This is a genomic window from Lactobacillus pasteurii DSM 23907 = CRBIP 24.76 (genome assembly GCF_000297025.1).
Taxonomy (GTDB): Bacteria; Bacillota; Bacilli; order Lactobacillales; family Lactobacillaceae; genus Lactobacillus; species Lactobacillus pasteurii.
The window spans coordinates 1-82773 of sequence record NZ_CAKD01000002.1; the positions used below are offsets into that span (position 1 = coordinate 1).

65 protein-coding genes, 6 tRNA genes, 2 rRNA genes, 5 pseudogenes and 1 riboswitch are annotated in these 82773 nt (G+C 39.6%); of the genes and pseudogenes, 19 read left to right on the plus strand and 59 right to left on the minus strand.

Going from position 1 to position 82773, the window contains the following annotated elements; genetic code table 11:
* Window positions 1–186: 186 nt before the first annotated feature.
* From BN53_RS00760 to BN53_RS10005, 3 genes and pseudogenes are all read right to left on the minus strand, one after another.
* Window positions 187–1344, minus strand: a complete 1158-nt coding sequence (locus BN53_RS00760; RefSeq protein ID WP_009558961.1) for an RNA-guided endonuclease InsQ/TnpB family protein — start codon at window positions 1342–1344, stop codon at window positions 187–189.
* Window positions 1345–1960: 616 nt separating this feature from the next.
* On the minus strand, window positions 1961–5608 hold the full coding sequence (locus BN53_RS00765) for a Rib/alpha-like domain-containing protein (RefSeq protein WP_009558962.1): 3648 nt from the start codon (window positions 5606–5608) through the stop codon (window positions 1961–1963).
* Window positions 5609–5723: 115 nt separating this feature from the next.
* Window positions 5724–5907, minus strand: a pseudogene (locus BN53_RS10005) (IS30 family transposase); the annotation flags it as partial.
* On the opposite strand from BN53_RS10005, the pseudogene BN53_RS09790 reads away from it, so the two are divergent.
* Window positions 5906–6001, plus strand: a pseudogene (locus tag BN53_RS09790) (RNA-guided endonuclease TnpB family protein); the annotation flags it as partial. The pseudogenes BN53_RS10005 and BN53_RS09790 overlap by 2 nt on opposite strands.
* Window positions 6002–6135: 134 nt before the next feature.
* The gene (locus BN53_RS00770; protein ID WP_050992842.1) at window positions 6136–7305 is read left to right on the plus strand and encodes a recombinase family protein; all 1170 of its coding nucleotides are present in this window, start codon (window positions 6136–6138) and stop codon (window positions 7303–7305) included.
* Between the two features lie 613 nt (window positions 7306–7918).
* Here BN53_RS00770 and BN53_RS09795 read toward each other — a convergent pair.
* The 3 genes from BN53_RS09795 to rlmD form a co-directional block, all read right to left on the minus strand.
* Window positions 7919–8074, minus strand: a complete 156-nt coding sequence (locus BN53_RS09795; RefSeq protein ID WP_009558965.1) for a hypothetical protein — start codon at window positions 8072–8074, stop codon at window positions 7919–7921.
* 87 nt (window positions 8075–8161) lie between these two features.
* Window positions 8162–8770, minus strand: a complete 609-nt coding sequence (locus tag BN53_RS00775; protein ID WP_009558966.1) for a DUF1349 domain-containing protein — start codon at window positions 8768–8770, stop codon at window positions 8162–8164.
* A 133-nt stretch (window positions 8771–8903) separates the two neighbouring features.
* Window positions 8904–10253: a 23S rRNA (uracil(1939)-C(5))-methyltransferase RlmD gene (rlmD, locus tag BN53_RS00780; RefSeq protein ID WP_009558967.1), complete on the minus strand. Its 1350-nt coding sequence runs from the start codon at window positions 10251–10253 to the stop codon at window positions 8904–8906.
* A 426-nt stretch (window positions 10254–10679) separates the two neighbouring features.
* Here rlmD and nhaC point away from each other — a divergent pair, with 426 nt between their 5' ends.
* Both nhaC and BN53_RS00790 read left to right on the plus strand, forming a co-directional pair.
* Window positions 10680–12062, plus strand: coding sequence for a Na+/H+ antiporter NhaC (nhaC, locus tag BN53_RS00785; protein ID WP_009558968.1), 1383 nt, complete (start codon window positions 10680–10682; stop codon window positions 12060–12062).
* 85 nt (window positions 12063–12147) lie between these two features.
* Window positions 12148–12861: a Bax inhibitor-1/YccA family protein gene (locus BN53_RS00790; RefSeq protein WP_009558969.1), complete on the plus strand. Its 714-nt coding sequence runs from the start codon at window positions 12148–12150 to the stop codon at window positions 12859–12861.
* A 59-nt stretch (window positions 12862–12920) separates the two neighbouring features.
* Here the strand turns inward: BN53_RS00790 and BN53_RS00795 are convergent, their stop codons facing one another.
* The 18 genes from BN53_RS00795 to BN53_RS00880 form a co-directional block, all read right to left on the minus strand.
* A complete protein-coding gene (locus tag BN53_RS00795) occupies window positions 12921–13847 on the minus strand; it encodes a diacylglycerol kinase family lipid kinase (protein ID WP_009558970.1) in 927 nt (308 codons plus the stop codon).
* A gap of 31 nt (window positions 13848–13878) precedes the next feature.
* On the minus strand, window positions 13879–15309 hold the full coding sequence (gene gatB, locus BN53_RS00800; RefSeq protein ID WP_009558971.1) for an Asp-tRNA(Asn)/Glu-tRNA(Gln) amidotransferase subunit GatB: 1431 nt from the start codon (window positions 15307–15309) through the stop codon (window positions 13879–13881).
* A gap of 4 nt (window positions 15310–15313) precedes the next feature.
* The gene (gene gatA, locus BN53_RS00805; protein WP_009558972.1) at window positions 15314–16756 is read right to left on the minus strand and encodes an Asp-tRNA(Asn)/Glu-tRNA(Gln) amidotransferase subunit GatA; all 1443 of its coding nucleotides are present in this window, start codon (window positions 16754–16756) and stop codon (window positions 15314–15316) included.
* The gene (gene gatC, locus BN53_RS00810; RefSeq protein WP_040537238.1) at window positions 16756–17058 is read right to left on the minus strand and encodes an Asp-tRNA(Asn)/Glu-tRNA(Gln) amidotransferase subunit GatC; all 303 of its coding nucleotides are present in this window, start codon (window positions 17056–17058) and stop codon (window positions 16756–16758) included. The genes gatA and gatC overlap by 1 nt, the downstream gene beginning before the upstream one ends.
* 19 nt (window positions 17059–17077) lie before the next feature.
* Window positions 17078–18217, minus strand: coding sequence for a CamS family sex pheromone protein (locus tag BN53_RS00815; RefSeq protein WP_009558974.1), 1140 nt, complete (start codon window positions 18215–18217; stop codon window positions 17078–17080).
* A 2-nt stretch (window positions 18218–18219) separates the two neighbouring features.
* A complete protein-coding gene (gene ligA / locus BN53_RS00820) occupies window positions 18220–20229 on the minus strand; it encodes an NAD-dependent DNA ligase LigA (protein WP_009558975.1) in 2010 nt (669 codons plus the stop codon).
* 39 nt (window positions 20230–20268) lie between these two features.
* Window positions 20269–22509 (minus strand): DNA helicase PcrA, encoded by a 2241-nt coding sequence (pcrA, locus tag BN53_RS00825; RefSeq protein WP_009558976.1) that lies wholly within the window; start codon window positions 22507–22509, stop codon window positions 20269–20271.
* Window positions 22510–22597: 88 nt separating this feature from the next.
* On the minus strand, window positions 22598–23251 hold the full coding sequence (locus BN53_RS00830; protein WP_009558977.1) for a glycoside hydrolase family 73 protein: 654 nt from the start codon (window positions 23249–23251) through the stop codon (window positions 22598–22600).
* A 123-nt stretch (window positions 23252–23374) separates the two neighbouring features.
* Window positions 23375–23459 (minus strand) — tRNA-Leu (locus BN53_RS00835).
* A gap of 54 nt (window positions 23460–23513) precedes the next feature.
* On the minus strand, window positions 23514–23969 hold the full coding sequence (locus tag BN53_RS00840) for a SprT family protein (protein ID WP_040537239.1): 456 nt from the start codon (window positions 23967–23969) through the stop codon (window positions 23514–23516).
* Between the two features lies 1 nt (window position 23970).
* Window positions 23971–24669: a glycosyltransferase family 32 protein gene (locus BN53_RS00845; RefSeq protein WP_009558979.1), complete on the minus strand. Its 699-nt coding sequence runs from the start codon at window positions 24667–24669 to the stop codon at window positions 23971–23973.
* Between the two features lie 8 nt (window positions 24670–24677).
* On the minus strand, window positions 24678–26105 hold the full coding sequence (locus tag BN53_RS00850) for an oligosaccharide flippase family protein (protein ID WP_040537234.1): 1428 nt from the start codon (window positions 26103–26105) through the stop codon (window positions 24678–24680).
* Between the two features lie 5 nt (window positions 26106–26110).
* Window positions 26111–27262: a CDP-glycerol--glycerophosphate glycerophosphotransferase gene (locus BN53_RS00855; RefSeq protein ID WP_009558981.1), complete on the minus strand. Its 1152-nt coding sequence runs from the start codon at window positions 27260–27262 to the stop codon at window positions 26111–26113.
* Window positions 27263–27354: 92 nt separating this feature from the next.
* Complete coding sequence (locus tag BN53_RS00860) at window positions 27355–30021, minus strand: calcium-translocating P-type ATPase, PMCA-type (RefSeq protein ID WP_009558982.1); 2667 nt, start codon at window positions 30019–30021, stop codon at window positions 27355–27357.
* A gap of 182 nt (window positions 30022–30203) precedes the next feature.
* Window positions 30204–31034, minus strand: coding sequence for an ammonia-dependent NAD(+) synthetase (gene nadE, locus BN53_RS00865; RefSeq protein WP_009558983.1), 831 nt, complete (start codon window positions 31032–31034; stop codon window positions 30204–30206).
* A complete protein-coding gene (locus BN53_RS00870; protein ID WP_009558984.1) occupies window positions 31031–32509 on the minus strand; it encodes a nicotinate phosphoribosyltransferase in 1479 nt (492 codons plus the stop codon). Before BN53_RS00870 ends, nadE begins: the two co-directional genes overlap by 4 nt.
* A gap of 54 nt (window positions 32510–32563) precedes the next feature.
* Window positions 32564–33655 (minus strand): glycosyltransferase, encoded by a 1092-nt coding sequence (locus tag BN53_RS00875; RefSeq protein WP_009558985.1) that lies wholly within the window; start codon window positions 33653–33655, stop codon window positions 32564–32566.
* Window positions 33652–34389, minus strand: a complete 738-nt coding sequence (locus tag BN53_RS00880) for a WecB/TagA/CpsF family glycosyltransferase (protein ID WP_009558986.1) — start codon at window positions 34387–34389, stop codon at window positions 33652–33654. Before BN53_RS00880 ends, BN53_RS00875 begins: the two co-directional genes overlap by 4 nt.
* A 140-nt stretch (window positions 34390–34529) precedes the next feature.
* Between BN53_RS00880 and tagD the strand changes: the two genes are divergently transcribed.
* Complete coding sequence (tagD, locus tag BN53_RS00885; RefSeq protein ID WP_009558987.1) at window positions 34530–34916, plus strand: glycerol-3-phosphate cytidylyltransferase; 387 nt, start codon at window positions 34530–34532, stop codon at window positions 34914–34916.
* 39 nt (window positions 34917–34955) lie between these two features.
* Here tagD and BN53_RS00890 read toward each other — a convergent pair whose 3' ends face one another.
* The 6 genes from BN53_RS00890 to BN53_RS00915 form a co-directional block, all read right to left on the minus strand.
* Entirely contained in the window at window positions 34956–35654 is a 699-nt protein-coding gene (locus tag BN53_RS00890) for a GntR family transcriptional regulator (RefSeq protein WP_009558988.1), read from the minus strand.
* Window positions 35655–35727: 73 nt separating this feature from the next.
* On the minus strand, window positions 35728–36843 hold the full coding sequence (locus tag BN53_RS00895; protein ID WP_009558989.1) for a hypothetical protein: 1116 nt from the start codon (window positions 36841–36843) through the stop codon (window positions 35728–35730).
* Between the two features lie 122 nt (window positions 36844–36965).
* A tRNA-Gln gene (locus tag BN53_RS00900) sits at window positions 36966–37037 on the minus strand.
* 33 nt (window positions 37038–37070) lie between these two features.
* A tRNA-Tyr gene (locus BN53_RS00905) sits at window positions 37071–37152 on the minus strand.
* Window positions 37153–37287: 135 nt separating this feature from the next.
* Window positions 37288–38457 (minus strand): pyridoxal phosphate-dependent aminotransferase, encoded by a 1170-nt coding sequence (locus tag BN53_RS00910; RefSeq protein ID WP_009558990.1) that lies wholly within the window; start codon window positions 38455–38457, stop codon window positions 37288–37290.
* Window positions 38458–38484: 27 nt separating this feature from the next.
* Entirely contained in the window at window positions 38485–39324 is an 840-nt protein-coding gene (locus BN53_RS00915) for a MurR/RpiR family transcriptional regulator (protein ID WP_009558991.1), read from the minus strand.
* A 175-nt stretch (window positions 39325–39499) separates the two neighbouring features.
* Between BN53_RS00915 and BN53_RS00920 the strand changes: the two genes are divergently transcribed.
* Window positions 39500–39967 (plus strand): ribose-5-phosphate isomerase A, encoded by a 468-nt coding sequence (locus BN53_RS00920; RefSeq protein ID WP_009558992.1) that lies wholly within the window; start codon window positions 39500–39502, stop codon window positions 39965–39967.
* 2 nt (window positions 39968–39969) lie between these two features.
* The gene (locus BN53_RS00925; RefSeq protein ID WP_009558993.1) at window positions 39970–40959 is read left to right on the plus strand and encodes a Gfo/Idh/MocA family protein; all 990 of its coding nucleotides are present in this window, start codon (window positions 39970–39972) and stop codon (window positions 40957–40959) included.
* A gap of 259 nt (window positions 40960–41218) precedes the next feature.
* Here the strand turns inward: BN53_RS00925 and BN53_RS00930 are convergent, their stop codons facing one another.
* The 7 genes and pseudogenes from BN53_RS00930 to BN53_RS00955 all read right to left on the minus strand — a co-directional run.
* Window positions 41219–42421, minus strand: coding sequence for a chloride channel protein (locus tag BN53_RS00930; protein WP_009558995.1), 1203 nt, complete (start codon window positions 42419–42421; stop codon window positions 41219–41221).
* A gap of 138 nt (window positions 42422–42559) precedes the next feature.
* Window positions 42560–44302 carry an SLAP domain-containing protein gene (locus tag BN53_RS00935; protein WP_009558996.1) on the minus strand — a complete coding sequence of 581 codons (1743 nt, stop codon included), beginning with the start codon at window positions 44300–44302 and terminating at the stop codon, window positions 42560–42562.
* 324 nt (window positions 44303–44626) lie between these two features.
* Window positions 44627–44698 (minus strand) — tRNA-Gln (locus BN53_RS00940).
* Window positions 44699–44783: 85 nt separating this feature from the next.
* Window positions 44784–45245, minus strand: a complete 462-nt coding sequence (locus tag BN53_RS00945) for a MerR family transcriptional regulator (RefSeq protein WP_009558997.1) — start codon at window positions 45243–45245, stop codon at window positions 44784–44786.
* A gap of 162 nt (window positions 45246–45407) precedes the next feature.
* A pseudogene (locus BN53_RS10045) lies at window positions 45408–45506 on the minus strand (transposase); the annotation flags it as partial.
* A 188-nt stretch (window positions 45507–45694) separates the two neighbouring features.
* On the minus strand, window positions 45695–48982 hold the full coding sequence (locus tag BN53_RS00950; protein WP_009558999.1) for a BspA family leucine-rich repeat surface protein: 3288 nt from the start codon (window positions 48980–48982) through the stop codon (window positions 45695–45697).
* 156 nt (window positions 48983–49138) lie between these two features.
* A pseudogene (locus BN53_RS00955) lies at window positions 49139–49381 on the minus strand (transposase); the annotation flags it as partial.
* Window positions 49382–49503: 122 nt separating this feature from the next.
* Between BN53_RS00955 and BN53_RS09740 the strand changes: the two are divergent.
* Complete coding sequence (locus tag BN53_RS09740) at window positions 49504–49644, plus strand: hypothetical protein (RefSeq protein WP_009559000.1); 141 nt, start codon at window positions 49504–49506, stop codon at window positions 49642–49644.
* Between the two features lie 235 nt (window positions 49645–49879).
* Window positions 49880–50845 (plus strand): SLAP domain-containing protein, encoded by a 966-nt coding sequence (locus BN53_RS00960; protein WP_236744767.1) that lies wholly within the window; start codon window positions 49880–49882, stop codon window positions 50843–50845.
* Here the strand turns inward: BN53_RS00960 and BN53_RS00965 are convergent.
* Window positions 50790–51889, minus strand: a pseudogene (locus tag BN53_RS00965) (transposase); the annotation flags it as partial. The gene BN53_RS00960 and the pseudogene BN53_RS00965 overlap by 56 nt on opposite strands.
* 198 nt (window positions 51890–52087) lie before the next feature.
* Window positions 52088–53563: a glycoside hydrolase family 1 protein gene (locus tag BN53_RS00970; RefSeq protein WP_009559005.1), complete on the minus strand. Its 1476-nt coding sequence runs from the start codon at window positions 53561–53563 to the stop codon at window positions 52088–52090.
* Window positions 53564–53683: 120 nt separating this feature from the next.
* Here BN53_RS00970 and BN53_RS00975 point away from each other — a divergent pair, with 120 nt between their 5' ends.
* Complete coding sequence (locus BN53_RS00975) at window positions 53684–54493, plus strand: Cof-type HAD-IIB family hydrolase (protein ID WP_009559006.1); 810 nt, start codon at window positions 53684–53686, stop codon at window positions 54491–54493.
* 78 nt (window positions 54494–54571) lie between these two features.
* Here the strand turns inward: BN53_RS00975 and BN53_RS00980 are convergent, their stop codons facing one another.
* The 7 genes from BN53_RS00980 to thiM form a co-directional block, all read right to left on the minus strand.
* The gene (locus BN53_RS00980) at window positions 54572–55420 is read right to left on the minus strand and encodes an SEC10/PgrA surface exclusion domain-containing protein (protein WP_009559007.1); all 849 of its coding nucleotides are present in this window, start codon (window positions 55418–55420) and stop codon (window positions 54572–54574) included.
* Between the two features lie 101 nt (window positions 55421–55521).
* Complete coding sequence (gene apf / locus BN53_RS00985) at window positions 55522–56190, minus strand: aggregation-promoting factor (RefSeq protein ID WP_009559008.1); 669 nt, start codon at window positions 56188–56190, stop codon at window positions 55522–55524.
* 492 nt (window positions 56191–56682) lie between these two features.
* Window positions 56683–57198: a GNAT family N-acetyltransferase gene (locus tag BN53_RS00995; RefSeq protein WP_009559010.1), complete on the minus strand. Its 516-nt coding sequence runs from the start codon at window positions 57196–57198 to the stop codon at window positions 56683–56685.
* A 66-nt stretch (window positions 57199–57264) separates the two neighbouring features.
* Window positions 57265–57927 carry a TenA family protein gene (locus BN53_RS01000; RefSeq protein ID WP_009559011.1) on the minus strand — a complete coding sequence of 221 codons (663 nt, stop codon included), beginning with the start codon at window positions 57925–57927 and terminating at the stop codon, window positions 57265–57267.
* 13 nt (window positions 57928–57940) lie between these two features.
* Window positions 57941–58585 carry a thiamine phosphate synthase gene (thiE, locus tag BN53_RS01005; RefSeq protein WP_009559012.1) on the minus strand — a complete coding sequence of 215 codons (645 nt, stop codon included), beginning with the start codon at window positions 58583–58585 and terminating at the stop codon, window positions 57941–57943.
* Window positions 58586–58591: 6 nt separating this feature from the next.
* On the minus strand, window positions 58592–59386 hold the full coding sequence (gene thiD / locus BN53_RS01010) for a bifunctional hydroxymethylpyrimidine kinase/phosphomethylpyrimidine kinase (protein ID WP_009559013.1): 795 nt from the start codon (window positions 59384–59386) through the stop codon (window positions 58592–58594).
* 11 nt (window positions 59387–59397) lie between these two features.
* The gene (thiM, locus tag BN53_RS01015) at window positions 59398–60159 is read right to left on the minus strand and encodes a hydroxyethylthiazole kinase (protein WP_009559014.1); all 762 of its coding nucleotides are present in this window, start codon (window positions 60157–60159) and stop codon (window positions 59398–59400) included.
* Between the two features lie 58 nt (window positions 60160–60217).
* Window positions 60218–60307: riboswitch (TPP riboswitch) on the minus strand.
* Between the two features lie 100 nt (window positions 60308–60407).
* Here thiM and psiE point away from each other — a divergent pair.
* The 4 genes from psiE to deoD all read left to right on the plus strand — a co-directional run bounded on the left by psiE (window position 60408) and on the right by deoD (window position 63546).
* Window positions 60408–60824, plus strand: coding sequence for a phosphate-starvation-inducible protein PsiE (gene psiE, locus BN53_RS01020; protein WP_009559015.1), 417 nt, complete (start codon window positions 60408–60410; stop codon window positions 60822–60824).
* A 115-nt stretch (window positions 60825–60939) separates the two neighbouring features.
* Window positions 60940–61605: a deoxyribose-phosphate aldolase gene (deoC, locus tag BN53_RS01025; protein WP_009559016.1), complete on the plus strand. Its 666-nt coding sequence runs from the start codon at window positions 60940–60942 to the stop codon at window positions 61603–61605.
* A 1-nt stretch (window position 61606) separates the two neighbouring features.
* Entirely contained in the window at window positions 61607–62806 is a 1200-nt protein-coding gene (locus tag BN53_RS01030; RefSeq protein ID WP_009559017.1) for a phosphopentomutase, read from the plus strand.
* A 23-nt stretch (window positions 62807–62829) separates the two neighbouring features.
* On the plus strand, window positions 62830–63546 hold the full coding sequence (gene deoD, locus BN53_RS01035) for a purine-nucleoside phosphorylase (RefSeq protein ID WP_009559018.1): 717 nt from the start codon (window positions 62830–62832) through the stop codon (window positions 63544–63546).
* Window positions 63547–63674: 128 nt separating this feature from the next.
* Here the strand turns inward: deoD and BN53_RS01040 are convergent, their stop codons facing one another.
* A complete protein-coding gene (locus tag BN53_RS01040; RefSeq protein WP_009559019.1) occupies window positions 63675–63881 on the minus strand; it encodes a hypothetical protein in 207 nt (68 codons plus the stop codon).
* 628 nt (window positions 63882–64509) lie between these two features.
* A tRNA-Thr gene (locus BN53_RS01050) sits at window positions 64510–64582 on the minus strand.
* A gap of 109 nt (window positions 64583–64691) precedes the next feature.
* Between BN53_RS01050 and BN53_RS01055 the strand changes: the two genes are divergently transcribed.
* The gene (locus BN53_RS01055) at window positions 64692–65453 is read left to right on the plus strand and encodes a TIGR02452 family protein (protein WP_009559021.1); all 762 of its coding nucleotides are present in this window, start codon (window positions 64692–64694) and stop codon (window positions 65451–65453) included.
* Here BN53_RS01055 and BN53_RS01060 read toward each other — a convergent pair.
* Complete coding sequence (locus tag BN53_RS01060) at window positions 65446–66210, minus strand: NADPH-dependent oxidoreductase (protein ID WP_009559022.1); 765 nt, start codon at window positions 66208–66210, stop codon at window positions 65446–65448. The genes BN53_RS01055 and BN53_RS01060 overlap by 8 nt on opposite strands.
* Before the next feature lie 142 nt (window positions 66211–66352).
* Here BN53_RS01060 and galE point away from each other — a divergent pair, with 142 nt between their 5' ends.
* Complete coding sequence (gene galE / locus BN53_RS01065) at window positions 66353–67345, plus strand: UDP-glucose 4-epimerase GalE (protein ID WP_009559023.1); 993 nt, start codon at window positions 66353–66355, stop codon at window positions 67343–67345.
* 216 nt (window positions 67346–67561) lie between these two features.
* A complete protein-coding gene (locus BN53_RS01070; protein WP_009559024.1) occupies window positions 67562–69220 on the plus strand; it encodes a phosphoenolpyruvate carboxykinase (ATP) in 1659 nt (552 codons plus the stop codon).
* Between the two features lie 83 nt (window positions 69221–69303).
* On the opposite strand, the gene BN53_RS01075 is transcribed toward BN53_RS01070, so the two are convergent.
* A complete protein-coding gene (locus BN53_RS01075) occupies window positions 69304–70020 on the minus strand; it encodes a carboxymuconolactone decarboxylase family protein (RefSeq protein WP_009559025.1) in 717 nt (238 codons plus the stop codon).
* 178 nt (window positions 70021–70198) lie between these two features.
* Window positions 70199–72817, minus strand: a complete 2619-nt coding sequence (gene adhE / locus BN53_RS01080; protein ID WP_009559026.1) for a bifunctional acetaldehyde-CoA/alcohol dehydrogenase — start codon at window positions 72815–72817, stop codon at window positions 70199–70201.
* 322 nt (window positions 72818–73139) lie between these two features.
* On the opposite strand from adhE, the gene BN53_RS01085 reads away from it, so the two are divergent.
* Entirely contained in the window at window positions 73140–74513 is a 1374-nt protein-coding gene (locus BN53_RS01085) for an amino acid permease (protein WP_009559027.1), read from the plus strand.
* A gap of 43 nt (window positions 74514–74556) precedes the next feature.
* On the opposite strand, the gene BN53_RS01090 is transcribed toward BN53_RS01085, so the two are convergent.
* Entirely contained in the window at window positions 74557–75066 is a 510-nt protein-coding gene (locus tag BN53_RS01090) for a DapH/DapD/GlmU-related protein (RefSeq protein WP_009559028.1), read from the minus strand.
* 114 nt (window positions 75067–75180) lie between these two features.
* Between BN53_RS01090 and BN53_RS01095 the strand changes: the two genes are divergently transcribed.
* A complete protein-coding gene (locus BN53_RS01095) occupies window positions 75181–76068 on the plus strand; it encodes a LysR family transcriptional regulator (RefSeq protein WP_009559029.1) in 888 nt (295 codons plus the stop codon).
* 57 nt (window positions 76069–76125) lie between these two features.
* Here BN53_RS01095 and BN53_RS01100 read toward each other — a convergent pair whose 3' ends face one another.
* The 7 genes from BN53_RS01100 to BN53_RS01130 all read right to left on the minus strand — a co-directional run bounded on the left by BN53_RS01100 (window position 76126) and on the right by BN53_RS01130 (window position 82709).
* On the minus strand, window positions 76126–76494 hold the full coding sequence (locus BN53_RS01100) for a DUF956 family protein (protein WP_009559030.1): 369 nt from the start codon (window positions 76492–76494) through the stop codon (window positions 76126–76128).
* Between the two features lie 6 nt (window positions 76495–76500).
* Window positions 76501–77421 carry a PTS system mannose/fructose/sorbose family transporter subunit IID gene (locus BN53_RS01105; protein ID WP_009559031.1) on the minus strand — a complete coding sequence of 307 codons (921 nt, stop codon included), beginning with the start codon at window positions 77419–77421 and terminating at the stop codon, window positions 76501–76503.
* 27 nt (window positions 77422–77448) lie between these two features.
* Entirely contained in the window at window positions 77449–78255 is an 807-nt protein-coding gene (locus BN53_RS01110) for a PTS mannose/fructose/sorbose transporter subunit IIC (RefSeq protein WP_009559032.1), read from the minus strand.
* Window positions 78256–78274: 19 nt separating this feature from the next.
* A complete protein-coding gene (locus BN53_RS01115) occupies window positions 78275–79279 on the minus strand; it encodes a PTS sugar transporter subunit IIB (protein WP_009559033.1) in 1005 nt (334 codons plus the stop codon).
* A gap of 254 nt (window positions 79280–79533) precedes the next feature.
* Window positions 79534–79606: transfer RNA gene (locus BN53_RS01120), tRNA-Asn, on the minus strand.
* Between the two features lie 13 nt (window positions 79607–79619).
* Window positions 79620–79736: ribosomal RNA gene (gene rrf / locus BN53_RS01125) — 5S ribosomal RNA — on the minus strand.
* Window positions 79737–79806: 70 nt separating this feature from the next.
* Window positions 79807–82709, minus strand: a 23S ribosomal RNA gene (locus tag BN53_RS01130).
* Between the last annotated feature and the right edge of the window lie 64 nt (window positions 82710–82773).

Consider the following 82773-nt stretch of genomic DNA (forward strand, 5'->3'; position numbering starts at 1 on the left):
GCTGCTATATAAAACATGGAAATATGTAGAAGAATACGCATTTCCTACATATCAGAAAGATATATTTTTCCTTTCTTTGTTTCATTTACTGTCGTCTTCACTAGTATTCTGATATTCCACCTGGGAGTAATCACATTGACCAGCTCTTACAGCTTAAGGACCTAGCCAGCCCCGTTTATTTTCTTTTTATTTTGCCAAAGCTAAAAGATTTAATACTGCATTTTCATCTCGATCGTTTGTATATCCACACTGATAACAGATATACTCGTTGTGTTTAGTGCCATGCTTTTGGTTGCCTTGCAAAGTGATCTTTTCATCACCTTTTTTGACATAGCCACACTCAGCACATCTTTGTGTTGATGGATAGGTTTTATCAGCTAAGATCAATTCTTTGCCATACCAAGCACATTTGTAAGTCAGAATTTGTCTAAACTTACTAAATACTGATCTCTGCATACCTTTTGAAGCAACATGCGTCATCATCATTTCTTTGACAGCTAAGTCTTCAATTACAATTTGGTCGTAATCATTAACTAGCTGCGTAGTAAACTTCTGTAAAAGATCGTTTTGGATATTAGCTACTTTACGATAATCTCTTTGCAGTTTGGTTCTCACTGCATAGTAATTATTACTTTTAATAGCTAACTTACCATTAACCTTTCTTTTGACTGCCAACGTTCTTTGATAATGTTTGATGCGCTTGTAAAGCTTTTGCAATTTAGCAGGCAAAACATTGATTTGACCTTCTGTATAGTTGAAGTGACCAACATTGACGTCAACTGCTGTCTTTTGTTGAGTTTTAGCCTTAGCTGAAATCTCTTCTTCATAAGGTAAAGCCGCGTAATAGCTGCCTTTTTCTTTGAAGATACTTACTACTTTGACCTCATCCATCTTTAGAGCTTCATAGCTTTTTAAATCAAACCAATTTTCCTTTGAGACACTTCTAGGCTTATCAAGCCGAAGTTTGCCATTAACAATCTTGGCTCTGTCAGTCTTAAAGCCTTGTCTAGGATCTTTCTTAGATTTAAAACTAGGTATACCCCAATCAGGCTGAGCCTTATCAAAGAAGTTCTTCCAAGCATTAGCTAAGTCTTTAACAGCTAGTTGCAAACATCGAGCAGACAAAGCATATTGCCAATCAGCTTTATTTGCGACTAATTCATCACGGACTCGGCGCTCATTGGGGCTTGGATTATCCTTTTTATTTAATGTATGAGCTTCATACATCAATTGCCAAGTTTCTAAGCCTTTATTCCAGCAATATCTGCGATAATCACACAAAGCATCAAGATGCTTTCGCATGGTTTTATTAACTTTTAGCTTTACTACTTGTGTTTTAATCATTGCTTCACCTCCTTGAATACAAACATAAGTTTATATAAGAAGACGAAGCAAAACAAGTAAACATTGGATCAAAGCTTATTTTCCATGTTTAACTTTCTAAATAAGCTTAATTATTATTTTTATCTATAATTATCTACATATTTCTATATTTTTGTTAACTGTTAATCAGCTCCTGGTTTACCGTCTTGGTTTTACGATTGTCTTTCGGACTTCGACTTGTATGGCAGTCTTATCCACCATTTGGCCTGACCAGGTTTCTGTTCGTAGGCTCGGAAAATTCGCTAGCCACTTCCTTCGCCCATAGCGTCACCGCTAACGGCTTGTGGTTCACTACACTTGGCGACAACTACCTATGGTCCAGACTTTCACTAGACTAGATAAATGCCATGCCCGATACACAATAAAAAAGACCTAGGCATTATTGCCTAAGTCTTTCCCCCACTTACGTGGGGAACACGATCTAGTTGTTCTGATGTTATATCCCAGTTCAGGATCGCCCCCATTTACATGGGGAACAATCATATAAATATGATATTATTCTTTATCAATCGATTCAACAAAAAAGCCAAGTTACCTAATGTAGCTTGACTTTTACATATTCGCCTATTTTATCAACCTAATTCTTTTTTCTAGAAAATAGCCTCCCTGCCAAAGCAATCAATCCAAGGCCAGCTGCGATCAAAGCAGTAGCTAAATTGTTCTTTTCACCAGTTTGTGGTAATTGAGCATTAGCCTGATTTTCAGAAACAGGGCTTGCACTAAGCTTTTGAACTTCTTGCTTGCCATTTGCCTTATTAGTCAAATGTTCTACTTGCTTAGTTGTATCGCTGCTATCAGCATCTTTATTTCCGTTATCCTTTGAGCCATTATCTTTATCCTGATCCTTAGGAATTACAATATCCTCTGCATCATTAGTCGTATCTGGATTGTCTGGAACCGTTGGATCCAGCTTTTCAGCACTACTCTTTTCTTCAACCAGCTTATTGCCTGGGATAGTGTCGACTGACTTGTCTGGGTAGGTTACCGTTACATCACCGTTGTCACCAACCGTGATCTTCGTCCCGTCTGGCAACGTGGAGTTTCCGTTATCGTCCTTGTTGGCATCTTCAACTGCCTTGATAACTTCGCCCTTTTCATCGTCCGTCAACTTGGCTGGGTCATCGACCTCCACCTTGTTGCCTGGCGTCTTTGGATCATTCTTGTCCGCTTGGGTCTTGCCGTTTTCGTCCCGAACCGTTACTGGTACTTCAACCGTTTCCTTCGAGCCGTCTGGGTAGGTGATTTCTACCGTCCCCGTGCTCTTGCCCGGCTTCGATACATCTGGTTCTTTCGTCCAGTTTGCTTCAAAGTCGGTGACTGGCTTCTTATCTGGATCCGTAACCGTTACAGAGTCCTTAGCAGCTGGTACCTTGTTCAAGTCTGTCGTCAAACCGTCCGTGGCCTTCGCGTCATTCTTATCTGCTTGGGTCTTGCCGTTTTCGTCCCGAACCGTTACTGGTACTTCAACCGTTTCCTTCGAGCCGTCTGGGTAGGTGATTTCTACCGTCCCCGTGCTCTTGCCCGGCTTCGATACATCTGGTTCTTTCGTCCAGTTTGCTTCAAAGTCGGTGACTGGCTTCTTATCTGGATCCGTGACCGTTACAGAGTCCTTAGCAGCTGGCACCTTGTTCAGGTTCGTCGTTACGCCATCTGCCGCCTTTACATCGTTCTTGTCGGCATCACTAGGCACCACATTGACCGTTACGTCCACCGTATCAGTCGTCTTATCTGGATAAGTGACTGTTACCTTCCCGGTTGCCTGACCATTATTAGTAACATCAGGTGCCGTTTCCCACGTTACCTTAGTGCCCTCTGGGAAGGTCGTGTCTTTATCATCTTTATCCTTGGCTACTACGATCCCGGCTGGGGCTTCATCACCTTTCTTGATTTCCACACCGCGTGGCACATCCGGCGTGTTACCAGCTTTAGCATTAATCAGATCCGTATCCGAATTTACGTGCACGGTTACACCCGGCACTTCTTCACTCGAGCCGTCTGGATAGGTTGCCACAACCGTCCCGGTCTTATCGCCTGGCGTGGTCGTATCAATTGGTTCCTTCCATTCGTACTTCGTATCTTCTGGCAGATCTTTGTTATTGCTGATGGCGCTTTGGGCACTTGGCGTTTCACCCTTGTTAACCGTAACCTTACCGGCTTCTGGCGTGTTGGTGTCCGCTTGGTTTGGCACGACGTTGTAGGTTACGTCAACTGCTTCGGATTCCGATTTATCACCATAAACTACCTTGGCTTGACCAGTCTTGTCGTTCCCAACTTCACTGGTATCTGGTGCGGTCGCCCAAACGACCTTCGCTCCATCTGGCAAACTTACCGCTTGTCCCTTGGCGTCCTTCAGGGTCACCGCGCTGCTATCAAGGCTGTCACCTGCTTGTACTTTTTTACCGTGAGTCAAGTCGACCGTTTGCCCAGCCGCAACGGTGTGCTTCTCAGCTGAAGTCTTTTTGACTACATACACATATTCATCGTGATGATCAATAGTATATGTTCCATTTACAGTATTTGCTTGATTTGTCGCCAAATTATAGTCCGTTGGTAAATTGACATTATAATTATATTTTTCTCCCAATGTACCACTAATCTTATCTGTTGCTACTTCTTTCCCATCTCCCGGCACAAAAAGAGAACTTTTATTCCCAGTTACATCGATATAATGAACTCTAACTTCAGACTTATCTTCACTACCATCCTTTGCATAATAGTAAACAATACCATCATTAGTCGATGTAATTTGATTTATATATGTGTACGATTTTCCATGCGGCGCAAAAAACGAGTAGTGATCGTTAACATTTGGTATGTTCCCCAAGTAACGTGTCGTATTATTAATCTCTTCACCATCATAATACGCAGTAACTCGAACCAACCCTTGAGAGTCAATTACTGTTTGCTTTACAACTACATGTTTATCAAGTCTAAAATCATACGATTCACCCACTTTATATGGGGAGATATATCCTGTGGTATTTGGCGATTTTTTCAATGTATATCCATCAATAGTTGGTGCCTCTCCGGTAATTGTGTATTTCTGATAAGCAACACCTTCAAAAGATTTTGGCACTGCAAGTTCGTCTCCCGTTGCTTGATCAACATAATGAATCGTAGTTGTCACTTTCGTTGGCATTGGAGTCATCATAAAGCCATTTCCCATTGAAGCTGGTTCTCCATAAATTCCGGTATCGTAACCATATGCAAAACCAACCACCATGCCATATGTGTTTTTATCGCCTTTTTCGACCCCATCAAGATCAATTGAAACACTAGTCCCATCATAATTAGTAAAAATTGGAGGATGAGTAGTTCCACCTGTCCCGTTATACTCAACCTTCTTTGATTCACCAGGTGCTACCACTTCTTCTTGTATATTACCCGTTAAAGTATGCAAAATTGTTACATATAACTGATTATCATTCAAATTATTTGAGCGGGCCAACAAATAGACAACATGGTAAGATTCATTATAGTTAGCAGCACCGGCAAAGTAGTATCTCCCGCTATCATCGTTGGTAGTGTGTTTTTTCAAGATTTCCTTTACTTCTTCTGTTGAAGCTCCCGGATACCACTTCATGTTCTTGTATACCCAGTTATCCTTGGGCTTATTAATTATCTCCGTTAACATGGGCTGGGAATCCAGCTTAATGTCTTGGTTTGACATCGGTAAGCTAGTCGAGGCTTCTTCATTGTTACCTCGTCGTGCAGCCAGTACTTTAAACTTGGCGTTTGTCTTTCGTGTTGTTGCGCCGTTAGCCGGCGTTACTTCAGGATCTTTTTTGTCGACATTGGTAGGATTTTGCGGAGTACCTTGGTGATTTGTTGCCTCTTCAGTATCGGTTGTAGGTACTTGCTGATTTACCTCTTGGCCATTTGCTTGTTTATCTGTACCAGTAGGCGTTTCCGTTAATGTCTTGCCCTGACCTTTATCGGTACTATCTCCACTAGTCTGCGGCGTAGATGTTGTACCTTCTGTTGTACCTTCTGTTGTACCTTCAGTAACCTTGTCCTTATTGCCCCCTTGAGTCGTGGTACTTCGTGTTACATCATCACTAGGACTAGTAACAGTATCGGCTAATACCGCATGGTTGCCATATAGCATAAAAGTTGTCCCCAACAATACTGATGCTACTCCTACAGATAACTTCCGTATTCCCCAACGTTGCTTCCCATCGGCATACTTTTGTTGGTAGAATTGATGATTGTTTTTCGAAACCATATCCGTTCCTCCTAAGCTCAGAAAACATATATAATTATCTAACACCTTTAGTGTATCATGTATTTCGTATAATCCATAAAAAAAGGATTTCTAAATTTCAAAAATAAGTTAGCCACTAAGCTAAAATAAATAACACTGACCAATTAATTATTGGTTGATGAGAACGTGACATCTCTTGATAGAATGCTTTACAGTAAACATCCATTAAATATGGCTCGTGGATAGTGATTCATCCAGTTATTGGTCGCTATAATCTGGGCACTACTATAATCATTAATAGCTTGGCCCTTAGTAATCTGTCCTAATTACAATAAAAAGGTTGATCGCGACGAAAATGCCATGGCCAACCTAACGCTGCTAGTAAATCATCCAGAGTTAAATCGAGCCTTATAAGATAATTGCGGGCGAGGCTCCGTCCGAAAAGATACCAAAAGAGCTAGTCAATGCGATTACTTCAAAATTGAAATATCGGAATACTAGCGTAGATGTTGGTAAGAGAAATGGAGGGCACGAATAGTCCAAAATGTATGAAAATAGAACATAGTCATACATTTGCCTACATTTTTTATAGCACCATCGACTGCTTGCAATATATCCGAGAATTAAAAGAACTTCATGTGGCCGTCTTCTTTGAAAAGAAAAATACCAACACTATGGACGCCAAGGGGGAAGTTCTGATCACCATTATGGCTTCCCTTGCCCAACAAGAAAGTAAATCCATTTCGCGTAATATCAAAATTGGCCTTCAGTACCGCTACCAACGGGGGCAAGTAATCGTCAACACCGCTCGCTTCCTTGACTATGACAAAGATGAAGATGGCAATCTAGTCATTAATCCAGAACAAGCCAAAGTAGTTAAGCGCATCTTCTACGAATGTCTGACTGGAAAAAGTGCGATTGAAATTGCCCGCGAATTAACCAAGAAGCGGGTCAAGAATGATGGCCAAGTACCGCAATATTATGTAGAAAACAACCACCCAGCAATTATCTCACGGGCTACCTTCTACCAAGTTCAGAAGATTTTGGACATGCGCCGAGAGGGCTTCACAACTGAAGGTGGCCATCACCATGGCTATACTAACGCCTACTGCTTTTCTTCGATTGTCTTTTGCGTACGCTGCAAGGATATTTACACCCGGTGCGTTTGGTATCGACCTAGGATTGGCGAAGTCGAAAAGGTCAACGTTTGGCGATGTTATTCTCGCCTTTATTGGAACCATAAAGGAAAACGCTGCATGGGACGGACAATTACTGAAGCAGACCTTGAAGAAGCTAGCTTAAAGGCCATGAACGAATTAATCCAGCAACACCAACTCGCCGATAAGCAAATCGCAGCCAATATTCTTAAAGTCACTAAGGGAACCACTGGCCCCAGTCTTGATGACCTTGACCAACAATTAGAAGACCAGCAGTTACTACTCTTGAGCATGAGTACCCACAATAAGAATGTCGAGCAATTAACCGAGCAAGTCCAAGCCTTACGGAAGCAACGTGAGCAACTCATCCAACAGGAAATCGACCACGATATCAAATGCTCCAACCTCAAAAACATCCAATCCTTCTTCCAGACCTACCAGGGCGACCTCACCAAATTTGATGAGAAACTAGTTCGCCTCCTGATAGAAAAAATCACCATCTTCAAAAGCAAAATTGAATTTACTTTCAAGGATGGTGAAGTGATTACAATTAAAGCATAGCCGTTTAATCTCGCACTCAGTCAATTTGGCTGGGTGCTTTTTGGTTTTGTGGGAACCTATCACCACTAACTATGGAAACAGGTCAACGTGGCTTGTGGGAACATATCACCACTGAGGATAAAGCCTATCAAATCAACGTTTCTAGCTTAGCAACAAAAAAGTGTATCTATTTGTGGGAACTGGTCACTAATAGATACACATTTCGTAATTTTATAAATGCCTTAACAGCGCCGTTTCTGGCGCCCTACTTTTTCCGCTCAAGGACTGTTACGCTCTCGACATGTGGCGTCTGTCTTATCTTATTCACATTCCTTCAAACGCTGAGACAGTGCGGTTTGTTACTTTTTTTAGGGATAAATTTCTACAATGATCTAAATAAGATAGCTGTTGACTCACTATCTTCAAGTACGACTAATTTTACTATTTTCAAAAAACAAGATTGAATTTTTCTCTCAAAGATAGTTAAGTGATTACTGTTAAGGTGTGCAATTTTAGCTGTCATCGTTCAAATAATTAGTAACCCGGTCTTTCAAGATAAATTCTCCATGGTTTAATTTCACTAGCCACTTCTTGATTTTGACCACTAAATCTACAAGCTCTTATTTATGATTTGCTAGAGTAATCTCGTTAAAGCAACAAACCTGCCCATGAGAGTTAAATCTGGATCATTATCAACTAACTTAATATCTGTCATTGCTTGACCGGTAAAAGGGGACGAAGGCCAAATAGGACCGTGCATAAATTCAAACATCAATTTGATTTTCTGCATTTAGTTTCTTCCCCCCTTTTTTTAATTTGCAAATTAAATCTAAATTCAACAATTTGGGTGGGAGCCTTTTGCATTCATCAAAGTAACCTAATTCTCATCTGGAGCTTGACCATTATGAGCTAACCATTTACATTCTGTCACTTCAAAATTAGTAAATGTCGCTTTAAAGGATGATTCCTCCGGTGAACAAGCGTAGATACCAAATTGAATTTCATCACTAGCTTTCGCCATGTGACAAATTCGCATCTGCTTGTACTTAACACCATCTTCTGAACATTCTAAACAAAAATCATCTTCTCGACGACTTAACCGATACCACATTTGCTTGGTATTAGCGTCTATCTCAGTCGTTGCCCAATCAGAATAGCCATTGTTGGTAACTACACTGCCTAGGTGTTGAAATTCTTGATTTTCATATTCGATTGATGCCTTCAACCAATTTTCAGAATCTAAATACATAACTACACCACATTGATCGAAACGGACTTTGCTATCAAATTCTGTTTTTACTACAAAGGAGAAGTATTTATCTGCCGTTTTTACTTGGAGAACTGGAGCGTTATCATTTCTAAAATGGTAATAAGTACGTTGCCATAAGTCGGTGTGGGGAGTCGTAGTAATTTCAATCTTATCATCCGAAATTGTGTAGGATTTAGGTTTTCTGATCCATTGCCATTCTGTTGTCTTAATTTTCATTTTTAACTCTACCTTTCGTAAACTTCTAGATCCAATTATATGGGAATTAACAAATTTGGTCTGTGGAAAATGGTCACAAAAAGATAAACATTTTTTATTTTATTACCGCCAGAACGACGCGATTTATGACACCTTACTTTTGGCGTTCAAGTACCGTTACGCTCTCAACATGTGGCGTCTGTGGGAACATATCAACTGGATCAATTTCTTCAAAACTGTACCCCAGCTCCATAAACATCTGCAAGTCTCTCACCTGCGTGGCTGGGTTGCAGGAGATATAAACAATCTTCTTTGGTTCAGTCGCAGCTGCTGCCTTAATAAAGTCTTCAGTCAAACCCTTTCTAGGTGGATCAACAAAGATAACGTCAGTCTTTAAGCCATCTTTTGCCCACTGAGGCATAATTTCTTCGGCCTTGCCTGTAACGTATGAAGCATTATTGATTGTGTTCAACTTAGCATTGTTATTAGCATCTTTAACCGCATCATCGATAATTTCAATTCCGCGAACTTCCTTAACATGCTTAGCTACACTTAGGCCAATTGTTCCAATACCAGAATAGGCATCGATTACGACATCTTCTTTTGTCAAGTTGGCCTTATCAATCGCTAATTGGTAAAGTCTTGGCGTTTGCAAAGAATTGATCTGGAAGAAGGACTTAGGCGAAATTCTAAATTCAACATCCCCAATCTTATCCACAATTTGAGCCTTGCCGGCAAGCAAGTAATCCTTCTTGCCCAAGATCACATTAGTCTTTTGTGGATTATGATTCAAAACTACGCTCACAACATCCCTAATTTGGCTAATTTCCTTAGCAACTTTCTTCAATTGTGGAAAATCCTTGTGCAAACAAATCAAAATTACCATGATTTCCCCAGTTGCCCGGCTTCTTCTAACCTCAAGATAGCGCACTTCTCCCTTGTGTCTAAGTTCATCATAAGCAGGAACCTGATTTTTGCGCAAAATATCCCGCACGGCTAGCAATACTCGATCAATCTCTGGATCAGTCGTAAAAAAGTTATCAAGTGGAACCAAATCATGAGAATGTTTTCTGAAAAAGCCAATCTCAAGTTGACCCTTCACTCTTCTGACTGGCACTTGCGCCTTATTGCGGTAGCCTGTTTCTTCTGGGCTAGCCACAGTCTGTCCCACTTTAATTTGATCTAGGTGAGCTTTTTGCAAAAGATTCACCACTTGCTTGCGTTTGAAGTCAAGTTGCTTGTCGTAAGTCAAGTGAGCCAAGCTGGCTAGTCCTGTTTGGACCCATTGATTTAATTTAACTGTGATCCGATCTGGGCTTTCCTTGATAATTGCTTCGATTCTAGCAAACGCAAATGACTTCTTCACCTTTAAAATTTTTGCTCTAACGATTTCTCCAGGCAAAGCATTATTGACAAAAACCGTGATCCCTTCGTAATGAGCAACGCCCATTGCTTCGTATGAAAGATCTTCGATTTCTAACTCAAGCACTTGATTTTTTTGCATATTGATTCCCCTAAAATTCTCAAAAATTTTGCATAGATAAATTTTATAATTTATTTGCGACAATTACCAGTCTATTAGCTTTTTTGGATAATTTGCCATGTGAATAAAATTAACTGTATTAAATTATTTTTAACTTTTTTCAGCAAAATTGTTGACATAGCCCAAGTTCCTTGCTAATATTTTTTCAACAACTGACGACAAAGTAGTTGCTTCGTTAAGCGTTCAGAGATCTGGTGGTTAGTGCGAACCAGTCAGGCGAAGGCAATGAATTACACCGTTTATTAATCTAGTTCGGAACTAATCAGAACCGTTATCATCTGATAAAGATCAAGCTATTTATGCTTGAAGTTGGGTGGTACCGCGGTCTTACATCGTCCCGTTGACTAATCTTAGTCAGCGGGATTTTTTCTTTTTGGAGGTTTATTTATGGCAGAAAAGCACAGAGTATCATTTTCAGAAGCCATCATTATTCTTGTGATCTTCCTAGGCATCCTAGGAACTTCCGTTATCAAATTTGGCCTTTCCCCAGAAGTTCCTGTCTTATTTACCGTTTTATTACTAAGTTTCTGGGCTAAGCTTCGTGGATTTTCTTGGACAGATGTGCAAGACGGAATCAAAGAAGGTATCGGCGTTGCGATTATTCCAATCTTCATTTTCATCCTGATTGGATCTTTGATTGGATTATGGATTCAAGCCGGAATTATTCCTTCCATCATGGTTTTAGGATTCAAGTTAATCAATGGTAGTTTCTTTGTTCCTAGCGTCTTCATCGTTTGTTCAATTGTTGGGATGGCCATTGGTTCTGGTTTTACGACTATTTCAACTGTCGGTATTGCTTTGTTCGCCATTGGTGCCAGCATGAAGGCTAACCCTAGCTTAGTTGCAGGCGCAATCGTTTCTGGGGCAGTCTTTGGCGATAAGATGTCGCCTTTGTCGGATTCGACCAACCTTTCTTCAGCTGTAGCTGAAAGCGAATTGTTTGCCCATATCAAAAATATGATGTGGTCAACTATCCCTTCATTCTTGCTTTCACTTGTTTTGTTCTGGCTACTCGGAAATAGCGGTCAAATGGACAGTTCAAAAATTGCTCACACTATGGCAATCTTGCAAGATCACTTTACAATTTCATGGATGGCAATCATTCCAATTACCTTGATGCTCCTTTGTGCTTGGAAGAAAATCCCAGCCATCCCTACCCTATTTATCAATATTACAGCGACAGTTTTAATGATTTTTGTGCAAAATCCACATTACGCTGTCGCTGACATGAACAATTTGATTATGAATGGTTTCGTAGCTAAAACTAGCGATCCAGCAGTCAATGCCTTGCTTACTCGTGGGGGTATTTCCAACATGATGGGAACAGTTGCCTTGATCATTTCTACCTTATCTTTAGGTGGTATGCTCATGAAGTTTGAAATTGTTCAAAATGCCATGGAACCATTGGTCAAGCATTTGCAAAAGCCAGCTTCATTGATTACTGTGACAATTCTTTCTGGTATTTCAATCAACCTCTTTGTAGGTGAACAATACCTTTCCGTAATTTTACCAGGTCGTGCATTTAAGCCAGCCTTTGACAAGGCTAACCTTGCTCCACTTGCTTTGAGCCGGGTATTAGAAGATGGTGGTAGTGTTATCAACTACTTGATTCCTTGGGGTGTTGCCGGTTCATTTGCGGCTTCAACTTTAGGTGTGCCAGTATTAGACTTTTTGCCATTTGCTTTCTTCAGTCTTTTATCGCCTATCTTCTCAATCCTTAGCGGAATCACTGGTATTGGTTTGAAGCGCAACAATGGCTTAAATAACTAATATAGCAAGAATCATCTTGCTTTCACCCTTCTTTGATTTTGTGATAATATATATTCAATATCACATTTTAAAGAAGGGATTTTTTATGGATAACTTTTCAAATGACTATGGTCGTCGTCAAGTTCGCGATGTTACTGAAGTCAATAGCTTCTTAACTAAGACTTACGGTATGATGGCCTTGGCTGTTTTTGTTTCAGCTATTACTGCTTATTTAGCAGATACAGTCTTTCAATCAGTTTTGATTGGACTTTTTACTAATAGAGCATCAAGTTTAGTACTTTTATTCTTGCCAATTGTGTTAACTTTTGCAATTAGCTTTAGTGCAACTAGAAAGCCGGTTGCTAGTTTCGTCATGTTGATGGTTGAAGCAGTCGTTTATGGACTAGTCTTTGCCGTAATTGCAACTGCCTATACTGGCGCAACCTTAGCAACAGCATTCTTAGCTTCTAGTGCCGTCTTTGTATCAATGGCAATCTACGGAAGCGTAACTAAGCGTGACTTATCAAACATTGGCGCTTATGCCTTTGCTGCTTTGATTGGTCTTTTGGTAGCAACCATCGTTAACATGTTCTTGAGAAACCCAATGGTTACCTACATCTTCTCCTACATCGGAGTGATTATCTTCACCGGCTTAACAGCCTGGGATGCTCAACGTATGAAAAATATTTATGCTCAATATGCTGACCAAAATACAACTATGGGATTGGCTGTAGCCGGTGCATTGCAGCTATATCTTGACTTCATCAATATTTTCTTGTATTTCTTACAAATTTTTGGAGTTAGCGATAACCGCGATTAATTCTAAGCAAAATAAAAAAGGAAGTTCTCTAAAAAAGAACTTCCTTTTTTGATTGCAAATTATTTTTGACCACCAACATAGAATTCAATATGTTGTTGCAAGTTTTGGAATTCAACTGGGCAATAACCACCAATTTCGCCATCAAGGTTAACTGGCAATTCGCTGCCCTTGCTTGAACCGATCAATTCAGCCTTCAAGCTCTTGGTCTTAGTGTAGATGATATTTGGATCATCGACATGGCGACCATTCAAAGCTAGTGCCATCAACTTAAGCAAGTTGCCTGGATCAGCTGGTTTTACCACGATCAATTGGAACAAACCATCGCTAAGTTGAGCATCGGGCATAATTTGTTCAAATCCGCCGATTGAATTAGTCATCCCTAACAAGAACATTGACAATTTGCCTTCATAAACGCCTTCATCATAAGTCAAACGCATTTTTTGTTCAGTTAGGTGTGGCAACATTTCTGCACCCTTGATCAAGTAGGCTGTATAACCCAAAGCTGACTTGATTTCTGATGGAACGCCATAGGTCAATTCTGTCAGTGATCCTGACGCAGCAATATTGACGAAGTATTGTTCTGTTTTGCCAAAAAGTGCTTTACCAACATCCATCTTTCTGGTGTTATTATTCAACACCACTTCAGCTGCAGCCTTGATATCATCGCGTGGAATAGCAAGTGCTCTGGCATAATCATTAGTCGTACCTGCAGGGATGATTGCCATCTTAGGACGCTTTTCCAAAAAGGCAATACCATTAACTACTTCATTGATCGTACCATCACCACCAGCTGCAACGATCAGGTCAAATCCTTCTTTAGCAGCTCTAGTAGCTTCATTTTTTGCACTATTTTCTTCAGGAGTAGTGCGGAAAGCACTAGCTTCATAGCCGGCTTGTTCCAATATATCCAGAATATCTGCAACATTTTTGGGCATTTGTTCATGGCCAGATACTGGATTATAGATTAATCTAGCTTTCTTCGTCATTTTTACTACCTTACAATCTTACAATCTATTTTTAGCGCTTAGCTAATTCTTGGTTGAGCAACTTGTTAACAACCTTAGGGTTAGCCTTACCACGAGTTTGCTTCATGATTTGACCAACTAAGAAGCCGATTGCACGGTCCTTACCATTCTTGAAGTCTTCAACTGATTGAGGGTTGTTGTCGACAATTTCCTTAACCATTGGTTCCAAAACAGAAAGGTCTGAAAGTTGAACCATACCCTTTTCTTCAACATATTTCTTAGGTGCAGTACCATTTTCGATAGTTTCTGCAAAGACCTTCTTAGCGATCTTGGATGAAATAGTACCATCCTTGATCAAGTCAATCATTTCAGCCAAGTGTTCTGGAGTCAACTTAACATCAGCCAAACTTACGCGGTTGTCGTTCAAGTAACCGTTAACTTGAGTGTTCATCCAGTTAGCAGCAAGCTGTGGATCAGCCCCAGCAGCTAAAGCAGCGTCAAAGAAGTCTGAACTTTCCTTAGTTTGAAGCAAAACATTAGCGTCGTATGGCTTCAAGCCAAACTTGTTAACATAGTCGTTGTAGCGTTCTTCAGCTGACTTAGGCAAGCTGGCAGCAATTTCATCGATCCATTCTTGACTAATGTGATCAGGAGCGATATCTGGTTCTGGGAAGTAACGGTAATCTGCTGCACCTTCCTTAACACGTTCAAGCACAGTCTTACCAGTTGCTTCATCAAAACGACGAGTTGATACTTGAATCTTGCCACCTGACAAAAGTACTTGTTGTTGACGCTTTTCTTCATAAGCAAGTGATAAACGTACATGTTCAAATGAGTTCAAGTTCTTCATTTCAACCTTGGTACCAAGTTCCTTTTGACCAGCAGGACGGATAGAAATGTTGGTGTCAACACGCATTGAACCTTCTTCCATCTTAACGTCAGAAGCACCAGTAAATTGAACGATCTTACGCAACTTTTCAAGGTAAGCGTAAGCTTCTTCTGGGTCTTCCATGTCTGGTTCAGAAACAACTTCCAAAAGTGGCACACCTTGACGGTTCAAGTCAACATATGAGTAACCGTTGGTTCCGTGAGTGTTCTTACCGGCATCTTCTTCGATGTGCATTTCGTGAATACCGATACGCTTCTTCTTGCCGTGAACTTCGATTTCAACATAACCATCGCGAGCAAGTGGTTGGAAGAATTGCGTAATTTGGTAAGCCTTAGGGTTGTCTGGGTAGAAGTAGTTCTTACGGTCAAAGTGAGTTGTTGGTAAAACGTGTGAGTGTGTTGCCAAAGCAACCATAATACCTAAACGGTAAACATCTTTATTTACAGTAGGTAAAACCCCTGGCATACCCCAGTCAATAACGTTGGTTGCGGTGTTAGGCTTTGCACCGTAAGTTACTGGTGATGGTGAAAAGATCTTACTCTTAGTCTTTAATTCGAAGTGGACTTCTAATCCGATAGTCGATTTAAAATTCATTCAATTATTCCTCCATTCCAGTTGGTGTCTTTTCGTAGAACTTGTTTTGTCTTTCGATGAAGTCAGCTACTCTAAAGATGCTTCCTTCGTCAAAGCGCTTAGCCATAATTTGAAGTCCAACTGGCATGCCATCAACTAAACCAGCTGGAACACTAGCAGCAGGGATACCAGCTAAGTTAGCAGAAATTGTCAAAATATCGTTGTTATACATCTTGATTGGGTCTGAGATTTCAGTTCCAATACCAAATGCTGGAGTAGTAGTTACTGGTCCAACGATTACGTCATTTTCAGCAAAAACCTTATCAAAGTCGTTGCAGATCAAAGTTCTTACCTTAGCAGCTTGTCTAAAGAACTTGTCATATGAACCAGCTGAAAGGGCAAATGAACCAAGCATGATACGACGCTTAACTTCAGTACCAAATCCTTCAGAACGTGACTTAACGTAAATATCAAGTAAGTTCTTAGTGTTCTTAGCACGGTAGCCGTAACGAATACCGTCAAAACGTTGCAAGTTGGATGAAGCTTCACTTGAAGCAATGATGTAGTAAGTTGGAACTACGTAGTTAGTATGTGGCAAGGAAACTTCGTTGATAATTGCGCCGTTTTCCTTCAAGACATCGATTTGGTCTTGAACAGCCTTACGTACGCCTTCGTCAACTGCATCGCTCATGTATTCCTTAGGAACAGCTACGCGCAATCCCTTAACGTCTTGACCCAAGAACTTAGTGTAGTCAGGTACTTCGCGCATTGAAACAGTTGAATCGTGTTCATCCCCACCGGCAATAACGTTCATTACTTCTGCTGAATCCTTAACACGCTTGGACATTACACCGATTTGGTCAAGTGATGAACCGAAGGCGATCAAGCCCCAACGAGAAACGCGACCGTAAGTTGGCTTAATTCCGAAAATACCATTGAAGGCTGCTGGTTGTCTAATAGAACCACCAGTATCTGAACCCAAAGCAGCAACAACTTGTCCACCAGCAACTGCAGCAGCAGAACCACCGGATGAACCACCAGGAACCTTGTCCAAGTTCCATGGATTGTGAGTTGCGCCAAAGTATGAGTGTTCAGTTGAAGAACCCATGGCAAATTCATCCATGTTAGTCTTACCAATCAAAGTAGCTTGAGCTTCCTTCAACTTAGTAATAACAGTTGCATCGTACATTGGAATAAAGTTGTCCAAAATGTGACTAGCAGCGGTAGTCTTAACGCCATCAGTAATAATGTTATCCTTGATTGCGATTGGAATACCAGCTAACTTATTCTTGTTAAAGTCAAGATCTTCTGCAACCTTTGCATCTTCATCAACGGTAATCCATGCATTCAACTTCTTGTCGGTTTCCTTGATATTAGCCAATGTATCCTTAGCTAATTGATCAGCAGTAATTTCTCCACCGGCAAGTTTCTTGTTTAATGAGTCAATTGTTTCATTTAAGTAATTCATTACTCGTTATCATCCTTCTCAATAATCACCGGAACCTTGATAAAGCCATTTGCTTCGTCAGGAACGTTCTTCATCAATTCCTCTTTGCTTTGCCAGTGTTCTGACTTGTCTTCTCTAAAGACAGTGTCACGGTCAACCACTTGAACAGTTTCTTCAACACCTTCAGTGTCAACTTCCTGCAATTGGTTAGCCATGTTGATAATAGAGTCCATCTCTTGAGTGAACTTACCGATTTCATCATCGCCAAATTCTAATCTTGAAAGTTCGGCAACGTGTCTGATCGTATCTTCTGTGATTGTGATCTTCACTTATATTTTCCTCCTATTCGCCACCATAAACGTGAACTTGATAGTCGCTATCGGCTGAATCTTTGTAAACAACCGCTTGGACATCATTAACTGACGCAATCTTTATCTCAATCGGAGTGCTTGAAGACAAGTACTTCTTAGCAGTAGATTGAACCAATCTAGTAAAACTTTGGATTTGTTCATAACCATAGAACTGCGTTGTGATTGAAATATTTTCTTGAGCTAATTTGCCATTGTCATAGCGCAAACTAGCAATTACCCCACTAATATTAGGGAAATAATTCTGAATTGCGGTCTTAAAGCTATTGAAGCCTGAAGCATCGTTACTGTTGATCGCCTTATCACCATTAATTGTTGGCAAAACTTGCCATTGTTCAGTGACTGACTTCCATCTAGTTATTTTACTACTATTTGCATTAGCTGTCCCATAGGCAAAATAACTTCCACCTACTAGTGAATCTTTACTAGTTTTCGAAAATAATCCTACAGTAATTGGGATATTTTTTAAAGCTTTTTTCTGGCGCAATCTGGCAATAATTGTATTAGCCATCTGCTCGCCTTGGCTTCTTTGAACTTTGCGTGAAATAGATTTTTGATATTGCGGCCCATCGGTGACTTTTTGGTAGTAATCAACCGAATTCATTGCTAAGCCCAAGCTAATACCACCTAAATGATAATTTGAACCTGAGCCAGATAAATAATCTTGCTCAAGAATTTCTTCCAGGTAATATGGATTGTAATGCTTGCTTGTTCCCTTAACTGGGTTAAGACCTAATTTGTTGCTTGACGACTTTCTACTTAGCCATTGCGATACGGTTGTCGTATCCAAGTATTGTCCTTCTTGGAAAACGTAGCTATTGGTTGGATAGATATTTTTTGAAATGGATACCAAGCCCCGTTCCAATTCGCGCGTATCAACCGAATTGTCATTGCTAGTTGCTGTTAGTCCTGAGATATCGCTAGTTACATAGCGTCCATTTTTCAATAAAACTGTATAGCCATTCTTGCTAGTGTTAGTAGTCTGATATGTTCTGGTTTTAGTGCTTGAAGTCGTCGTTGCATTATTAGCCAAACTTGAATTTTTCAAGTTGCCACAGGCAGTTAAACTAAGAGCAGAACCTACAATGGCGATAAATTTCCAATATTTTTTCAAAACTAATTGTTCCTCTTATCAATTTCTGCAATTGCTTCTTCTTCAGTCAACAACGGAATACCTAAGCTTTCAGCCTTGGCATATTTAGAACCGGCATCAGCTCCATAAATGACATAGTTAGTTTTCTTAGAAACTGACCCAGTAACTTTGGCGCCCAAAGCTTGCAATTTTTTAGAAAATTCGCTTCTTGAATAGTGCTCCAATTTTCCAGTCAAGACGACGGTTTGATCCTTGAAGAAGTTATCTTCCACTTCTTCAGCTTGATCAGCACCAAGATATTCCATATTTAAGCCGCTTGCCTTCAGTCGATCGATCAATTTCAATACTTCTGGTTGGGCAAAATAAGTTGTTATCGATTCAGCAATCGTCGTTCCTATTGTATCGATTGTAGCCAATTCTTGCACGGTTAAATTGGAAATCTTTTCCATATTTTTAAATTTTTGGGAAATAAGCCGTGCTGCCTTTGCACCAACATGATCAATTCCAAGACCAGTAAGCAATAATTCGACGGAATTTTTCTTAGAATTATCTAGTGCCGTCAATAAATTAGAGATTGCCTTGTCCTTGAAATGATCAAGCTGAGCCAAATCTTCTGGCGTCAATTGATACAAGTCAGCTACATTGTGAACAAAGCCCTTGGCAATCAATTGCTTGACAATCTTAGGGCCAAGGCCAGCAATATTCATAGCTGGACGAGAAGCAAAGTGGATAATTCCTTCTTCAACTTGAGCTGGGCAGGATGGATTGATGCAGCGCAAAGCCACTTCATCTTCCAAATGCACCAACTCTTCTTGGCAAGACGGACACACAGTTGGGATAACGTATTTTTCAGAATCAGCTGGTCTTTTAGCTAAAACAACTTCAGAAATTTCTGGAATAATATCGCCAGCTTTATGCAATTTAACCGTATCGCCAATTCGGACATCTTTTTGCATCAATAGGTCTGGATTATGCAAAACAGCCCTAGCTACAGTTGTACCAGCCAATTGAACTGGATCCATGACTGCAGTTGGAGTAACTACTCCAGTTCGGCCAACTGTCCATTCAATCTCGCGTACGATCGTTTCTTGTTCTTCAGGTGGGAACTTGTAGGCAATTTCCCATCTTGGAACCTTGACGGTGTTGCCAAGCTCTTGTTGCAAGCTTAAATCATCGACTTTAAGTACGATTCCATCGATACCATATGGCAAGCTGTCGCGCTTTTTTGTATATTCATCAATGTAGTCATAGACTTGATCCAAATTTTCTAATCTTTGACCAGTTTCATTGATATGGAAACCTAACTTACCCATTTCGCTAATCGCTTGATGTTGACTGGCGATATTCTCTGGTGGATTGACCCAAGTATAGATAAAGGTACTTAATTGACGCTTTTTGGTTACTTTAGCATCAAGTTGTCTTAAAGACCCAGCTGCCGCATTTCGCGGATTGGCAAAAGTTGCTAGGCCACTTTCATCACGCTCAGCATTCAGCTTGGCAAAAGCCTCCTTGCCCATATAACATTCGCCGCGAACCTCAGTAGTTAAAGGTTGCGGCAAAATTTGCGGAATATCGCTAATATACTTAGCGTTTGCCGTTACATCTTCGCCAACTGTTCCATTGCCCCGAGTTGAAGCTCGCACTAACTTGCCTTCTTCATATTCAAGCGACAAGGATAAACCATCGATCTTCAATTCAACGTTATAAGCAACTGGATGTCCAACTAGCTTTTGAATTCGCTGGTCAAATTCTGCTAGCTCTTCTTTAGAAAATACATCCCCCATCGACAGCATTGGAATAGCATGGGCAACCTTGGTAAAGTCTGAATCAATCTGGCCGCCAACTCGCTGAGTAATTGAATCAGGGGTGACTAATTCCGGAAACTCGCCTTCTAATTCAACCAAGCGGCGATATTTTTGATCGTAGACATTATCCTCTACTTCAGGCGCATCCTGTGTATAGTAAGCTTGCGCCCATTTGTCTAGCTGCAAGCGCAAGGCATTAATTTCTGTTTGTGCTTCTTTTCTTTCCATCATTTTTCCTCTGACAAAAAAATCTTCAACTACTTAAGATTATACCTTTTTAATTGGAGCAAAGGCAGCTAGAAGGCGTTTAACTCCTTTTTCTTTAAAGGCAATATCTAGTTCCAAATCTTCGCCTTCGCCCGTGATCTTGACAACTACGCCCATGCCCCAGGCCTTGTGGCTAACTTGATCGCCGACATGCCAGCCTTCTTTTTCGGCACCGACTGCACCAGAGGCCTTCTTAGCTCGAGTATAAACTTGGCTTGAAGCTGAATCTGTACTTTTGACAAATGGAGCAGTCTGAGCAGTAAAGCCAGCAGAGATAATATTTCCTGCCGTTGGATTTTCTTGATCGAGATCCTTTTCATCGATTTCTTCTAAGAATCTCGATGGTGGATTAGCTTGACTGCGACCATACATCATTCGCGTAGTAGCACTAGTTAAGTAGAGTTTGCGCTTGGCTCTAGTAATCCCAACATAAGCCAATCTGCGCTCTTCTTCGATTTGCTTTTCGTCCATCAAGGCTCTTGAAAGTGGGAAAATTCCTTCTTCCATTCCAATCAAAAAGACTACTGGGAATTCCAAACCCTTTGCAGCATGCAAAGTCATCAAATCAACTTGATTGTCGTCTTCAATGTCATCTTGATCGCTAAGCAGTGAGACTTCAGCCAAAAAGTCGCTCAATGGGTTAGAATCATCTTCTACAGGTTCATAGCGTTCATCGAATTTTTCGGTCACGCTTTGGAATTCGCTCAAGTTTTCAATTCGAGTTTCTGCTTCAATAGTATGTTCATTCTTTAAAGCAGTCACATAACCAAAGTCTTCGAGAATCTGCTGGGTTAAACCAGTTACTGAATGATCTTGAGCAAAATCAATTGCATCATGAAGCTTAGAGGCAAATTCACTAAGCTTGTTAGCTGCTCTAGTAGAAATATCTGACAAGGCAACATTATCCATTGCTTCTAGTACCGTATAGCCGTGACTATCCGCAAACGCCATCAGCTTATCAATGGTTGCTGGCCCAATTCCTCTTTTTGGCGTATTGATGATTCGGTTCAAGCTCATCGTGTCTGCTGGATTAGCGACCAATTTCAAATAAGCCATAATGTCTTTGATTTCCTTTCGGTCGTAGAACTTGTGACCACCAACAATTTGGTAAGGAATATTAGACTTGATGAAGGCTTCTTCGATCAAACGAGATTGAGCGTTGGTCCGATATAAAATTGCAAAATCCTTGTAATCTAGGCCATGCTTTTCTACTTCATCCTTGATTGTAGAAATAATGTAGTGTGATTCAGCTTCGCCAGATTGAGCCTGATAATAAGTAACTTTTTCCCCATCACCTAAATCTGTCCAAAGATTTTTATCTTTACGCTTGAGGTTATTCTTGATGACAGAGTTAGCAGCTGACAAAATATGGCCAGTTGAGCGGTAGTTTTGTTCAAGCTTAACTGTTTTGACGCCATCTTGCTTGTAATCATGCTCGAAGTTCAGAATATTTTCCATATTAGCCCCGCGCCAGCCGTAAATTGACTGGTCGGCATCCCCAACGACACAAATATTCTTATGACCAGCTGCCAACAAATGACAAAGTTCATATTGAGCTTCGTTAGTATCCTGGTACTCATCGACCAAAATGTAATGGAATTTATTTTGGTAATAGTGCAAAGTAGCCGGATCTTTTTTGAAGAGGACTAAGGTTTGCATGATCAAATCATCAAAATCCATAATCTGATCGCGCTCTAAGCGTCTTTGATATTCTGCATAAATCTTAGCAGCAGTTTTTTCATATGGAGAGCTAGCTTGTTCTTCTAACTCCTTGACTGTCATCAGCGCGTTCTTGCTGTTAGAAATTACGGACAACATTCCTCTAGGATCATAAATCTTAGGATTGATGTTTAAGTCTTTTTCAATATGCTTGATCAAGGTCAATTGCTCAGCTGAATCCGCAATTGAAAAATTATGACTATAACCGATCTTATCTGCATCCCGACGCAAAATTCTTACGCATAAAGCATGGAAGGTCGACATCCAAATGCTTTCAGCTGCCGGACCAAGCAACTTTTGTTCACGTTCGCGCATTTCATTGGCAGCTTTATTGGTGAAGGTGATGGCCAGCACATTCCAAGGTGCAACATTTTGTTCTTCAATCAAATATGCGATTCTTCTTGTTAGAACCGACGTCTTGCCGGATCCTGCACCAGCAACTACCAATAAAGGTCCCTCAGTTGTTTCTACTGCGAGCTTTTGTTGTGGATTGAGGCCGGCTAAAATTGATTCTCTACTCATTGATAATCCCCTTCACTAATATTTATATTAACTAGAACATTATAACAAAGAAAAAAGAAGTCTTTGTAAATTTCGACTTCTTTTGTAATTATTTCTCATCGTATCTGTCCAAATTGTATTCTTCGATCAAATCAATCAACTTAGAAGCATAATCTGGATCTGTTGCATAGCCATCTGTCACCAATGCCTTGGCCTGACTGCGGTAGTCTTTAGCTACTAGCACATGCTTGTATTGATTCTTATTCCAAGTAGTGCCATTTTGGAACAAGCGAGCGTGAGCTCTGATTGAAGCTTCATATGAATCATAAATTTGGAATCTCGCCTTAACTGTGATCCACTTGCCCTTAACATATTCTTTGGTCGCTAAAACGGCTGAAGTATTGGGATTGCTTCCCTTAACGCCAAATAAATTGTTATATTTTTTAGATAAGTCGCTTTGGCCATAGTCGCTTTCAAGACAAGCTTGGGCGATGGTGATGCTAGGCAATAAATCGAATTCTCGGTCCACTGTTTGAGCAATTGGGCCGATCTTAGCAATAAAGGCCTTGCGCTTTTTGAGCAGTCTTGCTTGTTCAGCTTCTCTTGCTAGCTGGGCTTGACGAATTTGCTCTTGCTGAATTGCTTGACGACGATAATGACGAAAAGCAAGCAAAGCAACTGACAAAATGATCAATACCAAAAAGGTTCTTAAAACAATTGCTAGCTTCTTTGAAGATTTTCTTTTTTTCTTTCTTTTAGCCATAAATTATTTCCTTTATCATCTTAAATACAACTATAAGTATAACATCAAACCAGCCACTTGATGAGTTCGGTCTTTGCTAGAAAAATACAAAAAAAGAGGTTGCTCACAGCAACCTCTTTTTAGTGCGGGCGAGAAGACTCGAACTTCCACGATCTAAAGCGATCACAAGATCCTTAGTCTTGCGCGTCTGCCATTCCGCCACGCCCGCGGTACCTAACTATAGTACCCTAAAAACTCATTTTATGCAAGCGATTTTTCAAATTTATTTACTTTCAAGCAAAATCAATTGACCATAACAACGCCCGCAGCGATAGCGCTCAAGGTTCAACCGCCTTGTTCTAGGATAAATTTGACCGCAACTTTGACAGCGATATAGGTAGTGAAATTTTCTTTTTCTTCTAAGCCCAATATCTGGTGCATAGCGACTGCCTCCTACTTCTTTGAGCAAGTCTTTGAAATCTTGATCGCAGTGGCGGTAACCTCGATGTGCTAAGTGCAAATGATAATGGCACAATTCATGCTTGATGATTCCAATTAGTTCAGCTCGATATTGCTCACTTAAAAAGTGGGCATTGATTTCAAGATGATGATCATCCAAATGATAGCGACCACCTGTCGTTTTGAAGCGACGATTGATCTTGACTTGATGAGTAAACGGCCTAGCAAAAAAAGCCAGCGAGATCGACTCAACCAGCTTTTGCAGTTCTTTTTGATTCAGACTAGCGGAAGAGTTTGGCATAAAGTCCCGCCTGCCTTTTAGTCTTGATTCTGGTCTTTAGTCCTGTGACAATCTTGCGCTTGAGCGGCTTTTCACCTTCCATCCAAGTACCAGTAAAAACATGGATTGTCTTAGATTGACTAGAAGGATTGCACAAAATTCCATCAGGATAGACATGAATATCATCAGCAACCATTTGTTCTTGATTGTTGGTCTTAACGCCATATTGCTTAATCAAAATTTGCGAAACAGAAACCGTATTGACGCCAGCCATTTGATCATTTTTGTCAAATTCAAAATTACGATCATCATAGTATTCCAACATTTTGGCAATTAAAGGATGATGTGGCTCTGCACCAAAGACTGCCGTAAATGGATTGTCTTTATTTTCAAATCCAACAAAAGCATGATTGTCCAATAATTCATGCAGATCATCTAGCACCAAGACATCCGTGTCTAAATAGATTCCACCCATATCATAAATTACCTTTGCTCTAATATAATCAGACACAAAGGCCCATTTTTTAGCCTTGTAAGCTTGTTCTAAGTAAGCATTTTGATGAATATCGAAATTTTCTTCGTTCCATTCAATGATTTGATAATCTTTGAGATGTTTCTGCCAAGTTTTCATACATCTTTTGATTGCATCGGATTTAGGATTGCCACCAACCCATACGTAATGAATTATTTTTGGAATCATTTTTATTTTTACTTTCTAATAATCTTTCTAACTAAGGCCAAAATATCCTGATTGAAGTCCAGCTTCATCATAAACATCAATGCCAAATAGACTACTCCCATGATAATCGATTTAAGCATCATGTTCAAAAAGGCTGACGAAATCAATTGCGGCATCAACATCCCTAGCGCTAAGGTAGCGATTGCCACCAAGAAATATTTCGGAATATCCGCAAAAACCGTCTTAAAATCATAGGCATCGCGCACGATCCAAATTCTCAATACTAGCACGACGAATTCCGTAATCAAGATCGCTACCATTGCTCCTGCAGCGGCGTAGAAATAGTCTAAAACAGATGACAAGATAATTTCTAAAACTGCCCCAATAATGACCGGAATGGCATAATCTTTGTCGCGGCGATTAGCCAAAGCAAACTGATTGGCAAAAACTCCGCCCATTGGAATCATGATAATTGTTAAAGTAAAGAAGAACATCAAGGCCGTCATTGGCACATACTTTTGACCAAAGAAAAATGGAATAAATTCTTTGGTGTTAGCCATGATAATGACGGCAAACAAGGTCCCTAAAAAAGTCGTTGCCTCAAGTGACTTCTTCATCACTTGTTTCTGCTGTTCTGCACCTTCGCTAGCCATCTTAGGCATAATTACCAAAGAGATACTAGTAATCACGCCTAAAACCATATTAGAGATCTTCTGAGCGTTGTCATAGTAGGAGACCTGCGTTGAACTTTGGAAATAGCCTAATAGTGGCTTATCAAGCGAGGTATAAATCTGCGTGGCAATCTGGGGAATCAATAGCGTAATGATTGCTCTTACAGTTTCGCGGTATTTATAAAAATGCTTTACTGGCCGACCAACATAGCGCCTAATATCAAACCAAAAGACCACTGATCCCATCATAGTAGTGATCGACATGATCAATAAATACTTCCAGAGGTCACCTGGCTTTTTGACCAAAGTCAAAATCAAAACCACGCTGGACAACTTAACCAGCGTATTTTTAAGGACAACTCGGCCAAAATCAGCCAGGCCTTGGAAAAACCAACTGATATCAATCTGTGCTGAAATCAAATAAGGAACCATTAGCAACAGGTAATTCCAGTATTGGAGCTTAAAGATGGTTGAAATAGCAACTACGAGTACAATCGTTATTAAGCCTGCGATAGCTTCAAAATACCATAAGCCCCAAAATGCCTCAGTCAAATCCTGCGGACTTCCAGTTACCCGAACTCGCGAAATTGTGCGCATGCCAATGTAAGAAATCGACAAAGCACAGAAAACCATCAAAAATTGAGTCGTATTGTTAACACTTGAGTAAATTCCATAAGTCTTGGGTCCTAAAACTCTAGACAAATATGGCACCGTGATCAATGGTACTAAGACCAAGAACACTTGATAAATCGCATTATAAACGATATTTAACAGTGTTTTTTTCACTATTATCACCTAGTTAATTTTGTCATTGCTTCAAAAAGCAGATCACAATAGTTTTTATTTTGAACTTGATTCGTAAGATCATGCCAATAATGGCGACGCTCTTGATACATTGGCTTATCCAATTCATCCAATTGCTTAACAAAATCCGCCTGGCTATAAACAACTGGACCAGGAACGACTTGTTTATAAGGTCCAAATAAGAGCCCCCGGGTCTTGTCGTATTCTTGCAAATGGTTGGCCATAAATATAATTGGTCGATCTAGTTCAAGGTAGTCAAAGTAAATCGAGGAGAAGTCCGTCATCAAAAAGTCTGTATTTGCTAATAATTCATACAAATCATGATCATTTTTGAAAAGATAATCATTATTCAAAAAGGCCAAATTTGAGTATTCAATTTCTGAAGCAGAAAATAGTTTCATCTCATAGGGATGCAACTTCACGATCAAATACTGGTGTCGCTTTTTCAAGGCCTCATTTAAAGCCTCGATCTCAAAATCATCGCTAGCAAAGAAGTTTCCTTGGCCAATCTCCTTCATAATATTGTCGTCCTCTAATTCATACCTAAAAGTTGGCATGTAGATTCCTATTTTGGCTTGATCATCAGCTAAACCAAACAAGTCTTGCAACAATTGCTTGCGCGTAATTGGGCTAGTTTTTAAGTAATCCAATCTTGGAAAACCAGTCTTTTGATATTTCTGAGCTTCAACGCTAACACAAGAGCTCATCAAAGTTTCATACAAGTCAGAACTTGACGCAATCAAGTCAGCATTTTTATGCCATAACTTGGCATTGCGTTGATTGTCCTTATGACGAGTATTACTGGCCATAATACCCATGCGTTTGAGCGGAAAACCATGCCACAACTGAACGTTGACTTGACTAGCATGAATTTTAAAAGGTTGGTGGGTGGTAACCACATACTTAGCTGCTGCAATCTTCTTCCAGCTAGACCATGGCAAATGAGATGATGGCCAGGGTTCAACTAAAGTCACCTGATACTCAGGATGCTTTTCTTGAAGATATTTATAAAATAAATAGCCATTAGAACCCGATCTTCCTGCTCCATTCAAAATTACAACTTGCTTGTCTTTGATCGCTACAAAATGTCCTAGCAGCCTCATCAGCTGCAAATATAATCTAAACAATACGCTTTTCATTGACGTCTATTTTACCTTCCCGTTTTTCACTTATTTAAGAGTACAAAAAAAGGATTGAATAACTCAACCCTTTTTCCTTAAATTTTGAAAAATTATTCTTTTCCTAATTTGCGTTGGAAAAGCTTTACGACTTCGACAATGACGATCATTGCAACACCTGCACAGAGGACTACCAACCATTGTACAGGATCAAGTTCAGTTACGTCGAAGAACTTAGTCATAAATGGGATTTCAACAGCTGACATAATAATAGCAGCTAAAACAATCGCACCGTTAAACCACTTGTTTGACCAAGTGCGCTTGCGGAAGATTGATTGGTGGATGTACTTGGAATTGATTGCATGGAAGAGTTGAATCAAACCTAAAGTCAAGAAAGCCATAGTCAATGCATCACCATGTTGCAAGCTAGGTTCGTTGACATGTGGTCCGACATGCAAACCAATTTGGTAGGCGCTTAAAACTAATACACCTTCCAAGATACCTTGGTAAATAATTGAGCTAGCTACCCCACCACTGAAGAAGTTAGACTTGCGCCCACGTGGCTTGCGATCCATAATTCCGTCTTCAATTGGTTCAATACCCAAAGCAATAGCTGGCAAAGTATCAGTTACCAAGTTGATCCATAGAAGTTGAACTGGAGCCAAAATATCCCAGCCAAGCATGGTCATCATGAAGACAGTCAACACTTCACCAACGTTACAGCTCATCAAGTAAAGAATGGCTTTTTGAATGTTGCTGAAGACTTTACGGCCTTGCTTAACAGCTTCAACAATTGTAGCAAAGTTGTCATCTGCCAAAACCATATCTGCAGCACCCTTTGATACTTCTGTACCAGTGATACCCATACCGATACCGATATCTGCTTGCTTCAAACTTGGCGCATCGTTAACACCGTCACCAGTCATGGCAACGATCTTGCCATTAGCTTGCCATGCCTTAACAATTCTTACCTTGTGTTCTGGAGAAACGCGGGCATAAACATTGTAATCGCCAACGTGCTTAATGAAGTAATCGTCGTCTAATTCATCAAGTTGAGCACCAGTCAAGACTCTTTCATCATGACCTGCTTCCAGAATGCCCAATCTTTCCGCAATTGCTTGAGCAGTTACTTGGTGGTCACCAGTAATCATAACTGTTCTAATACCAGCACGATGTGCTTCTGCTACAGCATCTCTAGCTTCTGGACGTTCTGGGTCGATCATTCCGACTAAGCCAGCAAAGATCAATTCTTGTTCAACATTGTCAGTAGTTGGATCATCATAAGTATTGTCAACTACCTTGTAAGCAAGACCCAACACTCTCAAAGCTTGCTTAGCTAGCTTTTGGTTAGTAGCTAAAATTTCTTCCTTAGCATCGTCAGTAATTGGCCTTACGTGTCCATTAATTTCAACTGAAGCTACGCGCTTGAGCAATTCGTCAGGTGCACCCTTAACAGCAACGAAGTACTTATCGCCGTATTGGTTAACCGTACTCATCAACTTACGTTCTGAGTCAAATGGAACTTCTTGCACACGCTTGTAAGTATCAAGCATCTTGAAGACATCAATCTTTTGATCAAAAGCGTATTGAATCAATGAAGTTTCAGTCGGGTCACCAAGAAGACTATTGCTGCTTTCAATCTTAGTATCGTTAGCCAAAACCATGGCCATCAAAGCAGGGTTAGCTTGATCGATTGCAACCTTGTTGTCAACTAACTTTTTATCGTAGAAAAGTTGTTCAACAGTCATCTTATTTTGAGTTAAAGTACCAGTCTTATCTGAACAAATAATGTCAGTTGCACCTAAAGTTTCAACTGCAGGCAACTTTCTAACGATAGCCTTGTGCTTGGCCATAGTTTGCGTACCTAAGGCCAAGATAATAGTTACGATTGCAGGCAAACCTTCTGGAATAGCTGCAACGGCCAAAGAAACAGCAACCAAGAACATGTTGATCAATAAGGCAGAATTGCGATCAGCAGGACTTGCCTTAAGCACTCCAACAGCGAAGACAAAGACACAGATAAGTAAGATCATAATTGTCAAAGTCTTACCTAATTGGTTCAAGTTCTGCTTCAAAGGAGTATCAGTTTCGTCAGCTTCATTCAACATAGTTGCGATCTTACCGACTTCTGTATCCATACCAGTCTTGATAACAATACCTTCGGCACGACCGTAAGTTACGTTAGTGCTTGAAAAAGCAAGGTTAACGCGTTCTGCTAATGGAACGTCTTTTTCAGTCAAAGTTTCGCTATTCTTTTCAACCGGAACTGATTCACCAGTCAAAGCTGCTTCTTCAATCTTCAAGCTGTGAGCTGACACCAAACGCAAGTCAGCTGGAACAACATCCCCAGCTTCAAGCATAACAAGGTCACCTGGTACAAGATCTGTACTTGGGATCTCGATTACCTTGCCATCGCGCTTGACGTGAGCACTTGGTGTAGCCATTTCTTTCAAAGCTTCAATTGCTGCTTCTGAGCGAGCTTCTTGGATTACCCCCAAAACAGCATTCAAGATTACTACGATCATGATGATCGCTGCATCAGTCCACTCACCAGCAACGACACCAGATAAGATTGCTGCTGCAATCAAGACGATAATCATGAAATCTTTAAATTGATCCAAGAAACGCATGAACATGCTTTTCTTTTGCTTAGCTGCTAATGCATTAGGACCATGTTCAGCCAATCTCTTCTTGGCTTCTTGACTACTTAAACCATCTGTAGTTGAAGTAGTTAGTTCTTTTGCGATGTCATTAGCATCTTGATCATAAAAGTTCTTCAATTAAAACCACATCCTTTATACAAAAAAAGAGACTCACATGCATAATGCACATAAGTCTCACCATTTCAGATAAGTCCAGAAGATTGATCTTCGGTTGTTGAACTTATCGCAATTGCTTGCTGTTACTCCCTTATGATAGGAATAATTATATTAAAAAAAGCAATTATATTCAAGTTTTTGGTTTACTTTTTGTAGAAATCGTCAAAGACTGTGACAGGTAAATGACGCTTGTGTTCACTCTTAGCCCACAATTTTTCGATTTGCTCGGCTGCTTTTTCAGGTACTTCTCTACCTTCCAAGTAGTCGTCTACTTCTTCATAAGTTACTCCTAAGGCTACTTCATCTGGAAGAGATGGACGATCTTCTTCAAGATCAGCTGTTGGTGCCTTAAGATATAAGTGTTCTGGGCAGCCTAATTCTTTAAGCATTTGCTTACCTTGACGCTTGTCTAAGCGAAATAGTGGGGTCAAATCAGCTGCACCATCACCGTACTTAGTGTAGAAACCACTGAAGTTTTCGGCAGCATGGTCAGTTCCAACCACTGCACCCTTGTTTGCACCAGCAATTGCATATTGAACGACCATTCTTTGTCTGGCCTTGATATTTCCTTTATTGAAGTCGGTGATCTTTTGACCAGTTGCTTCGACAGCTTTCACCATTGCATCAACTGGTTCTTTGATATTAACAATCAAATCTTGGTCTGGATGTTGAAAATCAACCGCATCTTGAGCGTCCTGGGCATCAGCTTGAACGCCATATGGCAATCTAACAGCAATAAATTGATATGATTCATCGCCAGTTTCTTGGCGCATTTCTTCAATAGCCATTTGACAAAGCTTACCAGTCAAAGTTGAATCTTGACCACCAGAAATTCCCAAAACATATGACTTCAAAAATGGATTTGCCTTCAAATAATCCTTCAAAAAGTCGATTGAACGACGAATTTCCTTTTTAGGATCAATTTCTGGCAAAACATGTTCGTAAGCAACTATCTTCTTTTGTAACTCTCTCATTGGCTAATGCCTCTTTCCCTAATCTTACGTCGGATGTCTTGAATGAGGTTCATCTTGCTCTCGTATAAATCTTGAGATAGGTCAACAGGATACTCTTGTGGATTCAAACTCCGCTTGTATTCATCCCAAAGGCCATCGAGATTTTCTGCAGCAAAATCACGAATTTCATTCAAGCTAGGTTCATTGTAAACCAGTTTTCCGTCTATAAAAATATCTTGAAGCAACGGAATTGCTGTGTAATCAGTTACAACCTTGTTGATGTAAGTGTATTGTGGATGGAACATAAATAAAGCTTGGTACTTACGTGGATCTTCATCTGAACGAGCAATCCAATCGCCTTCGTTCTTCTTAGCAGTATTAGCGCTAATTCTCCAAACTTGCTTCTTACCTGGAGTTGAAACCTTGATTGCATTTGAAGAAATCTTCAAAGTATCGTGCATTTGACCATTATCATCTTCCATTGAAACCAACTTGTAAACTGCACCCAAGGCTGGTTGATCATAAGCAGTGATAAATTTAGTACCAATTCCCCAAACGTCAATCTTTGCCCCTTGCATCTTTAAGTTAGTAATAGTAGTTTCATCAAGGTCATTAGAAGCAAAAATCTTGGCATCAGGATAGCCAGCGTCATCTAATTCTTTGCGCACCTGCTTAGAAATGTAAGCCATGTCGCCAGAGTCGATTCTAACGCCTAAGAAATTGATCTTGTCTCCCATTTCATTAGCCACTTTAATCGCGTTTGGCACGCCACTTCTTACAGTATCGTAAGTGTCAACCAAAAATACGCAGTCGCGGTGGGTTTCAGCGTAGGCTTTGAAAGCTTCATATTCTGATCCAAAAGCTTCAACTAAAGAATGAGCATGCGTACCTGAGATAGGAATGCCAAACAACTTACCGGCACGAACATTACTCGTAGAATCAAAACCACCAATATATGAAGCTCTTGCACCCCAAATAGCAGCATCTGCTTCTTGAGCCCGGCGAGAACCAAATTCCATCAATGCATCCCCGTCAACAGCTAATTTGATTCTAGCCGCCTTAGTTGCAAGCAAAGTCTGGAAATTGATTACGTTTAAAATGAAAGTTTCTACCAATTGGCATTGAGCAAGTGGACCTTCAACTTGCATCAATGGTTCATTAGCAAAAACTAATTCCCCTTCACGCATTGAGCGAATACTCAACTTCAATTCAAGATTGCGCAAGTATTCAATGAAGTCATCATCATAATTTTGCGTTTCTTTCAAATATTCTAGGTCGCTTTCTTTGAATTTAAGCTTTTCAAGATAGCGAATTACCCGCTCTAGTCCAGCATAAATTGCAAAGCCGTTACCAAAAGGTTCTGTTCGATAAAAAGCTTCAAAAACCGCATTTCTATCAGCAATTCCCTTTTTAAAGTAGCTGTACATCATGTTGATTTCGTACAAGTCAGTATGTAAAGCTAGCGAATCTTCCTTATCAAAATCTGTATAAATCATTATATATTCCTCATATCACTATTATTGTGACCTATTATACTCGTTAAATGCAGACTAGTTCAAGCTTCGATAAACTTGCAAGATCGAAGCAAGTTGCCTTTCAAGTGAAAAGTTTTCGCTCACATAGGCTTTTTCTCTTTGAGCCATTTCTTCTAATTGATTTTGCGGCATCGCAATAGCTGCTCGAAGTTGCTGGGCAATTGATGAAATGTCACCATTTTTGGCAATAAAGCCATGATCAGAATCTGGGATCATCTTCTCAATGTCGCCAACTTCAGTCGATAAAATTGGCACCAAATTGTCGCTTGCTTCCAAAAGAACCAATGGAAAGCTTTCAGAATAAGAAGTCAAAACTGCCAAATTCATTCGCCGATAAAGGTTTTTAAGTTGTTTTTGACTCATAAAACCGTGAAAAGTGATCTGTGGCGAAATTTCCAGCTGCCGAGCCAAAGACTTCAAGGCTTCTAATTGACTGCCATCTCCTGCAATATGCAATCTAATATGGGGATCATCTAGCTCTTTTAGTGCCCTTAGCAATAAATCCTGCCCCTTAACTTTCTCAGCTCTAGCAACATTAATGATATTAAAGTACATATGTTCATATTTAGCTGGAACATCGCTAGCTCCATGGAAAAAGATTCCGTTGTAAATTACATGCACCTTTTCGGGGTTTAAACCAACTTTTTTGATTAATAAATTAGCAAAACGCTTAGTCACTGCAAAAATGCAGTCAGCCTTCTTTAAAGCACGAAGATTGAGCTTAGTAAACATTTTGCCCTTCCAGCCGCGACCCTCAAAGTCCAAGTATGGATCTGAGTGAACTGTAATGCACCACTTTGCTGCAATTTTTTTATGAATTAACGACAAAAATAAATTTGCTCTTGCCCCGTGGGTATGAACGATCTCATAGCCACCATCATTAATAAACGCTTTTAATTTTTTCAAAATCGATAAATCATAGCGACTGCTTGTTCCTAAAGTATAAGTCCTAATCCCAGCCTCCCTTGCCGCTTTAGCAACCGGGCCTTCGCTTAGCGTAAGCAAGGTGAAATCTTGCTTTTCCTGTTTAGCTTCCTTTAACAGATTGACGATATGAGACAAGCCACCGCCATTTTCCAGACCAGCATTAATATGCAAAATCTTCATCGAGTTCTTTTTCCTCTCTTTGATTGTTGAACTTTAATTACAAATCTTGGCAAAACCAGCATTCTACCAAATCGACTTGGATTCCTGATTAGTCGATAGAACCATTCTAAATGGGCCTTTTGAAAGGCTTCGGGTGCTCTTTTGACTTTGCCAGAGAAAACATCAAAGCTTCCTCCAACGCCCATCATTAAAGCAGGCACTTCTTCTTTGCGCAAAATTGAAAGGAGCTTTTCTTGCTTAGGAAAACCTAATGCCGCAAAAACCAAATCAGGCTTAGTTCTAGCAATGCGATTGGCAACTAAATCTAAGTCTTCGGTAAAGTAGCCATTTTCAGCACCAACTAATTCAATACCAGAATATTGACCCGCAATTTTAGCTTGAACAGCATGAATTACGCCAGGCTTTGCCCCAATTAAATATACGCGTAGCTTGCGCTGATCTGCTACTTTCATCAGCCAAACAAACAAGTCGTAGCCTGTTACTCTTTCTGGCACAGGGTCTTTAAGCATTTGGCTGGCCTTGACGATTCCAATTCCATCTGGGGTAATATAGTCTGCGTCTTCTTTTAGGACCTTCATAAATTCTGGATTTTCATTGGCAGCCATTACAATTTCTGGATTGGCCGTTACTACAAAAGTTGACTTATGGTTCTCTATTCTTTCTATAAATTTTTCTTGAAATTGCTGCGAAGTCATTTTATCAAAATTTACTCCTAGCACATTTACCTTACTCATTGTTTCCCTACCTCAAATATTTTTTCTTTCATTTTATCAAAAGCAAGTCGCTCTGCAATTAAGTTTTATTTTTCTTCATACATTCTTTTAAAACTGTGATAAGATAATTGCGACACAGAATACGAGGATTTATATTTATCATGAAAAAAGTAATTACTTATGGAACATTTGACCTGCTTCATTATGGGCATGTTCGCTTGCTCAAACGAGCTAAAGAATTGGGTGACTATTTAATCGTCGCCTTATCAACCGACGAGTTCAATGAATTCAAGAAACATAAAGAAGCCTACAATAGCTATGCAGAGCGTAAATATATTCTTGAAGCCATTAGATATGTCGATGAAGTTATTCCCGAAAAAGATTGGGACCAAAAGATCGAAGACGTTCAAAAATATCAGATCGATACCTTTGTCATGGGAGACGACTGGAGAGGCAAATTCGACTTTCTTAAGCCTTATTGCGAGGTTGTCTATTTGCCAAGAACGCCAGGAATTTCTACTACTAAAATCAAATCTGATCTGAAATAAAACAAGGAGCCAGCAATTTTCAAGCTGACTCCTTATTTGTTATTTTGAAAAAGTAAATTCAAATCTTTCGGCTACATAGCGAGCTCTAGTATATTCAAAAGGCTTGCCAGTTGAAAGTTCTGTCACCTGTCTTCTGGTGATCAAGGCTTCGCCCTTCTTTACTTCTAATAGCTTAGCATCATTTTCATTAGCAATTGCGGCTGAGATATGTTCAGTAACTTGCCCAACTTCGTAGCCATTCTTACTCAAAGTCTCATACAAGTGCGTTGAAATATCTGACTTAGAAAGTCCTTCAACTAATTGATAAGGAATCGTAACCACTTCATGACAAATTGGCACTTGATCTGCGTATCTAATTCGCTCCATACGCAAGATCCTACTTTCTTCATCTAAGCCTAAGCGCTCTTTTTCTGATAGAGATGGTTGTCCAACCTTGTAAGAAATTAACTTGCTCGAAGGTAGCTGACCATTGGCTTGCATAATTTCAGTGAAAGACATAATTCCTGACATCTTTTCCTGAACTTTTCTGCTTGCGACATAAGTCCCGCTACCTAACCGTCTTTCAAGAATGCCTTCATCTTCCAAAGTCTTGATTGCTTGACGCAAAGTCATTCTTGAAACGCCGAATTCAACTGCTAATTGTCTTTCGGCCGGAATTCGGTCGCCAACATTATATACGTGTTCTTCAATATCACGTTTAATTTGATTATGGATCTTAATGTACATTGGTTCTTCCATCAACTACACCCCCACTTTCAATCTAATTATAAAATAAATTGGTCTAGATTGCATGTATAAGTATCAAAAAACGTTAATCCTTTTTAAAGGACCAGCTTACGCCGAATATTTTAACATTTGGTTCCCGGTTACTGGTAATTTCTAGGTCTGGCTGATCGCTGGCAGCAACGTTGGCCCGAAAATTTGCCTCATCAAACACAGCAATCTTGGCTTCATTGGCATTCAAAATCAGATCCTGCCCGGTCAATCTGGAGTGTTTGTTTAAGGCCAAATAATATTCAAAGCTTTGATTGCCGCTAAAGTTAACTCTAGTTGCATCTATCCAAGCATGATCTTGCAAATCTGTATGAGACAAAATGCTACAAGAAAATGCCGTTAGCTTCGCCTGATCAAGTGCCAAAAGTCTATCAACAATCGTATTTTGCATAATTACTCTGGTCAAATTTTCTAAACTTAAACCGCCTTTGATTTGGCAGCCAACAATATTAGCCCAGCAGCGATCACTAATAATCATACAAGTGTCCTCCGTTGAACTTATCTCAGTATTAAGCAGATTAAGCCAAGTCTGGCCATTCAAAGCTAGAGAATCTAGACGAGAATTATTGATATTGAACTCAATATTGGCGCTAGAAAAAGTATTGGTTGACCCACGAACTTCCGAATTGTTGATAATTGCCGTTCCTCTACCTTCAATTGCTAAAGCGCAAAAGTCATCAGACTGATAATCGATCAAGGAATCATTCATCTCCAAGCGAAAATCCGTATCCGCAAAAATAGATACCGATCCATTAATAATCTTGGTTGAGTACAATTCAAGCGTAATTTTTCCATTTAAGGCAATTGCTGCTGTTTCTGTTGCGGCAGCTTTGACAATACAATTGCGCAAACTCAAATAGCCATCCATATCATAAGGTACGTATAAGCTATTGTTATCAGTCAAGGTATTGATACATAAATTTTCTAAAGTTACGAATCTACTACCTTCAGCGATACCAATATAGCCTAAGATAGTCGTATCCTCAGGAACTGCTCCAGTCCCTTTAATAGTTATGTCGGCTAGGTTTACACCCTGAGGCAATTCATAAAATCCCGGCTGCAAGAAGATCACATCGTCTGCCTGCAAATCTTTGATAGCTTGATTTAGACTAATGCAACCACCACTAGAGCCTACTTTAATAATTCTTGGCAAACTAAAAAACCTCGCTTTATCTAGTTACCTTATATTTTACATTTTTTACGTACGAAAAAAAGAAACAAGCTCAAAGCGAGCTTGTTTCAATTCGGGTTGGGTTGTTCAAAATTTAGAACATATTGGGTTAGCTGGATTCGAACCAGCGCATGACGGTACCAAAAACCGTTGCCTTACCACTTGGCTATAACCCAGTGCCAGTCGAATTTTTACTTGTCATTCGACAATGGAGGAGGGTGGATTCGAACCGCCGAACTCAGAGAGAACGATTTTACAGACCGTCGCGTTTAGCCACTTCGCTACTCCTCCGTAATGCACGTTTATTATAATAACAAGCATCGAGTGAAAATGCAAGCCCTTTTTGCAAAAATTATTTTTCACTTCAATTTAGAAAGCAAAACCCCTCGAAATAATGATTCGAGGAGTTTTAGAGTTGCTATAGAATTATTGTTTTTGACTAACAAACTTCTTGATTCGCTCAAGACCGCGCCTGATTTCTGATAAAGAAATGGCATAAGACAAACGAATATATCCTTCTCCACCCTTGCCAAAATATGATCCGGCTGTCACCGCAACGCCGGCTTCATCAGCTAGTTGGTAGGCTAACTTTTCATCATCTTGCTCTAAAGTGGCTGGAATCTTAGCAAAAATGTAGAAGGCTCCTTGTGGATCGATGCATTCAAAGCTAGCTTCTCTTAAACCGGCTAAAAGTACATCGCGACGCTTTTGGAATTCTTGTTTCATTGGCAAGACATCATCTAAGCCATTCTTAAAGGCTTCCTGGGCTGCATCTTGCATTGGCGTTGGTTCAGTAGTGGCAATGGCTTGATGGACTTTAGCAATTTGGGTCAAAACTGCTTTTGGCGCTGCCAAAATACCAATTCGATAGCCAGTCATGGCCCAGGCCTTAGATACGCCGTTCATCAAGATCACTTGATCATGCAAAGTTTTTTCAATTGAAGCGTGCTTGCCTTCATAGACAAGTTCGCTATAAATTTCGTCAGCTAAGACAAAAATCGGCTTACCTCTGACCACATCAGCTAATGCATCAAGTTCTGCTTGACTATAAACCACGCCAGTTGGATTAGACGGATAATTTAAAACCAAAATCCGTACCTTATCGCCGTACTTATTTATTTCAGCTTGCAATTTTTCTGGCGTCAACTTAAAGTCACTGTCGCTTGTTTCAATCTCAACAACTTGTGCTCCTAGAAAAGCTGCATCCCCCATGTAAAGAGAAAAGGCTGGCGTAGGTACTAAAACGACATCTCCTGGATTTAAAACCGCAGTCATCAAATCATAGATTGATTCAGTTACGCCATTAGTAACCAAAATTTCATCAGCTGAATAATGTTGGTCATATTTTTTAGCCAAAAAGTCAGCTGCTGCCTGCTTCAAGCCAGGAGTACCGTTAGACGGCGCATAGTGTGATCGATCTGCATCGATGCTTCTCTTAGTTGCTTCCTTAATATGAGTTGGCGTTGCAAAATCTGGTTCGCCAATATTGAATTTGACGATATCTGCAATTTGATTGGCATAGGCTCCAAAAGCCAAAATTTTTCCTGGGGCTTGTTCAACTAAGCCCTTTTTCATGTATTTGGTTAAATCTACCATCTTAACACCTACGTTCTACCGCAATTACTAGATTTTTTGACCTGAAATCAATCTTTCATGATCTTTTATATTATTAATTTTACTCTCATCACGTTTGATGAGCAATAAAAACAACGCTTCAATCATCGTAAAGGCTGTCACACGCGAGAAGTAATATTGCGTCTGCAAAATTCCCTGTCTAACTCCAGTTCTAAGATGGTAGTCGCTAGCCATACCAATTGGAGAATCAGGTCGATTGGTTACAGCGATAATCTTCATGCCCTTTTGCTTAGCAACAGCGACTTCTTGCAATAAAGCAGCTGATTCACCGGAATTAGAAATCACCAAGAGACAGTCCTGATCGGTCAAGTTCATGCTTTGTGCAATTGCAGTTTCTACATTTCCGCCAGAGGCAAAAGCCAAAATGCCAATCTGGTTAAACTTATACACAGCATCAGCTGCAACTGGATAAGTATCGCCTTCTGCACTAACTTGAATGAGGCGACTAGTTTCTAATAAATGCAAAACCGCCTGCAAAGTTTCAGTATCAACTTTAGATAGAGTAGTTTCTATTTCTGCTAACTTATTAGCTTGAATCTTGGCTAAGGCTGCTTGCAAGTCATCTTTAGGGATACTGGTTAATGATTCACTTTCCTTCAATCCGCCAAGTTGAGCTAGTTGAATCTTGAGTTCATGGAATCCCTTCAAGCCCAAGTTGCGACAAAATCTAGAAACAGATGCATCTGATACCCCAGCCTTCTTGGCTAATTCTGAAATTGTATCATTAATAATTCCTCTTGGATTAGTCAAAATTACTTGAGCGATTTTTTGATCGGTTTGTGACATAGCCGGCAAGCGACTATTAAGTTCGTCAATTAAATTAGTCATGCTTAACCTACTTTCTTTTCTGTTACAAATAATTATATTCTTGGTAAATAATTTTCACAAATTCAAAGTAAGGAAATTTTTTTCAATAAAACTATTGACTGTAAATAATTTTCACACTACTATATCTGTGTAAACAATTTTCAGATGATTAACGACAAAAAGGTAGGTGTTCATCTTGTCAATCATTAGCGACTATGCGAGTCAGCTGATTGAGCCTAATATGAGCGTCAGTCTAGGCGGCGGGCATAATGTCTTTGACTTAGCCAAAATAATCAAGGATAAAGGCCTAGACCAAACAACTGAGCTATATTCACCTAGTGAAAAGATTAGCCAGCAATTGGATCCTAAAATTCCGCTCTGTCTGGAAATAGCTGAGCCTGCTTTAGATCAAATACTAAAACTAGCTGAATTGCTCGGCTTAGATGCACAAGTTCGCATGGCTCAAGCAACAGCAACCTATTCTCGCAGCCCTTTAGGCAATCTTTTTGTCGATCTTTATGCATCATCTTGGCAAGATATTGTTGCTATCGAAAACAAGTTAGTTAAAGAAAATGGCGTCATCAGCAGTTCGCTTTTTGCAAATTTAGTTACCGGCGTCATTAGCGAAAAGAATCAAACTGGATTTATTTTTAAAGGAGAATAATTATGACTAAGTATAATTGGGGAATCATCGGTACTGGTTGGATTGCACACGAAATGGCAGATGCCTTGAACAAGGTCAACGGTGAAATCTATGCCGTAGCTGACGTTAACGAAGAAATGCTTAAGAAGTTTGCACAAGAAAAGCACATTGATCGTACCTTCACTAATCCTGATGAAATGATCAATGATCCAGCAATCGACATCATCTACATTGCTACGCCTCACACTTTCCACTACGAATACATCAAGAAGGCTTTAAATGCTGGTAAGCATGTCTTTGCTGAAAAAGCCATTACAGTCAACGCTAAGCAATTTGATGAAGTTGAACAATTAGCTAAGGAAAAAGGCCTCATCTTAACTGAAGGCTTCACCCTTTACCACATGCCAATTTACCAAAAGGTCTTAGAAATGATCAAAGATGGTAAGCTCGGTCAAATCAAGATGATTCAAGTTAACTTTGGTAGCTTGAAGGATTACGACCCAAAGAACCGTTTCTTCAACAAAGACTTAGCCGGTGGTGCCTTGCTTGATATCGGCGGCTATGCAACTGCTTTTGCCAGAACCTTCTTGTCAGCTACTCCTGAAAGTATTCTAACCACTGTAAAGTTCTTTGAAACCGGCGTTGACGAACAATCAGGTATCATCTTGAAGAACTCCAAGGATGAAATGGCAGTTATGGCTTTGTCAATGCGTGCTAAGCAACCAAAGCGTGGCGTAGTTTCTGGTACCAAGGGTTACGTCGAAATCAGCAACTACCCACGTGCAGTTGAAGCAGATATTACTTATACTTCTGATGCTCATGGCGAAACTCACGAAAAGATCATTGCTGGTGACAGCGCTAAAGCTTTGGAATACGAAGTTGCTGATATGCAACGCTATATTGAACAAGGTCACGATGATGGTCAACTTGCCTTGTCACGCGATGTTGCCCACATCTTGAATAGCGTTAGAACCTCATGGGGCATGAAGTTCCCATTTGAGGATCAAGACTAATTTTTCAAAAACCAATCCAAAAAAAAGAAAGTCGAAATAATTCGGCTTTCTTTTTTATTTTGGGATATTTCGTATTCTTTATACTATCTGTTGTTTTTCTTTTCAGTTGTATCCAAGTCTTCTGTTGGCCAATCATCGGTTAGACGTTGAATTTGTAACTCATCCCTTTCTCGTTTTTCACTGTTTATCCACATGTTATTAACTTTGTAAGGCATATCGGTATATTGCATGACTTCGAAGCAATTTCTTCTTAATCTAATTATTTATGTGGAATCTTCTTCAAAATTGCACTTACCAAAAAGCAAACAGCCACAATTGCGGGAATAAATTGTACTGGCAATAAGAATAGCAATAAAGTTGCCACCAAAATTGGCTTAGGAATGATGGTAGTCACGCTAGCTGCAATTACAATTGAGACGATTAATCCTGGCATGTGTGGGAAAAACTTCACCAAGGCAAAGCCAAGGGCTGCACTAGTAAAAATTGCTGGGAAGATTTTTCCACCGCGCCATCCACAGATAAAGCAAAGATGCGTCAGCAAGGTCTTGCCAAAGGCTAAGGCCAGTAAAAAGGCAATGCTTTCGCTTAGATAATTTTTGGATAGAGGCAGGATGGCATTTTCGCCAGAATACAAAAATTGCGTAGAAACCATCCCTAATAAACCAATCGCTAAACCGGCAGTCAAGGCTAAAATCAAGGGATTGGAAATCTTGCTAAAAAGACGATTGATGACTTTTTCGCTGTAATTGAAATAAAAGCCAAATAACATGCCAATAGCAATGGCTGGAATAATCATCCATATTGCCTCTAGGTCCCAATTAATTTCTGGAAAACGCAGACCTAGCGGACTTTCTTCTGGGAAAAGCTTGCGAATAATGATAAAGCCAAGCACCCCAGCAATGGTCGTTAGAGTATAAACAATTCGCTTGCGCAATTTGCTCTTAAAGGATCCTGACAAGTTGATTGCGTCTAATTCAATTAGCGGTGCCCGGAAAATCGCTGCCATCATCGCGCCAAGACCTAGTTCAATCAACTCTTCTTTTTTAGCAATAACTAGTTTCATTTGCTCCCCAGTCCACGTAATCAAGCCACCTAATAGTCCTGATAAAGCCGCTTCTGGACCAAGACTTGCCCCAAAAATCAAAATCAGAATTGAAGCTAGAAAAGTCCTGAGCAATCTATGATCGTGATAGTCGACTGAGCCAGTTTGTCGAAATTCGGTTAAAGTTTCTTCAAGAGTATGTGGATAACCAGCCCAATATTTTTGCCCTAAGCCAATAATTAATCCACCTAAAAGACCGATAATCAGTGGATAAAACCCTGGCAAATTCAACTGGTGTGGTAGGGTATGCCAAAGAACCTCGATGCCAACATGTACTAGCGTTAAGTACAAAGCTGAAATCATCCCAATAACTAAGCCCATCAACATGCTGTAAGCAACAAAAACGCTCGTAAATTTCATGCTACTTCCCCATTCCAATTGTGATTTTTCTTATAGATCTAATGTATCAAAGCTAGTTATTTTGAGCAAAAAAATATTGTCGACATCCCTAGGATATCGACAATATTCTGATCAATTAAGCTTGTTTAGAGTAGATGATTATCTAACGTTAGCTACTCTGATGTATTGCTTAGCAGGACCACCGATTCTGAAGTAAGTCTTACCGTTCTTGAATGTGTATGAACCACCGTAGGTAACGATCTTTTCACCTCTGTATAACTTCCAGCGACCTTTAAAAGTAGTACGCTTAGTTGAAGTTCTGTAGATGTAAGAGTTGTGAGTCAACTTACGTGGAGTACCAGTAATGTTAGTTACACGAACGTATTGGTCCTTACCAGCAATCTTGTAGTAAGTCTTACCGTTGATCTTAACTACCTTGTTTACGTACTTGATAGTTTCGTAATCCTTGTAAACAACACCAGTTGAGTTACCCTTGCTGTCGTAAGCAATTGATTCGTGCATTACAGGACCAGTTACAATATCGCCATCTTCAGCTTGTGAACCGTTGACGAACTTAGTTTCAACGTATTCGTTTGAAGTTGCACTGTTAATTTGAGTGTATGATACACCATTTACAGTGATGGTCTTAAATGTTGCAACTTTAGTACCGTTAGCAATAGTTCTACCAGTGTTTGATACAGCGTTACCGTTGAATGAGTAGATTGGAGCTGCTGAACCATCGCTAGTTTGGATAGTCTTGGGAGCCTTAGCACCTACAGTAAGGTTGAAAGTCAAAGTAGTAGTGTAGCCGTTTGCGTTCTTAGCAGTTACAGTGACTGGGTATGAGCCTGCTACAGCAGTATTAACCTTTGATGCGTCAACTGAAACTGGAAGTGAAACGGTGCTAGTACCTGAGAATGCTGCGCTAAATGCTTGAGCAATAGCAGTAGTATTTACTGCGCTACCTACAGGGATATAATTGAAGCTTGCGTTTTCAGCTAAATTAATAGTTTGAGTATGGTTGTACTTAACGCCATTGTAGGTAATCACTGGATTATTGCTGTAATCTGCTGGAGCATTGTATGCAGTAACAGTAATAGGCATTTGTGCAGTCTTACCGTTAGTTGCATATGCATTTACTGTGACAGTAAATGGAGCTGCTGGAGCATTGAAGTTTCCCTTGCTATCAACTGTCATACCTGCTGCAGTTAATGATGATCTAACATCACTAGCCAAGTTTGACCATGAAGCAGTTGCCGCATTACCTTGTGAAGTACCTTGAATCGAAACCTTGTACTTCTTGTTAATTGCAGAAACCAATGAACTTACATTGTTTTCACCTTTTGAGAGTGTAATGCTACCTGAGGTAACGGTTGCACCATTTTCAGTAAAGAAAGGTGTACCTGTCAAAGATGCATCAGGAACAGTAAATTCGTCACTTTCAACAGTGAAGCTTAAGTTACTGTTGATATTACCGTAATTATCTGCAGTTACATCACCATGGCCTGAAAGTGCATATACACCATTTGCAGTCAAGCCACTAACAGTAACTTGAGTTGCCTTAACCTTATAAGTATGACCAGCCTTTAATGTCGAAACTGTAGTACTTGGGTCCTTAACATCATAAACTGTTACTTTGCCATTAACTTTAGGAGTACCGTAGTTAGAAACCAATGATACTGATAAACTTGATGGTTGTGAATTGTTAGCAATTGAAGAAACATTATTGACTAACAAACTTACATTCAATTCTTGCTTAGTAGTTGTTGATGGAGCAGTAGCACCATTTTCTGGGGTAACTGCAACAGTTGAGCTCGCACTAACAACACCAGTAGAAACAACAGGTGAAACTGCCAACAAAGCAGCTGCTGCAGCACTTATAATTCTAGAATTTCTTTTCATAAATGTGGTTTTCCTTTCGTGAATCAGTAGTCAGATAAACCTATTTCTTCTATCCACTACTAAATTATACCGCTATTAGCAGTAAAAATCATTTTTTCGCTATAGTACAATTTTAAAAAACTAATAAATAACCTATACTTAGTTACTTTTCCCCTCCCTTCTTCGCTAATAATATTACCTAAAAAAGTTTAATATAAGGTTAAGATGAGTTTACAAATTCGAATGAAAACTTTTTCAAAATATTTACAACTTAAAACTAAAAATTACGGAAAATAATGCCTGAAGCGACAAAAAAACCGATACCTGACAGGTATCGGTTCGTTATTGGGTTAGCTGGATTCGAACCAGCGCATGACGGTACCAAAAACCGTTGCCTTACCACTTGGCTATAACCCAAAGCTATTGCTAGAGCTTTTACTTGTTGCTCTCCATCGGGCTTTATCACCCGACGAATATTATTCTACCATGTTGAGCAAAAAGATCAAGCATTTTTTGAATTATTTTTCAGTTTTTTGAGGCGGAAATAATGCTCATCTTTATTGATGACTCCCTCTAGCTGATATTCTTGTTGATCTTCGCTAGTAACCTTGCCAAACTTAATAACTCCGCCTTCGCCAGTTTCATCCTCTTCAACTTCAACCGATTGATTCATCACCCGGCCGAACTTACTCAAAATACGAATCTTATTCTTATGTTCTTCCAGCATCTTAACAGCAGTTGCCAAAGTGTAGCCGTCATCCAAGCGATCCTTCAAAAAGGCAATCGACATCAAAGTTCCTAGACTATAGGTTCTGACTCCACCATCGCTTTCTAAGGGAACAATGTAGCCTTTTTCTTCCCAATACCGCAATTGTCTTTGTGATACGCCAGTTACCTTGCTTGCTTCACCAATTCCTACTTCAAGATTGCGAAAGATATTCTTGAACTGTGATTTAGTAGGCATGTTTATCCTTCTTCCTAAACGATTGATATTTATATTTTACAAGTAAGCTAGTAACATTTTCAACTATTTTGTTAAAATTTCCTTCATGTATGTTAAATTATTTGACATATTTCACAAAAATGTTGTATGGTTGACGATATCAAAATTGAGAGAGGAATTCTATGAATAAGCAAAGAATAAAATCTTAAGCATCATTGCCGGGTGATATGCAGGTCTGCCTGTATTAGAAGTAGTTTGTCCTGTGATATAATTTTGATACATGTTTAAGCCCACTTTCAATTGTTTTTTTGTGGTGATTAAATAATATCAAGAAATTGGTCTAAAGCATACAAAAAGAGCGATGACTTCTTATGAAGTTCATCGCTTTTTTCATGGTCTGGAAATTAGTTTTTTCCCAGACACTTGTTCATTATAATGATTCTACAATTGTTCCTATTGATGTGTTCTAATTAATCACGACGTTTACGATCAATTAATCCTAAACTTGCAAGTGCAATTAAGGCTAAGCCGATTAAGCCGGCATTGCTCTTCTTTTCACCAGTTTGTGGCAAAGTATTCTTATTGCTGTCAGCTGCTTTATTTACAGTTGAAGCAGATTTCTTTGAACCATTAGTTACTTGTGTGCCCTTTGGTGCAACTCTGTTAGAAAGCTTAATAGTGTGAGTACCTGTCTTTTTGTGTTCAATACTACTGTGGTTCTTCTTAGCTGCTTTCTTTTCAAGCTTTAGATTTTCTATTTCATCTGTTGTTGGAGTTACAGGATCTGTCTTTGGTTCTTGTGGATCTTTTTTATCCGGATCAACTTCTGGCTTTACCGGATCTGGAATGATTGGTTCAGGATTTACCGCATTTGACTTATAAGTAATTACTACAGTTACATTTCCAGTATCTTTATTAACGGGTTTTGAAGCAACAGTCTTGCTCTGAGTTCCATCTACGTAAGAATCATATCCAGCAATTTGTGGCACATCAAATTTAGTCCATTCACCACTTGTTGGAGTCCATGACGTAGCCTCTTCAGTACCATCGACATGCTTAGTGACTTCACGCTTAAACTCTACAACTTGCTCTTTAGTACTTATAGTGCCATCAGGATTTTCAATAATAATTTTTCTGGTTGGATTCTTAGTTTCAGTAGTCTTAGTTGGGGCAACAATATGTAATTGATATTTGCTGGTCATTAAGTCTGCTAAAATATTGCCATCTTTTTCAGCATGGATATTTTCCCTATATGGATCATATGAACTAGCCGGAGACAAACGCAATGTGATTTTAACAATATTATTATCAGTATCTTGCTGAGTATCCCAATCATGACTCAATTCGCCAATATCGTTTTTAACATTATCTGCATTAGTTACTTGATTGAAGTACTGGTGTAAGTCGTCTAAGTTAGTGAAGATGAAGTTCAAACCGCGTTGGCCGATTTGTTTAGAATTATCAGCTCTAACGTAAGTTACATAATCTGAATTTTGACGACCAGTTATAGTGTTACCAGATTTATCATTATCAGTCCAAGTCTGATTATTAATCTTAAGTAAGTCTTGAAGTGCTTCACCATTTTTACCATTAGCAATTACTACAATTGCTTTATTTCCTTCAAAATCATTAATTTCAAAGGCATTTCTAGCATCTGGTAATATGACATTATTCATTGAGATGACAGCTGGATTAGTTAAGTTCTTAAACATATTCTCAACGCCGCGAAGTACTCCTTCGCCAGCCTTACCTTCAACATAACCAGCGGGAGTAATTCGTTTAATATTACTTAAATTCCAGTTATCTATGTTAATTTGCTTAGCGCCGGAGGCGTCGAACATCCCTTCAGCAATTTGTAATTTACTTGTATTCCAGCCACTCAAGTCAATGTTAGTTAACTTAGGAGTATTGTAGAACATGTGACGAGTATCATGAACATTCTTTGTATTCCAATGAGAAATATCACCAACAGTAGTTAATGAAGTATCACCCGCAAACATCACTGCCAGACTGTAGTTTTGTTCAGTATTCTTTAACCCAACACTACTTACATCCCATTTAGAAAGATCTAATTTTTCAAGGTTCTTGTCTTTGGCAAACATGTAACTCATATCAGTTACTTTACCGGTTTTCCAATTATTAACGAAGCTTAAATCTTTTTGTAAGAACATTTTAGAGAACATGTAGCTCATGTCAGTTACATTGGAAGTATCCCAACCGGTTAGATCTAATTCACTGTCATCTATATTTTCTAAGTCATAGAACATGGAGGCCATATTAGTTACTTTGCTAGTACTCCAATTAGAAAGCTTACCCAAACTAGTTAAATTAGTCTGTCCGCTAAACATGTAGCTCATGTCAGTTACATTGGAAGTAGTCCAATTACTTAAATTAAGCTTAGTCAAATGTCCTAAGTTCTCATGACCCTTTGGATCATAATCATCTGTTGTTGGATTGTTAAAAGCAGCAAACATGAAGGCCATATTAGTTACATTTGAGGTATTGAAATCTTCAAGTCCTTTAATGGTTGTAAGCTTTGGATCATTAAAGAACATGTAACTCATATCGGTAATATTACCAGTGTCCCAGCCAGTTAGGTCTATACTTTCAATATTCGGCATATTGGAGAATAGATTATTAAAACTGGTAATACTTGGTGAAAGATTAATACCGCTCAGATCAAGATTTGTTTTGTTAGTATACTTAGCTGCATTGACATATTCATCCAGTATTTCTCTAGTAACACCCTTGGTATTATCCAAGTTTACATCCTTTATATTCCAATCAGCCCAAGCAAACATACTGCTTGTATCAGTTACGTTGCTTAAATCACAGCCACTGAGGTCTACACTTTGTAGATCGTTGCTTCCCAAGAACAGACTATTCATATTAGTTACGCCACTAGTATCAACATGGCTCAAATTTACATGCTTTAAATTAGTTCTGTAGGAACTAAATGCTCGATTCCAATCGCCCTTAGCATAGACCTTATTCTTTTCACCTTGATCATCAACTGTGACGTTAACTGCACCATTGATAGTGATGGAATGCATTAAATCCTTAGTAATATAAACCTTGTCATCACTTGAAATTCTGCCGGCATTAATAAAGTCCTGGGTGTTTGGAATGTAGATATTTTCCTTATCTCCGTGGTATTTGTTCAAAGTGTACTCATGAGTTGTGTTATCGAGACTGCCATCCCAATCGTCAACGTTGAATTGACTCTCACTTTCTGCAGGAAGAGCAATGAGTGCTTGAATCTTTGCTTGAGGTTGAACAGTCTTTTGCACCTTTTCTGCAGCTATATCTGTAGCAGCTTGTGTATTTTCTGTAGCCTTTTTATCAACAACTAAACTTTGAGTTTGATTTGACTTTTGCTCATCCTTATTTGAAGTAGTGTCAGGAGTTTTTACTTCTGAAGTTTGCTCCTTTTGCTTCTCTTGAACTTGAGTATCAGAAGGTTTTACTTCATTAGTTTTATCAGCTATCTCAGCCTTTTGACTTTCTGCAGTTGCCTTAACATCAGCTTCAGTTATAGGCTTTACTAATTGAGCACTTTCTTTAGTATTATCAATTTGATTATTAGCTTGTGAATCAGTTGTCATTTCATCAGCGTGTACCGCTTGGCCGCCGAATCCCATGAAGCTGATTCCGATCAATACTGAAGCGGCACCAACGGTCAACTTACGAATTGCAAAATGATCTTTTTGATTGTTCATTTGTCCAAGTTTCTCATTAAAGTTGTTTTTAGATAACATTTTACATCCTCCTCTCATTCACTTGATATATTCTAGTATACTATTTTTTAGTTATTAAAACAAAAGTTATGCAATTGAAAAACGCTTTAACGCCAGTTATTTAGCGGATTATTAAATTTTAGATTTTTTGTTATTTAAAAGAGTAAATAAAAAGTGTCAGTGTCTGGGAAGAAACTCGATTTTTAGCCCGGATATAAAAACACAGGAATTCATTATTTTTAGTGAATTCCTGTGTTTTTTGTTTTTGAAATGAAAATCCGAAGGCTTTACCTTCTTGTTGGCTCCATATTTTTTCAGATTCATCGTCATGAACATGATACCGACATCCGTTTCGACTTTCTTTTTGCCTCTTAAATGCGTTCTGCGCATACCAAATACACTCTTCATGTGCCCAAAAAAAAGAAGTATGGTCGGATGATTACAGATACACAATTATATTTAGAAAATCACCCTGAATTGTATAAATAAACGTTTAATTATCAATATTGCTTTTCAAATAATATATAAGAGAGGGTAAAGTTATGACAATTAAAAGTGAAGTTTTCGACGAAGAAAGTAGAAAAGCCATGATTAAAGAGCTGGCTATTATGAGTGGCTTAGTTACTGATGATGCTAACAAGATAGATAATTTAAACGAATACTTTAAAAAATTAGGAGTTTAATAGAGAACTACCAAATTCTTTGATAAACGTTTTGCTAACTTATTATTTTGAATTACATATTTAGAGTAATGGGCTATTGATACTAGCAATCGCGATGATTTAAAGACAAAAAAGATAGTGATGGTTTAACTACATTAAGTAGAATTTTTAAAATTAGTTGGTAAGAATAATCATTAAATTGACACAAAAGGTACTAAGTAGATGTAAAATCTATTTAGTACTTTTTTGTTAGAAGGTGTTTATTTTGAATAAAATTAAATTGATTGCTACTACTGTTTTTTCATTGTTATTCTTTATTGTGAGTGATGGAAATGTTCAAGCTGCACAAAAGACGATACATACTAATTATTATGCTGGTATCAAAAGTACAGCTTTAAGTTATAACGTAAACGGAAAAAGCTTATCGAGTGGAATTAAGACCAACACTACTATGAAATATTACGGTAATCCACGGCTTATTAAGGGGCAAAAATATGTTTGCTACAATGTTGGCAAAGGCAAATATGTTCCATTGGATTCTATTGGCAAAGTAAATGGAAGAAATACTTTCCGTTTGTTAAATAATAGCTATATTTACAATGCTAGTGGTAAAAAGATAGGTAGCTTATCTTATAGATATCCAGTTTATTTTTCAGGCAGTTTAAGAAAAACTAGCCAAGATAAAAGATATTATGTGCTTGAGAGTAACATAGACTCTCAAGCTTATACAACTAGTACTGAAAAATATTATTTGCCTTATAAGAAAATAAAGAATAGTTACTATTACTCATTGGGTAAAGGTAGATATATCAACGTTAGAAACGTTGCCACAATTAATGGTTTGCAGAATTGCTCTAATAGCGAAAAGATTACGGTAACAGCCCCTGGTCGTCAAACAGTACCAGTTTATGTTGTGAATGATTCTTCAGATGCAAAAACAGGGAAGGTGTTGCCTGGAGTCGTTAAAGTTAATGGCGTTAATGCTCATAGAGTTATTGTTGATGGTAAGACCGTTAATGTTGGAGCTGGAGATATGATTTTAGGCCAACGTATTCCTAGCGGTACAACCGTAACTGTTAATGCTAAGACTGCTGGACCACAATATAAGTATCAAATCAAAGGTACTCATACATTTATCAGCGCTTCAAATATAAAGGGATCAACAACTAAAATATCGAATCTTTTACCATACTATGTAGATTTAGATAAATTAAATAATTAACAAAGGTGTCTGGGAAGAAACTCGATTTTTAGCCCGGATATAAAAACACAGGAATTCATTATTTTTAGTGAATTCCTGTGTTTTTTGTTTTTGAAATGAAAATCCGAAGGCTTTACCTTCTTGTTGGCTCCATATTTTTTCAGATTCATCGTCATGAACATGATACCGACATCCGTTTCGACTTTCTTTTTGCCTCTTAAATGCGTTCTGCGCATACCAAATACACTCTTCATGTGCCCAAAAATTGGCTCCACATCTGACTTGCGACAGCCATAGATGCGTTTGCCTTCTTCGCTTTGAAGAGTCTCTTTTGCTTTTTCTTTTAAATACTGCCAGTTAGGATTGTAGTGAATCTGTCTTTGTCGACCTGTTTAGCCAATTGGGGCAGTTCTTCAGTTAGCTGGAACTCATCAGCTTCATAAATTTTGAAGTTTCTGACCATGCCAGTAGATGGATCTTTCTTATATTTTCGCGTTTGTTCTTTTTCGTATTATGTATACGGAATCTGATAGTTCTTATCTGAATAATTCTCTTCCAGAATCGAGTAATTGTATTCACTGCCATAGCCCGCATCGGCCACAATATTTTGAAACTTATCGAGAATTCCTCTGGACTTCATTTCGTCTAGAAATGGTTCGAATGTTCTAAAGTCAGTCGGATTAGGAAACAGGGCAAAATCAACTATATATTGATTAGTAGTCGCTGCCTGAATATTGTAGCCTGGCTTTAGCTACCCGTTTTTCATATGATCTTCTTTCATATGCATGAAGGTGGCATCGTGATCTGTTTAGAATAGCTATTACGTCCAGCAAAAATCTCTTCAGCTTCTTCTTCGGTCATGGCTTTGACTACTTCTTTATTGATCAGTTCTTCATATAAAGCAGACACGTCTTCCTTTAACTTGGCATGATACTTCTCAATAGCTTTTCGCCAGACAAAAGTGTACCTGTTGGCGTCCGCTTCAATCTTAGTACCATCGATAAAAACTGCATTTTCACGGATTAATCCCTCATCTTCTAATAATGAAGTAAAGTAGACAAAGCACTACTTAATTACCTTATCGGCATGGTCGCTTGATCTGAAATTATTGATCGTGTGATAAGAAATCTTTCAATTGTTTTTTTGTGGTGATTAAATAATATCAAGAAATTGGTCTAAAGCATACAAAAAGAGCGATGACTTCTTATGAAGTTCATCGCTTTTTTTATGGTCTGGAAATTAGTTTTTTCCCAGACACTTTAATTAAGCTAAATCTGCTCCGTTAGAAGCGATAACTTTCTTATACCAATCAAAGGAATCTTTCTTCATTCTCTTTAAGCTACCCTTGCCTTCATCATCTCTATCAACATAAATGAAGCCATAGCGTTTAGACATTTGACCAGTTCCGGCACTGATTAAATCGATACATCCCCAAGTAGTGTAACCTATTAAATCAACACCATTGTCAATCGCCTTTTCCATTGCTTGAATGTGTTGGCGTAAGTAGTCAATCCGGTAATCATCATGAATCTTACCATCATCAGAAATTTTATCAACAGCACCTAAGCCGTTTTCAACAACCATCATTGGTAATTCATAACGATCATTCATCACTTCTAAGTAATATTGTAAGCCATCTGGATCAGTTGCCCATCCCCATTCGGAATATGAAAGATATGGGTTTTTGACGCCAGCTGCAAAGTTGCCATTTACCTTATCAGTAACTTCATGAGTAGTTAGGACATTACTCATGTAGTAAGAGAAAGTGTACATATCTACAGTACCTTCAGCCAGGTCTATCAGATCTTGATCAGTAATATCTAATTTAACATGATGTTCTTGCCATAAACGCTTAGCATAAGCAGGGTATTTACCCTTACATTGAACATCGCCGCAATAGAATATGTCTCTTTCCCAGCTATGACGATTTAACATAATGTCTTTTGGATCTGGAGTTAATGGATAATCTACAATTCCACAAATCATATTACCCACCACATAGTTAGGATCGATTTTATGTGCTAATTTGACTGCTCTAGCACTAGCAACAAATTGATAATGCAATTTTTGATAAGCATGTTGATATACTTGATCATTAGATACACTATTGCCAAACAAATTGAGCATTAAAAGAGACGAATTAATTTCATTAAAAGTCAACCAATACTTAACTAGTCCCTTGTATTCTTCAAAAAGCACCTTGGCATATTTGACAAATTCATCAACCATTGGTCGATCTTGCCAATCATGATATTTTTCACTTAAATGAAGTGGATCTTCATAGTGAGAAATTGTAACTAATGGTTCAATTCTATACTTCTTGCATTCCTCAAAAACTTTACGATAAAAATCTAAGCCAGCTTGATTTGGCTTTTCTTCATCACCATTAGGGAAAATTCTAGTCCAAGCAATTGAGAGTCTGAAAACCTTAAAACCCATTTCCGCAAACATTTTAATATCTTCTTTGTAGTGATGATAAAAATCGATCGCTACATGGTTTGGGTAATATTCGTTTGGATCTATTGCTCCTTCTGCGCCAGCAGGTAAGCCTGCCCCAGGAAGAGCTGGAGTCTTTCCAAGTTTGCCATTCAATTTATATGTCAGCATTCTTGGTGCTTTTAAGCTACCAGCAGTCGTAACATCAGTTACTGATAGTCCTTTACCATCAACATCATAAGCACCTTCAATTTGATTTGCTGCGGTTGCGCCGCCCCATAAAAACTTTTTTGGAAATGTCATATTCTTTCTCTCTTTCTAAAAAATTGAAAGCTATTACATTACTATTATAAGTATATACTTTGGTGCAAATCAAGGATATAATGTAAACGGATACAGTTCAAAAAGATTGGAGATGAAATAATGACAATTAAATTGATTGCACTTGATATGGATGGTACCTTGCTTAACACTCAGGGTAAAATTTTAGCATCTAGTAAAAAAGCATTAGGACAAGCATTGAGCCAAGGGATTAAAATCGTACTTTGCTCTGGTAGACCAATTGCTGGTTTAAAGCATTATCTTGAAGAATTAGGAATTACCGGACCTGATCAATACGTCCTAACTTTAAATGGTGCGATTTCTCTATCAGCTGATGGTCAGATTATTACCGAAGACCTAGTAGAAAGCTCATATTATCGTAAAATGACTGCATTTGCAGTTGAACACAATGTTCCTTTTAATATTGTTACTGCCGACTCAAGGATTATCACAGCAGATCATGACATTGATTTTATGGTTTATGTTCAAGCTTATGAAAACTTTGCTACTCTATATGTCAGAAATCCTGATGAAGTACCAACTGATATTGCGATTGCCAAGGGATGTTATGTTGGCAATCCTGAATTACTTGATTCAATCGAACCACTAGCCAGAGCAAGATTCGGTAAGGATCTATATGTAGTCAGAGCTGATCATAATTTCTTAGAAGTATTAAATCCTAAAGTAAATAAAGGTAACGGATTACGTGAGTTATGCACCAAGTTAGGAATTAGTCCTGAAGAGGTTATTGCTTTTGGTGACCAAAAAAATGATATCAGTATGTTTGAATTTGCTGGTACAGCTGTTGCAATGGGTAATGGTGCCCCTGAAGCTAAACAATACGCCGATTACATTACTGATACTAATGATAATGATGGAATCGCCAAAGCCCTAGAAAAATATTTAAAGTAATTATTTAATAATAAAAAGTTGCAGAATCAATACTTGGTAGTATTAACCCTGCAACTTATTTTTTTACATCAACAATTACTAAATTTTGAAATTACGATTGTAGGTCTTACTATTAACAACAAAATTAGGTACACTAATGAAATGCAGTGAATATACATGATCAATTAAAGAAATACTTAAACCAAAATAGTTAAAATCGCCATCATGAGTTGAACCTTGTGTGTTAAATAAGTCGCCTGCATGCTCCCATTCGCGATACAAACTAGTTTTAGTAATAAATTTTTCATTAGGACCGGTGTAGCCAAAGATCATTTGCTTTAATCCAAAATAAATATCCTTTTTTAAGCTGGTCATTGAAAGAGTCTTTTGCTTACTAGCAAAACCTGCCATATCTTCAACATAATTATCATTTAAATTTAGGCCATTCTTTTTGCAAGCCCGCACAATTCCCGCTACATAGTGATTACCATTTTGAATTCCTTTTTTGTGCTTAGTATATTCGCTAGCAATGTCAGCTGCTAGTTTAGTTGTACCCTTGCTATAGCGCCATTTAGGTAAAGCTAATTGGCTTCTAGCCTGATTAATTATCCTCAAAGTAAAATCTGCTAATTCCTTATTTTGCTTGGCAGTTAGCTTGGTAGGATTAACCATGGTAGTATCATCTTGTTTAGATTCAGAAACATTGTTGCGGCTAAAATCATTACTTTTCATCCCTGCCATCGAAGCTTTGATGAAAGTCTTGCTTGCTTTGCCTTGATAAGCTTTATAAAGACTGTCTCGAGTGTAGCCTTTTGGCAAAACCAGCTTAGCTTGGGCATATTTTTTGCTAGCAGCTTGAACTGGTTGGCTAGTAAAACTAGTAGTTGTTAAGCCTAAACTCACACAAGCTAATAAGGAAATAAACAATAAATAAATACGCTTTTTCACTGTTGATACCCCACTTTCTATAAAATTATCTACTCTCATTCTACCATGAATTGCCGATAAAAAAGCATTCACCGCTTGGGATGAATGCTTCAAAAATTATTTTAGTACCAGCCGTTACTCAACCAGAAATTCTTAGCTGCTACCCATGAACCGTAGCGACTCTTAACGTAGTTATCTGCTACTTTTTCTTGATTGGCAGCTGAATAGTCACCATTAAGATAAGATGAAGTCAATTGATACTTACCATAGTATTGACCATTTCTAGCTGTGTATGAACCACCTGATTCGCGATTAGCAATCCAGGCTTTAGCACTTGCCTCAGAGCTTGAACTAGCTGAACTAGTATAACTTGCAGTATTAGTTATATTACTATTGTAAGAATTATCATTATTGTAGGAACTATTACTGTAAGAACCTGTTTGGGTTTGACTTGTAGTTTGCGAATTTACCACATCATTAGTGCTAGTAGCTGGATTTACTACCTTAACCCATTGATTTTTACCAAGATCGTACCACTTATTTCCTTGAGCATCATAGGCGGTCTTGATAACCTTCCATGAAGTATTTGGCGCCAAGATTTGGCCAGTAGCCACAGGATTTTCGTAATCGTTATAAACAGTAGTTGAGCTATATACTTTGTATACTGCTACGTCGTTTTGCACAACAGCAGCTTGAACATCATTTTGATTCATGCTGGCAGTTGCTACCAATCCGGTAACAGTCAAACCAGCAACTACGATTGATTTAGTTAAAATAGCTTTAATCTTCAAAAAATCTCTCCTTATGTTTTATTCAAAAAACTAAATAAGTTTATCTTTGTCAATCGACTGTCTATATACTAGCCTATTATTATTTCATATCCATAACGAAAAAATCACTCCGCTATTAAGAAAACATTACTGGGGCAAGCACTTTGTAAAATTTGTAATTTGGACTTGTATATTACACATCTTTGCTAAAGCCCGCTATATCAAGCTTGATGAAAAAGGTAATCTTGGTACTCAAGCCTAATTTTTTGCAATTTTTGCAATCATCCTGCAAACTAACCTGCAAAATTAGAGCCAAACGTAATATAATGAAACTATTAAACAAAAAAGGGGGCAAACTTATGAGTAAGTATGTTGTTAAATTATCTGAAGAAGATTTACAAATGATCAAGGACTGCCATTCAAAGAACCCTTCAATCATGAAGGCCATGAATGACGCTAAGAAAGAGGACTAATTAGCAAAATAGGAGATGCCGAGTTGGTATCTCCTATTTTTTATAGATTTAATTCAAAAGCAATCCGATTTGGATCAATTGGATCTTCTACCTGAATGATTCCCTGTTCTTTAAAGCCTTGCTTTTTAGCTAAAGCTTGCATGGGTAAATTCTGCTTCATAGTATCCACTCGGAAATTATGAATGCCGCTAGCAACTTGCAAGCTCAATAAATTACTAAAGAAATTGCCGGCTAAATGCTTTCCTTGAAACTTCTGGCTCAAGGCAATTCGGTGAATCGTAGCGTAAGGATCTTCTTCATTTGTCCAGCTACCGACAATTTTTTGATAATTAGGATCAGGTCCGACAATTACTGCCGCATATCCTGCAATTTCTTGCCCATCGATCAAGCAATAGCCGTTTTGCGATAAAATGTCTGTCAAAATCGCCCTCTGATCAGGATAGCCACTTTGCCATTGCGTGCTGCCTGATGCTTTCAGAAATGCTTTGGCATCGGCAATGATATCCATAATTGCTGGAAGATCTTCTCTTTTTGCTAATCTAGTATAAATCGCCATCTTGATTCCACCCTAAGTTGAGATTTTCTACCAATATAGCGCATCTATTGTAAAAGTCAATCAGCTTTAATAATCCATTTGCCAAAAGGCTAATTCGCAATAACTTCCCTCTTTGAAAATTTGAGCTAATTCTTGCTTTTCTGCTTCTGAGCTATCAGCACACATTTTTTCCGTAAAGGCAATCCAAGTCTTAGCATCTGAGCCTACTTCATCTTCGACATAATCATCAATAAAGGCCTGGTAAGTCTCTCCTTTTTCAGGATCTTGATTGATTTTGTCAAAAATGTAAGCATAGCTCAACATGCAAGGCAAAATTGCCATCAAAATATGGCGGTTAGTGCCTTCTTTTGCTTGTTTCATCATATAGTCGATATAAGCTTGATTTGCTGGTAAGGGAGTAGCTGCTTCGATGGCTTTTTCATCAATATCATATTGCTTCAAAAAGTCTAATCTTGCTTGAGTTTCTACATCATTAGCAAAATTCAAAACCGAATAAAACATGCGGATTTCAGCCATAGTTTGGGCATTATAGATTGCCCGGCCAAACATTCTGGCATAATTTTTCAGATAAACGCTATCTTGAATCATGTAATTCTTGAATTTGGATTTCTCTAACGTTCCTTTTTTGAGCTTTTGAACAAAATCTTGCTCAATACATTCATCCCAGATAGGTAGATTTTCTGCCAAAACCTTGCCCATAAATGGCAATTTCAATTCTTCTTCAAACATTTAGTCTTCCTCTCTAATACTTAACAGCCTTAGCAACTTCAACTGTATGAGCAATATCTGAACTTTGTAAAATCATTGAAATTACCGCAATGCCTTTTACTCCACTTGAAGCTAATTCACTGATATTTTCTAAACTAATCCCACCAATTGCGACAATCGGATTCTTGCTTGCCAAAACTAGCTTTTGCACGCCATCAGTGCCAATAACAGGATCCGCATCCAATTTAGATAAAGTTGGAAAAATTGGGCCCGAGCCAACGTAGTCAATTGGCAATTCATTTGCCTCTTCAACTTCAGCTAAGGTTGAGCAAGAATAGCCAATAAACATCTTGCCGGAAACTTGGTCAATTACCTTTTGAATTGCTCGATCGCTTTGCCCAACATGGATTCCATCAGCTTGCAATTCAAGCGCTAAATCGACGTCATCATCAATAATGAATGGAACCTGGTACTTTTTGCAAAGAGCTTGCAATTTTCGGCCTAAAGTCAGCTTTTCTTCTGCATTTAAGCTGCTGTCGCCTTTTTCTCGATATTGAAAAGCCGTAATCCCCGCCTTTAAGGCCTGTTCAACCTTATCAAGCAGTTCAACCGGATCATGATGTGTATCTTGACTGCCACCAACTAAATATACCTTTAAACAATTAACGTCAAACATCATATCCCCCTAAACTGCCCAGTGGTTAAGTGGACCATGGCCATGGCCTACCTGGATCGTATCGCGAATTGTTGCAGTCACGTAGGACTTACCAGTTAAAATTGCGCTCTTCAAATTTGCTCCTTTAGCTAGTTCACTGACAATTGCACTTGAAATAGTATCGCCTGTACCATGAGTTCTCACTGTCTCAAATCTTGGACCACTCATCCAAAAGTCGCTTCCATCTTCAAGCAAAGTATAGTCGCGTGCCTGACTTGCTTCTAAATGGCCACCCTTAATTAGGACGTTCTTGGCTCCTAAAGCTTGAATTGCCTTAGCTGCCTCAATCATATCAGCCTCAGTTTGAATCCTAATGCCAGTTAATCGCTCAGCTTCAGGAATATTTGGCGTAATTAAAGTTGCTAGTGGAAGCAAGTCCTTAATAATCGTCTCAATTGCTTCATCAGCTAGTAGCTGCGCTCCGCCTTTTGCCACCATAACTGGATCAACGACTAATGGTCCAAAGTCGTACTTTTTAAGATTTTTGACAACGCATTCTACTCGCGTGGAATCTGCTAGCATTCCTGTCTTGCAGGCCTTAATCTTGAAGTCCTCTGCCAGCGAATCAAATTGCGCATCGATAATCTTAGCTGGAAGCGGCATGGCATCTTGCACGCCTAAAGTATTTTGAGCAGTAATTGCAATCACAACATTAGTTGCAAAAACATGTCTCATTTGCATGGTCTTAATGTCAGCTTGCATCCCTGCTCCGCCACCACTATCTGAACCGGCAATTGTCAAAGCTTGTGGAAATTCATTAATCATTATTTTTACCCCTATAAATTGAGCAACTTCTCTTCGTCTATTTCATTCAAATTGTCCAAAAATTCATTGAACCAAGCAAAAACACCCTTGGACCGCGTTTTTTCAGCGACTAAACTAAACAATTGACAAGCAAAGTAAGCCGATTCTAGATCATTTTCAATTGCCAAAAAGCCCGCTACGATCGCTGACAACATATCGCCTGTACCAACATACTTGGTCAATTTAGGGCTGCCATATTGATTGCACAAAACTTGTTGGCCATCTGAAAGATAGTCTTTTTCTCCAGTCAAAATTGCAACTGTGTGATACTTCTTGGCAACTGCCTCGACAATTTGGCCTAAATCGCCATCACCTTCTCCAGCATCAACTCCCTTGCTCTGCCAAGCAATTCCAGCCAAAGCAGCCATTTCGCCGGCATTTGCCCTGATTGCATCAAAATGATAATTATCAAGCAGCTTTTGCACAAAATCAGTTCGATATGCACTAGCAGCGACAGCCACTGGATCAAGCAAGAGCGGCTTTTTTTGCCGGTTGGCTTCAGCTGCTGTTTTCAAAATCAAGTCTTCATCGCTTTGATTTAAAGTGCCGATATTAACTTCGCAAGCTCCGGCCAGGCTAACTAATTCAGGAATTTCTCTTGCATCCCGCGACATAATTGGTGAGCAGCCGACTGCACTTAAGCTATTGGCCACATCAGCAATCGTTACGAAATTCGTAATTGATAATACAACTGGATTAGTTTCTTTGATCTTTTGCAATAATTCCGTCTTCATAATTTTTCCTCTATCAAAAAAGCACAGGTCCCTTTGAAACCTGTGCCTAATTATCGCATTCAAAATTATAATTGATTCCTACGCGAGCATTATCTCAACAGGTTCTAGGGTCTAATCTCAGCCCATTAGGGCACCCCTTCAATATGTTTAACAAGTTAATTAAACAATATAAAAACGCTTTCGTCAAATTTGATGATATGGTAATCTTAAAGTGACAGTGAAAATTGATTGAACCTGAAAGGATTTTTATGAAACAAAATTATTATCGATTCATCAATAAATTTGCCCATTTTTTGCGCGGATTGCTAGTAGCTAGCATGGCAATACTAGGCCTATTTTTGATAATTTTTATTGGTCGGGAATTGTATGTTATCGCCCATGAATTGCTCAGAACTTCAATTACTAAAAGCAATTCCGAAATTCTAGATGAAATCATCGTTTTCTTCCTATTTTTTGAGTTTGCTTCCATGATCGTTTCGGCACTTTATCATCATGGCCATACCAGCATCAACTTTTTGATGGGCTTAGGGGTAACTGCGCTTTTGCGTGGTCTTTTGACAGCTCACGGCAATTTATACGAGACAATCGGTAACTCCGTTGCTATTCTTTTATTGATATTGGCAATGGTAATTTTCAATAAACACTTCAAAGATAAATTAATGTAAACAAAGTCACATTTATGTGGCTTTTTTGCTTTAAACTGGCCGTAAAGTCTAATATAATAGGTATGTAAGCAATTTCACAATAATATTAAACTGATAGAAAGGATTTGATGTCTATATGACTAATTTAACTAAACCATTAGCTAAGTACATTGATCACACTAACTTAAAGCCAAACGCCACTAAGGCTGATATTGAAAAGCTCTGCCAAGAAGCAAAAGAATACGACTTTGCTTCAGTTTGCGTTAACCCAACCTGGGTTAAGCTTGCTAGTCAATTGCTCAAAGACAGCGATGTCAATGTCTGCACTGTAATTGGCTTTCCTTTAGGGGCTACTTCAACTTTCAGCAAGGTGCTTGAATCAAAGCAAGCAATTCTTGATGGCGCTGATGAACTCGACATGGTTCAAAATGTTGGCGAACTTCTTTCAGGCAATGAAGAAGCTGTTTATGAAGATGTCAAAGCAGTTGCTGACGCAGTTCATGAAAATGGCAAAGTCCTCAAGGTCATCTTAGAAAATTGCCTTTTGACTAAGGAACAAATCAAGCGTTCATCCGAACTGGCCATGAAGGCTAACGCTGACTTTGTTAAGACTTCAACTGGTTTTTCAACTGGTGGCGCTACTGCTGAAGACGTCAAAATCATGAAAGAAGTCGTAGGCGACAAGCTTCAAGTTAAGGCGGCCGGCGGTATTCATACCAAAGAAGAAGCAATGGCGATGATTGAAAACGGCGCTGACAGAATTGGCGCTAGTGCAGGTATTGAAATAGTTAAGGCAGATTAAAATGACTGAATACAAAAAATTCAAACGCGTTTTTGGAATTGTAATGGATTCAATTGGTATCGGCGAAACTCCTGATGCCAAGGACTTTGACGATGTAGGCAGCGACACTTTAGGCCATATCGGCGAAAACTATGATAACTTGTCTTTGCCAAACTTTGCCAAGTTAGGTCTTTCAAATATTAGACCTGAAAATCCAATCAAGCATGTTCCAGTAGCTGATCCAGCTATTGGCTATTTTGGCAAAATGCGAGAAATCTCAGTTGGTAAGGACTCACTTGATGGCCACTGGGAAATGATGGGCTTGCCAGTTCTAGAGCCACTGGGCTTTTTCCCTAATGGATTTGACGAAGAATTGGTGAAAAAAGTCGAAGAATTCTCTGGTCGCAAGTGCATCGTCAACAAGCCATACTCCGGAACTGAAATCATTCATGACTACGGCGATGTGCAAAAGGAAACTGGCGATTTGATCATCTACACTTCAGCCGATTCAGTTTTCCAAATTGCAGCTAACGTCGACGTGATCCCGCTTGAAGAACTATATCGCATCTGTGAATACGTTCGCTCAATTACCAATGACAAGCCATATCGAATTGGTCGAATCATTGCTCGGCCATACACCTATATCGATAAGGACCACTTCACCAGAACTAGCGATCGTCACGACTACACCTTGATGCCAACCAGCAAGACAGCCTTAGATCGCTTAAAGGATGCTGGCTATGATGTTTTAGGCGTGGGCAAGATCAACGATATCTTCTCAGGTCAAGGCATTACAAAGGGCTGGCATACCACCAGCAATATGGACGGCATGGACAAGACTATTGCCCAATTAGACAAGGACTTTACTGGTTTTTGCTTTACTAATTTGGTTGACTTCGATGCAATGTATGGTCACAGACGCAACTTGCCAGGGGACGCTGAAGCCTTGATGGACTTAGACAGACGGCTTGGCGAATTGATTCCAAAGATGAAGGACGACGATCTCTTGTTCATCACTGCCGATCACGGCAATGACCCTACCTACAAGGGAACCGACCATACTAGAGAATATGTACCGCTATTGATGTATTCACCAAGTCTAGCTGGCGGCAAGTCGCTTGGCGTTCGCCAAACATATAGCGACTTAGGTGCTACTATTTTGGACAACTTCAATGTCGAAAATGGCGACTACGGTGAAAGTTTCTTAGATTTATTGTCGTAAAATTTTAGAAAGGTCGTTTAACTATGCCAACTCCACATCTTGAGGCCGAAGTCGGCCAAATTGCAGATACGGTTTTAATGCCAGGTGATCCACTTAGAGCTAAGTATATTGCTGAGAATTTCTTAGAAAATCCTGTACAATACAATGGCGTTCGGGCTGAATATGGTTTTACTGGTACTTACAAAGGCAAGAAGATTTCCGTTCAATCATCAGGAATGGGTCTTAGCTCAGCAAGTATCTATGCGACAGAATTGTTCAAGTTTTATGGTGTAGAAAATATTATCAGAGTTGGAACTGCTGGAGCTCTTTCAAGGGATGTTCATGTTCGCGACTTGGTTTTAGCTGAAGGTTCATGTACTAATACTAACTTTGTGCACAACTTCTTTGATCCAGAGATCGAATTTGCGCCAATTGCCAACTTCGATATGTTGCGCGCTGCAGCTGACTTAGCAGAAGAAAAAGGTCTTACTTACCATGTTGGAAATACTATTGGGGTTGACCGCTTCTACAATGATCGCATTGACAATGAGCGTTTAGCACAATTTGGTATTTTGGCAACAGAAATGGAATTGCCAGCTATCTACTCAATTGCGGCTGAATATCACAAGCGGGCTTTGGGGATTTTGACTATTTCCGACCACATTATGACCGGTGAAGCCACTACTTCTGAAGAACGTCAAACTGGTTTCAAACAAATGATGGAACTAGCCTTAGATACTGCAGTTAAGTTTGCCAAGTAGCGTTTGGTAAAATATCGAAAAGTTTATTTTTCGACCTAAAGTTGTTACAATTAGAGTATAAAAAAGAGAGCTACCCCCAAGTAGCTCTCTGCACAAAGCCGTTAGTAAACGGTGGCAATAGTATAGAACTAAAAAGTCGTCCTACTATCTCTACCAAAAGTTATAGGCGGCTTTTTAGTATGCTCTATTTTTTTCCACAAATCGTAGAAAATTGTAATCAATTCGTTTAAGGCTACTAGCCACTTGGATATCTTTTTGGTTAACAAAGTTAAACTTGAAACCAAGATGCCAAGCAAATTGACTACAGCTATGACAGACAATATAAAGCCCGTCATTTAGCAAACTGGACCTCCCTTCAATAAGATATCTGTCAATAGCTAATACACCATTGGCACCACCTCCATGAAACGAAAGTACCACCTCTTATTTAACTTTTTTGTGCTAATAAAATTTTATCAAAATTACTACAGTCATAATAATAGAATTTATCGATAAAACAAGTATTTTGATATTGCTCACTTATTTTCTGAAACTGTCAAATCTTTTGTGTAAATAGATTTGACAGTTTCGCTTGTTGGAGTTCTTTACGCAATAAATCATTTATTTTGTCTTGATTGAATAGAGCTTGAGCCATATTTTTGGTAAAATCATTCATAAAGGAGTTCTTCTTTCTGTACGTGTTTTTTGTTCAAATCAATCATACGAGAAAGGGACTCCTTTTTCTAATGTTTCAAGAAATTAATTTAAGGAATCATCCATCCTTACACAAACTATTTTACGGTCTCTTTCCATAATTACATCCCATACTTCATATAACTAATTAATTTAATTATACAAAATACATGGACCTTTTTCGACCTAGCCCATAAAGCATTCGTTAATTACCAATTCGTTTACCTAAACTAAAAAATCTCCAACGAACACGAAAATGTGTCTGTTGGAGATTTTTTGTTAGTACTCTGATGCTGATTGGCAGGATCGAACTGCCGACCTTCTCTTTACGAGGGAGACGCTCTACCGACTGAGCTAAATCAGCGACCTATAACAAGAGTATTGTATCAAAAACTCCGCTATAAAGCAATTGGAATTCCACCTGCAACAAGAATAACATAGATGTACCAGATTAATTAAAAGGACAGTAAATTATGTATTCTTCATCACGCATTCAACAAGTTCAAGCTCACAATCAGTTAATGACTAAACTTTATCAACAAGAAATCAACAATTCAATTGCTAGCAGCACCATTTATAGCGTTGATTCGCAACAACCTGCCAACTTTTTTTCTTCTACTCAAACTTTGCAGGAATTGTGGATCAATTCGACAACTCAAGCAGTTAGTCGGCTATCCTCAACTTATCCCCAGGCCAAAATTGCCTGCCTAAATTTTGCGGATTATGAACAAACTGCCGGTGGCTACTTACAAGCAGCATTAGCCCAAGAAGAAGCAATTTGCTTTGATTCTACTCTTTATCAAGTCCTTCTTGCTTTCCCAGAGTATTACGCATGGAATCGTGAGCATTTAGCTAATTATCTCTATCAGGATCGGGCAATCTATTCGCCAGGTATTATTTTTCATCAAAAACAATACCTAGCAAGCGCTGATATCATCACCTGCGCTGCCCCATTCTACCGTAAAAGTGCTCTACTTCAGCTTCCCTATTCTCAGGCCCTTCAAGCCTTAAAATTGCGCATGACTTTTGTTAAGCAAATTGCCGAAGATCAACATGTGGATTATTTAGTTCTAGGTACTTGGGGAGCTGGGGTGTTTGGCTTTAACTCGCTTGATGTGGCTAAATTGTGGAAAAAGACCTTCGCTGAAAAATCATCAATCAAAAAAGTTATCTATGCCGTGATTCCAAGTCATAATAATCAAGCAGTCGATAACTTTCAAAAAATATTTATTTAACTTTCCAATCTAAGCACAAACCTTGTTTTTGCAACTCTTCTGCGATTTGATCACGATCAGTCTCATGCAAGTTGAGCTTAGCGCCAGTAATTTGCTTGGTAAAAGAATCAATTCTCCGGTTGGCATCCCGCAAGTCATAGTAAGTCGTCACCACTTCATCGTAATTTTTCAAGTTTTCCACCTTAAAGTCGCGTGGATAACTTTCTTCAAAACAAGTAAATTCTAGCGGCAAACGCGGCTTAAGTTGCGGTGCTTGATCGGGAATTCCTACTTGCATCCCCAAAACTGGGAAAGTCAGCTCTGGCAGATCTAGCACCTTGAGCATTTCAAGTGGATGGTCGTTAATCGTCCCAAGTGGCACGTAGCCTAAGTCCATGCTTTCCACAGCGTTAGCCACATTTTGAAAAGCTAAAACTGTATCTTCCATCGCTTGAAAAAAGATATCGGTTGTATGTACTCTACCATCGTCTTTTCCTAGTTGCTGGCGAATTTGCTGGTTGCGGTAAAGGTCAACGATAAAAATAAACAAATCACCTTCTGCGCCAACATAATTTTGATTGCAAAGCTGCCGAATTTTGGTTCTTTTAGCTTCATCTGTAATATGAAGCAAGCTAGCATTTTGCATAAACATACTCGTAGCCGTGTGTTGAAAAACTGAATATAGAGTCTGCAGTTGCTCTGGCATTAAAGTTTGATCCTTAAATTTTCTAATTGATCGATGATTTAATTGATGATCGATTGTTGAATTGTTAATCATATAATCGCCCTTTCTTACTTTTCATAAGCAAATAATACCACTCTTTGCCGATCGTATGACAATTTTATCAGATGTAAATTGTTCAATGTGTTAAAATCAAGTCACAAACTGTCTAGCTTACAAGCAATAAGAGAGGAAATTTATGAAAATTCTAGTTATCGGTGGGGCTGGCTACATTGGCTCCCACGCTGTTAAAAAGTTAGTCGCATCAAATCATGATGTAGTTGTCCTAGATTCGCTCTACACCGGTCATCGAAAGGCCGTTGACGCAAAAGCTAAATTCTATCAAGGCGACATTAATGATACTTATTTAGTTTCAAAGATTTTGCGCGATGAAAAAATCGAAGCTGTCATGCACTTTGCAGCTTATTCATTGGTCCCTGAATCAGTTAAGTTGCCACTGAAATACTACGAAAACAATGTTTCAGGAATGATTTCACTACTTAAGGCAATGGACGATGCTAAAGTAAAATACTTGATCTTCTCATCCAGTGCTGCAACTTATGGTATCCCTAAGACCTTGCCAATTACTGAAACTACACCTTTAGCGCCAATCAACCCTTACGGCGAAACTAAGATGATGATGGAAAAAATGATGTATTGGGCAGACCAAGCTAATGGTATCAAGTCAATTGCCTTGCGCTATTTCAATGTGGCTGGAGCTTGTGAAGATGGAACGATTGGTGAAGATCACGGTCCAGAAACCCACTTGATTCCTAATATTTTGAAGAGTGCTATTAGCGGAGATGGCAAATTTACTATCTTCGGCGATGATTACGATACTAAAGATGGTACCAATATTCGCGACTATGTCCAAGTTGAGGATTTAATCGATGCTCATATTTTGGCGCTCAAGCACTTAATGGCAACTAATACATCCGATGTCTTCAACTTAGGAACTGCCCAAGGCTACTCTAACTTAGAAATTCTTCAAGCTGCTAAAGAAGTTACTGGCGTGGACATTCCTTATACTATCGGTCCAAGACGTGGTGGCGATCCTGATAGTTTGGTTGCTGACTCAAGCAAGGCCCGCAAAATTCTTGGCTGGCAACCTAAACATGAAGATCTCAAAGATGTAATCGCCAGCGCTTGGAATTGGCACCAAAATCACCCACAAGGCTTCAATGATAAATAAATCACAAATAGTCAAAAGTTTGTCTCTATCTAGTCAAATTTTTGACTATTTTTTATTTTAAGTTATTTTACGTCCTGATTGATATTATCGTATTTTACCAAAAAATAAATTTCAAAAATTTCTCTATTTGTGTGGTTATACACAAATAATTGTGCTATTATATTTGTGTTGAAAAAATATGGAAACGCTTTCGATTTTTTAGGAGGATTTTTGCTTATGAGCACAAAAGAACGTTATCTTCAAAGCGAATTAAGAAAGGCTAACCCAATGTTTAGCCCTGTACGTGCAACTATTGAAAGTGCATTTTACGGAAATAATGTTCATGAAGTAACAAGCGTTGCTGAAGCATATGAACTAGCTAAAAAACAAGCCGGTGTTATTGTAACTGACTTGCCAATTTTACACACCAAAGAATTAGGTTTGCCACAAGGCGCAACTCAGTTAGTATACAATCACGGTAAGATTTTAGGTAGAACTGCAAGTGCTCGTCACTTCGTAGACAATCCAAAAGAAGATGCGGCTGCTTTAGCCGGGAATTTGCGTGAAGATATCTACGCTGGCCATGAGCAAAAATACTTAAAGGCCACTGTTTTAGTTGGCCTTGACCCAACATTTTCAATTAAAGCTCATGTGATGATGCCTGAAGACCAAGCCTTCAACCTATTGTCATACATCTTAAACTTCCACTTCTTTGACGACGAGGCTGCTAAGATCTACGAAAACTCAAGAGCTTACGATGAACCTGACATTTACTTCTACTTCGATCCAAATGTCACTGATGTAGATTATCCAAAGGGCTTAGGTGTCTTTGACGCACCTCACAACTGTGCCGCTGTCTTTGGCTTGCGCTACTTCGGTGAATTAAAGAAGGGAACTTTGACTTTGGCTTGGGCTATGGCTCACCGTCACAACTACACTGCTTGCCACGGTGGTGAAAAGTCATTCCACTTTGAAGACAAGGATGATAAGGTATTTGCCTTCTACGGCTTGTCAGGATCTGGTAAATCAACTTTGACTCACGAAATGTACGATGGCAAATATGACATTACTGTCTTGCACGACGATGCCTTCATCATTTCACGTGAAGATGGCTCATCTGTTGCCCTTGAGCCTTCATACTTCGACAAGACCAACGACTACCCAGCTGGTCACCACGAGACTGAATACTACACTACCATTATGAACTGTGCAGTAACCCAAGATGATGCTGGCAAGAAAGTTATCGTAACTGAAGACTTGCGTAACGGCAACGGTCGTGTTATCAAGTCACGCTACACTTCAGCTCACCGTGTTGACTTTGAAAAAGCACCTATTACTGCTTTGTTCTGGATCATGAAAGATGGTTCATTGCCACCTCTACTTAAGATCGACAACCCTACTTTAGCAACTACAATGGGCTGTACTTTGGCAACCAAGAGAACCTCAGCTGAAAACCTTCCAGAAGGATTCGATATGAACACCTTGGTTATCGAACCATTTGCAGATCCATTTAGAGCTTATCCAGTTTCTGGTGACTACCGTGACTTCAAGGAATTGTTCGAAAAACGTGGCGCAACTTGCTACATTTTGAACACTGATGCCTTCATGGGCAAGGATATTCCAAAGGAAATTACTAAGAAGTTAGTCGAAGAATTGGCTAACGACACCATTACTGATGCTTCATGGAAGGCATTTGGCAACTTCAAGGGTGTTTCCTACTTGCCAATCGATGGCTACGAAGTTCACCTTGATGACCCTGAATACCAAAAGACTTTAGCTAAGAGAATGCAAGACCGTTTGGACTGGGTAAACAGATACAACGAAGAAAATCCTGAAACCCCTATTCAAGCAGAAGCTAAGGAAACTTTGGAAAACATTATCAAAGAACTAAACTAATCAATAATCTAATCTCACAAATAATCTCCAAACCACCTTCAAAAAAGGAGCCGGCAAAATTGCCGACTCCTTTTTGATTATAATTATTTATTTTCAGCTGCTTGCTTAATTGCCGAAATAGCATTCAAGCTTCTTGGATAACCGATATAAGGTACATTATGTAAAACTACCTTGGTCAAAAATTCTTCGCTATTTCCTATTCCCAAATTAGCCTTAGCATGTGCTAATAGCTGAGGTTCAACTCCTCCTTGAGCTGCTAGATAGCAGAAAGTGATCAATTCCCGGTCTTGGTCGCTAAGTCCCGTTCTAGTGTAGTAATCGCCAAAACAGTTTTCTGCTAGCCACTTATTAATGGTGCCTTTTTTGGCAAAATCCTTCATCCCTGGACCAAATAATCTTATTTGCGTTTCTTCACCTTTTTCTAGGCGATTTTCCAATGTTGTCGTAGCTTGAGATGGCAAAGGCAGTTCAATATTTCTGGCTACCATAATTTCATTGGTGACCTTGAAAAATGGCAAAACTCTGCCAAGTCCTAAATAGTCAGGTGCTTGGTACAAAACTTCTTTAATTTCTACTGGAGTTAAGCCATTATAAAGTGCTACTGGCAGCATTAGCTTATATTCGTCCAATCCTTGGCAACCCAATAAATAAGCTAAGGTTGAAAGCATTTTTACTCTATCTGGCAAATCAATTTCATCAATAACTTCTTTAAAGGCAAAATTGGTTAAACGTTCAAATGCTTCTGGATCAGTTTCTTTTAAAAAGCTATGAGCATTAATTGCATCTTTAGTAATTGACATTTTTCTACCTACTTTCAAACTTTCTATAGTTATCTCAACTATAATCTAGTCCTTTTTCTTAACTAATAAAAATACTTATTTTCGATTTTTGACTATGCAAAATAGGTATCAAAAACAGCCTGAGCTTGCGAGATAATTTTCGCAGTTCAGACTGTTCTTTTTGGTTGTTTAGTTCTTTTTACTTGATGCCTTTGCCTTCGTAGCAATCCTTCATCAAAGCAGTAATTTGAGAGATTAATGGAGAAACTGGGTTAGTTACCGTGTTTTGGTCGCCATATGCTTCTACAGCTAAGTCTTCAACTTTCTTGTCGAAGTTTGCCTTATCAACTCCGTAAGCCTTGTAGGCAAGTTTGATATTTACGCCTTTAGCAAGGTCGATAAGCTTTTCCACCAACTTTTCAACAAGCTCGTGATCAGTTGAGCCAGTCAAACCTAAAGATCTAGCGATTTCAGCATAATCCCTTTCAGCTCTGTAAACTGAGTAATGTGGCCACATAGCAAGCTTTTCAGGACGCTTAGCGTTGAATCTGATAACTTGTGGTAAAGCAACTGCATCGCTGACGCCACTTGGAATATTGAAAGTTGAGCCAATTGCATGAGCAATTGAGTGTTCCAAACCTAGGAAGGCGTTTGAGTAAGCCATACCAGCGATTGTAGCTGCATCATGCATACGCTTGCGCGCATCAAGGTCGCCACCGTAAGAAGCCTTCAAGTTGTTGAAAATAGTCTTGATAGCTTCTAATGACCAGCCACGAGTAAAGTCAGTAGCCATCGTTGAAACGTAACTTTCAATTGCATGTCCCAAAGCTTCAAAGCCTGACCAAGCAATTAAGCGTTGAGGCAATTCTTCAACGAATTGGTCATCCACGATTGAAACATCTGGAATCAAAGCATAATCGCAAAGAGTGTGCTTAAGACCAGTTTTTCCGTCAGTAATGACTGAAACTGGTGAAACTTCTGAACCAGTACCTGAAGTAGTTGGAATACATACAAGCTTTACATCATTTGACTTAGGGAATCTTACAACGCGCTTTCTGATATCAAGAAACTTTTGGTAAGCTTCGGCAAAACTCATGTCTGGATTTTCATAGAACAATCTCATTGCCTTAGCAGCATCCATAACTGATCCACCACCGATTGCAACGATTGCATCTGGCTTAAAGATGTTCATTCTGTGAACGCCGTCTTTAATGACATCAATTGTTGGGTTAAGCGTTACAGCCTTAAATACTTCATAGCTCTTATTGCCGCGACGCTTTGAGATAATGTCGGTAATTTCATCGGCAAAGCCTAAATCTGCTACACCTTCGTCAGTTACGACGAAAAAGCGATGAACATCAGGCATGTGCTTTAAATAGTTGGCAGCGTTGTGTTCAAAATATGTCTTAGCAGGTACTTTTACCCATTGCATATTGTCCCGGCGCATTGCAACTGTTTTGATATTTAATAAATCTCTTGCTCCAACATTGTGTGAGAAGATGTTTGCACCGTATGAACCAGTACCTAAAGTTAATGATGGCAACATGTTGTTGTAGAGATCACCAATACCACCTAAAGCAGCTGGAGAGTTGACCAAGATTCGGCAAGCGTCCATTTCAGCTGAAAATTCATTGATGATCTTCTTATCATTTGAGTGAATACCGGCTGTGTGACCGCGACCACCGTAATCAAGCAATTCATGACAAATTCTAAATGCATCTGCAGTGTTCTTGGCACGGTACAAAGTAAAGACTGGTGACAATTTTTCAGCTGAAAGTGGGAAGGCTTTACCTACACCTTGGTATTCCGCAATGATTACTTTGGTGTTTTCAGGAACATCTACTCCGCAAAGCTTGGCAATTCCGTAGGCTGACTTACCAGCAACTGGACCAGCAACAGTCCCTCTTCTTGGATCGATAAAGTTTTGTTCAAACTTCTTGATTTCTTCCTTGTTCAAGAAGTAGCAGTTCCACTTCTTGAATTCTTCCTTAACCTTGTCGTAAATTTCGTTGTCAACAACAACTGAGTTTTCAGAAGCACAAACCATACCGTTGTCAAAGGTCTTTGACAAGATAATGTCGTAAACGGCTCTTTCAAAGTTAGCTGACTTTTCAATGTAGGAAGGACCATTACCAGGACCAACACCGATAGCTGGCTTGCCGGATGAGTAAGCAGCCTTAACCATGCCAGGACCACCAGTTGCCAAAATAGTTTGAACATCTGGGTGAGTCATCAAATCATTAGTAGCTTGGATACTTGGTTCTTCAATCCATTGAATGGCATTCTTAGGTGCTCCAGCAGCTTCAGCAGCGGCTTGGATGATTTTAGCAGTTGCTACACAGCACTTTTGTGCTTGTGGGTGAAAACCAAAGATAATGGTATTTCTAGTCTTCAAAGCAAGCATTGCCTTAAAAATAGTTGTTGAAGTTGGGTTAGTAACTGGTGTAACACCAGCGATTACACCCTTAGGTTCGGCAATCTTGGTTAAACCAAGTTCTTTATCTTCTTCAATTACACCGACTGTCTTTTCGTGACGCAAACTGTTCCAAATATTTTCACTGGCATACATGTTCTTGATAGTCTTATCTTCAACGATTCCACGGCCAGTTTCTTCAACAGCCATCTTAGCAAGCGCATAGGCATTCTTTTCACCAGCAGTTGCGATGGCTTCACAAATCTTATCCACTTGTTCTTGGGTAAAGTCTGCTATAATATCTAAAGCAGTATGTGATTTTTTAACTAAGTTATCCACCATCTGGTGAATTTGTTCGTTCTTGTCTTCTTGAGTCACTACAACTTTTTCTTGAGTTTTCCCCATTTTATCTAGCCTCTTAGCCTCTCAAATTTTTACTACTTGTGAAATTCTTTACAATGACTAATATAACACACTTGAAAGTAATGTAAATACCCAATTTTTGTTTTCATAAACTGAACAAAGTTTCCGATTTGACGCCATTTTTACTATTGCAAGCGTGTAAGCGCTATCTATAGCTATAGTTTGTGAATTAACAAACTTTTAGTAAGAGAAAAAATTAATTTACGTTTTTGGCTAAAAATTATAATTAAACTAAGATTTATGGTTTATTCTAATTTTTGCTCTTTTACATGCTAAAATTTAAGTAATATAGGGAGGATATTTTATGAAAGATAAAAAAACAGATATTTCAAACGGTTATAAGCGTTCGCTTAGCAATTCGCATATTCAGCTAATTGCTTTAGGTGGAGCTATCGGAACCGGATTATTTCTTGGAGTTGGCGATAGCATTCACCGAGCTGGGCCCAGTGTGCTTTTGATTTATGTTATTGTGGGAATTTTCCTCTTTTTATTGATGCGAGCTTTAGGAGAATTAATTCTGTCGGATTTAAGCAAGCACACTTACATCGAATTTATTGAAAAATATCTCGGCAAAGACTTAGGTTTTATTACTGGCTATCTTTATTGGATTAGTTGGATCAGCTTGGGAATGGCTGAAATAACCGCTCTAGGAATTTATTTCCGCTACTGGTTCCCGCATCTAGCCACTTGGATTCCTGGGGTAGTCACGATTGTCTTATTGCTATTGATTAATTTGATTTCAGCCAAATTTTTTGGGAATTTGGAATTTAGTTTTTCAATTATCAAAATTTTGATGATCGTTGCTTTTGTAATTTTGGTCGCTTATCTGCTTTTGACAGGTGGAAAAACGAGCTTTGGGCCTGTAATTTTTGCAAATTTGGATGATAACGGCGGATTTTTTGCTAGAGGGGCACAAGGATTCTTCCAAGGCTTCCAAATGGTTATCTTCAGCTTTATTGGGGTTGAATTAATTGGTCTAACTGCAGCTGAAGCTCGAGATCCTGAAAAAACTCTCTCACGCGCAATCAATCAGTTGCCGCTACGGATAATTTTGTTCTATGTTCTGGCAATTTTGGCAATCTTGTTAGTAATTCCTTGGTCAAAAGTAGCCACAAATTCCAGTCCATTCGTTCAAGCGCTAGAAGCAACTGGCTTGAGCGATGCTAGTTCGATCATAAATTTCGTCGTAATTTCAGCTGCTATTTCGGCAACTAATAGTTTCTTGTATAGTGCAGGAAGACTTTTATTTTCTGTTACTTTCAACGGCAAGGGAAAATGGAATCAAACTTTCGGCAAGCTTTCTAGACGCCAACTGCCTCAAAACAGTTTGATCTTGTCAGCCCTTTTGATGGGACTTGCTCCACTTATTACCTTGGTTATCGGCAATGAAGCTTTTAATTTTATCTCATCGACTTCAACGAGCATGTTTTTGATCATCTGGTGCTTAATGATTTTGACTCATATTGTTTACCGCAAAAAGACGCCTAAAAATGAATTGCATGATTTTAAAATGCCTCTATTTCCATTTTTGGACTATTTAGTCTTGGCATTCTTCATCAGCATGATTATTCTTTTGCTGATTTTGCCAAATTATCGCTTGGCAATTGCTAGCGGTCTGGGGATTTTCGTTATCTTGTATCTAATTGCCAAAATTTGGCGCAAAGAAAAAGAAGACTAATTGATCTTTCACCTAAGTGGTCGGATCAATCCGTCTTCTTTTTTTATTTGATGTTTTTGATAAATTTAGCAGGAACGCCAGCAACCACGCTATTAGCAGCTACATTCTTGGTTACCACAGCTCCGGCTGCTATAACTGCATTTTTGCCCACTCTAATTCCAGGTAAAATCGTTGCCCCGGCGCCTATCCAGGCATTTTTTTCAATTATGACTTCCTTTAACTCTAGTTCCTTGCGTCTTGCAGGCTCTAAGCAATGGTTAACTGTAATAATTTTTGCACCTGGTCCAATCAAAACGTCATCTTCAATCGTAATTTTTCCAAGATCGGTCATCATTACGCCCATGTTGATAAATACTCGTTGTCCAATTTTTATTCTAAATCCACAATCTGAATAAAAAGGTAATCGAATTTCAGATGATGCTGGTAAAGGTCGGCCCATAATTTCACTCAAAAGCTGGCGAGTCTCACTATCAGTATGCCGGCCGGTATTCAAATTCTGAAGCAAGCGCTGATTTTGAGCAATTCGCTGCTTCTCTGCCTCACTCAATCCCATTTTGGTTCCTCTTTTCTTCCAATCTGTTGATAAGTCTAAGTTTAAGTAGTAAGCTTAAAAATGTAAAAAAGTTATTAATTATAATTTTCGATAACAAAATTTTATGGTGATCAAATGGAATTAAGAGTTTTAAATTATTTTCTTGCTACTGCACAAGAATTAAATATGACTCGGGCAGCTGAAAAATTATTAGTCTCTCAACCAGCTCTTTCAAGACAAATTGCAGATTTGGAAGCAGAGCTTGGAGTTAAATTATTTATCAGACAACCTCGCAGGCTAATTCTGACTTCGGCAGGACGCTACTTACAAACTCAAGCTAAGGAAATTTTAGCTTTAGCCGACAAAACCAAGCAAAATTTGATTTCTAGCACCGTAATTAACGGCGACTTAACCATTGGTGCAGGCGAAAGCTACGCAATGCAAAGAATCCTTAACCTGCTCAGTGAATTGATTGAAGATTATCCTGAAGTCAAAGTTCATCTCTTCAGTGGCGATTATACTGTCACTGAGCAAAAGTTGAACAACGGTACCTTGGATTTTGCGGTTATCATGGGGGATCTGCCCCTGGGCAATTATGAGAGCCTGCAACTCCCTGAAAAAGACCGCTGGGGCGTTTTGATGAGTAAGGATGATGAATTAGCCAAGCTAGATAGTATTCGTCCTGAGGACCTGGTAAACCGGCAAATTTTGAATTCAGAACAGGCAAGCGAGAAAGGCAGATTCCAGCGTTGGTTTGGAAATCTTTATCGTCAGGTAAACTTTGTTGGTACTTATAATCTTTACTACAATGCCGGTTTAATGGCGAAAAACAGCAAAATATTGATCCTAAGCTACGATCGACTTGCTAATACTAGCGAAGACTTTGATCTGGTCTTTCGTCCGCTCTCACCAGCTTTAACCGAGCCAGTAACCATTATTTGGAAACATGAAACTGAACTTTCCACAATCGCTCAATTGTTTATTAATCGACTATCTGCTTCAATTTCTGATGATACCAAATAAATAGCATAAAAATAACGATGATCTTCTTTTTGAAAATCATCGTTATTTTAATTCATACTATTTTTTCTTAAATGTGAAGCGCTGCTTCAGCTTTTGTCCTACGGACAAAGCACGACGCATATGATCAGCTGGTATATGATTTCTCATAACTCGCAAGGTCTTTTTAGGATCCTTCGTATTAAAGATAAAATTACCATTTTTCTTGGTACGAATCTCAAATCTTGGAATATAGCGTCCATTAAAGTGAACATCCGCGATAACATAAGTTATCTCTTCCCAAGGAATTTGAACATAGTCTCCAACATTTTTATCGTTATAGTATTCAAATGCCTTATCCCCTAGCATCACCTTGCCATAATTTGGCATGCCGCGAAACCAGGTTGCATTGGCTGTCAATTCGACAGTCGAATTAAGCGATCTAACCATTTTTTATTAAAGAATTCCCCATACGTGGAATACAACACCAACAACAAAGATACCGATAATGATCCAGATTGGTGAAACTTTCTTCTTCAATAACCACATGCAAAGGAAAGTCAAAAGCAAACCTGCTAAACCTGGGATTAATTGGTCCAAGTTGTTTTGCAAAGTAGTAGTCTTGATGTTAGTCAAAGCCTTACCACTGCCCATGTTCCATTGCAACAATGCTTCTTGGATACCTTTGCCGCCTGCAGGAAGCTTGTCCCATTCGATGTAACCACCCTTTTGGATAGGTGTTTGTGAAACGATTGGAGCAAACTTGATACTTACCCAACGTTCAATCAATGAACCTAGGACGAACATACCCATCATTGAGGCACCACGAGTAACCTTCTTCAACAAACCACCAGACATGTCGTTAGTGATAGCTGAACCAGCCTTATAGCCGAATTCTTGAGTGTACCATAAGAAACCAATTCTGATTAAGTTCCAAAGTACGAAGAATAGGATTGGTCCCATGATGTTACCTTGGATAGCCATTGAAGCACCCAAAGCACCGATAATAGGACGAACAGTGAACCAGAATACAGGGTCACCAACACCGGCCAAAGGTCCCATCATACCAACCTTAACACCTTGGATAGCTTCGTCTTGAACATCAACACCGTTAGCCTTGTCTTCTTCCAAAGCTAAAGTAACACCAACTACTGGAGCTGCAACGTATGGGTGTGTGTTAAAGAATACCAAGTGTCTTTGCAAAGCAGCAGCCATATCTTCTTTATTTGGATATAACTTTCTTAAAGCTGGAATAAGTGAGTATACGTAACCACCGTTCTGCATTCTTTCGTAGTTCCATGAACCTTGAAGGAATTGTGAACGCCACATAACGTTAAAACGGTCACGCTTAGTTAATTTAATCTTGTTATCTGCCATTTTGAAAATCCTCCTCTAAGCGTCATCCTAATAATTATCAATAATATCGCCGAGTGGATCGCCAGCACCTGCGCTACCGGAGTTTGAACTACCGTTGCCACCCTTAGATTCAAGAGCCAAGTACATCAAAGCCATTGACAAACCAATTGCACCAAGGGCAATCAAAGTCAAGTCTTGAATTGCGGCTAAAGCAAAACCAATAGCGAAGAATGGCCATACTTCCTTAGAAGCCATCATGTTGATAACCATTGCGTAACCTACGGCAACAACCATACCACCACCGATGCTCATACCTTCGTTTAACCAAGCAGGCATCATTGAAAGCCATGATTGTACCAAGTCTGAAGGAATAGCAAGCAATAAAGCAGCTGGGATAGCAATTCTCAAACCTTGCAAACATACAGCAACCCATTGCCATACGTCGATCATACGCCAGTTACCCTTCTTAGCTTCTGCGTCCATGAAGTGAACAACAGCAGTAGAAATAGTACGTACGATCATAGTCAAGAACAAACCAGCAACAGCCAAAGGAATAGCGATACCAGTAGCAGTACCGATACCCTTAACACCTTGACCACTTTGTACCAAGATAATTGCTGAAGCAACAGATGCTAAAGCAGCGTCAGGTGCAACAGCGGCACCAATGTTTGCCCAACCTAAAGCGATCATTTGTAATTGACCACCTAAAATAATACCTAATTCAAGGTGACCAGTAACCAAACCAATTAAAGTACATGCAACTAATGGTTGGTGGAATTGCCATTGATCCAGGATACCTTCCATACCTGCAAGAAAGGCAACAACCACTACCAAAATCATTTGAATAGCGTTCATTTATATACTCCTAACTTCTCTATTTGTTCTTTTCATCAAGCAAGGTTTGAGCCTTGTTCAAGATAGCATCCATGTTACCTGGGTTGTCTGATGGAACCTTACGTACATCAAACTTAATACCCATCTTTTCAAGTTCACGGAATGTATCTACGTCTTCTTGATTCATTGACAATACGTTGTTTGCGTTTACGTCACCTTCGCGATATGACATTGAACCAACGTTGATTTCCTTAATGTCAATACCAGCCTTAATTGCACGTAATACGTCTTCAGGGTTTTCAAACAAAAGAAGTGCGTGAGTATTACCAAAACGAGTATCCTTGGCAATTTCAGCCATCTTTTGCAATGGAACAGTATGAGCCTTAACTCCAGCTGGAGCAGCTTCGCGGATCATACTCTTACGTAATTCGTCCTTAGCAACGCTGTCAGAAACAACAATAACTCTGTCAGGATGCATTGATGGAATCCAACCAGTAGCAACTTGACCGTGCAACAAACGTGAGTCGATACGTGCCAATACGTACTTGATCTTTCCATCACCAATAACAGTTCCTTCTGGAATAGCCTTGGCCTTACCTGCACTAGCTTGTGCTGCAGCTGGCTTACTTTCTGCAGGCATCAAGTCAACTGGCTTGGTCTTAACGCCATCCTTAGCAGGGGTTACGACAGCAGTAGCAATTTCCTTAGCAGTTGCGTTTGCGTTAACCATTCTTTGAGTTAATGCTTCAACTACCATAGGCAAGTTCATACCACTGACAATAGCCCACTTATCAGCATGTTGTTCAACTAAGCCGTTAGCTTGGTTGAATGGTGTACCACCCCATAGGTCAACTAAAAACAATACTTCATCTTGACTATCAAATGAAGCGATGGCATTTTCCATCTTTGCTCGAATGTCATCTGGGCCTTCATCTGGTTTCAAAATGACATGTGCGAAATTAGTTTGTTCACCGAAAAGCATTCCTGCTGATTCAGCAATACCATCGGCGAAACCACCATGGCTGGCTAAAACAATTCCTACCATGTTAAATCCTCCTCTAGATCTAAATGAATCCGATTTTTATTTTACTAAAAAATCAAAACGTTTTCAATATTTTTTGTGTAATTAATGAAATAATACACAAATAATCTTTGCGATCAGACTAGGCTTTAATTGATCTAAAAAATATACAAGTTAAAAAATGTGAAATTATTAGCATTATTTTTTTAGTTTTAAAATTTTAAAAAATACAAAAAAAGAGGACAGCTTCGGCTGTCCTCTTCCTTCATTCCGCTTAGCTCCGGCTGTCAGACTCGAACTGACGACATCTTGATTAACAGTCAAGCGCTCTACCAACTGAGCTAAGCCGGAATATTAAAAAAGAGCGCGGCAGCTTCCTACCCTCACAGGCAGTTGCCCACCAACTACTCTCGGCGTTAAGAAGCTTAACTTCTGTGTTCGGCATGGGAACAGGTGTATCCTTCTTGCTATCGCCACCGCACTCTTTTCTTGAGCTTGTGCGCTCAAAACTGAATCCAATCCGCTCAAAACCTTTAGAAATCGTCTAGCCTTCGGTCAAGTTCTCGACTGATTAGTACTGGTCCGCTCCATAGATCGCTCTACTTCCACTCCCAGCCTATCTACCTCATAGTCTTTGAGGTGTCTTACTGCTTTCGCAAAGGAAATCTCATCTTGAGGGGGGCTTCGCACTTAGATGCTTTCAGCGCTTATCCCTTCCGCACATAGCTACCCAGCGATGCTCTTGGCAGAACAACTGGTACACCAGCGGTGCGTCCATCCCGGTCCTCTCGTACTAAGGACAGCTCCTCTCAAATTTCCTACGCCCACGACGGATAGGGACCGAACTGTCTCACGACGTTCTGAACCCAGCTCGCGTGCCGCTTTAATGGGCGAACAGCCCAACCCTTGGGACCGACTTCAGCCCCAGGATGCGACGAGCCGACATCGAGGTGCCAAACCTCCCCGTCGATGTGAACTCTTGGGGGAGATAAGCCTGTTATCCCCAGGGTAGCTTTTATCCGTTGAGTGATGGCCCTTCCATGCGGTACCACCAGATCACTAAGCCCGACTTTCGTCCCTGCTCGAGTTGTCTCTCTCGCAGTCAAGCTCCCTTATACCTTTACACTCTGCGAATGATTTCCAACCATTCTGAGGGAACCTTTGGGCGCCTCCGTTACACTTTAGGAGGCGACCGCCCCAGTCAAACTGCCCACCTGACACTGTCCCTAGCCCGGCTTACGGGCCAAGGTTAGAGCATCCATCAAACAAGGGTAGTATCCCAACATTGCCTCCAATAAAACTAGCGTCCTATCTTCTCTGGCTCCTACCTATCCTGTACATGTTTAACAGATACCCAATATCAAGCTACAGTAAAGCTCCATGGGGTCTTTCCGTCCTGTCGCGGGTAACCCGCATCTTCACGGGTATTATAATTTCACCGAGTCTCTCGTTGAGACAGTGCCCAAATCATTACACCTTTCGTGCAGGTCGGAACTTACCCGACAAGGAATTTCGCTACCTTAGGACCGTTATAGTTACGGCCGCCGTTTACTGGGGCTTCAATTCGAACCTTCGCCTAAGCTAAGCTCTCCTCTTAACCTTCCAGCACCGGGCAGGTGTCAGCCCCTATACGTCGTCTTACGACTTTGCAGAGACCTGTGTTTTTGATAAACAGTTGTTTGGGCCTATTCACTGCGGCTGATGTCTCCATCAGCACCCCTTCTCCCGAAGTTACGGGGTCATTTTGCCGAGTTCCTTAACGAGAGTTCTCTCGCTCGCCTTAGTGTTCTCCACTCGACTACCTGTGTCGGTTTGCGGTACGGGTACGCTCGATCTCGCTAGAAGCTTTTCTTGGCAGTGTGACGTCAGAGCCTTCGCTACTTTGATTTCGCTCCAGGTCGCGCCTTGTCCTTTCGAAAGCAAGCATTTGACTCGCTCTCAGACTCGACGCTTCTACATGCTTCCAGTCGCATGCGCTCTTAGCCTCCTGCGTCCCTCCTTCGCTCAAACGATCGATCGCAGTACAGGAATGTCTACCTGTTGTCCATCGACTACGCCTCTCGGCCTCGCCTTAGGTCCCGACTTACCCTGGGCGGACGAGCCTGCCCCAGGAAACCTTAGTCATTCGGCGGATAAGATTCTCACTTATCTTTCGCTACTCATACCGGCATTCTCACTTCTAAGCGCTCCACTTATCCTCTCGATTAAGCTTCGCCGCACTTACAACGCTCTCCTACCACGTGCTCTTTAAAACACATCCACAGTTTCGGTACTATGCTTAGCCCCGGTAAATTTTCGGCGCAGCGTCACTCGACTAGTGAGCTATTACGCACTCTTTAAATGATGGCTGCTTCTGAGCCAACGTCCTAGTTGTCTACGCAACTCCACATCCTTTTCCACTTAGCATAGATTTGGGGACCTTAACTGGTGATCTGGGCTGTTTCCCTTTCGACTACGGATCTTATCACTCGCAGTCTGACTCCCGCGCATAGATATGTGGAATTCGCAGTTTATCTGAATTCAGTAACCCCTGACGGGCCCCTAGTCCAAACAGCGCTCTACCTCCACTATCCTCTTCGCGAGGCTAGCCCTAAAGCTATTTCGGAGAGAACCAGCTATCTCCAAGTTCGTTTGGAATTTCACCGCTACCCACAGCTCATCCCCGCAATTTTTAACTTACGTGGGTTCGGTCCTCCAGTGCGTTTTACCGCACCTTCAACCTGGCCATGGGTAGGTCACTTGGTTTCGGGTCTACGTCAAACAACTTGTCGCCCTATTCAGACTCGCTTTCGCTGCGGCTCCGTCTTTTCTGACTTAACCTCGCTATTTAACGTAACTCGCCGGTTCATTCTACAAAAGGCACGCCATCACGCTTTAACGCGCTCTGACTACTTGTAGGCACACGGTTTCAGGTTCTCTTTCACTCCCCTTCCGGGGTTCTTTTCACCTTTCCCTCACGGTACTGGTTCACTATCGGTCACTAGCTAGTATTTAGCCTTGCGAGATGGTCCTCGCGGATTCAACCGGAATTTCACGTGTTCCGGCCTACTCAGGATACTGCTAGGCTCGATTCGGATTTCGCTTACGGGGCTCTCACCCTCTCTGGCTTACCTTCCCAGATAATTCTGCTATCCTCTTCTCTGCCACGTCGCAGTCCTACAACCCCAATGGATAAATCCACTGGTTTGGGCTCTTTCCGTTTCGCTCGCCGCTACTTGGGAAATCGATCTTTCTTTCTCTTCCTGCAGCTACTTAGATGTTTCAGTTCACTGCGTCTTCCTTTGCATCGCTATCTATTCACCATGCAATGACATATCTCTATGCCGGGTTCCCCCATTCGGATATCTCCGGATCTCTGCTTGCTTACAGCTCCCCGAAGCGTTTCGTCGTTTGCCACGTCCTTCGTCGGCTTCTAGTGCCTAGGCATTCACCGTGCGCCCTTTTCTACTTGACCTTACTCAAGATCTCTCTTTAGTCGCTCTACAATTTCTTGCAATTCAATGATTGTCTCGGTTTTT

Excerpts from the sequence above, each read along its gene's own strand:
- gatA (WP_009558972.1), bottom strand. The coding sequence starts at position 16,756 with ATGAATTACTTAAATGAAACAATTGACTCATTAAACAAGAAACTTGCC.
- rlmD (WP_009558967.1), bottom strand. The coding sequence starts at position 10,253 with ATGCAAAAAAATCAAGTGCTTGAGTTAGAAATCGAAGATCTTTCATAC.
- adhE (WP_009559026.1), bottom strand. The coding sequence starts at position 72,817 with ATGGGGAAAACTCAAGAAAAAGTTGTAGTGACTCAAGAAGACAAGAAC.
- BN53_RS09795 (WP_009558965.1), bottom strand. The coding sequence starts at position 8,074 with ATGCAGAAAATCAAATTGATGTTTGAATTTATGCACGGTCCTATTTGG.
- BN53_RS00950 (WP_009558999.1), bottom strand. The coding sequence starts at position 48,982 with ATGTTATCTAAAAACAACTTTAATGAGAAACTTGGACAAATGAACAAT.
- BN53_RS00795 (WP_009558970.1), bottom strand. The coding sequence starts at position 13,847 with ATGACGAAGAAAGCTAGATTAATCTATAATCCAGTATCTGGCCATGAA.
- BN53_RS01100 (WP_009559030.1), bottom strand. The coding sequence starts at position 76,494 with ATGGTTAGATCGCTTAATTCGACTGTCGAATTGACAGCCAATGCAACC.
- BN53_RS01000 (WP_009559011.1), bottom strand. The coding sequence starts at position 57,927 with ATGTTTGAAGAAGAATTGAAATTGCCATTTATGGGCAAGGTTTTGGCA.
- thiM (WP_009559014.1), bottom strand. The coding sequence starts at position 60,159 with ATGAAGACGGAATTATTGCAAAAGATCAAAGAAACTAATCCAGTTGTA.
- BN53_RS00910 (WP_009558990.1), bottom strand. The coding sequence starts at position 38,457 with ATGGTAGATTTAACCAAATACATGAAAAAGGGCTTAGTTGAACAAGCC.
- BN53_RS01030 (WP_009559017.1), top strand. The coding sequence starts at position 61,607 with ATGACTGAATACAAAAAATTCAAACGCGTTTTTGGAATTGTAATGGAT.
- BN53_RS01115 (WP_009559033.1), bottom strand. The coding sequence starts at position 79,279 with ATGGTAGGAATTGTTTTAGCCAGCCATGGTGGTTTCGCCGATGGTATT.
- BN53_RS00845 (WP_009558979.1), bottom strand. The coding sequence starts at position 24,669 with ATGATTCCAAAAATAATTCATTACGTATGGGTTGGTGGCAATCCTAAA.
- thiD (WP_009559013.1), bottom strand. The coding sequence starts at position 59,386 with ATGATTAATGAATTTCCACAAGCTTTGACAATTGCCGGTTCAGATAGT.
- galE (WP_009559023.1), top strand. The coding sequence starts at position 66,353 with ATGAAAATTCTAGTTATCGGTGGGGCTGGCTACATTGGCTCCCACGCT.
- BN53_RS00995 (WP_009559010.1), bottom strand. The coding sequence starts at position 57,198 with ATGGCGATTTATACTAGATTAGCAAAAAGAGAAGATCTTCCAGCAATT.
- BN53_RS00935 (WP_009558996.1), bottom strand. The coding sequence starts at position 44,302 with ATGAAAAGAAATTCTAGAATTATAAGTGCTGCAGCAGCTGCTTTGTTG.
- BN53_RS01055 (WP_009559021.1), top strand. The coding sequence starts at position 64,692 with ATGTATTCTTCATCACGCATTCAACAAGTTCAAGCTCACAATCAGTTA.
- BN53_RS00890 (WP_009558988.1), bottom strand. The coding sequence starts at position 35,654 with ATGGAAGAACCAATGTACATTAAGATCCATAATCAAATTAAACGTGAT.
- BN53_RS00775 (WP_009558966.1), bottom strand. The coding sequence starts at position 8,770 with ATGAAAATTAAGACAACAGAATGGCAATGGATCAGAAAACCTAAATCC.
- BN53_RS00970 (WP_009559005.1), bottom strand. The coding sequence starts at position 53,563 with ATGACATTTCCAAAAAAGTTTTTATGGGGCGGCGCAACCGCAGCAAAT.
- BN53_RS00875 (WP_009558985.1), bottom strand. The coding sequence starts at position 33,655 with ATGAAGATTTTGCATATTAATGCTGGTCTGGAAAATGGCGGTGGCTTG.
- tagD (WP_009558987.1), top strand. The coding sequence starts at position 34,530 with ATGAAAAAAGTAATTACTTATGGAACATTTGACCTGCTTCATTATGGG.
- deoC (WP_009559016.1), top strand. The coding sequence starts at position 60,940 with ATGACTAATTTAACTAAACCATTAGCTAAGTACATTGATCACACTAAC.
- psiE (WP_009559015.1), top strand. The coding sequence starts at position 60,408 with ATGAAACAAAATTATTATCGATTCATCAATAAATTTGCCCATTTTTTG.
- deoD (WP_009559018.1), top strand. The coding sequence starts at position 62,830 with ATGCCAACTCCACATCTTGAGGCCGAAGTCGGCCAAATTGCAGATACG.
- BN53_RS00930 (WP_009558995.1), bottom strand. The coding sequence starts at position 42,421 with ATGAAATTTACGAGCGTTTTTGTTGCTTACAGCATGTTGATGGGCTTA.
- BN53_RS00925 (WP_009558993.1), top strand. The coding sequence starts at position 39,970 with ATGACTAAGTATAATTGGGGAATCATCGGTACTGGTTGGATTGCACAC.
- BN53_RS01085 (WP_009559027.1), top strand. The coding sequence starts at position 73,140 with ATGAAAGATAAAAAAACAGATATTTCAAACGGTTATAAGCGTTCGCTT.
- ligA (WP_009558975.1), bottom strand. The coding sequence starts at position 20,229 with ATGGAAAGAAAAGAAGCACAAACAGAAATTAATGCCTTGCGCTTGCAG.
- BN53_RS01105 (WP_009559031.1), bottom strand. The coding sequence starts at position 77,421 with ATGGCAGATAACAAGATTAAATTAACTAAGCGTGACCGTTTTAACGTT.
- BN53_RS00830 (WP_009558977.1), bottom strand. The coding sequence starts at position 23,251 with ATGGCTAAAAGAAAGAAAAAAAGAAAATCTTCAAAGAAGCTAGCAATT.
- BN53_RS01070 (WP_009559024.1), top strand. The coding sequence starts at position 67,562 with ATGAGCACAAAAGAACGTTATCTTCAAAGCGAATTAAGAAAGGCTAAC.
- BN53_RS01075 (WP_009559025.1), bottom strand. The coding sequence starts at position 70,020 with ATGTCAATTACTAAAGATGCAATTAATGCTCATAGCTTTTTAAAAGAA.
- BN53_RS00855 (WP_009558981.1), bottom strand. The coding sequence starts at position 27,262 with ATGAAAAGCGTATTGTTTAGATTATATTTGCAGCTGATGAGGCTGCTA.
- BN53_RS01040 (WP_009559019.1), bottom strand. The coding sequence starts at position 63,881 with ATGACGGGCTTTATATTGTCTGTCATAGCTGTAGTCAATTTGCTTGGC.
- BN53_RS00880 (WP_009558986.1), bottom strand. The coding sequence starts at position 34,389 with ATGAGTAAGGTAAATGTGCTAGGAGTAAATTTTGATAAAATGACTTCG.
- BN53_RS00975 (WP_009559006.1), top strand. The coding sequence starts at position 53,684 with ATGACAATTAAATTGATTGCACTTGATATGGATGGTACCTTGCTTAAC.
- gatB (WP_009558971.1), bottom strand. The coding sequence starts at position 15,309 with ATGAATTTTAAATCGACTATCGGATTAGAAGTCCACTTCGAATTAAAG.
- BN53_RS01090 (WP_009559028.1), bottom strand. The coding sequence starts at position 75,066 with ATGGGATTGAGTGAGGCAGAGAAGCAGCGAATTGCTCAAAATCAGCGC.
- nhaC (WP_009558968.1), top strand. The coding sequence starts at position 10,680 with ATGGCAGAAAAGCACAGAGTATCATTTTCAGAAGCCATCATTATTCTT.
- thiE (WP_009559012.1), bottom strand. The coding sequence starts at position 58,585 with ATGATGTTTGACGTTAATTGTTTAAAGGTATATTTAGTTGGTGGCAGT.
- BN53_RS01095 (WP_009559029.1), top strand. The coding sequence starts at position 75,181 with ATGGAATTAAGAGTTTTAAATTATTTTCTTGCTACTGCACAAGAATTA.
- BN53_RS00945 (WP_009558997.1), bottom strand. The coding sequence starts at position 45,245 with ATGCCTACTAAATCACAGTTCAAGAATATCTTTCGCAATCTTGAAGTA.
- BN53_RS01060 (WP_009559022.1), bottom strand. The coding sequence starts at position 66,210 with ATGATTAACAATTCAACAATCGATCATCAATTAAATCATCGATCAATT.
- BN53_RS00765 (WP_009558962.1), bottom strand. The coding sequence starts at position 5,608 with ATGGTTTCGAAAAACAATCATCAATTCTACCAACAAAAGTATGCCGAT.
- BN53_RS09740 (WP_009559000.1), top strand. The coding sequence starts at position 49,504 with ATGACAATTAAAAGTGAAGTTTTCGACGAAGAAAGTAGAAAAGCCATG.
- nadE (WP_009558983.1), bottom strand. The coding sequence starts at position 31,034 with ATGAGAGAGTTACAAAAGAAGATAGTTGCTTACGAACATGTTTTGCCA.
- BN53_RS00870 (WP_009558984.1), bottom strand. The coding sequence starts at position 32,509 with ATGATTTATACAGATTTTGATAAGGAAGATTCGCTAGCTTTACATACT.
- BN53_RS00790 (WP_009558969.1), top strand. The coding sequence starts at position 12,148 with ATGGATAACTTTTCAAATGACTATGGTCGTCGTCAAGTTCGCGATGTT.
- pcrA (WP_009558976.1), bottom strand. The coding sequence starts at position 22,509 with ATGAGTAGAGAATCAATTTTAGCCGGCCTCAATCCACAACAAAAGCTC.
- BN53_RS00915 (WP_009558991.1), bottom strand. The coding sequence starts at position 39,324 with ATGACTAATTTAATTGACGAACTTAATAGTCGCTTGCCGGCTATGTCA.
- BN53_RS01110 (WP_009559032.1), bottom strand. The coding sequence starts at position 78,255 with ATGAACGCTATTCAAATGATTTTGGTAGTGGTTGTTGCCTTTCTTGCA.
- BN53_RS00760 (WP_009558961.1), bottom strand. The coding sequence starts at position 1,344 with ATGATTAAAACACAAGTAGTAAAGCTAAAAGTTAATAAAACCATGCGA.
- BN53_RS00770 (WP_050992842.1), top strand. The coding sequence starts at position 6,136 with ATGAAAATAGAACATAGTCATACATTTGCCTACATTTTTTATAGCACC.